The sequence below is a fragment of the Trinickia sp. genome (genome assembly GCF_051954495.1).
Classification (GTDB): Bacteria; Pseudomonadota; Gammaproteobacteria; order Burkholderiales; family Burkholderiaceae; genus Trinickia.
In genome coordinates this window covers 1-113797 of sequence record NZ_JBQCHR010000052.1, presented here as the reverse complement: position 1 = coordinate 113797, position 113797 = coordinate 1, and the positions used below count along the sequence as shown (strand labels likewise).

At 65.1% G+C, this 113797-nt stretch carries 84 protein-coding genes and 2 pseudogenes; 57 read left to right on the top strand and 29 right to left on the bottom strand.

From position 1 onward, the window contains the following. Positions 1 to 483, top strand: a 483-nt coding sequence (locus tag ACTHNR_RS08605; RefSeq protein WP_440547149.1) for an electron transfer flavoprotein subunit alpha/FixB family protein, incomplete at its 5' end; no start/stop codon positions are given. A 320-nt stretch (positions 484 to 803) separates the two neighbouring features. Here ACTHNR_RS08605 and ACTHNR_RS08600 read toward each other — a convergent pair. Beyond that, positions 804 to 2090 carry a D-amino acid dehydrogenase gene (locus ACTHNR_RS08600; RefSeq protein WP_440547148.1) on the bottom strand — a complete coding sequence of 429 codons (1287 nt, stop codon included), beginning with the start codon at positions 2088 to 2090 and terminating at the stop codon, positions 804 to 806. A gap of 99 nt (positions 2091 to 2189) precedes the next feature. Here ACTHNR_RS08600 and ACTHNR_RS08595 point away from each other — a divergent pair, with 99 nt between their 5' ends. The 8 genes and pseudogenes from ACTHNR_RS08595 (at position 2190) to ACTHNR_RS08560 (ending at position 15891) form a co-directional block, all read left to right on the top strand. Beyond that, positions 2190 to 2678, top strand: coding sequence for an Lrp/AsnC ligand binding domain-containing protein (locus ACTHNR_RS08595; protein ID WP_440547147.1), 489 nt, complete (start codon positions 2190 to 2192; stop codon positions 2676 to 2678). A 280-nt stretch (positions 2679 to 2958) separates the two neighbouring features. Beyond that, positions 2959 to 4623, top strand: coding sequence for a ShlB/FhaC/HecB family hemolysin secretion/activation protein (locus ACTHNR_RS08590; protein WP_440547146.1), 1665 nt, complete (start codon positions 2959 to 2961; stop codon positions 4621 to 4623). Between the two features lie 81 nt (positions 4624 to 4704). Further along, complete coding sequence (locus ACTHNR_RS08585) at positions 4705 to 5610, top strand: hypothetical protein (RefSeq protein ID WP_440547145.1); 906 nt, start codon at positions 4705 to 4707, stop codon at positions 5608 to 5610. Positions 5611 to 5662: 52 nt separating this feature from the next. Continuing rightward, positions 5663 to 5758: pseudogene (locus tag ACTHNR_RS08580) on the top strand (ESPR-type extended signal peptide-containing protein); the annotation flags it as partial. A gap of 78 nt (positions 5759 to 5836) precedes the next feature. Then, the gene (locus tag ACTHNR_RS08575) at positions 5837 to 14212 is read left to right on the top strand and encodes a two-partner secretion domain-containing protein (RefSeq protein WP_440547158.1); all 8376 of its coding nucleotides are present in this window, start codon (positions 5837 to 5839) and stop codon (positions 14210 to 14212) included. A 63-nt stretch (positions 14213 to 14275) separates the two neighbouring features. Next, complete coding sequence (locus ACTHNR_RS08570) at positions 14276 to 14551, top strand: hypothetical protein (RefSeq protein WP_440547144.1); 276 nt, start codon at positions 14276 to 14278, stop codon at positions 14549 to 14551. A gap of 250 nt (positions 14552 to 14801) precedes the next feature. Further along, positions 14802 to 15047 carry a hypothetical protein gene (locus ACTHNR_RS08565; protein ID WP_440547143.1) on the top strand — a complete coding sequence of 82 codons (246 nt, stop codon included), beginning with the start codon at positions 14802 to 14804 and terminating at the stop codon, positions 15045 to 15047. Positions 15048 to 15600: 553 nt separating this feature from the next. Further along, the gene (locus ACTHNR_RS08560; RefSeq protein WP_440547142.1) at positions 15601 to 15891 is read left to right on the top strand and encodes a hypothetical protein; all 291 of its coding nucleotides are present in this window, start codon (positions 15601 to 15603) and stop codon (positions 15889 to 15891) included. A gap of 156 nt (positions 15892 to 16047) precedes the next feature. Here ACTHNR_RS08560 and ACTHNR_RS08555 read toward each other — a convergent pair whose 3' ends face one another. Then, positions 16048 to 16416, bottom strand: a complete 369-nt coding sequence (locus ACTHNR_RS08555; protein ID WP_440547141.1) for a nuclear transport factor 2 family protein — start codon at positions 16414 to 16416, stop codon at positions 16048 to 16050. A 183-nt stretch (positions 16417 to 16599) separates the two neighbouring features. On the opposite strand from ACTHNR_RS08555, the gene ACTHNR_RS08550 reads away from it, so the two are divergent. Next, positions 16600 to 17481, top strand: coding sequence for a helix-turn-helix domain-containing protein (locus ACTHNR_RS08550; protein ID WP_440547140.1), 882 nt, complete (start codon positions 16600 to 16602; stop codon positions 17479 to 17481). Positions 17482 to 17556: 75 nt separating this feature from the next. Here ACTHNR_RS08550 and ACTHNR_RS08545 read toward each other — a convergent pair whose 3' ends face one another. The 3 genes from ACTHNR_RS08545 to ACTHNR_RS08535 are packed head-to-tail and all read right to left on the bottom strand — an operon-like array spanning position 17557 to position 22064. Continuing rightward, positions 17557 to 18720 (bottom strand): acyl-CoA dehydrogenase family protein, encoded by a 1164-nt coding sequence (locus ACTHNR_RS08545; protein WP_440547139.1) that lies wholly within the window; start codon positions 18718 to 18720, stop codon positions 17557 to 17559. 12 nt (positions 18721 to 18732) lie between these two features. After that, the gene (locus tag ACTHNR_RS08540; protein WP_440547138.1) at positions 18733 to 19941 is read right to left on the bottom strand and encodes an acyl-CoA dehydrogenase family protein; all 1209 of its coding nucleotides are present in this window, start codon (positions 19939 to 19941) and stop codon (positions 18733 to 18735) included. Continuing rightward, positions 19941 to 22064 (bottom strand): 3-hydroxyacyl-CoA dehydrogenase NAD-binding domain-containing protein, encoded by a 2124-nt coding sequence (locus ACTHNR_RS08535; RefSeq protein ID WP_440547137.1) that lies wholly within the window; start codon positions 22062 to 22064, stop codon positions 19941 to 19943. Before ACTHNR_RS08535 ends, ACTHNR_RS08540 begins: the two co-directional genes overlap by 1 nt. A 127-nt stretch (positions 22065 to 22191) precedes the next feature. Between ACTHNR_RS08535 and ACTHNR_RS08530 the strand changes: the two genes are divergently transcribed. Further along, complete coding sequence (locus tag ACTHNR_RS08530) at positions 22192 to 23094, top strand: LysR family transcriptional regulator (protein ID WP_440547157.1); 903 nt, start codon at positions 22192 to 22194, stop codon at positions 23092 to 23094. A 68-nt stretch (positions 23095 to 23162) separates the two neighbouring features. Here ACTHNR_RS08530 and ACTHNR_RS08525 read toward each other — a convergent pair whose 3' ends face one another. Both ACTHNR_RS08525 and ACTHNR_RS08520 read right to left on the bottom strand, forming a co-directional pair. Continuing rightward, positions 23163 to 23369 carry a CsbD family protein gene (locus tag ACTHNR_RS08525; protein WP_440547136.1) on the bottom strand — a complete coding sequence of 69 codons (207 nt, stop codon included), beginning with the start codon at positions 23367 to 23369 and terminating at the stop codon, positions 23163 to 23165. Between the two features lie 126 nt (positions 23370 to 23495). Further along, positions 23496 to 26612 carry a transglycosylase domain-containing protein gene (locus tag ACTHNR_RS08520; protein ID WP_440547135.1) on the bottom strand — a complete coding sequence of 1039 codons (3117 nt, stop codon included), beginning with the start codon at positions 26610 to 26612 and terminating at the stop codon, positions 23496 to 23498. Between the two features lie 679 nt (positions 26613 to 27291). On the opposite strand from ACTHNR_RS08520, the gene ACTHNR_RS08515 reads away from it, so the two are divergent. After that, entirely contained in the window at positions 27292 to 28005 is a 714-nt protein-coding gene (locus ACTHNR_RS08515) for an autoinducer binding domain-containing protein (RefSeq protein WP_440547134.1), read from the top strand. Between the two features lie 308 nt (positions 28006 to 28313). Here ACTHNR_RS08515 and ACTHNR_RS08510 read toward each other — a convergent pair whose 3' ends face one another. Continuing rightward, positions 28314 to 29018 carry an ABC transporter ATP-binding protein gene (locus ACTHNR_RS08510; RefSeq protein ID WP_440547133.1) on the bottom strand — a complete coding sequence of 235 codons (705 nt, stop codon included), beginning with the start codon at positions 29016 to 29018 and terminating at the stop codon, positions 28314 to 28316. A 128-nt stretch (positions 29019 to 29146) separates the two neighbouring features. Next, the gene (locus tag ACTHNR_RS08505; RefSeq protein ID WP_440547132.1) at positions 29147 to 29914 is read right to left on the bottom strand and encodes a LysR family transcriptional regulator; all 768 of its coding nucleotides are present in this window, start codon (positions 29912 to 29914) and stop codon (positions 29147 to 29149) included. Between the two features lie 133 nt (positions 29915 to 30047). On the opposite strand from ACTHNR_RS08505, the gene ACTHNR_RS08500 reads away from it, so the two are divergent. After that, positions 30048 to 31064: an alpha/beta hydrolase family protein gene (locus ACTHNR_RS08500; protein ID WP_440547131.1), complete on the top strand. Its 1017-nt coding sequence runs from the start codon at positions 30048 to 30050 to the stop codon at positions 31062 to 31064. 428 nt (positions 31065 to 31492) lie between these two features. On the opposite strand, the gene ACTHNR_RS08495 is transcribed toward ACTHNR_RS08500, so the two are convergent. Further along, positions 31493 to 31696, bottom strand: coding sequence for a hypothetical protein (locus ACTHNR_RS08495; protein WP_440547130.1), 204 nt, complete (start codon positions 31694 to 31696; stop codon positions 31493 to 31495). A 561-nt stretch (positions 31697 to 32257) separates the two neighbouring features. Between ACTHNR_RS08495 and hutH the strand changes: the two genes are divergently transcribed. The 8 genes from hutH (at position 32258) to ACTHNR_RS08455 (ending at position 40951) form a co-directional block, all read left to right on the top strand. After that, complete coding sequence (gene hutH / locus ACTHNR_RS08490) at positions 32258 to 33793, top strand: histidine ammonia-lyase (RefSeq protein WP_440547129.1); 1536 nt, start codon at positions 32258 to 32260, stop codon at positions 33791 to 33793. A 21-nt stretch (positions 33794 to 33814) separates the two neighbouring features. Continuing rightward, the gene (gene hutC, locus ACTHNR_RS08485) at positions 33815 to 34510 is read left to right on the top strand and encodes a histidine utilization repressor (protein WP_440547156.1); all 696 of its coding nucleotides are present in this window, start codon (positions 33815 to 33817) and stop codon (positions 34508 to 34510) included. Between the two features lie 104 nt (positions 34511 to 34614). Next, a complete protein-coding gene (hutU, locus tag ACTHNR_RS08480) occupies positions 34615 to 36303 on the top strand; it encodes a urocanate hydratase (protein WP_440547128.1) in 1689 nt (562 codons plus the stop codon). 5 nt (positions 36304 to 36308) lie between these two features. After that, the gene (locus ACTHNR_RS08475; protein ID WP_440547127.1) at positions 36309 to 36977 is read left to right on the top strand and encodes a HutD/Ves family protein; all 669 of its coding nucleotides are present in this window, start codon (positions 36309 to 36311) and stop codon (positions 36975 to 36977) included. Between the two features lie 49 nt (positions 36978 to 37026). Continuing rightward, on the top strand, positions 37027 to 38304 hold the full coding sequence (hutI, locus tag ACTHNR_RS08470) for an imidazolonepropionase (RefSeq protein ID WP_440547126.1): 1278 nt from the start codon (positions 37027 to 37029) through the stop codon (positions 38302 to 38304). Continuing rightward, positions 38270 to 39697 carry a formimidoylglutamate deiminase gene (locus tag ACTHNR_RS08465; protein ID WP_440547125.1) on the top strand — a complete coding sequence of 476 codons (1428 nt, stop codon included), beginning with the start codon at positions 38270 to 38272 and terminating at the stop codon, positions 39695 to 39697. Before hutI ends, ACTHNR_RS08465 begins: the two co-directional genes overlap by 35 nt. Positions 39698 to 39774: 77 nt before the next feature. Continuing rightward, entirely contained in the window at positions 39775 to 40578 is an 804-nt protein-coding gene (gene hutG / locus ACTHNR_RS08460) for an N-formylglutamate deformylase (protein WP_440547124.1), read from the top strand. Positions 40579 to 40645: 67 nt separating this feature from the next. Next, entirely contained in the window at positions 40646 to 40951 is a 306-nt protein-coding gene (locus ACTHNR_RS08455) for a HigA family addiction module antitoxin (RefSeq protein WP_440547123.1), read from the top strand. A 1-nt stretch (position 40952) separates the two neighbouring features. Here the strand turns inward: ACTHNR_RS08455 and ACTHNR_RS08450 are convergent, their stop codons facing one another. Further along, positions 40953 to 41804 carry a LysR substrate-binding domain-containing protein gene (locus tag ACTHNR_RS08450; protein WP_440547122.1) on the bottom strand — a complete coding sequence of 284 codons (852 nt, stop codon included), beginning with the start codon at positions 41802 to 41804 and terminating at the stop codon, positions 40953 to 40955. Between the two features lie 142 nt (positions 41805 to 41946). Here ACTHNR_RS08450 and ACTHNR_RS08445 point away from each other — a divergent pair, with 142 nt between their 5' ends. Next, positions 41947 to 43173 (top strand): aminotransferase class I/II-fold pyridoxal phosphate-dependent enzyme, encoded by a 1227-nt coding sequence (locus tag ACTHNR_RS08445; RefSeq protein WP_440547121.1) that lies wholly within the window; start codon positions 41947 to 41949, stop codon positions 43171 to 43173. A 287-nt stretch (positions 43174 to 43460) separates the two neighbouring features. After that, positions 43461 to 45434: pseudogene (locus ACTHNR_RS08440) on the top strand (DUF3857 domain-containing transglutaminase family protein); the annotation flags it as partial. Positions 45435 to 45524: 90 nt separating this feature from the next. On the opposite strand, the gene ACTHNR_RS08435 reads toward ACTHNR_RS08440, so the two are convergent. Further along, entirely contained in the window at positions 45525 to 46175 is a 651-nt protein-coding gene (locus tag ACTHNR_RS08435) for a glutathione S-transferase family protein (protein ID WP_440547120.1), read from the bottom strand. A gap of 170 nt (positions 46176 to 46345) precedes the next feature. Here ACTHNR_RS08435 and ACTHNR_RS08430 point away from each other — a divergent pair, with 170 nt between their 5' ends. Beyond that, entirely contained in the window at positions 46346 to 47266 is a 921-nt protein-coding gene (locus tag ACTHNR_RS08430; protein WP_440547119.1) for a LysR substrate-binding domain-containing protein, read from the top strand. A 15-nt stretch (positions 47267 to 47281) separates the two neighbouring features. Here the strand turns inward: ACTHNR_RS08430 and ACTHNR_RS08425 are convergent, their stop codons facing one another. Continuing rightward, positions 47282 to 48454, bottom strand: a complete 1173-nt coding sequence (locus ACTHNR_RS08425) for an NAD(P)/FAD-dependent oxidoreductase (RefSeq protein WP_440547118.1) — start codon at positions 48452 to 48454, stop codon at positions 47282 to 47284. Positions 48455 to 48558: 104 nt separating this feature from the next. Continuing rightward, a complete protein-coding gene (locus ACTHNR_RS08420) occupies positions 48559 to 49707 on the bottom strand; it encodes a branched-chain amino acid ABC transporter substrate-binding protein (protein WP_440547117.1) in 1149 nt (382 codons plus the stop codon). 499 nt (positions 49708 to 50206) lie between these two features. Between ACTHNR_RS08420 and ACTHNR_RS08415 the strand changes: the two genes are divergently transcribed. After that, positions 50207 to 52009 carry a methyl-accepting chemotaxis protein gene (locus ACTHNR_RS08415; protein ID WP_440547116.1) on the top strand — a complete coding sequence of 601 codons (1803 nt, stop codon included), beginning with the start codon at positions 50207 to 50209 and terminating at the stop codon, positions 52007 to 52009. Between the two features lie 25 nt (positions 52010 to 52034). On the opposite strand, the gene pdxY is transcribed toward ACTHNR_RS08415, so the two are convergent. Beyond that, positions 52035 to 52889: a pyridoxal kinase PdxY gene (pdxY, locus tag ACTHNR_RS08410; protein ID WP_440547115.1), complete on the bottom strand. Its 855-nt coding sequence runs from the start codon at positions 52887 to 52889 to the stop codon at positions 52035 to 52037. A 504-nt stretch (positions 52890 to 53393) separates the two neighbouring features. On the opposite strand from pdxY, the gene hpnI reads away from it, so the two are divergent. The 14 genes from hpnI to astE all read left to right on the top strand — a co-directional run bounded on the left by hpnI (position 53394) and on the right by astE (position 69592). After that, positions 53394 to 54578 carry a bacteriohopanetetrol glucosamine biosynthesis glycosyltransferase HpnI gene (hpnI, locus tag ACTHNR_RS08405; protein ID WP_440547114.1) on the top strand — a complete coding sequence of 395 codons (1185 nt, stop codon included), beginning with the start codon at positions 53394 to 53396 and terminating at the stop codon, positions 54576 to 54578. Between the two features lie 92 nt (positions 54579 to 54670). Continuing rightward, the gene (gene hpnJ / locus ACTHNR_RS08400; RefSeq protein WP_440547113.1) at positions 54671 to 56092 is read left to right on the top strand and encodes a hopanoid biosynthesis associated radical SAM protein HpnJ; all 1422 of its coding nucleotides are present in this window, start codon (positions 54671 to 54673) and stop codon (positions 56090 to 56092) included. Between the two features lie 4 nt (positions 56093 to 56096). Then, positions 56097 to 56999, top strand: a complete 903-nt coding sequence (gene hpnK / locus ACTHNR_RS08395) for a hopanoid biosynthesis-associated protein HpnK (protein WP_440547112.1) — start codon at positions 56097 to 56099, stop codon at positions 56997 to 56999. Next, the gene (locus tag ACTHNR_RS08390) at positions 56996 to 58045 is read left to right on the top strand and encodes a lysylphosphatidylglycerol synthase domain-containing protein (protein WP_440547111.1); all 1050 of its coding nucleotides are present in this window, start codon (positions 56996 to 56998) and stop codon (positions 58043 to 58045) included. Before hpnK ends, ACTHNR_RS08390 begins: the two co-directional genes overlap by 4 nt. A 684-nt stretch (positions 58046 to 58729) precedes the next feature. Beyond that, a complete protein-coding gene (locus ACTHNR_RS08385) occupies positions 58730 to 59419 on the top strand; it encodes an ABC transporter permease (protein ID WP_440547155.1) in 690 nt (229 codons plus the stop codon). 15 nt (positions 59420 to 59434) lie between these two features. After that, complete coding sequence (locus ACTHNR_RS08380; RefSeq protein ID WP_440547110.1) at positions 59435 to 60148, top strand: ABC transporter permease; 714 nt, start codon at positions 59435 to 59437, stop codon at positions 60146 to 60148. Between the two features lie 18 nt (positions 60149 to 60166). Next, positions 60167 to 60961 carry an ABC transporter ATP-binding protein gene (locus ACTHNR_RS08375; RefSeq protein ID WP_440547109.1) on the top strand — a complete coding sequence of 265 codons (795 nt, stop codon included), beginning with the start codon at positions 60167 to 60169 and terminating at the stop codon, positions 60959 to 60961. A gap of 160 nt (positions 60962 to 61121) precedes the next feature. After that, complete coding sequence (locus ACTHNR_RS08370; RefSeq protein WP_440547154.1) at positions 61122 to 62102, top strand: GlxA family transcriptional regulator; 981 nt, start codon at positions 61122 to 61124, stop codon at positions 62100 to 62102. A 133-nt stretch (positions 62103 to 62235) separates the two neighbouring features. Then, positions 62236 to 63471, top strand: coding sequence for an aspartate aminotransferase family protein (locus tag ACTHNR_RS08365; RefSeq protein WP_440547108.1), 1236 nt, complete (start codon positions 62236 to 62238; stop codon positions 63469 to 63471). Positions 63472 to 63510: 39 nt separating this feature from the next. Then, positions 63511 to 64629: an arginine/ornithine succinyltransferase subunit alpha gene (aruF, locus tag ACTHNR_RS08360; RefSeq protein WP_440547153.1), complete on the top strand. Its 1119-nt coding sequence runs from the start codon at positions 63511 to 63513 to the stop codon at positions 64627 to 64629. Then, the gene (astA, locus tag ACTHNR_RS08355) at positions 64626 to 65654 is read left to right on the top strand and encodes an arginine N-succinyltransferase (protein WP_440547107.1); all 1029 of its coding nucleotides are present in this window, start codon (positions 64626 to 64628) and stop codon (positions 65652 to 65654) included. Before aruF ends, astA begins: the two co-directional genes overlap by 4 nt. A 13-nt stretch (positions 65655 to 65667) precedes the next feature. Next, positions 65668 to 67131: a succinylglutamate-semialdehyde dehydrogenase gene (astD, locus tag ACTHNR_RS08350; RefSeq protein ID WP_440547106.1), complete on the top strand. Its 1464-nt coding sequence runs from the start codon at positions 65668 to 65670 to the stop codon at positions 67129 to 67131. A gap of 20 nt (positions 67132 to 67151) precedes the next feature. Further along, positions 67152 to 68492 carry an N-succinylarginine dihydrolase gene (astB, locus tag ACTHNR_RS08345; RefSeq protein ID WP_440547105.1) on the top strand — a complete coding sequence of 447 codons (1341 nt, stop codon included), beginning with the start codon at positions 67152 to 67154 and terminating at the stop codon, positions 68490 to 68492. Positions 68493 to 68518: 26 nt separating this feature from the next. Continuing rightward, entirely contained in the window at positions 68519 to 69592 is a 1074-nt protein-coding gene (gene astE / locus ACTHNR_RS08340) for a succinylglutamate desuccinylase (RefSeq protein ID WP_440547152.1), read from the top strand. A 48-nt stretch (positions 69593 to 69640) separates the two neighbouring features. On the opposite strand, the gene ACTHNR_RS08335 is transcribed toward astE, so the two are convergent. Beyond that, positions 69641 to 70459 (bottom strand): hypothetical protein, encoded by an 819-nt coding sequence (locus tag ACTHNR_RS08335; RefSeq protein WP_440547104.1) that lies wholly within the window; start codon positions 70457 to 70459, stop codon positions 69641 to 69643. A gap of 271 nt (positions 70460 to 70730) precedes the next feature. Here ACTHNR_RS08335 and ACTHNR_RS08330 point away from each other — a divergent pair, with 271 nt between their 5' ends. Further along, positions 70731 to 70982 carry a hypothetical protein gene (locus ACTHNR_RS08330; RefSeq protein WP_440547103.1) on the top strand — a complete coding sequence of 84 codons (252 nt, stop codon included), beginning with the start codon at positions 70731 to 70733 and terminating at the stop codon, positions 70980 to 70982. A gap of 92 nt (positions 70983 to 71074) precedes the next feature. Here the strand turns inward: ACTHNR_RS08330 and ACTHNR_RS08325 are convergent, their stop codons facing one another. Continuing rightward, positions 71075 to 71914 (bottom strand): LysR family transcriptional regulator, encoded by an 840-nt coding sequence (locus ACTHNR_RS08325; protein WP_440547102.1) that lies wholly within the window; start codon positions 71912 to 71914, stop codon positions 71075 to 71077. Positions 71915 to 72040: 126 nt separating this feature from the next. On the opposite strand from ACTHNR_RS08325, the gene ACTHNR_RS08320 reads away from it, so the two are divergent. The 3 genes from ACTHNR_RS08320 (at position 72041) to ACTHNR_RS08310 (ending at position 75425) form a co-directional block, all read left to right on the top strand. Continuing rightward, complete coding sequence (locus ACTHNR_RS08320; protein ID WP_440547101.1) at positions 72041 to 72673, top strand: FMN-dependent NADH-azoreductase; 633 nt, start codon at positions 72041 to 72043, stop codon at positions 72671 to 72673. A gap of 448 nt (positions 72674 to 73121) precedes the next feature. After that, positions 73122 to 73919, top strand: a complete 798-nt coding sequence (locus ACTHNR_RS08315) for an ABC transporter substrate-binding protein (protein WP_440547100.1) — start codon at positions 73122 to 73124, stop codon at positions 73917 to 73919. A gap of 174 nt (positions 73920 to 74093) precedes the next feature. Then, positions 74094 to 75425, top strand: a complete 1332-nt coding sequence (locus ACTHNR_RS08310) for an EAL and HDOD domain-containing protein (RefSeq protein ID WP_440547151.1) — start codon at positions 74094 to 74096, stop codon at positions 75423 to 75425. A gap of 19 nt (positions 75426 to 75444) precedes the next feature. Here the strand turns inward: ACTHNR_RS08310 and ACTHNR_RS08305 are convergent, their stop codons facing one another. After that, entirely contained in the window at positions 75445 to 76899 is a 1455-nt protein-coding gene (locus tag ACTHNR_RS08305; protein WP_440547099.1) for an HDOD domain-containing protein, read from the bottom strand. A 77-nt stretch (positions 76900 to 76976) separates the two neighbouring features. Beyond that, the gene (locus ACTHNR_RS08300; RefSeq protein ID WP_440547098.1) at positions 76977 to 78809 is read right to left on the bottom strand and encodes a putative bifunctional diguanylate cyclase/phosphodiesterase; all 1833 of its coding nucleotides are present in this window, start codon (positions 78807 to 78809) and stop codon (positions 76977 to 76979) included. 267 nt (positions 78810 to 79076) lie between these two features. Between ACTHNR_RS08300 and ACTHNR_RS08295 the strand changes: the two genes are divergently transcribed. Then, positions 79077 to 80387 carry an EAL and HDOD domain-containing protein gene (locus ACTHNR_RS08295; protein WP_440547097.1) on the top strand — a complete coding sequence of 437 codons (1311 nt, stop codon included), beginning with the start codon at positions 79077 to 79079 and terminating at the stop codon, positions 80385 to 80387. A 53-nt stretch (positions 80388 to 80440) separates the two neighbouring features. On the opposite strand, the gene ACTHNR_RS08290 is transcribed toward ACTHNR_RS08295, so the two are convergent. The 6 genes from ACTHNR_RS08290 to ACTHNR_RS08265 form a co-directional block, all read right to left on the bottom strand. Further along, entirely contained in the window at positions 80441 to 80962 is a 522-nt protein-coding gene (locus ACTHNR_RS08290; protein WP_440547096.1) for a hypothetical protein, read from the bottom strand. A gap of 4 nt (positions 80963 to 80966) precedes the next feature. Next, positions 80967 to 81335 (bottom strand): hypothetical protein, encoded by a 369-nt coding sequence (locus tag ACTHNR_RS08285; protein WP_440547095.1) that lies wholly within the window; start codon positions 81333 to 81335, stop codon positions 80967 to 80969. Positions 81336 to 81449: 114 nt separating this feature from the next. Beyond that, entirely contained in the window at positions 81450 to 84743 is a 3294-nt protein-coding gene (locus tag ACTHNR_RS08280) for an efflux RND transporter permease subunit (protein WP_440547094.1), read from the bottom strand. Positions 84744 to 84747: 4 nt separating this feature from the next. Continuing rightward, positions 84748 to 87891, bottom strand: coding sequence for an MdtB/MuxB family multidrug efflux RND transporter permease subunit (locus ACTHNR_RS08275; RefSeq protein ID WP_440547093.1), 3144 nt, complete (start codon positions 87889 to 87891; stop codon positions 84748 to 84750). Positions 87892 to 87909: 18 nt separating this feature from the next. Further along, on the bottom strand, positions 87910 to 89283 hold the full coding sequence (locus ACTHNR_RS08270; RefSeq protein ID WP_440547092.1) for an MdtA/MuxA family multidrug efflux RND transporter periplasmic adaptor subunit: 1374 nt from the start codon (positions 89281 to 89283) through the stop codon (positions 87910 to 87912). Between the two features lie 223 nt (positions 89284 to 89506). Then, complete coding sequence (locus ACTHNR_RS08265) at positions 89507 to 90343, bottom strand: IclR family transcriptional regulator (protein WP_440547091.1); 837 nt, start codon at positions 90341 to 90343, stop codon at positions 89507 to 89509. A gap of 475 nt (positions 90344 to 90818) precedes the next feature. Between ACTHNR_RS08265 and ACTHNR_RS08260 the strand changes: the two genes are divergently transcribed. The 5 genes from ACTHNR_RS08260 to ACTHNR_RS08240 all read left to right on the top strand — a co-directional run bounded on the left by ACTHNR_RS08260 (position 90819) and on the right by ACTHNR_RS08240 (position 96355). Further along, positions 90819 to 91754 carry an ABC transporter ATP-binding protein gene (locus ACTHNR_RS08260; protein WP_440547090.1) on the top strand — a complete coding sequence of 312 codons (936 nt, stop codon included), beginning with the start codon at positions 90819 to 90821 and terminating at the stop codon, positions 91752 to 91754. Then, positions 91751 to 92512 (top strand): ABC transporter permease, encoded by a 762-nt coding sequence (locus ACTHNR_RS08255; protein WP_440547089.1) that lies wholly within the window; start codon positions 91751 to 91753, stop codon positions 92510 to 92512. The genes ACTHNR_RS08260 and ACTHNR_RS08255 overlap by 4 nt, the downstream gene beginning before the upstream one ends. Positions 92513 to 92602: 90 nt before the next feature. After that, positions 92603 to 94204, top strand: coding sequence for a sensor histidine kinase (locus ACTHNR_RS08250; protein WP_440547088.1), 1602 nt, complete (start codon positions 92603 to 92605; stop codon positions 94202 to 94204). A gap of 19 nt (positions 94205 to 94223) precedes the next feature. Then, positions 94224 to 94715 carry a response regulator gene (locus tag ACTHNR_RS08245; RefSeq protein WP_440547087.1) on the top strand — a complete coding sequence of 164 codons (492 nt, stop codon included), beginning with the start codon at positions 94224 to 94226 and terminating at the stop codon, positions 94713 to 94715. After that, a complete protein-coding gene (locus tag ACTHNR_RS08240) occupies positions 94712 to 96355 on the top strand; it encodes a response regulator (protein ID WP_440547086.1) in 1644 nt (547 codons plus the stop codon). The genes ACTHNR_RS08245 and ACTHNR_RS08240 overlap by 4 nt, the downstream gene beginning before the upstream one ends. 2 nt (positions 96356 to 96357) lie before the next feature. Here ACTHNR_RS08240 and ACTHNR_RS08235 read toward each other — a convergent pair whose 3' ends face one another. Next, complete coding sequence (locus ACTHNR_RS08235) at positions 96358 to 96939, bottom strand: DJ-1/PfpI family protein (protein WP_440547085.1); 582 nt, start codon at positions 96937 to 96939, stop codon at positions 96358 to 96360. A gap of 240 nt (positions 96940 to 97179) precedes the next feature. Between ACTHNR_RS08235 and ACTHNR_RS08230 the strand changes: the two genes are divergently transcribed. From ACTHNR_RS08230 to ACTHNR_RS08215, 4 genes are all read left to right on the top strand, one after another. After that, complete coding sequence (locus tag ACTHNR_RS08230; protein WP_440547084.1) at positions 97180 to 97632, top strand: Rrf2 family transcriptional regulator; 453 nt, start codon at positions 97180 to 97182, stop codon at positions 97630 to 97632. A gap of 156 nt (positions 97633 to 97788) precedes the next feature. Next, positions 97789 to 98436 (top strand): NAD(P)-dependent oxidoreductase, encoded by a 648-nt coding sequence (locus ACTHNR_RS08225; protein ID WP_440547083.1) that lies wholly within the window; start codon positions 97789 to 97791, stop codon positions 98434 to 98436. A 224-nt stretch (positions 98437 to 98660) separates the two neighbouring features. Then, on the top strand, positions 98661 to 99119 hold the full coding sequence (locus tag ACTHNR_RS08220) for an Lrp/AsnC family transcriptional regulator (RefSeq protein ID WP_440547082.1): 459 nt from the start codon (positions 98661 to 98663) through the stop codon (positions 99117 to 99119). A gap of 87 nt (positions 99120 to 99206) precedes the next feature. Continuing rightward, the gene (locus tag ACTHNR_RS08215; protein ID WP_440547081.1) at positions 99207 to 99443 is read left to right on the top strand and encodes a hypothetical protein; all 237 of its coding nucleotides are present in this window, start codon (positions 99207 to 99209) and stop codon (positions 99441 to 99443) included. Between the two features lie 9 nt (positions 99444 to 99452). Here the strand turns inward: ACTHNR_RS08215 and ACTHNR_RS08210 are convergent, their stop codons facing one another. Next, entirely contained in the window at positions 99453 to 101717 is a 2265-nt protein-coding gene (locus ACTHNR_RS08210) for an FUSC family protein (protein WP_440547080.1), read from the bottom strand. A gap of 227 nt (positions 101718 to 101944) precedes the next feature. Between ACTHNR_RS08210 and recC the strand changes: the two genes are divergently transcribed. From recC to arfB, 4 genes are read left to right on the top strand one after another with little or no spacing between them, the layout of a single operon-like run. Further along, positions 101945 to 105454: an exodeoxyribonuclease V subunit gamma gene (recC, locus tag ACTHNR_RS08205; protein WP_440547079.1), complete on the top strand. Its 3510-nt coding sequence runs from the start codon at positions 101945 to 101947 to the stop codon at positions 105452 to 105454. Continuing rightward, entirely contained in the window at positions 105451 to 109242 is a 3792-nt protein-coding gene (gene recB, locus ACTHNR_RS08200; RefSeq protein ID WP_440547078.1) for an exodeoxyribonuclease V subunit beta, read from the top strand. The genes recC and recB overlap by 4 nt, the downstream gene beginning before the upstream one ends. Beyond that, positions 109239 to 111446, top strand: coding sequence for an AAA family ATPase (locus tag ACTHNR_RS08195; RefSeq protein WP_440547077.1), 2208 nt, complete (start codon positions 109239 to 109241; stop codon positions 111444 to 111446). Before recB ends, ACTHNR_RS08195 begins: the two co-directional genes overlap by 4 nt. Then, complete coding sequence (gene arfB, locus ACTHNR_RS08190; protein ID WP_440547076.1) at positions 111443 to 111847, top strand: alternative ribosome rescue aminoacyl-tRNA hydrolase ArfB; 405 nt, start codon at positions 111443 to 111445, stop codon at positions 111845 to 111847. The genes ACTHNR_RS08195 and arfB overlap by 4 nt, the downstream gene beginning before the upstream one ends. A gap of 71 nt (positions 111848 to 111918) precedes the next feature. Here the strand turns inward: arfB and ACTHNR_RS08185 are convergent, their stop codons facing one another. Further along, a complete protein-coding gene (locus tag ACTHNR_RS08185; protein WP_440547150.1) occupies positions 111919 to 113193 on the bottom strand; it encodes a sensor domain-containing phosphodiesterase in 1275 nt (424 codons plus the stop codon). 366 nt (positions 113194 to 113559) lie between these two features. Beyond that, a partial coding sequence (locus ACTHNR_RS08180; RefSeq protein WP_440547075.1) for an EamA family transporter occupies positions 113560 to 113797 on the bottom strand: 238 nt, incomplete at its 5' end.

The following is a 113797-nucleotide window of genomic DNA, read 5'->3' as shown; positions in this document are numbered from 1 at the left end:
TTCGATGCGGTAGCAAGCGAAGGCGGCAGCGCATCGGTCGACAAGATCGATGCGGCAGCTGACGCGGGCGTCTCGCAGTTCGTGAACCGTGAAGTGACGAAGCTGGACCGTCCGGAACTGACGAGCGCGAACATCATCGTGTCGGGCGGACGGGGCCTGGGCAGCGGCGAGAACTATACGAAGGTGCTCGAGCCGCTGGCGGACAAGCTCGGCGCGGCGCTGGGCGCCTCGCGCGCGGCGGTGGACGCCGGCTACGTGCCGAACGATTATCAAGTCGGCCAAACGGGCAAGATCGTCGCGCCGCAGCTGTACGTGGCGGTGGGCATCTCGGGCGCGATTCAGCACTTGGCCGGGATGAAGGATTCGAAGGTGATCGTGGCGATCAACAAGGATCCGGAAGCACCGATCTTCAGCGTGGCCGATTACGGTCTCGTCGGCGATCTATTCGCGCTCGTGCCGGAGTTGGTGAGCGCGTTGGGTTAAGAAGCGAGCCGCGCTCGAAAGTGGGCGCTTGCGGCAATGAAAAAAGGGGCGTGCGCGAAAGCGGCGCCTCTTTTTTTCTTACGGCCGGAAGCATTCAGCTCGGTGTTGCAGCCGATGTATGTCGAGTTTAGGGAGTTTTTCTTCGGCACATAAACGCCCCGACTTGGCGATCCATCTCACTCGACGGTCGCGAGTGTCGAGCGAGCGTCAACGATTGCCGGCGCACGCCTAGCGCCGAATCCGCTGGACGAAAAAACAAACGGCGCCCGGTTAGGGCGCCGTCGGTGCTGCAGCCGGCTACTGAGGATATGCGCGAGCCGTTACGCGTAAGCGGGGCGATGCGCCGTGCCACGCTCGCCGAGATAGCGATGGACGGACAGGTCATCGGCTTGAATGGCCGGGCGGCGGCCCGAGATCAAATCGGCCAGCAGTTGGCCGGAGCCGCACGACATCGTCCAGCCGAGCGTGCCGTGCCCGGTGTTCAAGAACAGATTCGACAGGGGCGTACGGCCGACGATCGGCGTGCCGTCCGGCGTCATCGGGCGCAAGCCGGTCCAGAACGACGCTTGCGACGTATCGCCGCCGCCCGGGAACAGATCGTTGACGCACATCTCGAGCGTCTCGCGGCGGGCCTGACGGAGCTTCTTGTCATAGCCGACGATCTCCGCCATGCCGCCCACGCGGATGCGATCGTCGAAGCGCGTGATGGCGATCTTGTAGGTTTCGTCCAGCACCGTCGAAACCGGCGCCTTGGCCGCATCGACGATGGGCGCGGTGATCGAGTAGCCCTTGAGCGGGTAGACGGGAATCTTCACGAGGCCCGACAGCAACGTCGTGGAGTACGAACCGAGCGCGACGACATAGGCATCCGCGCGCAGCGTTTCGCCGCCGCAGCGCACGCCGGTGATGCGTTCGCCCGTGGTTTCCAGTGCATCGATCGACGTATTGAAACGGAACTTCACGCCGAGCGATTCGGCGAGCGCGGCCAGCCGCGTCGTGAACAGCTGGCAGTCGCCCGTTTCGTCGCCGGGCAGCCGCAGACCGCCCGTCAACTTATGCGAGACGGCGGCGAGCGCCGGCTCGGCGCGTGCGAGCTCGGTAGGGCTCAAGAGCTCGTACGCCACGTTGGCGTCCTTCAGCACGGCAATGTCTTTTTGTGCGCCGTCGAGCTGTTGCTGCGTGCGGAACAACTGCAGCGTACCGCCCGTGCGGCCTTCGTATTGGATGCCGGTATCGGCGCGCAACGCCTGAAGACAGTCGCGACTGTATTCGGCGAGGCGCACCATCCGGCCTTTATTGACGGCATAGCGCTCGGCTGTGCAGTTCTGCAGCATCTGCCACATCCAGCGCAATTGAAACTGCGTGCCGTCCAGACGGATTGCGAGAGGCGCGTGCTTCTGGAACATCCACTTCACTGCTTTCAACGGAACCCCCGGAGCCGCCCAGGGCGCGGCATAGCCGGGCGAGATCTGGCCGGCATTGGCAAAGCTCGTTTCGAGCGCCGGGCTGGCTTCGCGGTCGACCACGGTAACTTCATGACCGGCGCGGGCCAGGTAATACGCGGTTGTCACGCCGACGACGCCACTGCCCAGAACGACGACTCGCATAGCTGCTCCAAATACCGATAAGTCCAGTTGATGGCGCTATACTATTGCTACAAAAGCAGTTTTTGTTCCTGTAGTTTTCTGATTTTTGGTTGAAATACCATGAGAACGCAACGCCAGCCCGTCCGCAAGCTCGACAAGCTCGACCATAAGATCCTGAAGCTGCTGCAGCAGGACGGCCGCATCGCCATGAAGGACCTGGCCGAGCAGGTCGGGCTGACGGTTACGCCTTGCATCGAGCGCGTGAAGCGCATGGAGCGCGACGGCGTCATCATGGGGTACCACGCGCGCATCGACCCGGCGCAGGTCGGGGCGGCGCTGCTCGTCTTCGTCGAGATCACGCTCGGCAACAAGGGCGGCAACATGTTCGACCAGTTCCGGCGCGAGGTGCAGAAGATTCCCGAGGTGCTCGAATGCCACCTCGTCTCCGGCGATTTCGACTACCTCATCAAGGCGCGCATCGGCGAGATGGCCGACTACCGCAAGCTGCTCGGCGACATCCTGCTTCAGTTGCCGGGCGCCGCGCAGTCCAAGAGCTATGTCGTCATGGAAGAGATCAAGGAGACACTGGCGATCGCGGTGGGCGATTGAGATGTTGGGGCGTTGGGGCGTTAGATCGGGCGCCCGCTGCATTCAAATGCTTAGACTCGCTCGCAGCACGGGATTCGGGATAGCGCCGGACTAGCAACACCCGTCGCGCGATTTCTCTCCGTCCGAGTTTTCGGTTCTGGCGATCACAAGCCCTTCCACGAAATATAAAGTCCGCGTTTTCGCCTGAACGTGGACCGATTTGTTTTCGATCTCCAAACCTCGCAGTGCTCTTGCACGCCCGCCGCGGCGCTCGCTTGCTTTTGCAACGTGGAGCTGCTGCTTGGCGAGCGCTTCCGGGCAAGCACAGGGCATTGCCCCCTCGGATTCCGCGCCGGGTGCGCAAATTCAGCGGCTGCAGCAACAGCAAGCGGAGGCGGCGAAGGATCTGAACCGTCGGCCGACGGTGCTATCTTCGACCGGAGAGCCGCGACCGGCGATCAATGTCGCGCGCTTGCCTCACGACAATCCCTGTTTCGCGATCAACGAGCTCGTACTGGAAGGCAACGAGTTCGATTGGCTGGCCCGCGCGCTGCAGCCGGTGGTTGGCCAGTGCGTCGGCAAGACGGCGCTCAAGCAGATCCAAGATGTCGCGAACAATGCGTTGATCGAACGTGGTTACGTTACGTCGCGCGTGCTGATCCCCGAGCAATCGATTCAATCAGGAACGCTGACTCTGCGGGTGATGCCGGGCCGTGTCGGTGGCACGCGAGCCGACGAGCCGACCATAGGCTGGTTGCGCGCGGCCTTGCCGACCTCGTCCGGGGCATGGCTCAACCAGCGTGACATCGACCAGGGGCTCGAGAATCTGCGTCGCCTGCCCTCTCAGGCCGACGCGACGTTCGACATCGTACCCGGAGCGCAACCAGGGGATTCGGAGCTGCTGCTGCATGTGGGACCGCGCAAGCGGTGGCATGCGATGCTCGGGGTGGATAACAGCGGGCTGAATTCGACGGGTAAGACCGCGTTGTCAGGCGCGTTCACCTACGACTCGCCCTTTCATCTCTACGACCAACTGCAGATCGCCGGCACGACGAACGCGAATTTCGGCGCGCCGGGCGAAGGCAATCAGTCCGTCCTCGCAAGCTACAGCGTGCCGATCGGCTATGCGATGTTTGCGATGAGCATGAGTCGCTCAAGGTACAAGCAGTCGGTGCCCGGTTTCGAAGGTCCTCTTTTATACGGCGGTGTGCAGTCGCAGTTCCAGGCGAACCTTTCCGCGGTGGTTTTTCGCAATGCTCATGCGCGTACCGAGGCTCACGGCGGGTTGTATCGCCAGAGCAACCGTAACACCTACGACGGAGTCGAGCTCTCTGCCCAGACGCGCGACATCATCGGGTACGAACTAGGCCTATCCCATCGTCATTACCTAGGCGACATCGTTTTGAGCGGCGGGATCTCGTGGCGCGCCTCCTTGCCCGGCTTGTCGAAGACACGAGGCTTGGTGCTGGACGAGCCGAACTTCAATGGAAAAACAGCACTGACCGTAGTCGATATCAGCGCCCAAATTCCTTTCGAAATTCGCAATCAGCCGTTCTCTTATCGATTCGAGTGGAAGCAACAGAATGCCCTCACGTCGCTGATGCCGGCCGACTATTTCATGATCGGTACGCGTTATTCGGTCCGAGGGTTCAACCAACAGACAACCCTGGCCGCAGAGAGCGGCTGGGCGGTCTCGAATGAATGGAGCTGGTATCTGCCGACGCCGATCGGCACGCAGTCCGTGTACGGCGCGGTGGATGCCGGCCGGGTCAGCGGTCCTGCGGTCGAATTTCTTACCGGCCGGACTCTGATTGGCGCGGTACTGGGCATCAGAGGGCAGATTGCCCCGAGGAGTCTGTCGGCTGCGACGATGAACTACGACGTTTCCGTGGGCTGGCCGTTGTCGAGGCCCGCGCACATGGGTAGTTCGCCGACGTTCCTGTTCCAGATCAGCTCAATGTTTTAGTTCCCGCGCGCGGATTTATCAAGCGGTGCGCTTTCGCGCGCCATTCTCAATCGAAGCAGCAAAAATACGGGTAATAGGCATATGGAAAACGGGATCGGAGGGCGCAGGTTCTCCAGCACAGCGGCAATGAAGGCAGCGGTGTGTTCGGCATGGGTTCTCGCGGGATGTGGTGGCGGAGGAGGCAGTGGTGGTGCCGGACCGGTCCCCGCGCCAACGAGCTCAGTTGCGCATGAACATGCGTCTTCCATCAAGGTCGAGGGACAGTCGAAGAACCTGTCGAGCGACATCAAGACGGTTGCGATCGTGACTCCCCCTGCGACATGGAATGCCGACGGGACGCTTCCCCAGGGCAAGCTTCGGCTCGTTGGTCGCGAACAGCCCGCTTCCGCGCTGAAGTCGCACGCGCCCGGCGCTTTTACGACATTGCCATGGGGATCGGAGACCCTCAGTTTGTCGAGCGGCACCGTGACCGACATCGCCGGCAACGGCCACTTCGCAATTGGGCGTTGGACTGCCGGCGGCGATTCGGCGGGGCAGTCCTATAACGCGAATCAAGGCCGAGTATGGGCAGTGGGTGCGCCTGTCGACGTAAGGCTCGTCGAAGGAACAAAACTGAGCTGCACACTCGCAGCTGCAACCCGGCCAACGACGAGCGATGGGAACACGGCTCCCGGTGTGTTGAAAGGCGCCGAGGCTGTCGCAACGGCGACCACCGATTCGCGGGGTCGCGTGGAGCGCTCGATCTTCGTGACGCTTAGGTACTCGGTTGGGAACGACCTCGATCAGACCTTCGCGGCAATTGTCCCCGCAGGCGCCATGTACTTGTCGCGCGCGACCCGGACGTCACTGAGTACGACGTTCTTGGGGCCCGCCGCCGACAAACCCTATTTGGCCGTTTCATATGGCGTGCACGCGCCTACCGCTGGCCTGATCAACGGGTTGGCGGTGCTCAGTTGCGCACGAGGGGAATCCGAGCAGGCTGAATAGCCGATGTTTGCGCGTGCGGTTTCAAGTTCTGTTTGCCTGCGAAAAGCGAGCCATGAATTCAGGGATATATCGATTGGTGTTCAGCGACGAGCGTCGTATGCTCGTGCCGGTCGAGGAACATGCGTCGTCGCACGGCGGCGGCCGGAGGTGGCGTCGTAAGGGCACGGACGGCCTTGCCTCGAATGATTCCCGCCCGTCGAGGTGGCCTGCCGCACGCGCAATCGTCTTGGCTACGCTCTGCGTCTGGGGTATGCAACCCTTCATCGTCGAAGCGCAGGCGACGCTGCCGATGACGCCAGACCGAACCAGCGGGAACCGCCCGGTGATAGGCGTGTCTGCGTCTGGCCTGCCGTTGGTCAACATCGTCGCGCCGAATCAGGCAGGCGTTTCCGTCAATTCGTTCTCGCAGTACAACGTCGGCTCGAAGGGTGCGGTGATCGTCAACACGCCACGGAGTACGCAGACGCAAATTGCCGGCTGGGTGCCGGGCAACCCGTTGATGGGACATGCCCCCGGGCGTTTGATCATTAACCAAGTCACGTCTGGCAACCCCACGCGGTTGCTTGGCGTGACGGAAATCGCGGGCAGCCGCGCCAACTTGGTGATTGCGAATCCCGCGGGGATCACATGCTCGGGCTGCGGATTCATCAACACCCCTCGCGTATCGTTGGCTACGGCGCATCCTGCCTTCAATGCCGACGGATCGCTCGCGGGGTTCGATGTTCGCCGCGGCCGGCTCGGCGTTTCGGGCGCGGGGCTTGATGCGCGCGGTAGTGCGATCGACCTCGTCGCACGCGCGATGCAGATCAATGGGGAAATATGGGCCGATACGATCACCGCGACGGCCGGCGCGAATCGCGTTGCCTATGCTGAAAACGTAGCGATGGCGCAAGGCGGCGAAGGAGACGCACCGGGCATTGCCATCGATGTCCAATTGCTTGGCGGCATGTACGCCAACAGCGTGCGCTTGATTGGCACCGAAGCGGGCGTAGGCGTGCACGCCTTAGGCGTGGTGAGTTCGTTGACCGGAACTATCGAACTCTCGGCAAACGGCAACGTTACGATCGGATCGACCGGACGCATGCAGGCGGCCGGGGGCGTGGCTGTCGCCGCGCCGAACTTGCGGAACGATGGGGCGATCGTGGCTCGCGAAGCCGTTCGCCTTGGCGCCGCAGCGTCGCTTCACAACAGCGGCGTCATCGCGACGCTGTCCAATGCCGATATCAGGGCCGCCGCCGTGACGAATAGCGGCGACATCGTGGCGGGTGTAGTCGTCGACGGCAGGCCCTCTGGGCCGGGCAGTGTGACGCTCAACGGCGTCGACGTATCGAGCAGCGGGAGGCTCGCCGCCGGTGACAATGTCAATGTGACCGGGGGTACAGTTTCACTCGATCGCGGAGCCGTCTACGCGGCAAGCGCGCTGAATCTGTCGGGCGAACTGTCGCTCACGACGCGAGGCGTGATTGCGACCGCCTTCAATGCAACGCTGAAATCCGGCGGTGCGTTCATCAATGACGCCGGTGCGCTCGACGCATTGGCGGAAGCCAAGATCGACGCACTGTCAGTGTCCAATCGAGCGGGCAGCGTGACTAGCGACACGTTAACGGTGGCCGCGGGTGAGCTCGACAACGTGGGCGGTGATCTTGTCGGTCTTGCGCGAACGCACGTTTCTTCAAACGATCTCAAGAACGATTCGGGGCGCATCGGTAGCCTAGCCGACGTACTTCATGTGTCGGCATCCGGTCAGCTGACGAATGTACAAGGGAGTCTGCTCGGTGCAAGCGGACTGAGCTTGGAAGCAGCGTCGATCGCATCGAATCGGGACGGTAGGATCGATGCGTTAGCCGGGAACACGCGCATCACGACGACGCACGAGCTGAACAATGCCGCCGGTACGCTCGGAGCGGGCGGCACATTGACGATTTCCGCCGAGAGTTTGAACAATGGTTCCGGAAGTGCGCTCGGCAACGCGATCGATGTGACTGTCGACGGCCAATTGAATAACGTGAAGGGCCGGATTGCGTCTGCGGATAGAACGAAAATCAAAAGCGAAACGCTAATCAACCAGGACGGCGTAGCAGGATCGGTCAATGGGACGCTGTCGGTGGAGACGACAAAAACCACTGATAACGCGAGGGGCAAACTCGTGGCCGGCGGCGACGTGCTGTTAGCGAACGCTGGCTTGATCAACACGTCTGGAACGGTATCGGGGGAAAACGTTACCCTGCAAAGTGGAACTGGATTTGTCGATAACACCACCGGCGTGATCATTGCGGCGCGGCGGCTCGATAGCGACTCGAGCGCGCTTGACAATAGCTCTGGGCTGATTCGATCGGGCGGCGCTGCGAGGCTTGAAACGCACGGCGGGGTGTTCGACAACGGTGCCGCGGAGGGCGCTGAGCGCGGCGGTCGCGTTGTGGCTCAAGGCGTGACCCTTTCCGCGGGCGAGGTCAAGAACTCGGCCGGGCTGATCGCGTCGTCGGATACCACTCGCGTATCGGCACAATCGGTCGAGAACGATCAGGGGGCAATCCTCTCGCACGGTGCACTCGATCTCGAAGCGGTCGGGGGTGTGTCGAATGTCGCCGGTCGGATTGCCGGCGACGCGGACGTAACCGTCAAAGGCAAGCAGATCGACAATACGCGGGGCGCCGTGTATGCGGGGAAGGCATTGAACGTAACAGGCGATACGATCCTGAACGACGAGACGAAAGACGCCACACTCGCCCCAGCGCACGGGGGCATTGCATTGCCCGCCGGGATGGAAGGTGAAACCGTATCGCTGATGGCGAAGACCGGCATCGACAACGCTACAGGATCCATTCGCTCCGATCGGAAAACGGAATTGGCCGCCCCTGAAATCAACAACACCGATGGCGCGATCACTTCATCTGGGCGTGTGCTTGTCGATTCCAACGCTACGTTAAAGAACACGCGTGGCGAGATCAATGGCGAGCGGGCGCTCGAGCTGTCGACCGGCGCGTTGAACAACGACGGCCGTATCGAATCGAAAGGCGACGTCGCAATCAAAGCACGTGGCGATTTGACGAACGTGGGGTCGATCGTCGCCGGAAACGATCTTAAAGCCCAGGCTCAAGGCGACGTGAGAAATAGTGGAACGATAACGGCGCGAGGCGTGGCTAGCGTCTCGGGGCAGCGCATCGAGAATGAAAGCGCGGGCGAAATCACGGGTGATCGAGGGACGCACGTGCGCGCCGCGCTGTCTTTGATAAACGCAGGTGTGATCGACGGCGGCGCGACGCGCATCGACGCTGACAACAAGGTGGCGAACCACGGGCGGATCTATGGCGACTCCATTGCGATCGACGCACCGGTCGTCAGCAATGGCGCCGACGCGCAAGGCGTGGGGGCGGCCATTGCATCGCGTGGGGATATCGATATCGGTGCGAAAGAGATCGACAATCAGGGTAACAGCCTGATTTATGCGTCGAACGATATTCGGACGGGCGGCGATTTGGATGCGGACGGCAAGGCATCCACCGCGCTTTCCGAGCGGTTCACCAACATCGGCTCGGTAGTTGACGCGGCAGGGCGGATGACGATCGCGGCTAAGCGATTCGAGAACCTCAACGCCAACTTTCAGACGCGAAAGGTTACGACCGATGCGGGTAGACGCATTTGGTACACGACTTCGGGTGCGACGGAGCGAATCGACTCGGCCGACGTGTATCTCTATCACCGCAATTCGCACGACATTCGCCCCGGAGCGGAATATAGATGGTCGCTGGACGGCGATGACCAGAAGGTCTTGCTGCTGCCGTCGACGCAATACCCGGCCGCCGAATATGCGAAGTACACCCTAAACGGCATTGCGGGAACGATCGATCGCGTTAGCTATCCTGCAAAACAGTGGCGCTTCGACGGCGAGTATGAGCTTAACGGCGACGTGAACCGTGTGGGGACATTTCGCTCCGTACCGGATGAGATGTGGGCGAAATTTGGTGTCGCACCTCCGCCTTTGCCGCCGGATCCGACCTTTATCAAACCCGGCAACTACGAGGTGCAAAACTGGACGCAGCGTCGCGAATTGGGACCCGACTGGTACTCGCTCAATGTGCCGGTCGCGCGTTCGGCGTCAGTTGGCGCAATAGAGCCTCGGCAAGAATCGTGCGTGACGGCCACGGCGGAAAGTTGCGGGCCTTTCAAGCAATGGTATGAGGCGTTTACGGGGTCCTACGCGGCGCTTGCCCAAGCGATCAACGCGTACAACCGGGACGTTGCGGGTCGCAGTGTCGAACGCTGGACGATATACGACGTCCATGTTAAGTCCACGAAGGACCACGTCATTGCGACTCAGCCAGGCAGGATTTCGGCCGGACGCGACTTGACTATTGACGCGGAATCGGGCGTCAACGACAAGAGTCAGATCTTGGCCGGTGGACGCGCATATGCGCACAACGCCATCAAGGACAACAGCCAGCCGAAGGGTATCGAGACGTTCGCGGGAGTAGGCGAGGCGATATCGACGTGGGTGGAATCGGGCGGCGCATTTCGTGGCGATACACGCAAGCACGCATCGCAGCCCTACGCGGCGCCGATTCCTCAGCGGGAGATCGACCTGCCCATCGCGGCCGTGCCGCTTGCGAATCGTGACCCGGTCAAGCGAGTCGCGCTCGATGCGTCGGCTGCGCGTGGCGTCTCGGGCATGCGCCCGGCGCAAGGGCTTACGACGTCGATCGACGGACGCGTTTCAGTGCCGCCGCCGGACGCATCGCTCGAAGCAGTGAGCGCACGTGGCCCAGATGCCGATGCGCGGCTTCGTGCGCCGGAGATCCGTATGGTCGAGGCGAACTTCCAATTGCCGAGCAACGCACTGTATCGAGTGACCTCCGACCCGGGCAGTCGATTTCTGATCGAAACGGACCCACGCTTCACGAATAGGAAGAGCTGGCTGTCCAGCGATCGGATGGTTGCGGCGCTTGGCGTCGCTCCGGCGTTGGTGCAGAAGCGATTGGGCGACGGCTTCTTGGAGCAGCAACTCGTTCAAAAGCAGATCATCGAGGCGACCGGGCAGCGCTTCATCGGCGGCTACACCGATAACCAGACGCAATATCAGGCGCTGATGGCCAACGGCATGAAGGTCGCAAACCGGTTCGAGATGAACGTAGGGACGGGCCTGACCGATGAGCAAATGTCCGTGCTGACCGAGGACATCGTTTGGCTCGTGAACCAAGAGGTCGTATTGGCGGATGGCACGCGTCACACGGTATTGACGCCGCAGGTCTATCTGCGCGCCGACCGAGCCGACGTGACCGGTACCGGATCGATCGTCGCGGGCGAATCCGTCGCCCTCGACAACGAAGGGGTGTTTGCCAACTCAGGCACCATCGCCAGCCGGCGCGCGACGATCGTTACGGCAGATTCAATCGTCAACGTGGGAACGGTGGCAGGGCAGACCGTACGAGCCGATGCAAAGGAGGATCTGTCGAATCTAGGCGGAGTGATTCAAGGGAAGGCTGTGAAATTGTCGGCCGGCCGCGACGTGAACTTGTCGAGCACGACGAGCTCCGTTACAACGGCGAACGGGGCTGCAACGGCTTTCGATCGAATCTCGGCCATCCGTGCCGAGACGCTCGTCGTGCAGGCCGAACGTGACTTGAATACGGACGCCGCCCAGATTGAGTCGACCGGCGATATTCTGCTGTCGGCTGGGCGGGACGCGAACTTGGCTGCGGTTCGCGAAAGCAGCGAGGACCACGTGCAGTGGGACGAAACGAACAAGGCATCGCGCGGCGCTTCTGTCGACACGGGAACGTCCATTGCATCGGGCGGCGATCTTACGATACTGGCGGGGCGCGACCTCAAAGCGGTCGCGGCTAACGTGAGTGCCCATAGCGATTTGCTCGCCATCGCTGGGCGCGACGTCGACTTGAGCGCCGGAGAGCAGAGCGCAAGCGCGTACGACGAGCACCGTGTGAAAGAGAGCGGCCTGCTGTCGTCGAAATCGACGCATTCGATTGACGCGAGCGGCTATACCGAAGCGCTTGGAACCGTGTTTTCAGGTAATACAGTGGACGTCGCTGCTGGCAAGAATCTGACGGCGTATGCCGCTACGATCGCGGGGGCGGGAGACGTGAGCCTTAAAGCGGGCAACGACCTAAGGATCACGACGGCTGGGACAGCTACGCGCGAATATCACTTCAAAGACGTGAAGAGGTCTGGGCTCGGTAGCGCAGGCGCAGGGATCTCATACGGAACAAATCAAACGACCGATACGAGTCGCGACACGACTCATGGCGCGCTGGGCAGTTTGATCGGAAGCGTTGGGGGCAGCGTTTCGCTGCGAGCCGGCAACAAGCTCCATATCACGGGATCGGACATCATCGCAGCGAGCGATATCGAAGGCGTCGCAAAAGACGTCACGATCGATGCCTCGCAGTCGGATCGTCATCATGAGGAGACTCATGAGATGAAGAGTTCGGGCTTCACGTTGGCTGTCAAGTCGCCGGTGATCGATGCGATTCAAAACCTCAACGGACAGGCGCGCAGGGCCGCGGGGAGTCAGGACGGACGCGCCGCGGCGCTGCATGCAATCGCCGCCGCGGGTGGGGTGGCGGATTTGGCCGGCGCGGCGGGCAGTGCAACGCAGGCGCTGGCCAGCGGACAGAAACCCGAAGCGAAAGTCGAATTGAGTTTCGGCTCGTCACGCAGCAAGACGACGTTTACCGAGGAGAGCACGCAGCATAACGGCAGCACGGTGAAGGCGGGCGGCAAGGTTGCATTTGTGGCCACGGGCGATAAGGCAGCGGGAAAAGGCAACGTGAGAATCGAAGGATCGGAGGTGCTGGCGAAAGACGTGTTGTTGCAGGCGAGCAACCGGGTCGATCTACTGCACAGCACGGATACCGATAGCACGCGCAGCACGAATGAATCTTCCAGCGCGAGCGTGGGGGTATCGTTCGGGACGAACGGTTGGGGCGTATCTGCCGCGATGTCGCGCGCGCATGGTGACGCAAATTCGGATGCGGTGACGAGAAACAACACGCATATCGCGGCGAGCGGCACGGTGACGATCGTCAGTGGGGGCGACACGAACATCGTGGGGGCAAATGTCGACGCGGGCAAAGTGATAGGCGAGATCGGCGGCAACTTGAATGTGGCTTCGGTGCAGGACACGGTTCATAGCGCTTCCCATCAAACCAGTACGGGCGGCGGGTTTAGTGTGAGCCAAGGTGGGGGAAGTGCGAGCATCAGCCACCAGAGCGGCCGCGCAAGCGGAAATTACGCAGGCGTGGGCGAGCAATCGGGCATCCGGGCGGGCGCCGGCGGTTTCGACATCACGGTTAAGGGCAATACGGATTTGAAGGGCGCGTATATCGCGAGTGCTGCTCCAGCGGACGAGAACCGGTTAACGACGGGAACGTTGTCGTTCTCGGACATTCGCAACGGATCGAGCTATGAGGCCACCAGCTTCGGGTTGAGCGCGGGCGGTAGCGTTGGCGATGGCGGCAACAATTACGCGACGCGAGGGGCCACGACCGGCAAAAACCGCGGCGGCGGTTTACCGCTGTCGATAAGTGAAGACGGAAGCAGCGAGGCGGTCACGCAGAGTGCGATCAGCCCAGGTAACGTCACGATCGTGGATCAGGCGAATCAGCGACAAGACATCGCGATGTTGAACCGCGACGTGACGGACTTGAACGGCACCGTTGAGAAGCTGCCGGATTTGCAGAATGTGCTGCGCAACCAAGCCGATCGGATTGATGCGGCGCAGGCCGCTGCGGAGACGATTGCCAGGGAGGTGGGGCGGTACGCCGCGAAGAAGCAAGCTCTTGCGTTGCAGGCGGCGGACAAGGAAGCGAACCCCGAACTGCAAGAGCGATATCGACGGGACGCGGAAAATTGGGCGGAAGGCGGCAAGTATCGCGCGGCGCTGCATGTGGCTGGCGGCGCCCTCACGGGCGGATTGGCCGGAGGGGGAGCAGCTGCCGTCGGGGGAGCGGCAGGCGCGGGCTTGTCATCGGTGCTTGCGCCGACGCTGGACAAGCTTGCGCAGTCGATCGAGGCCGCTGGGCCGACCGGCAATCGAAACGTGGACGAACTGCTAGGGAATCTAGCTTCAAACATCCTGGCCGGTGCTGCCGGCTCGTTAGCGGGCGGGGGAACTGGGGCGTTGACTTCGGCGGCTACGGATCGGTTTAATCGGCAGTTGCGCCAGAAGGAAGAGAACGCCATCGCAGAAAAGCCCGGTGGTGATCAGACCGAAAAATACCGGCTTACGCGTGCGGCGTGCTATGCGGTGAAATGCTGGGCAGAATACAAACCTGGGAGTGAGGAGTACAGCGCGAACTACGTGAGTCAGCTCGAGGCATCGCAGCTTGGGCCGGAATTGGCTTGGGTGGATCGCCAAAAAGAGGCGGGACTGTTCAACTACACGCCGGGGCAAAAGATCGGCGATGCAGTGAAGCGAGATCCCGTTGGACTGGCCAAGGATGTGACGAAGATCGTGGTGGGAGGAGCTACCGCAAAAACAGGGGCGACGATTTGCGCGACTACCGGTATTGGGTGCGTAGCCGGCGCTGGGATGCTCAGCTTTGGCTTGAGTGATATGGCTGAAGCCGGAGGGGGGCTGTACAACTGATACCACGGCGTCAACTCGCCCGGCAAGAATCCGCTGCGGTGGAGCCTTACCGAACTCAGTCCGGTGTGGGGCGATACGGCATACGATGTGCTGAATTTCGGAACTGCTGCGTTGGCACTGCGGGCGCGCGTTCCGCTGAAGATCGGGATTGGTGACGGATTAAACCGCCCAGCTTCGATGTTCGGGGTATCGGTGCCGCGCATCGATAACCCGATGTTGAACCCGCTGACCAAGAAACCTATTCCGGCTGACGTCACGCAAGGCTGGTTGTGGCTCGGCGTTGGCTCTAAAGGGGCGGCGGTGATCAACGACATGCGTCAAACGGGAGATGGAGAATGAACTGGAGACGGCTTTACGCTACGTTGGAAATCTGGGTTACGGTCGGATTGTTTGTATTCGTTGGCGCGGGGTTCTGGTCCTTCATTGTGGCCGGCTTGTGCCGAATCGCGTTTAGGCTGGGAGACAACGAGGCAATGCTGCTGATTGGCCTTCCCATGTTGCTGGTAGTCGGAATCTTGTTGGCCCGATTTCTGCCCAGCCGGTTGCGACGAGCGGGCATGCTGAGCGACGAACCGGCGGAGTTCGGCCCATGGTTCATGTAGCTTCCAATTTCATGAAACCTACCGATCGGTTCAACAGGCAGTTGCACCAGAGCGAATACGACGCTGCGAAGCGGCATGCGAAAACTGTTGTGAGGGAATTGGGCATCAGTGAACAAGAGGCCGAAGGGCGGATCGTCGCGGAGATGCTGCGAAATTCGGATAAGCAGCCGGCGAAGACGTCGGGCGGCAAACACGATTACGAGATCCGTAGCATCGTTGGTGCCAAAACCTGAACTGCCACGGCTACAAAAACGATCCGCAGTATGCGAATCACGATTACAACAGCGAATACATCAAGCCAAATCAGACGGCCTATGATCTGGCGCAGAGCCAACTCGGGAGTGGCCTGACGGATGCTGAGTTGCGGCAGGAAAACTTGCAGTATGAACGCTTCGGAAAGCTCGCTACAACGAGTGTTGCCTGCCTGGTTGCAGGGCCAGTTGCTTGTAAAGCGGCGGCTTCTGGGTTGGCGACAACGCTTGGGTTGAGCTATTTGTCTGGGAGTCCCTTGACCACGGCCGAAACAATCGGTGGACTTTATGGCAGAGCTCTGGGGGGAATCTACGGCCAAACCTTGAGCGCATGGGCAGGTGGTACCAGTTCGTTAATGAAATCAAGCGTTCTCTTCGTGACAAAGACGGGGACGATTGCTGCTGGAAAGCAAATAGGCGTTCCGTTGGGAAATACGACCGGATTGGCTCGATCGGTTGATCCTATGTTTGATCCATCCACCAATCCTTGGTGGGGGATAAGAAATACTTGGGATCAGCTCGGGGAGCCGAAAAAATGAGCATGGAAATTGGTACAGTAGCAATCGCTCTTGCAGTTCCTCTGATTACGTTTCTGCTCTTTGGTAAAAATGTGGGGAATTCATTTGGGGCGAAGTTCTTATATTGGCTGAAATCAACGATGACGATGGCGCTACTGCTGTTTGCATGGTTTGCTTATAACGAGTCGATCTATTGCGCAGCACGGATACCGATAGGAGGAGAAGCACTAACGAATCGTCCAGCGCGAGTGTGGGCTAATCAGCAGCACGAACGGCGGAGTTTATCTGCGTGCGTGGCAACGCGCTGAACATCAACGGCTCGGACATCATTGCCTGGAAGGACGTGACGGGTATTGGTAAGAAAGCGACGATCGTAAGCCCCCCCCAGTCGACCGAAAGCCCCCTGCAAAAGCGAAGCCCCGACACAGCGGATAGCCGTCAAACCGCCCATCCGCCGTGTCCCCTCACGCCGCCTCAGGCGCCGAATCCAAAAAACCCGTCACGCTCTTGAACCGCCCGGCCGCGTCGACGACGCCGAAATCCGAGCCCTTCACGATGGGCTCGCCGCCCGGTGCGACGAGGTTCCACGAGAATCGCACGTGGTTGCCGAAACCGTCGACGGCGGCGTTGAGCCTAAATTCATGCTGGGGGAAGCGCTCATGCACGGCGCCCATCATCGCATCGATGCCGTCGTGTCCTTTGCCGGTCATCAGCGGGTCGACGTACGACGCGTCCTCGGCCCACGTCTGCGCGATCAAAGCGCGGCGGCGCGACGTATCGGTTTCGTTCCAGGCGGCGAAATAGCGGTCGACGAGATCGAGATGTGCAGTCATGGTGTGCTCCAAAGCTTCGTGGATGATGTGACGGCCAAGGCCGTATCGCTGGGGCGCGTTCGCCGGCTCGCTCTTTCGTTCGAACCGCTCGGCGCTTGAACCGAAGCTTCGGATATCGATCGATCGTCGTCGATTACGCGAGAGGTAATGGAATCGGCGCGCCGTTTCGCTATGATCGTCGTCATGAACTCGACCTTGACCTCATCGCGCGTCTCGCGCCCCGCCTCGCAACGCTCCATCCGCCCAGTGGGCGATTTGCTTCGCGAGTGGCGTCAGCGCCGCCGCATGAGCCAACTCGTGCTCGCCACCGAAGCGCAGATTTCGACGCGCCATTTGAGCTTCGTCGAATCGGGGCGCGCACAGCCGAGCCGCGAGATGCTCATGCATTTAGCCGAGCAACTCGATGTGCCGCTGCGCGCGCGAAACGCGCTCTTCGTGGCTGCCGGCTACGCGCCGCTGTACGCGGAGCACGCGTTGAGCGATCCGCAACTCGATGCGGCGCGTGAAGCGGTCCAACTCGTTCTACGCGGGCACGAGCCGTATCCCGCGCTCGCCATCGACCGGCATTGGACGATGGTGGCCGCCAACCGTGCGCTCGCGCCGCTCGTCGCACGTGCAGCGGCCCGTCTGCTCGAGCCGCCCGTCAACGTGTTACGCCTCTCGCTGCACCCCGAGGGTCTCGCCCCGCATATCGTCGATTGGGCCGGCTGGCGGGCGCACGTGCTGCAACGCGTGGAGCGGCAGGCGCAAGCGAGCGGCGATACGACGCTCGCGGCGCTCGTCGAGGAACTCGCCGCTTACCCGGCGCCGCCCGGCGCGGATCTCGAACCGAGCCGCGAGCCGGCGCCGCTTGCCGATGTCGTCGTGCCGTTTCGTCTGCGCACCGACATCGGCGTGCTTTCGTTTTTCAGCACGACGACCGTTTTCGGTTCGCCCGTCGACGTTACGCTCTCCGAACTCGCCATCGAAGCATTCTTTCCGGCCGATGCGGCCACGGGGGATGCGCTGCGTGCTTACCACGCGTCGCAACAAGGCGAACGCCTGGATAAGCGCAGCGCCGGTTAGGGCTTCAACGCGAAAGGTCGAGCACGCGTAGGCCGGACAACGGCAGCGATGCGGCGGCGTCGGAAGGCGATGGGCTCATGCCGTCGCATCCTGTCGAGATGCCTGAGCGGCGTCGATCCCGAGGGCAATGTACCGCTGAAGATGGTGATCTTCGTCGCCGAGTTCATGGTCGATCATCACGAGCCGCTTGGCGTAGTGCGCGAGCGGCAGCTCCCAGGTCATGCCGATGCCGCCGTGAAGTTGCACGGCTTCGCGCGAGAGGCGCGTGCCGACTTGCCCAATGGTGTATTTGGCGGCAGACAGAGCACGCTCGCGTACGAGCCGCCGCGTATCGAGCGCGGCAGCGGCGTTGATGACAGCCGAGCGCGCTTGTTCAAGATCGATCGCAAGATCGGCCATGCGGTGCTGCAATGCTTGGAAGCTGCCAATCGGCACACCGAACTGGCGGCGCGTGCGCAAGTAGTCGAGCGTGGCGGCGAATGCGGTTTCCATCGCGCCCAGCGCTTCGGCGCACAAGGCAAGCAGGCCAAAGCCGGCCGCCGTCTCGAGCAGTGCGAATCCGCCGTCGAGCGGGCCGAGTAGTGCGTCGGCAGGCAACGCGACCTCGCGCAGCAGGAGTTCGGCGCCCCGACCGCCGTCGATCAGCGGATAGCCGCGCAGGGCTAATCCGGGGGTTTCCCTCGGCACCCAAAACAGCGAGATGCCCTGTTCGTCGTCGACGGCGCCGCTCGTGCGCGCGGAAACGACGAAGCCGTCGGCCGCCTCGCCGCAAAGAACGACCGCTTTTTCGCCGTTCAAGCGCCAGCCATCGTTCGCGCGGGCCGCGCTCGTGCTCACGCGCGCGAGTTCGTAGCGCGAATTGGGCTCGCCAAAGGCAAACGTGGCCACCGTTTCACCATCGATCAGCCCGCCGAGCCAAGCGCGCTGCGTCTCGTTGCCGCCCAACGCGATTGCGCGACCCGCAACGAGCGCGCCTAGGAACGGTTCGACGACGAGCCCGCGGCCCAGGTGTTCGAACACGACGGCGATGTCGTCACCCGCGCCGCCGAACCCGCCGTGTTCCGGCAAGAACAACGCCCCGATCGCCCCAAGCTCGCCGAAGCGGCGCCACATCGCCCGATCGAAGCCATCGGAAGAGGATGCATGGCGTTGGCGCGTGTCGAAGGGGTACTGCTCGGAGACGAAACGCGCGAGCGCGTCGGCAAGCATGCGTTGCTCGTCGGTCAATTCGAAGTTCATCGTCGGGTCCGCTCAGAGTTCGAGGATCGCTTTTGCGATGATGTTCTTCTGGATCTCGTTCGATCCGCCGAAGATGGAAAGCTTGTAGTTGTTGAAGTCGCTCTTGGCTGCATCGGGGGCGTCGAACGGGCCCAGCGGCTCGCCCTCGTAGCCGTCGTCGAACGCTTCGTCGACGAACGGCTGAGCGTAAGGGCCGAGCGCGCGCCGCATCAGCGCGGCGATGTCCTGACGGATCTGCGTGCCTCGCACTTTCAGCATCGAGCTTTGGGCGCCCGGCGCGCCGCCGCCCGCCGTCGCCGCGATCGTGCGCAGGTTCGTCGTCTTCATGTTGTCCAAATCGATCGCGATGCGCGCAAGGCGAGCCGCGAAGAGCGGGTCTTCGGCAAGCGGGCGCCCCCGGTGCATGATCTTCGCCGCGGCGCGTTCCAGCCGTTCGAGCGCTGCTACGGAGAACCCGACGCCTGCGATATTGGTTCGTTCGTAAGTGAGCAGGTACTTCGCATAAGTCCAACCGCGGGTTTCTTCTCCGACGAGGTTGGCCACGGGCACACGAACGTCGGTGAAGAAGACTTCGTTCACTTCGTGTTCGCCGTCGAGTGTGACGATGGGGCGCACTTCGATGCCCGGCGTGCGCATGTCGATCAGGAGAAAGCCGATGCCTTCCTGCTTGCGCACATCGGTGGCCGTCCGTACCAGACAGAAGATCATGTTCGCGTAGTGCCCGAGCGTCGTCCATGTCTTCTGACCGTTGACGATATAGTGCTCGCCGTCGGCATCCACGCCACGAACGGCGCGCGTGGACAGCGAAGCGAGATCGGAGCCCGCGCCCGGCTCCGAATAGCCTTGGCACCACCAATCGCTGCCGTCCAGAATACGCGGCAGCCAATGCCGCTTTTGCGCCTCGCTGCCGTACTTGATCAGCACGGGGCCCAGCATGTTCACGCCGAACGGCACGATGCGCGGCGCACCCGCCAACGCGCATTCGTTGTCGAAGATGAACCGCTCGACGGCGCTCCAACCGGAGCCGCCATACTCGCGCGGCCAGTGGCTCGCGAGCCATCCGCGCGCATGGAGAATCGCATGCCACTCGGCCATATCCTCACGGGTCAGCCTCAACCCATGTTTGACTTTGTGCGCCGTGTGCGCCGGCAAGCGCTCGTCGAGAAAGCGTCTGACCTCGCTGCGAAACGCTTCTTCTTGCTCGGTGAAAGTGAGATCCATTAAGCCGCCGTGCCGTTCAAGCTCGAAAAGCCGGCCCCCCGTTCGACGAGTTCGACGATGAGCGGCGAAGGCCGCCAAAAGAACGCGTCCTCTTGCGACAGCCGCGTCAGTTCCGCCAGCACGGTCGGCAACCCGAGCATATCGGCGTACTTCATCGGGCCGCCTCGGTAGCGCGGAAAACCATAGCCGTAGATCAGCGCGACGTCGACGTCGAGCGGGCGCAAGGCGATGCCTTCGCGCACGACGTTCGCCGCTTCGTTGATGACGGCGCACATCAGGCGGCGCACGATTTCCTCGTCGGTGAAGCTACGCGGCGAAACGCCCACGCGCACACGCTCGGCTTCGATGATCGCTTCGACTTCGGGATCGGGCGTGCCGCTGCGCGAGCCTTGTTCGTACCGGTAAAAACCACGCCCGGTCTTTTGGCCGAACCAGCCGCGTTCGCAAAGCCGATCGGCGATTTCGACGTAGCGCATGCGCGGGTCGCGCGTGGGTGCGCGACGCTTGCGCGCGGCCCAGCCAATGTCGCCGCCGGCGAGGTCGACCACTTGATAAGGGCCCATGGGATAACCGAACTCGCGCATCGCGCGATCGATTTGATAAGGCGATGCGCCGTCCTCCATCAAGTAGTCCGCTGCGGTGCGGTAGACAGCGAGTAGGCGATTGCCGATGAAACCGTCGCATACACCGGCGCGCACCGGCACCTTGCGCAATTGCTTGGCAAGCTCGAACGAGGTGGCGACGACCTCCGCGCTGACCCGCGACGGGACGACGATTTCCAGCAGCTTCATGACATTGGCCGGCGAAAAGAAATGCAGGCCGATGACGTCGCTCGGGCGGGAGGTAGCGTCCGCGATTTCGTCGATGTCGAGGTACGAGGTGTTCGTGGCGAGAATCGCGCCGCGCTTGCAGACGCGATCGAGTTCGGTGAAGACGGCCTGCTTCACGGACATGTCCTCGAACACGGCTTCGATGACGAGGTCCACGCCGGCAAGTGCATCGTACGATGTGCTGCCCGTGAAGCGTGCGAGGGCCGCATCCTTCGCCTCGGCTTTGATGCGGCCTTTCGCGACGAGGCCGTCGTAGACCCGTTCGATGTGCCCGCGCCCGCGTGCGAGCGCTTCGTCGTCGCGTTCGATCATCGTGACCGGCAGTCCCGCGTCGAGCACGGCGACGGCGATGCCTGCCCCCATCGTACCGCCGCCGACGACGCCGATCGTCGCGATCGGACGCGGCGTCGCCGCTTTCGTTTCAGGTGCTTTCGCCACTTCGCGTTCGGCGAAGAATGCGTGAATGAGCCCGGCGCGCTGCGGGCTTTCGAGGCACTCGACGAACAGCTTTCGCTCGAGGGCGAGGCCCTCGTCGAACGGCAGCGTCAGTGCGGCTTCGACGGCATCGACGATCTTCAGCGGCGAAAAGAGGCCCCGCATGCGCGCGGCTGTTTCCTTGCGCGCGGTTTCGATGGCGGCACGGGCGGTTTGTGTATCGGCGAGCGCCGTCGCAGCCCGCGTCGGCCGCACGCCCGCCTTGGCGGCGAGCAATTCGCGCGCATAGGCGAGGCCTTCGCCGAGGATGTCGTCCGTCCTGCCGAGACGGTCGACGAGGCCGAGCGAGAGCGCCTCCTCCGCGCGTGCGTGGCGGCCCGAGAGCATCAGGTCGAGCGCTTGCGCGGCGCCGATCAGCCGCGGCGCGCGCTGCGTGCCGCCGGCGCCGGGCAGCAACCCGAGCTGCACTTCGGGCAAGCCGAGCTTGGCGCCACGTACCGCGAGCCGGTAATGCGCGGCCAGAGCCACTTCGAGGCCGCCGCCGAGCGCGGCGCCGTGGATCGCGGCCACCACCGGCTTCGAGCACGCCTCGATGCGGTTGCACACCGACGGCAGCAGCGGTGGCAGCGGCGGCTTGCCGAACTCGCGGATGTCGGCGCCGGCGATGAAATTGCGCCCCGCGCCGACGATGAGAACGGCCGCGACGGCGGGATCGACCTCCGCAGCCTCGATCGCTTCCACCAGAGCGCGCCGCACGTCGACGCTCAGGGCGTTGACGCTCGGGTGGTCGATCGTGACGACGAGGATGTTGCCGTGCAGGTTCCGAGAAACGACGGGGGAGGCGGATGAGGGAGTCATGGGCGTGAGGCGGGAGAGGTGGACGATCTCCGGATTGTCAGGGGGCTAGCGGCAATTGACAATCCGCGCAGGCATTGACAGACTGTCAAAGGAAATTTGACGATCAATGCTGCAAGCCCTCCGCGTTATGGACCTTAATTCCCTCTCTTTGCTGGTGGAGATCTTGGAGGCCGGCAATCTGAGCGAGGCGGCGCGCCGGCTCAAGATGACGCGGGCGAACGTCAGCTACCACCTCAATCAGTTCGAGCGCACGCTCGGGCTGCAGCTCGTGCGCCGTACCACGCGGCGTGTCGAGCCGACCGAGGCGGGATTGCGGCTGGTCGAGCACGGCCGCGCCATCCGTCGCGCGCTCGAAGCGGCGCAGGAGACGGTCGAAACGCTCGGCCGAACGCTACAAGGGCGCGTGCGTCTTTCCGTACCGAGCGGCTATGGCCAACTCGTCATGGCCGACTGGCTGCTGGAGTTCAAGCGCCTGCACCCGGGCATCGTGCTCGACGTCATGTTTGAAAACCGTGTCGAGGATCTACTGCGCGACGAGGTCGACATCGCGGTGCGAGTCATGTCCGAACCGCCCCAAAATCTCGTTGCGCGCGACATGGGCGCGGTGCGCTACGTCGCCTGCGCCTCCCAGGCGTATGCAAGCGAGCATGGATTGCCGACTGAACTGGATGCGCTGCGCACGACGCCGCTGATTACCGCGGCTGTCGTCGGGCGACAACTGCGAGTGGCGGCGTACCTGGGCGACGATCGCCACGAGGTGCTGCTGGAGCCGACGCTGATTTCGGAAAATTTTCTATTTCTGCGCCAGGCGGTGCTCGCGGGTCTCGGGGTGGGGATCGTCCCCGATTACGTGGTGCAGGAAGATATGGCGAACGGGGCGGTCGTGACGACGCTCGATGCGTGGAGGCTGAGTATCTTCGGCACTCGGATGTACCTGCTTTACATGCCCGATCGCCATCAGACGCGCGCGGCGGCCACGTTCGTCGACTTCATCCTCGAACAAGCCAGAAAAACGGGGCGGGCCCGCTGAATTAGCCGGGCCCGCCCCGCGCTCCGCCGCGCAACTTTCGCGCGGCGAAAGATGCCGCCAACTGGCGACTAGTGGTGCTTTTTCACGTCACGGTCGCGGTTGAGCTCGTCCTTCACGTCTTCCTTGGCGTCGCCGTAACCCTTGCGGATTTCCCCGGCGGCTTCTTGGAGGTCGCCCTTGGCTTGCTGAGCCGGGTCGTTGGTCACCTTCCCGACCGCCTGGTTCACCTTGCCCTTCGCTTTTTCCGTTACGCCCTTCACTTGGTCCTTGTTCATGTGAGCTCCTTTTACGGTATGCCGCACGTGCGACACGGATTCATCCGCAACGCGCGTGCCCGCCCCGCGCGCTAAGCACGGGAGGCGGCGACGCAAGGTGACGACGGTCTTCCGTCGCCCGGAGGGTCAGAACGCAGGGGGGCGCTCAGCGGCATCGGCTTGCGCCGTGGCGGCGGTCGCGGGCGCCTCGTTCGTTTCGAGGACTGGCGCTAGCGCGGGGCCGAGCGATTTCAGCAACTGCACGGCCATGGCGCTCGTGTAGTCGTAGCGCGCGGCATACGGCTCGTGCGTGTATGCCGTCAGCGTGCCGTAGAAACGGTCGCCGATGACGAAGACGAACGTGGCGGTCCGATTGACCTTGCGCGATTCGATGAGACGCGCGCCGCGCGCATAGACGTTCAAGCGCTGATCGCCCGTGCCCGTCTTCCCGTAGACCGGAAGCGAGCGCCCGTCGCCTAGCGGCAGCCCGCTCGACAATCGTGCGCCGGTGCCGCCTTGAACGACGTCGTGCAGCAAGGCGCGCGCGACCGAGGCGATCTCCGGCGAGACGACGTCATGACCGGGGTTCGATGCGTGGGCGAAATGCGTTTCGAACGGCGTGCCGGCGGCAAACTCGAGTGTGTCGACGCTTTGTGCTCGCCGCATCTTGCCGTCGTTCGCCAGGATGCCGATCAGTTGGGCGAGGGCCGCGGGCCGATCGCCCGACGCGCCGATCGCGGCGGCATACGATGGCGTGACCGTCTCGAAAGGATAGCCGAGCGCGCGCCACGATTTGCCGATGGCCTCGTAGGCCTGCAGCTCGACCATGCGACGTATGCGCCGGTCTTGGGTGGCATGGTGGCGTGTCTTGAAGAGCCAAGCGTACGACGTGAGGCGCGCGTCCCGGCTCGCCTTGCGCAGTTCGTCTTCGGTCGCGTTCGGGTGCGTGCGCAAATAGGCGAGCATCCAAAGCGCGATCGGGTGCACGCCCGCGATATAGCCTCGGTCGTTCAAGTTGAACTTATCCACGCTGTACTTCGCGTATAGCTTGGCGAGATCCTCGTCGGACAGCGATGCGGCCGGCGTATGCGCGAGCGCGGCCCGCATGTGCTGCGCGAACCACGCGAACGACGCGTCGGGTGCGACGCTGCGCAGCGCCGTGGCGAGCTTGGGCGGGCTCTTGCGCATATCGGCGACGAGCGTGTCGAGCGCGTCGTCGGCCGACTTGCCGTGGTACTTCACGTAGAACCGGTGCAAGTAGACGAGGCTTTCTCCATCGGCGAACTGCACGAGGTAACGGCGGCGCGTGGCGGGGTCGTCGTACCAGTGCGCGGAGGGCCCGGCGCTGCTCACCATCTCGTAGTGGACGATGTCGCGCATGAGTCGGACGAACACGAGGTTCACCGAATGCTGGAATGCTTCGCGAACGGTCAGAATCCGCCCGTTGTCGGATTTGTCGAAGTTCGAGAACGCTTGCGCGCCGCCGCCGGTGTAGAACGTCTCGCCGGGGCTCGCCGAGTACTTACGCTCGACGGCTGCGTCGAGCATCGCGGACAGCGACTTGTCGTTCGTGTGCGAAAGGTAGTCGACGGCCCATCGCGACAGCCCATCGAGCGGATCGATGCTGACGTGTTTCAACTCGGCATTGCTGAGCGGCGCGTAGCGCGCATGCAGCGCCGACACGATTTGAAGATAGGTGATCACCGTGCGCAGCTTGGCGGTCGAACCCAGGTTGAGCCGCGCACCGCCGTTGATGTCGAACGGCTGGTTCACGCTATCGGTCTGCACACGCACGACATCGCCGCCGTTCGTGCGTTCGAATAGGGCGAAACTGAAGGAGATCTTGGACGGGTCGTCGCCCGTGCGCAGCATCTCGAACCCATACAAGCCCGCCGCTTTGGCGCCGTCGACGGTCGCCGCCTGCGCAAGCCGTTCGCTCACGACGCGCTGCACCGCGGCGTTCAGCGTGGAATGCACGGTGAGGTCGAGCCGGTCGAGATCGTAGAACCCGTTCACGCCGAGCGCTTGCTGCAATTGCGAGCGCACGAGCGTCACGGCCTTGCGTGCGACGAACGAGGTAGCCGGCTTCGGCGGCACGGCTTGGTGCAACTCGAGCGAGGCCCCAAGCGCGGCGTCGCGCAGCGGCGCCGAAATGACGCCGTTGGCGGCCAGCACGCGGATGTAGCTGTCGGTCAACCGTTCGAGGGCCGGGTGGTTGCGCACGAGGTAATACGACGGCGCGCGCTGGGCGATCAGGAGCGAAAGCGCCTGCTTGAACGCCAACGCTTGCTCCGCCAGTACCCCCGGTGCGAGCGGGCCGTTGCCGGTCTCGGCGCCCGCCTGTGCAAGCAGGCGATTGACTTCCCCGAAGTCGCGGCCGTACCAAGCCGTCAAGCCGTCGCCCAACCCCTCGATTTCGCCGATGCCGGGCCGTGCGGCCAACGGCACGGTGTTCAGGTAATGCACGACGATGGCTTTGCGGGCGTCGGTCGTGTTTTCTCCGCCTAGATACGCGCGCACCGAAGCCGACGCAATCTGGCGCAGCTTTTCGGGCGGCGTCGCGGTGCGTCCGCCCTTCGAGTGCCGGAACTTCTCGGTCTGCGTGGCTAGCGTGCTTCCCCCGGGGGTGGACTGATGGCGGTTGACGAGCCGAAGCGCCTGATCCCACAGCGCGCGCCCGAACCGGCCCCAATCGATGGCCGGGTTGCGGTCCGGCTGGCTCGCATCGAGCAGATAGCGATCCTCGATGAACGTCAGCGACCCCACGATCAAGGGCGGAATGGAATCGAAATCGGCATAGGCGAGGGCGGGGTAGCGGGCGCTAAATAGCGGCACGCCTTGCTCGTCGAACAGGCGCAGCCCGGCCTGATCCTTTTCCGCGTAGGGGATGAACAGGCCTTGGTCGGCGACGGATTTCATCATCGACGAATCGCGGGCCTGACTCGTCACGACAAAACCGCGTGCTCGCAATCGCGCTTCGAAATCGGGCATGCGCGCATAGCCGAAACGCACGTCGTAGGGTCCGCCCGGCGAGGGGAATCGAATGCTGTCACTCGCCCCGGGTTCGACTGAAAACGATATCTGTCGACCGATATTCGCGAAGTAACGCGCCTGTAGACGGGAGGTCTGCATTTCGAGCGAGACCCCATAGGCGAGGACGCCGACCAGCGCGGCAATGCCGACGAGCGTGAGCCATTTCCATCGCGCGCCCGGCGACATCGTGGCGATGTAGCGCAAGGGCAGGCGGGCGAGCGGGCGATTCATGATCAGGCTCCCTGGGCAGCGTCGCCCCCGAGCGCGCTTTCGCCTTTCGCCGCCGCCGCGACGCGTCGCGACGGCTCTCGGCCGCCGCGCGCCATCGCGTCGTGGCGCGATGGCGCGCTGACGACGCTCGTACTAGTGTAATCGTGCGCCGAACGCCTGTGCAGGGGCCATCGTGTGTTCTGGCGCACGAATCGGGCTTCGGTTTCGCGCGTTCCCTTGCCGCCGGCGTTCCCACCGTTTCGTGTGAGCAATGCGCAAGCCCGGATGCTTCGAGCGCCGGCGCAGCGTCAGGCGCCGAGTACGAACGGCGTGACTCACGATGCATATATGCAAAATCGGTACGTCTAATCTGCGTAAATATGACGTCGATCTTGACTGAATTGCATTATCGCGCGGTATTAATTTCTCGCCTTGGACGGCTATGCGGCTAACGAGGTTTGCCTCGAATTCGCAATGACCAAAAATGTGCGATGATTGCGTTCGTTTAAATCAGTCTATCGATGTTTCGGTAGGGAAATATAGAAGAGCCTTTGGCGTGCATCTCACCGAGAGCCGCGGCTCGGCCTGCGCCGAGTCGCGGGAGCTGCACTCAGGATGTCGATACTTCGGCCGCCGCGGGCGTCCGTTCCGGTATCGCGCGGGTCGCTCGCAGGGCTTGCGCGACGACAAGGAGGCATAAATGAAAAGCTGGGCCGAGGACTTGTTGCACGAGTTGAATCGCACGGGCTCCGATACGGAGATCTTCAGCAAAATCGAAGCCGCGGCACGCGGTTTGGGCTTCGAATTTTGCGCCTATGGCTTGCGGGCGCCGTGGCCGCTGTCCAAGCCGAAAACGCGTTTGCTGAGCAATTATCCCGAGGCGTGGAAGAAGCGCTACCAAGACGCGCGCTACTTCGACATCGACCCGACCGTACAGCATGCGCGCCGGTCGCAATCGCCGATCGTCTGGAGCGACGCGTTGTTTTCCGGCGTGCCGGAGCTGTGGCGCGAGGCGCAGTCGCACGGGCTGCGCTATGGCTGGGCGCAGTCGGCGTTCGACAGTTGCGGCGTGGGCGGCATGCTGACGCTCGCGCGCTCGAGCCGGCCGCTCACGCCGGACGAATTGGCCGAGAACGAGGTCAAGATGCGTTGGCTCGTCAGCACCGCGCATTTGTCGCTCAAGCGCGTGCTGATGCCGACGCTGATGGCCGACCCGGAGCGCGGGCTGACCGACCGCGAGGTCGAGGTGCTCAAGTGGGCAGCAGACGGCAAAACGTCGGGGGAGATCTCGAAGATCCTCGTCATCTCGGTCGACACCGTCAATTTTCACGTGAAGAACGCGGTGACCAAGCTCAAAACCACGAACAAGACGGCCGCCGTCGTGCGCGCAGCGATGCTCGGGTTGCTTCAATGACCGCTCGAGAGACGCGCCGAAGCTATCGGCGCGTCGATGGTCTGATTTTCCCGGCGTGAGGCCAATTATTCGGGTTCGGCGGCAGCCGGCATCTCCCTGTTTATGTCCAATTCGGATTATAAACGCTGCATATCTTTGCGATTTTGCGAAAATCGACTCGCTGATAATTATCGAATGCTTGGATGTGTCCGCGTCATGCGAATCGTTCGGTGCTTTATTCATTGACCGTGCGGCTGGCTCGCGCATGAGCACGCGGATCCCTATCAGCATCCGAGGAAAAGCACGAAAACGCCGGCGTGATACGCGCTTCAAAGCGAGGACGAGCGTCCTGGCGCCGCCGAAGCGCCCAGGGCCGCGGAGCGGCTCAGACGCCCGCCGTCGAGCAGGTAGGCCTGCTCGGTTGGCGATGCATCCGTCGATGCGGTTCGTTGCGCAATCACCACAGCGGTTCCCTCGGCGGCGAGTTCCGCACCGAAACCCGCCACCCGCTTCGTCTCGGCGGGCGCCAATGCGTCGAAGGGATCGTCGAGCAGGAGCAGCCGCGGCCGGGACATCAGGGCGCGCGCGATCGCAAGCAATTGCCGCTCGCCGTTCGTGAGCCGGCAGGCGCTCTGACGTTCGTACGTTTTCAGAAAGGGCAGGCGTTGCGCGAGGCGCGCGGCATCCGCTTCGATGCGCGGTCGGTCGGTTTCTCGCCACACGCCGGCGAGCAGATTGTCGCGCACGGACAACGAACTGAACAGCAGGCGGTTATGCGGGACGTAGGCGATGCCGCGCGCCAGCAGTTCGCTCGGCCGCTTGCGCCGGATGTCCTCGCCGTCGAGACGGATCGCGCCGCGCTTGGGGCGCAACAGGCCCGCGATCGTCATCAAGAGCGTTGTCTTGCCTGCGCCCCCCGCGCCCAGCACGTAGGCGAGCGTGCCCGAGGATAGGGCAAGCGAGACATCGTCGAGTACTTCGCTCTTGCCGTAGCCGGCGGCGAGCGATTCGATTTGCAGCAGCGGCATGCGCATCGGGTGTCACCTCCGGAAGGGAGTCGCGCCCGCCTGCGTGGTCGGGCGCCGTACTCAACCGCCGTCGATTTCACCCGCGGCACACGGGAGCGGCAACTACCATTAATGGTGGTGTTGACGTCTCACTTCTATCCTGCTTGCGAGAGTGCGACGCGCTCGGCGGCGTCGCGTGGTTGGGCTGCCTCCATGCTTGCCGTTCTTGCGGGCACGGGCCTAACCGCGCGTGCTTGCTCGGCGAGCCACTGCGCGACGTCGCGCACCTCTTGCCGCGCGGCCGCGTCGGCTTGAATCAGCCAGTAGGCGTGGCCGCTCGCGCATTCGATCGACGCATGCTGTGCGGGGGCATCGGGGTGGGGTTGGTCGATCGCGAGCGACGAATGCGCGACCGGCGGGATCGCCTCGTCGAACAAACGCGTCGCGCCGGACGGTGCACCGGCTATGCTGGCGCAGCGAATCGCCAGATCGATCCCCTCGGCGCGCAAATCGAGTACTTTGTCGTTGGCCGCGACGCGTACGTCGAGCGTGGGGTAGCGGCGCTGCAGCTCCGGGAGCCGCGGCAGCAGCCACAACGCAGCCAGACCGATGCTCGCCGTGATAGTGACGGGCCGGCGCTCGGCGGGCCGCATGATGGCGTCGAACGCGTCCTGCAATTGGCGCACGACGCTGTCGGCGGTGCGGAACAAGCGCTCGCCCGCGGGCGTGAACGAGATCGACCGATAGCCGCGGTGGAAGAGCGACACGCCGAGTGCATCCTCGAGCGAGTGAATCTGCCGGCTGACCGCCGATTGGGTCAGACACAGGTCCTCCGCCGCGAGCGTTACGCTCATGCGGCGGCCGACCGCGACGAAGCCGCGGATCAAATCGAGCGGCGCAAGTCGAACGAGAGGCGTTGTCATGCGTTTACCTCATGCGAAAGTGATGGGAGAGGAGGTTGAGTCGAGGCACGGCTTCGGCTCAAATAGGCACTTCATGGCGATGGGCGCGGCCGCGTCCATCGGCGCACACTTCGACGACAGCCCTGGAGACACGATGAAGCGTCGGCACCCGAGTACGAACGCACAACCGCGCAGCGTCGCCTTCGAGGCGGCCGACGGCGTGCCGCTTCGCGGATTCGTCTGGCGCGCCGACGACGCGCTCGCCGCCTGGCCGCGACCTGTCGTCATCGTCAACGCCGCGACGTCGGTGCGCTGTCGCTACTACTTCCGATTCGCCGACTATCTGTGCAAGTCGGGGCGCGACGTGCTGCTGTACGACTATCGCGGAATCGGCGAATCGAGGCCGAGTCGGCTCGCCGGGTTTAAGGCCAGTTGGCTCGATTGGGGCGGACGCGACTTCGAAGCGGCGTTGCGCTACACAGCGCGCGAGTTCGCCGGCCAACCGATCGACGTCGTGGCCCACAGTATTGGCGGATGCCTGATCGGCCTCGCGCCGTCGAACACATCGATTCGGCGCGTCGTCACGGTGGGAGCGCAGTACGCCTATTGGCGCGACTATGCCCCGCATAGCCGGGTGGCCATGCTGCTCAAGTGGCACGTCGCGATGCCTGCGCTCGCCGGCCTGTTCGGCTACGTTCCGGCGCGCCGGCTCGGCTGGATGGAAGACACGCCGCTCGGTGTCGCCCGTTCGTGGGCACGCAGCCGCGCGCGTTTCGAGGACACCTATCGCGCTGCGCCCTTCGCCCTTGACGAGGCGCGTGCCGCGGAGCTCGCGCGCCGATTTTCGTTCCTGCGCGCGCCGCTGCTGGCCATCAGCACCACCGACGATCCATTCGGCACCGTGCGTGCCATCGAGCGCTTGCTCGCGTATTTCGAAGGAAGCGACGAGCGCGTGCACCTTCGCATCGATCCGAGCGAGATCGAGACAGAGGCGATCGGGCATTTCGCGTTTTTCCATAGCCGGTTCGAGTCGCGTTTATGGCCGATCGCGCTGCGCTGGCTCGACACGGCGTCGATCGATGGCGCGGCGCCCGGACAGATCGTTTCGGCTTCGCCCCCGCGCGAGCTCCACGTGCGCTCGCGCGTCGTCGAACATTCGTCGGCGGCTTGAGAGGCTGCCCGCGAGGCGCGAGCCGCCCGATGCACGGCATCGCCCGCGCCCTCGCGCGCGGAGCCCGGCGCAGCCGAGTGGGGCGGCCGTCGCTGCGGTGATTTTCATTGGCATGTCCTCGTGTGTGCGCGCCCACGTCGAACGCGTTGGGTCGTGCCGGATTTAAGCCATTCTTATGCGAATCTGTAACTGACACCTTTGGTAGGCGCGCGCGGCCAGGCCCGTCATGGCGTCCGGCGGTGCACCGAGAGCCTCGACGTCAAGGGGGCCAACTGCCGATCGGGCGTGGGTTCTCGAAGGCGCTTCGGCCGCCGAACGAGAGGAGGGGAGGGAGGAGGGACAGGCGCCCCGGGACTTCAGCACAGTCGCGCACGGGGCGTGCGGCGCGCGAGCCTATCGGTCGTGCGCGCCCTTTGGGAAAGCGCGTGTCAGACGTCTTTCCCGTCGTCGGGGCCATCGGCCTCCGATTCGTTTCTGACCGCATCGGCAAAGCGCGCGAGCGCGGCGAGCGATCCGCTCACGCTGACGTACTGCTCGCGGCCGATTTTCGCGTCGAGCAGTACGGCCATGCCAGATTCGCGTGCGAGTTCGATGATGTCCATCTGCGGTCGTTGTCCTTGCGTCTTGTTCATGGTCGTCGAAAGAGTCGCTCGGTACGGGGGCGCTAAGGGCGTGCCGCCCGAGTCGTCGCAGCCGCCTGCATCGCCAGGCGCCGAACCTGGGCGCCCCCCCGCTTTCCTTGAAGCACAACCCGTACCCGCGATGGTTCGCGCGGGCTAGTGGCCGTGAGCCTGGGCCGCGCGGATGCCCAGACCGGCAGTGCCCGTTCGCGGTGCACTGCATGGGAGGAGGCGGTGCAAAGGGGCCGCCGTGGTTGCAAAAAGCGGCGTTGGTCGAGGCGGGCCGATATTTGTATAGACAAGAACCGCGTTGGCGAAAGCGGCGCAAACGGCGTGCGCGCGGCGCCGCGCGGGCCCAGCGGTGGACCGGCGTTTCCGTATTGCAGCGTCGCGCGAGGTGGAAACGCCGGGAACGTTACGTGCCTCGTGCACTAGTGGAAATCCCTAAGGCCTCATTTGCAAAAACGAGTTGTCTATACAAGTTTGGCGCACTAGACTCGCATTCATTCGGAGTCGAACTACCCGACTTCGCGCCGAACGACACAAGATGAAGCCAGACACAGGATGCTTTCCATGATGATTCTCACGCCCGGCCATTTGACGCTTCCCCAACTGCGCCGCATCGCCCGCGAGCGCGTCACGCTTTCGCTCGATCCCGCGAGCCGCGCGGTCATCGACGCCGGGGCGAAGGCCGTGGCCGACATCGCCGCCAAGGGCGAGCCGGCCTACGGCATCAACACCGGCTTCGGCCGCCTTGCCAGCACTCATATCCCCAACGATCAGCTCGAGCTCCTGCAGCGCAACCTCGTGCTTTCGCACGCCGTGGGCGTCGGCGAACCGATGTCCGCGCCCGTCGTGCGGCTCTTGATCGCGCTCAAGCTGTCGAGCCTCGGCCGCGGCCATTCAGGGATCCGCGGCGAGGTGATGGATGCGCTCGTCACGCTGTTCAATGCCGATGTTCTGCCGATCATCCCCGTCAAGGGCTCGGTCGGCGCATCGGGCGATTTGTCGCCGCTCGCGCATATGTCGGCGGTACTGCTTGGCATCGGCGAAGTCACAGTGCGCGGCGAGCGCATGAGCGCCGCGCAGGGTCTGAGAGTCGCGGGTCTCGCGCCGCTCGCGCTGCAAGCGAAGGAAGGCCTTGCGCTCCTGAACGGCACGCAAGCCTCGACGGCGCTCGCGCTGTACAACCTCTTCGCGATCGAAGATCTCTTTCGCACGGGGCTCGTGGCGGGCGCGCTCTCGGTCGATGCAGCCGCCGGGTCGGTCAAGCCGTTCGATGCGCGTATTCATGCGCTGCGCGGCCACCGCGGTCAGATCGATGCGGCGGCGGCCTACCGCGAACTGCTCGAAGGCTCGAGCATCAATCTCTCGCATCGCGATTGCGGCAAGGTGCAAGATCCGTACAGCCTGCGCTGCCAGCCGCAGGTGATGGGCGCGTGCCTCGACCAAATGCGTCACGCAGCCGACATTCTGCTGATCGAAGCGAACGCGGTATCGGACAATCCACTTGTCTTCCCCGATACGGGCGAAGTGCTTTCGGGCGGCAATTTCCACGCGGAGCCCGTCGCGTTCGCAGCCGACAACCTCGCGCTGGCCGCGGCCGAGATCGGCGCGCTGGCGGAACGCCGCATCGCGCTGCTCATCGACGCGACGCTCTCGGGCTTGCCTCCGTTTCTCGTCAAGGACGGCGGCGTGAACTCGGGCTTCATGATCGCCCACGTGACGGCGGCGGCGCTCGCCTCGGAAAACAAGACGCTTGCGCACCCGGCGTCGGTCGATTCGCTGCCTACCTCCGCCAATCAGGAGGACCATGTTTCGATGGCGACGTTCGCCGCGCGCAAGCTCGCAGACATTGCCGAAAACACGGCGAACATCCTTGCGATCGAGCTGCTGGCAGCGGCTCAAGGCGTCGACCTGCGCGCGCCGCACCGCACGAGCGCCGCACTGCAGCGCGTCATGGACTTGCTGCGCGGCCACGTCCCGCATTACGACCTCGATCGCTATTTCGCGCCCGACATCGCCGCCGTGGCGCGGCTCGTGCAGGACGGCGCGATCGCGCAGGCGAGCCCGCTGTCGTTCGCGTCCGAAGCGAGCTTTGCGGCCTAACCGATGAACAGCGTCAAGCCCATGAATGCGCCTGCGTATCAGGGCATCAAAGACTTCATCCTCGAGCGCATTCATTCGGGCGAGTGGGCGGAGGGCGATCTCGTGCCGTCGGAAAACGAACTCGCGCGCGAGTTCAAGGTGGCGCGCATGACGGTCAATCGCGCGCTGCGCGAGTTGACGGCCGAGCAGGTGCTCACGCGGGTGCAAGGGGCGGGCACCTTCGTCGCCCGGCCCAAATACGAATCGACGCTGGTCGCGATTCGCAGCATTTCCGATGAGATTGCCGCGCGCGGGCATCGTCATCAGGCGCGGGTGCTCGAACTCGGCGCGAGCGTCGCAAGCGAAGCGCTCGCCGATGAGATGCAGGTCAAGCCGGGCAGCCCTGTGTTTCATTCGCGGGTGCTGCATCTCGAGAACGACGAGCCGGTGCAGCTCGAAGCGCGCTGGGTCAATCCGGCGGTAGCGCCCGAGTACGCGCTGCAGGACTTTTCACGCATTACGCCGAACCAATATTTGATGCGCGTCGCGCCGCTGCAGCGCGTCGAGTACCGCATCGAAGCGGCGCAGCCCGAGCCGGAAACGAGCCGCCAGCTGAAGATGGACGAAGGCGAGCCCTGCCTCGTTCTCCATCGGCGAACGTGGTCACGGGAGCAGGTCGCCTCCGTCGTCGACCTTTGGCACCCCGGCAGCCGCTACCGCTTCACGGGCCATTTTTGAGCGAGGGGAAGGCTTTCGCCGAACCCGATCGATCGCAACCCCCAACCCCTAGTCGGCCGCAAGGACGCGACCGAACGCAACGCATGCTGAAAGAGAGGACTCCCATGAACGATCCGAAACCCTTCGACCCGCGTCTGGACCCCACCCGCACGATCCGCGCGCCGCGCGGAGCCGAGAAGACGTGCAAGAGCTGGCTGACCGAGGCCGCGTACCGGATGATCCAGAACAACCTCGATCCGGAGGTGGCGGAGCATCCGCATGCGCTCGTCGTCTACGGAGGCATCGGACGGGCTGCGCGCAATTGGGACTGCTTCGATCGAATCCTCGCCACGCTGAAGGATCTCGAAGACGACGAAACGCTGCTGATTCAATCGGGCAAGCCGGTCGGCGTCTTCCGCACGCACGCCGACGCGCCGCGCGTTCTGCTCGCCAATTCGAATCTGGTTCCGCATTGGGCCACGTGGGAGCACTTTCACGAACTCGACCGCAAGGGCCTCATGATGTACGGCCAGATGACCGCAGGCAGCTGGATCTATATCGGCAGCCAAGGGATCGTTCAAGGCACGTACGAGACGTTCTACTCGGTCGCCAATCAGCACTTCAACGGCGATGCCGGCGGGCGCTGGATCTTGACGGGCGGACTGGGCGGCATGGGCGGCGCACAGCCGCTCGCGGCGACGATGGCGGGCTTTTCGATGATCGCCGTCGAATGCGACGAATCGCGGATCGATTTCCGCCTGAAGACGCGCTACGTCGACAAGAAAGCCAAAACGCTCGACGAAGCGCTCGCCATGATCGAGGCGGCGAAGGCGAGCGGCAAGCCGGTTTCGGTCGGGCTTGTCGGCAACGCGGTGGACGTGTTCGAGGCGTGTGTCGCGCGCGGCATCACGCCCGATTGCGTGACCGACCAGACGAGCGCGCACGATCCGATCAACGGCTACTTGCCGCATGGCTGGACGGTGGAGCAATGGCGCGAGCGCCAGAAAACCGATCCGCAGAGCATCGTCGTGCCGGCCAAACAATCGATGGCGCGGCAGGTGCAGGCGATGCTCGCGCTGCAAGCGCGCGGCGCGGCGACGCTCGACTACGGCAACAACATTCGGCAGATGGCGCTCGAGATGGGCGTCGAGAACGCCTTCGACTTCCCCGGCTTCGTGCCCGCCTATATCCGGCCGTTGTTCTGCGAAGGTAAAGGGCCGTTCCGCTGGGTTGCGCTATCGGGCGATCCCGAGGATATCTACAAGACAGACGCCAAGGTCAAGGAACTGATTCCCGACGATCCCCATCTGCACAACTGGCTCGACATGGCGCGCGAGCGCATCGCGTTCCAAGGGCTGCCGGCGCGTATTTGCTGGGTAGGCGTGAAGGACCGCTATCGCTTGGGTCTCGCGTTCAACGAGATGGTCAAGCGCGGCGAGCTGAAGGCGCCCGTCGTGATTGGCCGGGACCACCTCGATACCGGCTCGGTGGCGAGCCCCAATCGCGAAACCGAATCGATGATGGACGGCTCGGATGCGGTTAGCGATTGGCCGCTGCTCAACGCGCTGCTGAACACGGCGGGCGGCGCGACGTGGGTGTCGATTCACCACGGCGGCGGCGTCGGCATGGGCTTTAGCCAGCACGCGGGCGTCGTGATCGTCTGCGACGGCACCGATGCCGCGGGGCGGCGGATCGAACGCGTGCTCTTCAACGATCCGGCCACGGGCGTCATGCGGCACGCCGACGCCGGCTACGATCTCGCCCGGCGAACGGCGCGCGAGGTCGGCCTGAACCTGCCGATGCTCGGACGCTGACGCCAATGAGCGGACCCTCCCAAGGCACAGGTCGGCCGCGGGCCGCCGGCAGCCGCGCGCCCCATCCGTCGCTACGCATCGTGCGCGGCGACGCTTTGATCGCCGCCCCATGGAAGAACGGCGGCGGCGTCACGCGCGAGATCGCGGCCTATCCGGTGGGGGCCGGCCTCGACACGTTCGTCTGGCGCCTGAGCGTGGCCGATGTCGAGCGGCCGGGTCCGTTCTCTCGCTTTCCAGGGGTCGAGCGCACGCTCGTGTTGCTGGACGGCGAAGGGATGAGCTTGATCGAGCGAGGCGATGGAGCGGTTGGCGGCGGGCGGACGCACGCGCTGACGAGGCCGTTCGACATCGCGCGGTTCGACGGTGAAGCAGCGTTCGATGCCGAACTCGTGCGCGGCGCGACGCGCGATTTCAATCTGATGGTGCGGCGCGGCCAGGCAAGCGCGACGCTGCGAGTTTGGCGCGGGGCGAGCGCGCGGCCGCACACGCTGGATGCAGATACGGCGCTTGTATTCTGCGCGCGCGGCGAGCTCGAAGTGGGTTTCCCCGGCGCGCCGCATCAGCGCGCGATGCTGACGGCGATGGACACGCTCGTGCTCGATACGCCGCGCGGTTCAACCTGCGAAACAGCGGGCGAGGGCGTCGCCCTCGCGGTGCTCATCCGCTACGCTTGATGCGCATCGCGCGAATCGCGCCGCATTCGCCAACGTTGACGAGGCATTCATGAGCGATCTGGTTTGGCATCATTTGCATCTATGCGCGAGAGGCGATCCTAACGAGACGATCGCCGATGCCGCGCTGGTCGTACGCGACGGCGAGATCGCGTGGCTCGGCGCCGCGCGCGATTTGCCGCGCGAGTTTGCGGGGTGGCCGCGCGAGGACTTGGGCGGCGCATGGGTGACGCCGAGTCTCGTCGATTGCCACACGCATCTCGTCTATGGTGGCAACCGCGCCGACGAATTCGCCTTGCGTTTGGCGGGCGCGAGCTATGAGGAAATCGCGCGACGCGGCGGCGGTATCGTCTCGACAGTGCGGGCGACCCGCGAAGCCGACGAGGATGCGCTTTTTGCGTCGGCTGCCGCCCGGCTCGAGCCGCTGCTCTCCGAAGGCGTCGGTGCGATCGAAATCAAGTCAGGTTATGGGTTGGAACTCGCGAGCGAGCGCAAGATGCTGCGCGTCGCGCGCGAGTTGGGGCGCCGCTACCCGGTGTCCGTCTACACGACGTTTCTCGGCGCGCACGCCTTGCCGCCCGAGTACGCGGGCCGCGCCGATGCCTACATCGACGAAGTGTGCAAGCGGATGTTGCCGGCGTTGGCAGACGAAGGGCTAGTCGACGCCGTCGACGTGTTTTGCGAGCGCATCGGATTTACGTTAGAGCAGAGCGCGCGCGTGTTCGAGGCCGCGACGCGGTTGAACCTGCCGGTGAAGATGCATGCGGAGCAATTGAGCTTGAGCGGGGGGGCGGCGCTGTCCGCCCGGTACCGCGCGTTGTCGGCCGACCATCTGGAATTTCTCGACGAGGCCGGCGTGCAAGCGATGAAGGAAGCCGGTACGGTCGCCGTGCTGTTGCCCGGCGCCTATTACTTCATCCGCGAAACCCAATTGCCGCCGATCGACTTGCTGCGCCGTCACGGGGTGCCGATCGCCCTCGCGACCGACAGCAACCCCGGCACTTCGCCGTCCACGTCGCTGCTCGCCATGCTGAATATGGGCTGCACGCTGTTTCGCCTGACGGTGCCCGAGGTGCTGCAAGGCGTCACGCGTCATGCGGCGCGCGCGCTGGGACGAGCCGATCGTCACGGCGAACTTGCGCCGAACCGCCCCGCGGATTTCGTTGCGTGGTCGGTTGGGACGCTCTCGGAGTTGGCCTACTGGATGGGGCGTCCGCTCGCGGCGCGCGTGATTCGCGCGGGCGAGACGGTGTACACGGCGCCGGCATCGCAATGGGTCTCCAGCGCTGCGGTCGATGCCCGCGGCTCGAATCGCACGAAAGGAGTTTGACGTGACGAATGATCGCCACGCGCTGTTCGCGGCGCACGCCTATTTGCCGCAAGGCTGGCGGCGCGACGTACTGCTTGAATGGAACGAGGGGGGCGTGCTGACGGCCGTCTCTCCCGATACGGCCGCACCGGCGGGCGTCGCTCGGGCGCGCGGGCCGATCGCGCCCGGGATGCCGAACTTGCACTCGCACGCGTTTCAGCGCGCGATGGCCGGGCTAGCCGAATACCGCGCGCAAGCGGCCGACAATTTCTGGAGCTGGCGCGACCTGATGTACCGTTTCGCGGCGCGCATGACACCCGAAGCGCTCCAATCGATCGCGCGCTGGCTTTACGTCGAAATGCTCAAGGCCGGCTATACGTCGGTCTGCGAATTTCATTATCTGCATCACGCGCCGAATGGCCGCGGCTACGCTAACGTCGCCGAGTTGGGCCAGCGCGTCGTCGAGGCGGCGTCGCAAGCGGGCATCGGCATGACCATGCTGCCCGTGCTCTACCAATACAGCGGATTCAACCAGCGCGACCCTCGGCCCGATCAGCGACGCTTTCTCAATACACCCGAGGCGCTGCTCGATCTGCTCTCGACGCTGCGCCGCGCCAAGCCCGCGCACGGTGCGTTGACGTACGGCGTCGCGCCGCACTCCTTGCGCGCAGTCTCGGAGGCGTCGCTGCGGGCGTTGCTCGACGGGCTCGACGCCGATCTGCCTCGCGCGCCGGTGCATATCCACATCGCCGAACAAACGGGCGAAGTCGACGAATGCGTCGCCGCGACAGGCGCGCGGCCCGTTGCATGGCTGCTCGATCGCTTCGACGTCGATGCGCGCTGGTGCCTTGTGCACGCGACGCACGTCGATGCGAAGGAAACCGCCGCGCTCGCCGCGAGCGGTGCGGTGGCCGGCTTGTGTCCGACGACTGAAGCGAACCTGGGCGACGGCGTCTTCCCTGCTCACGATTACCTCGGTGCGAATGGGCAGATGGGTATCGGCTCGGACAGCCATATCGCCGTCGATTGGCGCTCCGAACTGCGTTTGCTCGAATACGGCCAAAGGCTCGTGCGGCGGCAGCGCAACGTGCTTGCGTCGGATGCGCGCGCGCAGGTGGCGGAGCGGCTCTTCGATGCGGCGCTCGCGGGTGGGGCGCGCGCAAGCGGACGCGCTGTCGGCGCACTCGCGGTGGGCCATCGCGCCGATTGGCTCGTATTCGACCAGACGCACCCGAGCCTCGATGCTCGCTCGCCCGATACCTGGCTGGCCGGCGTCGTGTTCTGCGAGCATGGCGGCTCGCCGATCGTCGAAGTGCACACGGGCGGCCGGTGCGTGGTGCGAGACGGTCGTCACGAGGACGAAGACCAAGCCTATGCGGGCTATCGCGAGGCCGTCGCGAGGTTGCTCGCGTAAGCGGGGTTGCGCATGACGCTCTCGGCCGCGCGCGGTAATCTGCTACCTGTTTCCATTCGATTTCGGATCGACACGCCATGAACGTTTCGCTCGACCCCGCCGTTTGCTCCGTCCGCCCTGGCACGTTGCCGCTCCTGATTTCGATGCCCCACGTGGGCACGTATATTCCGCCCGACATCCTCGCGACGATGACCGAGGTGGCGCGCCACGTGGACGATTGCGACTGGCACCTGGAACGCCTCTATGCGTTCGCCGCGCGCCGGGGGGCGTGGGTGCTCGCGCCTTCGCACGCTCGCTACGTGGTCGACCTCAATCGCCCGCCCGACAACGCCAATCTCTATCCGGGCCAGGACACGACGGGCCTGCTGCCGGTCGATACGTTCGATAAGGCGCCGCTGTACCACCCGGGGGGCGAGCCCACGCAGGCGGAGGCGGCACGGCGCGTCGCGCGTTATTGGCAGCCCTATCACGACGCGCTCGAGCGCACGCTGGCGCAATTGAAAGCGCGGCACGGCGCCGTGCTGCTATGGGAAGCGCATTCGATTCGCTCCCATGTGCCGCGCTTCTTCGAAGGCCGGCTGCCCGATTTCAATTTCGGTACCGCGAACGGTGCGAGCGCCGCGCCCGGCATGGCGCAGGCCCTGGCCGATTGCGTGACGCGCAAAGGCGGTTACACGGCGATCGCAAACGGAAGGTTCAAGGGCGGCTACATCACGCGTCAATACGGCCGGCCGGAGCAGGGCATCCACGCGGTGCAGCTCGAGCTGTCGCAGATCACCTATATGCAGGAGACACGGCCGTACGCCTACGACGAGACGCTGGCCGGCCGTGTCGAGGGCGTGTTGGACGCATTGCTGGACGAGGCGCTGGCGCGCATCTGATGCGTGCAGGCGACAACCGGCGCTTGTCTGTTGACGGCCTGACACTTCGTCGATATGGTGTCGCACCATGGCCGATACCGACAACATTCATCCGGGCGCGATCGTGCGCCAGCTGTGCCTCGAGCGCTTCAACCTGAGCGTGACGGAAGGCGCGGCGGTGCTCGGCGTCAGCCGTCAGGCGCTGACGAACCTGCTCAGCGGCAAGGCCGGGATTTCGCCTGAAATGGCCCTGAGGCTGGACAAGGCCTTCGGCGGCGGGGCGGAAACTTGGCTGCAGCGGCAGCTCGTGCACGACCTCGCCAGGGCACGCAAGCGTTTAGACGAGCTCGACGTCGTGTCCATGGCGCAGCAGCGCCAGCGCGCGTTGTTCTAACTCAAATCCGCAATTCCCCCAGGATCTGCTCGGCCAGAAAGTCGCATTCGGGGCGCCTCGACCGCGCGCTTCTCGCCAGAACGATTTCGAGCGGCGGGAGCGGCGGCAACCCGTGAGGCCGCCCTAGCTCGACGAATCGGTCGGGCAGCGCGCAGCGTGCGATCGGGGCGACCGCGAGCCCCGCTTCCACCATGCTGAACAGCCCGAGCAAGCTCGGGCTTTCGTAGGACGTCCGATACGGAATGCGGGCGCGCTTGAGCGCGCGAATCGCGTTTTCTCGAGCGACGCTGCCCGCCGCGAATACCGCGATCGGCAGCGGACGTTCCCTCCACACCGCCGGCCCGCGCGGCGCCCCCGCCCATACCGCCGGCTCGAGCCGCACGCGATCGCCGCGCAAGCCCTTGACGCGCGTCATGCAGGCCAGATCGACCCGATTGTCGTTCACGAGCGGGGCGAGTGCGTGACTCGGCAAACCGATCACCTGAATTTCGACTTTCGGATACGTCGCCGAAAATTTTCGCAATACCGGGGGCAGCAGCGAAGAGGCGTAGTCGTCGGGCACGCCGATGACGACACGCCCCTTGACCTCCGGGTGCACGAGCGAGGCCCACGCTTCGTCGCGCAGCGCAAGCATGCGGCGGGCGTAGTCGGCCAGCACGAGGCCATCGTGCGTCGGCACCACGCTGCGCGCGCGCCGCTCGAAGATCGGCTTGCCGAGCGACTGTTCAAGCGCCTTGATCTGCATGCTTACGGCCGATTGCGAACGATGCACGTGGGCCGCGCCGCGAACGAAGCTGCCTGCATCGACGACGGCCACGACCATCGACAGCACGTCTAGATCGAGTGTTTTCATGGGGCGATCGCATATCAGAAAAGCTGAAGACAAAGTTCAATATAACGCGTTTGCCTGAAGGTAGGCGTCGCGGCATACTCGTTTGCATTCGGCCGATTCGCTCTTTTTTACCCAATCGATGGATTTAACGAGACGACGAACGATGACCATCACCTACGAAGCGCTACAAGCGTTGGGCCTGTCGATCGATATGACGCGCGGCAAACCCGCTACCGAGCAGCTCGACCTATCGCGTGCGTTGATAGATGACGTGGCTCAGGTTGGATATTTGTCACGGGACGGGATCGATTGCCGCAACTACGGTCACGTGCTCGGGTTGCCCGAAGCGCGCGAACTCGGCGCTCAACTGCTGGGCGTTGCCGCCGATCAGGTTGTCGCGGCGGGCAATTCGAGCCTCGAACTCATGCACGACGTCCTTGCGTTTGCGATGTTGCACGGGCTACCGGAGGGCGAGCCTTGGCGCCGAGCGGACGAAGTCGCGTTGCTGTGTCCGGCGCCGGGCTACGATCGGCATTTCGCGATTTGCGAGGCGCTCGGCATCAGAATGATCGCGGTCCCGATGCTCGACGACGGCCCCGACATGGCGCGCGTCGAAGCGCTCGTGGCAAGCGATTCGTCGATCAAGGGCATGTGGTGCATGCCGCTATACAGCAACCCGACCGGGACGATCTATTCGCGCGAGACCGTCGGGCGGCTCGCGCGCATGCCGGCGGCCGCGCCCGATTTTCGCTTGCTGTGGGACGACGCCTACCGCTTCCATCATTTGACGGAGGAGCGCTACGCGAGCCCCGACATCGTCGATGCTTGCAGGCAAGCCGGGCATCCCGATCGCCCGCTCGTTTTCGCGTCCACGTCGAAGGTCACGGTGGCGGGCGGCGGCGTGGCCTTTTTGGCATCGTCGCGACGCAATATCGACTGGTGGCAGCGTCACGTGTCGGTTCGCACGATCGGGCCCGACAAACTCAATCAATTGCGGCATGTACGCTATCTGCGCGATCGCTCGACGCTCGAGCGGCTCATGGATCGGCATCGAGCGATCCTGCAACCAAAGTTCGAAGCACTCGATGCGACGCTGAGCAAACTGCTCGGCGATCTTCCGGACGTGTCGTGGACGCGGCCGTTCGGCGGCTATTTCGTCAGCTTGTTCACGCCCGACGGCTATGCGAAGCGCACCGTGGAGTTCGCGGCGCAAGCCGGCGTCGTTCTAACGCCGGCCGGCGCGGCGTTCCCATACCGCGTCGATCCGCGCGACCGTCACCTGCGCATTGCGCCGAGCTGCCCGGCTCTGGCGGACATCGAGCGGGCGGCGCAGGTCATCGCGCTTTCGCTGCGCGAGGCGCTGGCCGAGGGCGGTGCGCGCGCGGCCTGAGTGCCTGACGCGTATGAACCGACGGTAAATCGACCGGCGCCGCCCATGGCAACGCCGGTCTCAGGCGCCCGTTCGCGCGGCGATGAATTCGCCTTCCAGCCGCCACGTCGTTCCAAGGGGCGCGCGCCACGTGGCCCGCGCGCCGATTCTAGCGAGCGGGCATAATTCAGACATCCGACGAACCTACGCGGCGGGGCGGAGCGAATCTTGTCGAAAATTGCTGCCGATTGCCAGCTGGCGCTGGCGTGGCGCGAGCCGTCGCGGGCCTATTTCAAGCGCTGGCGGCAATGAACACGGTCTGGAATGACGGTCGTGCCGATCGCGATGCGACGTTCCGGAAGCGTATCGGATCGTCCATTCGCTTCAATGTCAACGTCGGCGTGTGTATCTGCCTTGCCGCGGCCACTGTCGCGCCCCCGGCATATGCCGATTCTTCGCTTTCCGCCGACACGGCAGCGTCCGCGCCTTCGGACGGGGCGGATTCCGATCCCGCGACGATCGAATCGGATGTGCACCGCTTTACGGTTGCACGCGACGGTTCCGTAATCGAAGACGATGACACGACGCTGCGCATCAACACGGCCGCCGGCGTCGACGGGTTCGCGCAACGTTATGTTTGGTTCAACAAAGACACCGATCGCATCGATGCGTTGTCGGCTGAATCGATCGACCCGGACGGAGGCATCCATCCCGTCGGGCGCGATGCGATCCGCGATGTCGAAGCGCCTCGCGCGGCCGGTGCGCCGACGTTCGACGGCGGTGTGCTGCGCTTCGTCATTTTCCCCAGCATCGAGCCGGGCTGGCGCGAGCATCTTTCCTTTCGCAAATCGCGCAAGGCCCTGCAAGCCGGCGCCTTCGAATATTTCGCCGCGCCCGCGCGCGAACGTGTCTTGGCGCAGCGGCTCGTCTTCGACTTGCCTGCCGAGATGCCCTTGTACGCGGATGCGCGTGGTTATGTGGCCCGTGCCCCTGTCACCGAGAACGGGCGAACGCGCTACGAGTTCGATTACCGGCATGGGCCGTTCGCACCGATCGAGCATGGCGCCGTGGGTGAGGCGAACGATGGCGATCGATTGATGGTGACCACGACGCCGAGCTTCGCGGCCTTCGCTCAGCGCTATCGCAAAGACGCCGTCGACCCGACGGCTGGCGATCCCGACGTGGCCGCGCTCGCCCGCGCATTGACGCGCGACGCGCCCGACGCGTGGACGAAGGCCGAGCGTCTTTACGATTGGACGCGCGCCAACATTCGCTATGTCGCGCTGTTCCTCGGCGACACCGCCACCAAGCCGCACCGCGTCGCAGACATCCTTCGCAACCGCTACGGCGACTGCAAGGATCATGTCGCCTTGTTCGTCGCGTTGCTCGCGGCCGTCGGCATTCGCAGCGAGCCGGCGTTGATCGGCCTCGGGTCGGTCTATACGCTCCCGTCCGTGCCGGGCTACGGCGTGGGCGCGATCAATCACGTCATCGTCTGGATTCCAGAATTGGGACGCTTCGCCGATACGACGGCCGGCGGCGGGACCGCATTTGGATTTTTGCCGCCGAGCGTCATGGATCGTCCGGTGCTGCTCGTCGATGCAGGCGAGCTCGTCCGTACGCCGGCCGTCCAACCGCGTGGGCGTGACGCGCGCCTCGAACTGGATATCGACGAGCGCGGCAACGCACGCTACGCCTATCGGGTCGAGGACGACGGCTTCACGGCCGAACTCGAGCGCAATGTGTTTCGGCGTGCGACGCGTGCACGCGTGGCGCAGATCGCCGACGACCGTTTGCGGCAGACGGGGCTGCGCGGCACGGCCGCGATCGAGACCGAAGATGTGCGGGCGACGAGCGGTCCCTTCGCGGTTTCGATGACGGGCTCGCTTGAACATGTCTTATGGCCCGACGGCGTGACCGCGGTGCAAACGCTATCGAGCTTCGGCGGCGGCATCGCTTCGCAAGTGCGCGATTGGCTCTCGCCTTCGGTGAGGACGCAGTCGTTCGTCTGTCTCGGCGGCACGTTCGTCGAGCAGGGGACGATTCGATTTCCGCGCGATGTGAAAGTCGTCTATGTGCCGGCGGACGTAACGATCGACGATGCGCCTATTCGTTATGCGGCGCATTACGTTTTCGATCCGGACTCGCGCACGATTCAGGTGTCGCGCAGCATGCAGGCCGCGTTCGGAAAACAAGTCTGCAGCCCGAAGGAATTCGACGCGATGCGCGCAACGCTGGTTCGAATCGAACGAGATGCATCTGCTCAGGTGATCGTGCGCGCGCTCGCCGGCATCGCGGGTGATGCACAGCGGGCATCCGCTTACGGACCCGCGCGTCGGCAGGATGCGCACGATCACCTGAGACGCAGGCCATCATTCGATGGCGATGCCTTCTCGCTCGAACACGCGTTGCACGGCCGGGCGCTCCAGGATGCGCTGCGTCAGCAGCGTCCACGCCGCATAGTCCTCGCGCATCGGCAGGCCGATCCGGTTGCCCCATCGATAGAGCACGAGAAGGAATGGGTCGACGATCGAATAGCCGGTGGGCATGGCGTACGCGCATCCATCCGCGAGCGTTTGCTCGATCTTCGCGTAGGCCTGCCGCACGACCCGACGGCCATTGGCCCGAATCGTCTCGTGCGCCGAACTGTCGTCGGCGGCAAACCGCTCGGGCCGCCAGACGCCGCCGTAGCCGACGCCGTGAACCCAGCCCGCCAGCCAGGCGAGCCATTCGAGCACACGTGCTTCATCGATGGCGCCGGTAGTCGGCAGCAAGCCTGCACGCGGATGCTGGTTCGCTAGGTAGACGAGGATTGCCGGAAGTTCGGTGAGGATCTTGGCTTGCCCATCGATCGCCAGCGCGGGGACATAGCCCTTCGGGTTGACCGACAGGTATTCGGGCCGGCGGTTTTCACCGCGCGCGACCGACACTTCCTCCAGGGCGAAAGGCGCGCCGATCTCTTCGAGTACGACGTGAACGGCCATCGAGCAAGCGCCGGGCGAGTAATAGAGGCGATAGGTCATGGGTGGGCGGAGACAAGCGGGTGTGTGACGATTGCGATGCGGTGAAACGCATTCGCGCTGCGATCGACCGGCGGATATGGCCCGTCGATACCGTCGAAGTTTATCGATGGCGATCATGCCCGCACAAACGATGATTGGTGATGGCCAGACATTAGTGGTACTAATGAGCAATGCGCAAACATCCCACCCTTCCACCACTGCAGACGTTGCGAGCGTTCGAGGCCGCGGTGCGCTTGGCAAGCTTCACGCGCGCCGCCGACGAACTCGCCTTGACGCAGGGCGCGGTCAGTCAACACGTGCGTGCGTTGGAGGATCGCCTTGGCACGACGTTATTCGTTCGCGAGCGCAGCGGCGCTTGGCCGACGCCTGATGCGCACGCGCTCGCATTGCAGATCAGGCAAGGTTTGGGCGTGCTCGAGCGCGCATTCGACGTGCCGACGCCCGCCAAGGCGGCACGTCGAGGGCGAGCCCGTGAACCGGTCCATTTGACGGTTAGCGTGCTGCCGCCATTTGCGGAGCGATGGCTTGCCCCGCGGCTCGAACGCTTCGAGCGGGAGCATCCGCACATCGTCCTAAACTTGCGTAAGGAAGTGACGCTTGCGCGCTTGAATGGGCGTGACGGCGTCGATGCCGCGCTGCGCTATGGTCCTGGCGGCTGGCCCGGCGTGCAGGCCGAGCGCTTCATGGGCGAGGTGGTGTTTCCGGTGATGAGCCCGAAGTATCGCGGCGGAGCGCGCCCGCGCCGGTTTGCCGATCTAGCCGGCTGCACGCTGCTCACGCATCGGTCGCAGCCGTGGGAACCGTGGTTTCAGGCGGTCGGTGTCGACCTGGTCTTGCCGCGCGGCGGCCCCGCATTCGACGATGCAAGCCGGCTGCTGGAGGCTGCGGCGAACGGGCAGGGCATCGCGCTCGCACGCGCGTCGCTCGTGGAGCAGGACTTGGCGCAGGGGCGCCTGGTGCGTCTTTGGAAGCGCAGCATCACCGACATCTACGCGCATTTCGTCGTATGGCGAGCCGAAAGCCCGAAACGCGAAGCCATCGACGCGCTGCGCCGATGGCTGCATGAGGAAGCGGCCGGTGCGCTCGGGTGAGTGCGACCTAGTCCGTTACACGACGTTGCGTTCGACCACGGGTCGATTTTCGAGCACGCGCGAGAAGCCGAGCGGCGAGAGGTCGAGCGAAACGAAACGACCCTGCAAGATCAGTTCGGCCACGCCGCGCCCGGTGGCGGGCCCTTGTTGCAGGCCGTGTCCGCTGAAGCCGTTCGCGAACACGCAGTTCTCGATATCGGGGTGATAGCCGATGATCGCGTTGTGATCGAATACGTTGTACTCGTAGTAGCCCGACCATGCATGCTGTACGCGCAGGGCTTCGAATTGCGGCACGCGATGCGCGAGCGTCGGCCAGATGACATCGTCGAACAACGTGTGATCGACTTCGTCCAGCGGCAGATCGTTGGGGTCGCGATCCGGGCTCGGCGACGTTCCGCAGATGTAGGTGTTGCCTTCGGGCCGGAAGTACACGCCCGTGGGATCGATCAACAGCGGGCAGCGCTCGAGCTTGGCCGGCGAGCTCACGTTGAAGATGCTGCGCCTGCGGGCATAGACGGGCAACTCGATTTCCAGCATCTGCGCGATGCGCCGCGCCCACGGGCCCGCGGCGTTGACCATGACGTCGCAATCGAGCGTGTCGCCGGCGGCGGTCAATACTTGACGCACGCGACGGCCTTCTCGACGTAGCCCCGTCGCTTCCGTGGCGAGGTAGCGTGCGCCGAGCGACTGCGCCTTCTTGCGCAACGCCTGCACGAGCCCATAGCCGTCGAACCAGCCTTCGCCGGATACGCCGTAGGCGCCGGCGACGAGATCCTCGGTGTTCAGCCAGGGGAACGTGGCTTGCAGTTCATCGCGAGGCAAATAGCGAATGTCCGCGCCGAGCGACGTTTGCAGCGCGTGATTCTCGCGCAGGATCGTCTCGCCGGCGGGCGTCGCAAGAAAAAGGTAGCCGCCTTCGTGCAGGTCGATCGAGGGGGTGTCGTCGCCCACGGCCAGGCGCTCGCCGATCGAGCGCAGAAACTCGATGCCGTAGAGCGACATCTGCACGGAAAGAGGCGTCGAGAATTGCTGCCGAATCGAGGCCGCCGACAACGCCGACGAGGCCCGCGCATAGCTCGGGTCGCGTTCGAGCACCGTTACGTCGACGCTCGGATCCGCGCTGCGCAGAAAATACGCCACGGCGCTGCCGATGACACCGCCGCCCACGACTACGATCTTCGAAACCATTAGGACTCCAAAACAATATCACGCAAAGCAAAATGACGAAAAGGCGCGGCGCCCGAGCGGCGCCGCGCCGACGGCCCGCGCCTTGCGCGGGCCAGCCTACCTGATCAAAGGCCGCTTACGGTCTTGACCGTCACCCACTGGCCGTTCTTCACTTGATAGACGGTCGACGAGCCGTGCTTCAGCGAGCCGTTCGCGTTGAACTCGATATGACCCGTGATGCCATCGAAGCTGAGGCTTTGCAGCTTCGCACGATAGTCGTCGGGCTTGGTCGAATTGGCCGCTTGCATCGCCTTGATCGCGGCCCATGCTGCGTCATAGCCGAACGGCGCGTACGAGAGCACGTCCACGCCGAACTTCTGTTTGAACTTGTCGGCGAACCCCTTGCCGACAGGTGTGCTGTCGAGCGGACGGCCGTATTCCCATGCCATCGCGCCTTCGGACACATCCCCAGCCAGCTTGATGAAGTCGATGTCCTTCACGCCGCCGCCGCCGACGTACTGCGCCTTGATTCCGAGCTGCGTCATCTGTTTCATGATGCCTGCCGCCTGCGGATTCAGTGCGCCGACGAAAATGAGATCCGGGTTCTTGGACTTGATGTTCGTCAGTTGCGTCTTGAAGTCCGTCGCCTGGTTCGTCGTGTATTCACGATCGACGATATCGCCGCCCTTCGCCTTGACCGCCTTCACGAATTCATCGGCTTCCCCCTGCCCGAATGCCGTGCGGTCGTCGATAACGGCGATGCGCTTGGCCTTGGTCGTGGTCACCGCATAAGCGCCCGCGGTCCCCGCATTTTGCGCGTCGCTCGAGATCACCATGAAGATGTTCTTGTAGCCGCGGCCGCTGATGATCGGGTTGGTCGCGGCCGGGTCGATGTCGGGAATGCCCGCTTTTTCATAAAGCTCGGAGGCAGGGATCGTCGTGCCGGAATTGAAATGACCGACGACGACCGATACGCCTTCATCCACCAGCTTTTGCGCGACCTGCACGCCGACGCGCGGGTCGGCCTGATCGTCTTCTGAAACGAGTTGGAACGTGACCGGTTGACCGTTGATTTTCACGCCCTGCGCCTTGGCGTCGTCGAGCGCCATTTTGACGCCGTTCTCCAAATCCTTGCCGTAGCTGGCGTTAGGCCCCGTGAGCGGCGCGGCAAAGCCGATTTTGACGACCATATCCGCGTGCGAGGCGAGCGGGGCGAACCCAAGAAGTGTTCCAACTGCAACTGCGATCGGGGTGAAAGTCTTCGCAAAACGCATGTTGTTTCCTTTGTCGGCAAGCATGATTTCATTGCTGCGGCGTGCATGCCGGCTGGCGCGCGCTCCTTATTGCGCTTTGCGCTATCGAGGCGGCGGCCGGTGCACGGCTCTTGTTCGTATGGACAGCGTGTGGGGTGGACCTCCTGCAAGGGCGTGTGTTGATCGGACCGCTCGGGCTTGAAACGGCACAGGGGAGGCGCCGTGCGATCGTTCGAAGCACTATAGGAAGCCAATATGGCCCCGTCTTGACCTTTCGCGACGCTTCCTATGCGCATTTCGGCATAGCGAGCTAAAGCCGGGCAATCCGGATAAATCCGCCCAGCGCTAATGCGGATTCCATCCTATTAGTCGCATTATTGCGATGCAGCGCGTAATTCGTCGAAAATGACACTCCGCACAATCCCTGAGGGCCCGAGCGTCAAGTTTGCAACGCGGCAAGCCGTTTACGGATGTGAGGATCACGAGTCCTCGTAGCCAATCGTATGAAGGAACGGTCTCAATGTTTGCGTCAATCCGCGGCCGCGTGCTCGCCGCTTGTCTTGCCATCGTCTTCGGTTCACTGCTCGTGAACGCGCTCTCGAACTTCGTTGTAGTCAATTCCCACGAAAACGACACGATAAATAACAACCTCGCCGCACTTGTCCAAGGACACGACGTCGGCATTGCCGAATGGGTTTCTTCGAAAACGGCCGCCATCAGCGCATTGCAGGACATCACACTCGGCGCGGCCGATCCATCCCCAGAGTTCAAACAGGCCATGGCCGCCGGCGGTTTCACGAACGTTTATGCGGGCTATGCCGATAAAAGCGCGAAGTTCGGCGATGCGACGGGCATCCCGCCAACCTACGATCCGACGAGCCGTCCTTGGTACAAGCAGGCAGCCGCGGCCGGCAAACCCGTCGTCACGCCGCCGTACGTCGATGCGGGTTCAGGCAAGCTCGTAGTCGCCTTCGCGGTGCCGATCGTGCGCGACGGCGCGCTCAAGGCCGTCGTGTCGGGAGACGTGGCGATGGACAGTGTGATCGCCAACGTCAAGGCGATCCACCCCACCCCGTCGAGCTTCGGCATGCTGATCGACGGCGCGGGCGAGATCGTCGCGCACCCCGACGCCAAGCTCACGCTCAAGAACGTCTCGACGCTGGCGCCTAGCATGACGGCGGCCGGCATCGCCTCGCTCTCGAGCGCGGATCAACCGCTCGAAACGATAGCTGACGGCCATCCCGTCTTGCTGCGCGGCGCGAACGTGCCGGGCACCGATTGGACCGTGGTCGTCGCGCTCGACGAAGGCGAAGCGAAGGCGGGCATCCGTTCGTTCCTGACGACCTCGGCGATCGTGCTCGTGATCATCGTGGTGCTCGCCGCCGCGATCGTATCGGCCGTCACGTCGAAGGCGTTCCGCCGCTTGTCGCTCGTGCGCGACGCCATGGAGGCGATCGGCTCGGGCACGGGCGATCTGACCCGCCGCCTGCCGGCCGAGGGCCGCGACGAAGTCGCGCAAATCGCGCGCGCATTCAACGCGTTCGTCGATAAGCTGCGCGACGTCATGCGGCAGATTCGCGACACGAGCGGGTCGGTACGCACGGCGGCAGACGAAATCGCAGCGGGGAACCTCGACCTTTCCGGCCGCACGGAATCGGCGGCCGCGAGCCTGCAGGAAACGGCCGCATCGATGGAGGAGATCACCTCGACCGTCACGCAATCGGCGAGTTCGGCGCGCCAGGCCAACGATATGGCAGCGTCGGCCTCGCGCGTCGCCTCGCGCGGCGGGCAGGTCGTATCGGAAGTCGTGACGACCATGGGGACGATCGAGTCGGCGTCCGGTAAGGTCGGCGACATCATCGGCGTCATCGACGGCATTGCGTTCCAGACCAACATTCTCGCGCTCAACGCGGCGGTCGAAGCCGCGCGAGCCGGCGAGCAGGGCCGCGGCTTCGCGGTCGTGGCCGGCGAGGTGCGCAGCCTCGCGCAGCGCAGCGCGCAGGCGGCCAAGGAAATCAAAGCGCTGATCGAATCGACGATCGACAGCGTGGCCTCGGGCTCGAGCCAGGTGCGCCGCGCCGGGGACACGATGACGGAGATCGTGTCGAACGTGTCGAGCGTCACGACGATCATGTCGGAGATCACGCATGCGGCCGACGAACAAACGCGCGGGATTCAGGAAGTGAACCGGGCCGTGTCGCAATTGGACGAGATGGTCCAGCAGAACGCCGCGCTCGTCGAGCAGTCGGCGGCCGCGGCCGCGGCGCTGCAGACGCAAGCGGTCAATCTCGCTACCGCCGTCGGGCAGTTCAAACTGGATTGATCGGGCGGGGCGCGCGGGAACCGGCCTACAGCCGGTTGTCGATCGACCAGGCGCCGAGCCACTCGCGCGGCTTGGCGATGTCGTCTTGCGCGGCGATGAGTTCCAGTTCGTAGCGGCCTGCGCCGTAGGTGGCCTTCAGCACCGCATGCACGGCCGAGACGGCGTGTTCGAGCGCGGTGCGCAGCGAGTCCCCGCTCAAGCGGCGCGCCGCGAACGTTGCGCTCGTCAGCTCGCCCACCCCGACGGGCTGCCGTGCGAACGGATAGCGCGGGTGCTGCGTCATCCACGCTTCGCGCTCGGTCACCATGAGCAGATTGACGCGGTCGGCCGGGCTGTTGCGGTCGATCAACTGCTTGACGAGCACGACCTGAGGACCGCGACGAATGATTTCGCGGCATGCCGAGACGGCGTCCTCGACGTTTTCGATCGTTCGGCCGGCGAGCTTTTGCAGCGCGTCGTGCGTCGGAAACAGCGCGTCGGCGGTCGATGGCATCGTTTCCAGCAGATATTCGTCCACGCTTGCCCCGGCGCCCGCCCCGATGACCGGGGTGCAAAAATGCCACGCTTCGGGGTTCGTGGCTTTGACGGTGCGCACGATGTCGATGACCGCTTGCGCATGCGCCTTCGAGCCCAGATAGCCCGACATGACGGCGTCGCAGCGCCGGAGCATGCCGATCGCGCCGATCCCCTCGACGAGTTCCGTCATCTGTGGGGCGTCGATCGCGCTGCCGGCCCAATGGCCGTATTGCATGTGATTGGAGAACTGCATCGTGTCGAGCGGCCAGACGTTGATGCCCAGCCGCTGCATCGGAAAGACGGCGGCACTGTTGCCCGCATGACCGAACACGACGTGCGGTTGAATGCTCAGGACGTTTTTCATGATGAGTTCGCTCGCGTGAAGCGCGCGCCTTTCTCGAGGCGGCAGGGGGACGGCACTGCCGCGCGCCGTCGATTTCGGCGGCCCGATGCCTGCAAGATACATGACTTGTTGCGTCGCGTCATCGGCGGCATGCGCCTGCGGCGTGCGTTCTCGGCGCAAGCCGCGTCGGTTGCGCTGTCCGAGCGGTCCGTGCGGCGTGTCCGCCAACAGCCGCGGGCCCGGCGGACCGTTGCTTGCGGCCGACGAATCGGGGGCGTCGATGGCCCGGCTTTCGGCGTTTTCCCGCATGGACTGCTACAATTGCCTGTTTCCAGAGTGAAATCCAAGCGAGCCGACGGCATCGATCCGTGCCGGCGCGGCCTCGCCCCGGGGGGCGCCGTTATCGCGCGCCGAAAGACAAACGAAGGAGTAGCCGAACGTGCGAACAAGCGTTTCACCTTGCGGGTTGCCCGCGCGCCGTCGGCGCGCCGCAGCGGCGCGGGCGGCCTCCAAGGGCGGCGTCCGATGACTTTTTCGCCCGCCGAACTCTGGGATGGGCTGCTCGTCGCGCTGTGCTGCGCGGCCACGGCTTACGTCATCGTCGCGGCGCTCAAGCTGCCTTCGGCCCGTACGCTCATGAAGCGCCCCATCGGCGCCCGCGAGGCCGGAACGATCGAGCCTGTCAGCGTGCTCAAGCCGCTGTGCGGCGACGAGCCGAGGCTCTACGAAAACCTCGCGACTTTCTGCAAGCAAACGCATCCGTGCTATCAGTTGCTGTTCGGCGTATCGTCCTCGGCCGATCCGGCGATCGCCGTGGTGCGGCGGCTGCAAGCCGCGTTCCCGGAACGCGACATTGCGCTCGTGGTCGATTCGCGCGTGCACGGGCACAACCTGAAGGTCAGCAATCTCATCAATCTGGCGGCGCGCGCGAAGCACCCGCTCGTCGTGCTGGCCGACAGCGATATCGCCGTCGCTCCCGATTACCTGGAAGCCGTCACGGCGCCGCTCGCCGACCGGCGGGTGGGCATCGTCACGTGCCTTTATCACGCGAAAAGCGTCGGCGGCTTCTGGACGCGCGTGGGGGCCCAGTTCATCAACGAATGGTTCGCGCCTTCGGTGCGCATCGCGCACGCGGGCGGCTCGCGCAGCTTCGGGTTCGGCGCGACGCTGGCGTTGCGTGCGTCGGTGCTGGCCGATATCGGCGGGTTCGACGCACTCAAGGATTGCTTGGCCGACGACTACTGGCTTGCCGAGCATACGCGCCAGCGCGGCATGACGACGGTGCTCTCCGAACTCGTCGTCGATACCGACGTCATCGAGCCGACGTTCGGCGCGCTCTGGCTGCGCGAGACGCGTTGGCTGCGCACGATTCGCTCGATCAACCCGCTCGGCTTCGCGTTCCTGTTCATCACGTTCACGTCGCCCTGGCTCCTCGCCGGCTTGCTGCTGGCGACCCACGGCGGCGCGGCGACGGTGCGCGAAACGGTGCTCGTCGCGTCGACTGCGCTCGGGATCGTCGCGCGCGTCGGCCTGCATGCCCGCGCTTCGCGCGAGCCGGGGGAGTTTTGGCGCGATTTGCCCCTGGTGCCATTGCGCGACGCGCTGCTGGCCGCGCAATGGCTTGCCGCGGCATTCGGTTCGCACGTCGTCTGGCGCGGCGCGCGCATGCCCGTGGTCGCGCAGATCGCCGAAGGATCGGACGGATCTTGAGCGAGCGGAATTCGTCTTTCGTCGGCGGCCGCCGGTTCGGCCGTCGTCTCAACAACAATTGCATGACCCAATAGGTTGCTGGAGCATCATCCATGAAAACGCTGTTCTTGCAGGCCCCGTCGTATGACGGTTTCGATGGCGGAGCCGGTTCGCGCTACCAGGCCAAGCGCGAAATCCGCTCGTTCTGGTATCCGACGTGGCTCGCGCAGCCCGCGGCGCTCGTGCCCGGCAGCCGCGTGCTCGACGCGCCGGCCGACGGCCTGTCGGTGGAAGACACGCTCAAGATCTGCGAAGGCTACGATCTCATCATCATCCACACGAGCACGCCGTCGTTCCCCACCGATGCGCTTTTCGCGCAGGACGTCAAGAAACGCAAGCCTTCGGTCCTCGTCGGCATGGTGGGCGCCAAGGTGATGGTCGATCCGCACAACTCCCTCACGGCCACCGAGGCGATCGATTTCGTCTGCCGCGAGGAATTCGACTTCACCTGCAAGGAACTGGCCGAAGGCAAGCCGTTCGCGCAGATCAAGGGCCTGTCCTGGCGCGCCAAGGACGGTTCGATCGAGCATAACGAAGCGCGTCCGATCCTCGAGAACATGGACGAGCTGCCGTTCGTCGCGCCGATCTACAAGCGCGATCTGAAGATCGACAATTACTTCATCGGCTATCTGAATTACCCGTACGTGTCGATTTACACGGGCCGGGGCTGCAAGTCGCGCTGCACGTTCTGCCTGTGGCCGCAGACGGTCAGCGGCCACCGCTACCGCACGCGTTCGGTCGAGAACGTGCTCGAGGAAGCGAAGTGGATCCGCGACAACATGCCGGAAGTCAAGGAACTCATGTTCGACGACGACACGTTCACCGACGACTTGCCGCGCGCCGAAGCCATTGCGATCGGCCTGGGCAAGCTCGGTATGACGTGGTCGTGCAACGCGAAGGCGAACGTGCCGTACAAGACGCTCAAGGTCATGAAGGAAAACGGCCTGCGTTTGCTGCTCGTGGGTTTCGAATCGGGCGACGACCAGATCCTCGTGAACATCAAGAAGGGCGTGCGCACGGACTTCGCGCGCCGCTTCAGCGCCGATTGCAAGAAGCTCGGCATCAAGATTCACGGCACGTTCATCCTTGGCCTGCCGGGCGAGACGCAAGAGACCATCAAGAAGACGATCGAGTACGCGAAGGAAATCAATCCGCACACGATCCAGGTTTCGCTCGCCGCGCCCTATCCGGGCACGACGCTCTACAAACAGGCCGTCGATAACGGCTGGATGGAAGAGAACAAGACCATCAACCTCGTGAGCAAGGAAGGCGTGCAGCTGGCGGCGATCGGCTATCCGCATCTGTCGCGCGACGAGATCTACCACCACCTCGAACAGTTCTACAAGGCGTTCTACTTCCGGCCCTCGAAGATCTGGGAGATCGTGCGCGAAATGTTGACGAGCTGGGACATGATGAAGCGCCGTCTGCGTGAAGGCGTCGAGTTCTTCCGCTTCCTGCGCGCGCACGAGGCCTAAGCACGTGTTGGGCTCGGGCCGTCGCGCCCTGATCGTCACCGCGGACGATTTCGGCTTGCATCCGCGTGTGAATGCGGCGGTCGAGCGTGCGCACCAGGACGGTGTGCTCAAGGCGGCGAGCCTGATGGTGGGCGCACCGGCGGTGCAAGATGCAGTGGAACGCGCCCGGCGTCTGCCGAGCTTGCGCGTGGGCCTGCATCTCGTCCTCGCGGACGGGCCCGCCACGCTGCCGGCCGCGCGCATTCGCGCATTGGTCGGGCCGGACGGTCGGTTCGGCGATGCCATGGTTCGCGACGGTTTCCGCTTCTTCTTCCTTCCGGCTGTGCGCGAGGCGCTCGCGCGCGAGATCCGCGCCCAATTCGAGGCGTTCGCGGCGACGGGCTTGCCGCTCGATCACGTCAACGCGCACAAGCACTTTCATGTGCATCCGACGGTTTTGTCGCTCGTGCTGTCGATCGGGCGCGAATTCGGTCTGCGCGCCGTTCGGTTGCCGTTCGAGGCCAACGCGCCATGGTGGTTGCGGCCCTGGATCGCACTGATGCGCGGCCGCCTCGCGCGCGCCGGCGTGGCCTACAACGACTACGTGGTCGGCATCGAGCGCACGGGCGGCATGGACGAAGCGGTGCTGCTCGACGCGCTCGCGCGCATGCCGGCCGATGGCGTCGGGGAAATCTATTGCCACCCGGCCGAAGCCGGGGAAGCGCCGATTACGGCGTCGATGCGCGCATACCGCCACGGCGACGAACTCGACGCGCTGCTTTCACCGCGCGTGGCCGCGGCCATTGCGGCGGCCGGACTGAACTGCGGCGGCTTTGCCGACGTGTTCGGCGGCGACGAGGGCGGTTCGCGCGGCACGCGCGATGCGAAGGGTCGGGGTGACGCCGCGCACGGAGGCGCACCGCTATGACGAAGTGGCTCAAGTGGGCCGGCTGGCCGGTCGGTATCGGTATTTTCATCGCACTCGTGGTGCGCGAAGGCGCGGCCGATGTGGCGCACGTCATCGAGCAAGCCGGGCTCGCGCTGCTCTGGCTCGTGCCGTTCCATGCGGTGCCCCTGCTGCTCGACGCGTATGGTTGGCGTGTGCTGCTGCGCGGCCGCGCGCCGCTCGCGTTCCTGTGGTGGGTGGCGACCGTGCGCGAGGCGGTCAGCCGGTTGCTGCCCGTATTCGCGGTGGGCGGGGAGATCGTCGGCATTCGCCTCGCACGCTGGCGCGTACCCGATGCGAGCCGCGTCAGCGCCTCGGTGATCGTCGAGGTGCTCGTTACCATCGCTGTGCAGTACGCATTCTCGGCGCTCGGCGTCGTGCTGATCCTCGCCGCGACGGGCGGCGGCCATGCCAAAACCATTGCGCTGGCTCTCGTCCTGTCGTTGCCGTTGCCCGTGGTCACGGCGTTGCTGCTGCGCCGCGGCGGCGTTTTCCATGCCATCGAGCGATTCGCCGCTCGCGCGCTCGGCAGCGAACACCGGTTCTTGCAGGGCATCGACGGCGCGAAGCTCGATGCCGAAATCGATGCGTTGATGACGCGCACGGGCGTGCTTGTGCGCGCATTCGTTTGGCAGTTCGCCGGTTACCTCATCGGCGCATTCGAGACCTACTGGGCGCTGGCGCTGTTGGGGCATCCGGTTTCGGCCGGCGGGGCGATCGCCATCGAAGCGCTGACCCAAGCCGTGCGGCACGCGGCGTTCATGGTGCCGGCCGGACTAGGCGTCCAAGAAGCCGCGGTCGTCTTGCTCGCGCAGATGTTCGGTGTCGACCGTGAGGTGGCGTTTTCGCTCGCGCTCGTCAAACGTATGCGGGAAGTGATCTTCGGATGCATCGCGCTCGGCTCCTGGCAACTCGCCGAGATCGTTCGCGCGCGCGGCTACGCGCCCACACGGGCGATGCAAGTTGCGACCGCCGAGCAGGCGGCTCCCCGGCACGACAAGGCGCGCGGCTCGCATCGGGCCCATTGAAGCGTGGAAGCCGCCGTCCGTGCGACGGCGCACGCTCTCCGCGCGGATTATCCTCAGACGTTCCCTATGAGCGTAAACACGTTTTGCTTTCGGTCCATGTCTCGTCCTACATTAGAGCTACCGGACACGTCATATCGAATTAGATAGAAACGGATCGAAGGCCAGACGACGCAGCGCCGCGCCGGCTACGGGGGGCGGTCGAACGCTAGGTGCGATGCACCGGCGGGCGGCCGCAAGCCAATGACGCAGCGCAAGGGACGACGTCGCTCGGCCAGTGCCCGGCTATTTACGCCGACGTTATTTGCGTTGCGCGCCATGATGATTGCCGGCCGTTCACTACGCGTGACGGCCGGTTCTGTTTTCTGGCGCCGCATTTTTGCCGATGCGCGCTGGACCGCACCCAATCGAATATCGAAAAAGCGACCGAAAACTTGCGCAAACGCCGCGCCGCGCGAATCGCATGCGGGGAGGCGATCGAGCCCAGCGGCGCGACGGAGCGTGCGCGCCGCGTTGCCCGGTTCGATGGTGCGCTGCAATAAATTCATCCCCCGGCGTTTGAATAAAACAATTTCGCTTGCGACTATCCGCGCCAAGCCGAACGACGATCAACGCCGCGCGCGCCGCCTTTTGCCCGCCGCAGCTCGCCGCGACGGCAGCCCATGACAATCACGGATGGAGACGACCTTGTTCCTGTACGGCTTCGGCCCGATCCTTCTTGCCGGCACGATCAAAACGATCGAGCTGTCGGTGCTTTCGCTGGCCGTCTCCGTGCTGCTCGGGCTCATCGGCGCGGTCGCGAAGCTTTCGCGCAACCGCGTCGTCGCCGGCGCAGCCACGGCCTACACCACGTTGATTCGGTCCGTGCCGGACCTCGTGCTGATGCTGCTGCTGTTTTACAGCATCCAGATCGCCGTCAATCAGGTCACCGACGCCCTCGGCATGGATCAAATCGACATCGATCCTTTCGTCGCGGGCGTGCTCACGCTGGGCTTCATCTACGGCGCCTATTTCACCGAGACCTTTCGCGGCGCGTTTCTCTCCGTGCCGCGCGGCCAGCTCGAAGCGGGCAGCGCTTACGGCATGAGCGCTCCACGCGTATTCGCGCGCATCCTCTTCCCGCAGATGATGCGTTTCGCGCTGCCCGGCATCGGCAACAACTGGCAGGTGCTCGTGAAAGCGACGGCGCTCGTCTCGATCATCGGCCTTGCCGATGTCGTCAAGGCGGCGCAAGACGCCGGCAAGAGCACCTTCAACATGTTCTTCTTCATCCTCGTCGCGGCGCTGATCTATCTGGCGATCACGACGGTCTCCAACGTCGTGCTGCTGTGGCTCGACAAGCGGTATTCGATCGGCGTCAGACACGCGGAACTTTGACGAGGAGCAAGTACGATGATCGAAATTCTTTCCCAATACGGGCGCGCCTTTCTCTATTTCGACGGCCAAGGTGTCTCGGGCTTGGCGGTGACGCTGTGGCTGCTCGTCGCCGCGCTCGCCATCGGCTTTTGCATGGCGCTGCCGCTCGCGGTCGCTCGCGTATCGAAGAACCGGTGGCTCTCGACGCCCGTGCGCTGCTACACGTATGTGTTTCGCGGGACGCCGCTCTACGTGCAACTGCTGCTCATCTACAGCGGCGTCTATAGTCTGGGCTTCGTGCGCGCGCACGCGGTGCTCGACGAGTTTTTCCGCAGCGGCTTGCATTGCGCGATCCTCGCGTTCGGGCTCAACACGGGCGCCTATACCACCGAGATTTTCGCGGGGGCGATCCGGGCCATTTCGCACGGCGAGGTCGAGGCGGCGCGGGCGTACGGCATGAGCCGATGGACGATGTATCGCCGCATCATCCTGCCGTCCGCGCTGCGCCGGGCCCTGCCGTTGTACAGTAACGAGGTCATTCTGATGCTGCATGCGACGACCGTCGCGTTCACGGCGACGGTGCCCGACGTGCTGAAGGTCGCGCGCGACGCCAATTCGGCCACCTACATGTCGTTCCAGGCCTTCGGCATCGCCGCGCTCATCTATCTTGCGGTATCGTTCGCACTCGTCGCGGCTTTCAGGCGAGCCGAGCGGCACTGGCTTGCTTATCTGGCCGTCGGCCGGCATTGATCCACACGGGAGAGCATCGTGCTCCAAGCGACTTCTCAATCCGCCGCCGTCAAGCTCGCGGCGCTCGATATCCATAAGCGCTACGGCGACAACGAGGTTCTGAAGGGCGTCACCCTGACGGCGAAGGCCGGCGACGTCATCAGCATCATCGGGGCGAGCGGCTCCGGCAAAAGCACGTTCCTGCGCTGCATCAACTTTCTCGAGCGGCCCAACGCCGGCAGCATCGTCGTCGACGGCGAAACCGTACGCACGAAAGCCGACAGCACCGGCAATCTCGAAGTGGCCGACCATAAGCAGCTGCAGCGCATCCGCACGAAGCTGTCGATGGTGTTCCAGCATTTCAATTTGTGGGCGCACATGAACGTGCTCGAGAACGTCATCGAGGCGCCCGTTCACGTACTGGGGTTGTCCAAGCGAGACGCCGAGGAACGCGCGCGCATGTACCTCGAAAAGGTCGGGCTCGCGCCGCGCCTTGAAAAACAGTACCCGTCGCACTTGTCGGGCGGGCAGCAGCAGCGGGTGGCCATCGCGCGCGCGTTGGCCATGAATCCCGACGTGATGCTGTTCGACGAGCCCACTTCGGCGCTCGATCCCGAACTCGTCGGCGAAGTGCTCAAGGTCATGCAGAAGCTGGCCGAGGAAGGCCGCACGATGATCGTCGTCACGCACGAGATGGGGTTCGCGCGCAACGTCTCGAACCACGTCATGTTCCTGCACCAAGGACGCACCGAGGAAGAGGGCGATCCGGCCGTCGTGCTTGCGCAGCCCAAGAGCGAGCGCTTGAAGCAGTTCCTCTCGGGCAGCTTGAAATAACCGACATGAGCGGTGCACGTAACGCACGGGTAAGCGCCGAACTGCGCGCGCGCCACATGCGCGCTCGGCGCCGGCGGAGGTGAGCTTGGTACGCGCGCAATCGGGCCAGGGGCCGGCCAAGACGACGCAGGTGGCGATCGTCGCGCTGCCGCCGGTGTCGATGTCGGGCGTCGGCCCGATCGTCGATGCGCTGCGCCTTGCCAACGACATCGACGGCCGCGCGCTCTACCGCTGGGAGATCCTCTCGTGGGACGGGCGCGCCGTGCCCCTCGCGGGCGGCGCCATGCTGCCGGCCGACGGAGCGTTCGGCGACGGCGTGTCGTGCGACTGGCTCATCGTGCTGGCCGAGCGGTTTCAGCAGTTCGCCGACTACAAGCTGTTCCTCGCCAGTCTGGCGCGCGTGGGCCAGCGTACGCCGCTCGTCACGGGCGTGCATCACGGCGTCTGGTGGCTTGCGATGGCCGGGCAGCTTTCGGGCTACCGCGTCAGCGTCAACTGGGAAACGTATCAGCAATTTGCCGAACAGTTCGAGCGCTCGATCGTGACGCAGCAGATCTTCGAGATCGACCGCGATCGCGCGACGTGCGCGGGCGGGCTCGCCAGCGTCGACTTCATGCTGGCGATGATCGCGCGCGAGCACGGACCGGAACTGGCCGAGCGCATTGCCGACGCGCTAGGCGTGGGCGTGCTCCGGGCGGCCGAGGAGCGCCAGCGCATTCCGTACGTGACGGCGCCGGGCGAGCGGCATCCGCGGCTGAACGATGCGCTGTTGCTGATGGAGGCGAACATCGAGGATCCGCTGACGACCGACGAGATCGCGAACCTCGTCGGCGTCTCGCGCCGGCAGCTCGAACGCCTGTTTCGGCAGTATCTCGGCGCCATGCCGTCCAAGTACTACCTGAGCCTGCGGCTCACCAAGGCGCGCATGCAATTGCAGCGCACGAGCAAATCGATCGTGCAGGTGAGCCTTGCGTGCGGGTTTTCGTCGGCTGCGCACTTTTCGAACGCGTATCGCGAGCGCTTCGGCGTGACGCCGCGCGAGGAGCGGCGCAATTGGATCGCCAAGCAGCACGGAGCAGGCGTGGCTTATGCGGGCGAGCCGCGTGCGGGCGCGCTCATCGAGCCGCCCGACGAGATTTGACGAACGCTCAAGGGGCGGGCGACACGCGATACGCGATAGATCGCGTCGCCATCAAGCAAGACGCGGACACGATCGTTTTCTACACTAACGTTTGTCAGCCTCATCATTCCCATTACCTCGACGAGGATACGCCATGAACGATTTCGCTGTGAACCGCCAGACTTTCGACGAAGTCATGGTGCCGGTTTTTTCGCCCGCCTCCTTCGTGCCGGCGCGCGGCGAAGGTTCGCGCGTCTGGGACACGCAAGGCCGCGACTACGTCGATTTCACGGGCGGCATCGCCGTGACTGCGCTGGGCCACACGCACCCCGAACTCGTGCGCGTGCTGCGCGAACAAGGCGAAACGCTCTGGCACGTCAGCAATGCTTACACGAATGAACCGGTGCTGCGCCTGGCTAAGCGGCTCGAATCGCTGACGTTCGCCGATCGCGCGTTTTTCGCCAATTCGGGCGCCGAGGCGAACGAAGCCGCGCTCAAGCTCGCGCGCCGCGTCGCGATCGAGCGGCACGGCCCCGAAAAGATCGAAATCGTGTCGTTCAAGCAATCGTTCCATGGGCGTACGTTCTTCACGGTCAGCGTGGGCGGCCAGCCGAAATACGCGGAGGGATTCGGCCCCGTACCGGCAGGCATCAAGCACCTGCCGTACAACGACATCGAAGCCGCGCGCGCCGCGATCGGCCCGAAGACGTGCGCCGTGATCGTCGAACCGATCCAGGGCGAGGGCGGCGTGATTCCCGCCGATCCGGCCTTCCTGCGCACACTGCGCGAGGCGTGCGACGCGCACGGCGCATTGCTGATCTTCGACGAAGTGCAGACCGGTGTGGGCCGTACGGGCTTTTTCTACGCCTATATGGACACGGGCGTGACGCCGGACATCCTGACGAGCGCGAAGGCCCTCGGCAACGGCTTTCCGATCGGCGCCATGCTGACGACCGATGCCATCGCCGCGCATTTCAAGGTGGGCGTGCACGGAACCACGTACGGCGGCAACCCGCTCGGCGCGGCCGTGGCGGACAAGGTCGTCGAACTCATCGGCGCGCCGTCGCTGCTCGAAGGCGTCAAGGCGCGCGGCGAGCTCATCCGCGGCAAGCTCGACGAACTGAACCGGCGCTTCAATCTATTCAAGCAAGTGCGCGGCAAGGGGCTCCTGATCGGCGCGGAGCTGACGGCGGCGTACGAAGGCCGCGCAAAGGATTTCGTCAACGCCGCGGCGGCGCATGGCGTCATGCTGCTGATCGCGGGGCCGAATGTGCTGCGCTTTGCCCCGTCGCTGATCATTCCCGAATCGGACGTGAACGACGGCTTCGCTCGCCTTTCGAAGGCGATCGAGGAAGTCGTGAGCGCCACGGCCGACGCGCAGGCGCGCTAAGCGGTAGACGGTCCACGGTACATTGCCAAGGAAACGATGATGCTCTTCGTACGCCCCGGAAGGCTTTCCGATCTCGATGCGCTCGCGCACATGGCGCGAACCGCGCGTCCCGTGCTGCATTCGCTGCCGCACGACCGGCGCGAACTGGAAGCGCGCGTCGCGCTTTCGGAAGACTCGTTTCGCGCCGACGTCGATTTTCCGGGCGAGGAGTTCTATCTCTTCGTGCTCGAGGATGGCGCGACCGGCAAGCTGCTCGGGACCGCGAGCATCGTCGCCGCGGCCGGCTACGCCGAGCCCTTCTACGTCTTTCGCAACGATGCGCTGATCCACGCGTCGCGCGAGTTGCACGTCAACCGCAAGATCCACGCGCTGACGATGTCGCACGAACTGACGGGCAAGAGCCGGCTCGCGGGGTTCTATATCGACCCCGCGCTCAGGGGCGACGCGGCCGCTCACCTGCTGTCGCGCGCGCGGATGATGTACATCGCGGCGAACCGGCGGCGTTTCACGCCCGAGGTGTTCTCGCTGCTGCTCGGGGTAACCGACGAGGCCGGCGCATCGCCGTTCTGGGACGCGGTGGGACGCAAGTTCTTCGCCCGCGATTTCACGCAGATCGAAATCGCCTCGGGCGGGCGCAGCCGCACGTTCATCGCCGAGGTCATGCCGACTTATCCGATCTACGTGCCGCTGCTGCCTGAAGCGGCGCAGCGCGTGATCGGCGAACCGAACGAAAAAGCGCTGCTCTCGTACGACATTCATCTCGAGGAAGGCTTCGAGCCCGATCGTTTCGTCGATATCTTCGACGCGGGCCCGGTGCTGACGGCCCAAGTCGATCGCAGCGCCTGCGTGACGTTCAACGAAACGCGCACCGTGCGCGAGGCCAGCGAAGGCGCGGCCGCCGCGGTGCACGATTCGCGCGCGTACTTGGTGGCGAGCAACCGCGAAGGCGAATTCCGCTGCGTGCTGGCCGAACTGCCGCGCGAGCGAGGCGAAGACGCGCCGCTCGGCGCTCATGCGCGCGCCGCGCTCGACGCCGTGCACGGCGATGTCGTGCGCTGCGTACCGCTGCATCGCGGCGCGGCGCAGGCACAGGACGAGCGGGCCGACACGGCTTACCCCGCCGCTTATTCGACTCAACAATCGGGAGATCGGCGATGATCGTCGTTCGCGCCGTCAAGACAGACGACCTCGATGCGCTCGTTTCGCTCGCTCAGGAAACGGGCCCGGGGCTGACGACCTTCAAGCCCGACCGCGACGCGCTGGCCGCGCGCATCGGCCGGGCGGGCAAAACGATGGAAGGACGCGCGGCCGCACACGAGGCCGGCTACTTCTTCGTCATGGAAGACACGGCCACGCGCGATGTCGCGGGTGTGTGCGGCATCGAGGTGCAGGTCGGCCTTGAGCAGCCGTTCTACAACTACCGTGTGAGCACGGTCGTGCATGCGAGCCAAGAGCTCGGGGTCTGGACGAAGATGTCGCTGCTGAACATCTCGCACGATCTTACGGGCTATGCGGAAGTGTGCTCGCTGTTTTTGTCGCCGCGCTACCGAGCGCACGGCGTCGGCGGTTTGCTCTCGCGTTCGCGCTTCATGTTCATCGCGCAGTTCCGCGAACGCTTCCCCGAGCGGCTGTGCGCCGAGTTGCGAGGCCACTTCGACGCCGACGGCACGTCGCCGTTCTGGCGCGCGGTGGGTTCGCACTTCTACCAGATCGATTTCAACGCGGCCGATTATCTGAGCGCGCATGGGCGCAAGTCGTTCCTTGCCGAGCTGATGCCGCGCTATCCCGTCTACGCCGATTTGCTGCCGCAGGAGGCGCAGGCGGTCATCGGCCTCACGCATCGCGATACCGCGCCGGCGCGCAAGATGCTCGAAGCCGAGGGGCTTCGGTATCAGAACCATGTCGACATTTTCGACGCGGGCCCTGTGCTCGAATGCCACGTCAACGATCTGCGCACGGTGCGCGAGAGTGTGCTCGCGCCGGTCGCGATCGGCGCGGTCGAAGGTAGCGAAGGCGCACGCTCGCTCGTTTCGAACACGTCGCTGGCCGGGTTTCGGGTGGGCGTCGCGCCGGGCGTGGTCGAGGGCGGTGCCATGCGGCTTTCGGCCGACGACGCCGCGGCGCTCGAAGTTGGCGAAGGCGACCTCGTGCGCGTGCTGGCGCTGAGCAAAAAGAATCAGTAAGGATCGATAGAACATGAGCGAACTTTTCATCGATGGGCAGTGGTGCGAGGGCGGCGGCCCGGCTTTCGTTTCGCGCAATCCGGGCACGGGCGGCGTGGTGTGGGAGGGCAAGGGCGCGTCGGCCGCCGACGTCGATCGCGCGGTGGCGAGCGCGCGCCGCGCATTCGGCGCTTGGTCCGCCATGCCGTTCGACGCGCGCGTCGAAATCGTGCGGCGCTTCGCGGCATTGCTGACCGACGGCAAGGAAGCGTTGGCGCACGCGATCGGCCGCGAGACGGGCAAGCCCTTGTGGGAGGCGCGCACCGAGGTGGCCGCGATGGCCGCGAAGGTCGAAATTTCGATCACCGCGTATCACGAGCGCACCGGCGAAAAGCGCACGGCGATGGCCGACGGCACGGCGGTTCTGCGGCATCGTCCCCACGGCGTCGTCGCGGTGTTCGGCCCCTACAATTTTCCGGGCCATTTGCCGAACGGCCACATCGTGCCGGCGCTGATCGCGGGCAACGCCGTCGTGTTCAAGCCCTCGGAGCTCGCTCCCGGCGTGGCGCGCGCGACTGTGGAACTCTGGCGCCAGGCCGGGTTGCCGGCGGGCGTGCTCAATCTCGTGCAGGGCGAGAAGGATACGGGCGTCGCGCTCGCCAATCATCGACAGATCGACGGGCTGTTCTTCACGGGCAGCTCGGGCACCGGAACACTGCTGCACAAGCAGTTTGGCGGGCGGCCCGAAATCGTCCTCGCGCTCGAGATGGGCGGCAACAATCCGCTCGTGGTGGCGCACGTCGAGGATATGGACGCGGCCGTGCATCACACGATTCAATCGGCGTATCTATCGGCAGGGCAGCGCTGTACCTGCGCGCGCCGCATTTTCGTGCCGCGCGACGCGTTCGGCGATCGTTTCCTCGAACGTCTCACGCAGGTGAGCGCGCGTATCGCCTATGGGCTTTACGATGCCGACCCGCAACCGTTCATGGGCGCGGTCGTGTCGGCGAAGGCCGCGGCGACGCTGGTGGCGGCGCAAGCACGCCTCGTCGCGGCCGGCGCGCGGCCTATCTTGGCGATGACACAGCGCGACGAGCACCTGGGCTTGGTGAGCCCCGCGATCCTCGACGTCAGCGAAGTCGCCGATCTACCCGACGAAGAACACTTCGGCCCGCTCGCGCAGATCGTCCGCTATGCCGATTTCGACGAAGCGATCGCGCGCTCGAACGATACGGCCTATGGTTTATCGGCGGGCCTGCTGGCCGACGACGAGGCGCTGTGGACGCGGTTTCATCGCACGATTCGCGCCGGCATCGTCAATTGGAACCGCCCGACGAACGGCGCTTCCTCGGCGGCTCCGTTCGGCGGCACGGGCCGATCGGGCAATCATCGGCCGAGCGCCTACTACGCGGCCGATTACTGCGCCTATCCGATGGCCTCGGTCGAAAGCGCGCAACTCACGATGCCCGCGAGCGTTTCGCCGGGTCTTCAATTCTAAGGATCGAGCAAGGATCGACGATGCAAGCACGGGAAGCCAATTTCGACGGACTCGTAGGCCCGACGCACAACTATGCTGGGCTTTCGTTCGGGAACGTCGCGTCGCAGACGAACGAGAAATCGATCGCCAATCCGCTCGCCGCCGCCAAGCAAGGTCTGCGCAAGATGAAACAGCTTGCCGATCTGGGCTTTTTGCAAGGCGTGCTGCCGCCGCAGGAGCGGCCGTCGCTGCGGCTGTTGCGCGAGCTCGGTTTTTCGGGCTCCGAGTCGAAGGTCATCGAGCGCGCGGCGAAGGATGCCCCCGAACTGCTCGCCGCGGCCAGCTCGGCATCGGCCATGTGGACCGCCAATGCGGCGACGGTGAGCCCGTCGGCCGATACGGACGATGGGCGCGTGCACTTCACGCCGGCCAATCTCACGAGCAAGCTGCACCGCGCGATCGAACACGAAGCGACGCGGCGCACGCTGCAGGCGATTTTCGCCGATCCGACGCGTTACGCCGTGCACGAAGCGCTACCCGGCACACCGGCGCTCGGCGACGAAGGCGCCGCCAACCACACGCGGTTTTGCTCGCAGTACGGCGAGCGCGGCGTCGAGTTCTTCGTGTATGGGCGCAGCGAATACCGGCGCGGGCCGGAACCCGTACGCTATCCCGCGCGTCAGACGTTCGAAGCGAGCCGCGCCATCGCGCAGCGCCACGGGCTCGCCGAGTCCGGCACGGTTTACGCGCAACAGAGCCCCGATGTCATCGATGCGGGCGTGTTCCACAATGACGTCATCGCGGTCGGCAATCGGCAAACGCTCTTTTGCCATCAGCGTGCATTCGTCGAGCAAAGCGCCGTGTACGATCAGTTGCGCGCGCAACTATCGACGATGGGCGCGCAGCTGAACGTCATCGAGGTGCCGGATGCGCGCGTGAGCGTATCCGATGCGGTCACGTCCTATCTGTTCAACAGCCAATTGCTGACGCGTCCCGACGGCCGCGACGTGCTCGTGGTGCCGCAGGAATGCCGCGAGAACCCGCGCGTCTGGGCGTATCTCGACGATCTCGTCAGCGGATCGGGGCCGATCGACGATCTGCTGGTCTTCGATTTGCGCGAAAGCATGAAGAACGGCGGCGGGCCCGCTTGCCTGCGGTTGCGCGTCGTGTTGAACGAAGCCGAGCGTGAGGCGGTGAATCCAGGTGTTTGGATCGACGATGCGCTGTTCGCTCGGCTCGATGCCTGGATCGCGAAGCATTATCGCGATCGGCTTTCGCCGGCCGATCTCGCCGATCCGAGTTTGCTCGTCGAGTCGCGCACGGCGCTGGACGAACTGACGCAGATCCTCGGGCTTGGTTCGCTCTACGATTTCCAGCGTTGAGTCGAGCGATGAGTTCAGACGCTGCGATGCCCGTCCCTCCGATGCTCGCCGATTTTCTGGCCTATACGCTGGGCGGTGCGCGCCCCGCAGCGGCGGATGCGAGCGGCGAGTGCGCGAGCGGCGTTCGGTTCGAATGGCTCGACGAAGGGGTGCTCGAACTGGCGCCGGCAGCGTCGCCCGGCGGCGGCTCGATGCCGAGCGTATTCGTGTCCGCCGGCGTGCATGGCGATGAAACGGCGCCGATCGAATTGCTTTCGAAGATGGTTGCCGATATCGCGACGGGCAGCGCGCCGCTTGCGTGCCGGCTCGCAATCGTGCTCGGCAACGTAGCCGCGATGCGCGCGGGCCGTCGCTACATCGACGACGACTTGAACCGGCTTTTCTGCGGCCGCCATGCGCGTATGCCAGAGAGCCGCGAGGCGCCGAGGGCGAGGGCGCTCGAAGCGGCGGCGCGACGCTTTTTCGCCGAAGCCGACGATGCGGCGAACATGCGATGGCACATCGACATGCACACGGCGATTCGCGCGTCGGTATTCGAGCGCTTCGCATTATTGCCGTATACGGGGGCCGCGCCGTCGCGCGCGATGTTCGAATGGCTCGCGCTCGCACGCATCGAGGCGGTGCTGCTGCACACGGCGAAGGGTACGACTTATACGCACTACGCAGCCGAAACGTTCGGCGCGAACGCTTGCACGCTTGAACTCGGGAAGGTGCGGCCATTCGGTGAGAACGACTTGTCGCGTTTCGCCGGAGCGGACGAGGGTGTGCGAGCCCTTATTGCCGGTGGGCTTCATCGAGCGGACGACGCCGAGCGCGGCGCCCAATCGCAGGCTATGCCGCCCATGCCGCGCGTGTTCACCGTCATCGGCCAAATCACGAAGCACAGCGAAGCGTTCGAGCTTTTGATGGCGGACGATATTGCGAACTTCACGCCCTTTTCGAAGGGGACCGTGCTCGCGCGCGACGGCGACTATGCTTACGCGGTCACCCACGACGAGGAACGGATCGTGTTTCCGAACCGCACGGTCAAGCCCGGCTTGCGCGCGGGGTTGAGCGTCGTCGAAACGACGCGCGAAACGCTGGCTGCGCTCGCGCCCTGAGCCGCGAGCCGGAGCCGCGCGCAGGGGCGCCCCGGCCCGTCCTGCCTCTTATTGCTCCGGAATGACGGCTTGCCAGCCTTCCGGACATTGAGTCACATACGGATAGTATTGACCCGCCGATTCGCAGTAGTACCAGTATTCGTCGGCCGAATCCTGTTCGTAGATGACGTCGCCCGGTGCGAACGGGTCAGGGTACGGATAGACAGGCTGCGGGTAGAAGTACCACAAGCCGCCCACGACCCACCACCAGCCGAAGCGGCCGCCGTGATGGGAATGATGCCATCGGCCGCCGCGCCACACACGTGCATCGCGATCGACGAAACGATGAATGTCGCCGCGATAGGGGGCGGGGACGGCGCCATAGGCTCGCGGCGCTTGAGCGATCGGGGCGCGGGGTTCAGGGTGGGGCCGGTTGTCGAACTGCGGCGCTCCGGGCGAACCGCGCGGCTGTCGCCCGGCTGGCGCCGGCACTTGACCCATGGGGTGATGCCCATACTCGGGCCTGGCGGATGGCCCGGCGGGCGGTCTCGGAGCAGGGACGGGCGCGGGAACCTGGGCTTGTCCCATGGGCCGCTGCCCGAATGCGGGCGCCTGTGGACCGTGACCAGGCATCGCGCCGCCGGCGGGACCAGGACCCGGCCCTGGGCCCGGCCCCGGCGCTCTGGGCGCCTGCGCTTGCCCGACACGCCCTCCACCTTGCACCATGGGTGCACCTGGCCCTGCCGCTCCGGGGCCCTGCACCGGCGCGGCGCTTGGGCCGCGCGCCGATTCGTGACCGCGCGGCTCGCGCTCCTGCGCATGCGCGGCGATCGACGACACGCCCGCGAGTCCCGCCACGGCGAGCACGACGACGGTTCTTGCGATCATGACCTTCTCCCTGCGCGCAACGTTCCTACCCTCAAGCATAGGCGCTCGGCGATGAAATGCGATTGACCGCCCTCAACGATGCCCCGCCGCTTTGGGCGACTTCGCACTCGACCACGCGCGCTGTAGTCCTCGTCCGACATGTTGCGGCGACGCTTGACGCGATTCTCGGCCGCCGCTGATTTTTATCTTCGACGCCGGTGCCGATACTGTGTTCAAGGGTTCGGCGAACGCAATCGGCGCCGGGCCCACCCGACGTTTCAGGAGGTGAGCGATGGGTGCGGAAAAGATCAGCCTGCGCGCGTTGGTGGACAAATGGCTCGCGCCCACGGTGTCAAAGCCCGCGCGCGTGCTTCGCACGGGCCGTATGAGCAGCAACCGCGCGCGCTACGTTTGCATCGAAGCGCAAGCAACGAGCGGGCCGCGCGCGCTCTTTCTGTTCCGCCACGGCGACGGCTCGTGGTGCGTCTTCCCGCCCACGGATGCACGTCCGGCCATGTGCTGCGTGCGGGCGAGCGACCGGTAGGCGGTGCATGCTCCGCCGGCCGGTCGAGCCGGCTCCGCATTCGCCAGTACCCCGTCTTCCCGCTTCTCGCCTGTCGCTCGGGCAATCTCGTATTACCCCCAATCCCGCCTTGCCGCCTCGCAGAGCTCGTCGACGAGCGGGGCGGGACTCGCCGCGCCAAAGAGGGCGAACTCGACATCCGGCAGCGCAGGCAATCCCGCAGTATCTTGAACGACGGCTAGCGTGTGGTCGACGCGGCTCTTCGGCATCGGCGTGACGCCAAGCCCTGCCTGGACGGCCGCGTGAACGCCGCCGCTGCTCGGACCGACCACCGCGATGCGGTAATCGAGGCCGGCGTGCGCCAGCGCGGCCAACGCCGCCTCTCGGTAAGGGCAGGGCTCCGGAAAGACGGCGAGCGGCAACGGCAACGCGGGGTCGATCGTGAGCCATGACGCGGCGGTCCACACGAGCGGCTCGCGCCACAAAGCGCGCCCCGGCCGATCGTCATGACACCGCCCCCCCATCACGAAGTCGAGTTCGCCGCGATCCATCGCGTGCAGCAGCGTGCCCGGAATGCCGATGGTCAAATCGAGCGCGAGGCTCGGGTGTCTGAGCCCGAACGCATGCAACCGCTTCATCACGCGCGGCTGCGCGAAATCCTCCGACAAGCCGATTCGAACGATCCCGCTCGCCGCCGAACGGTGCAAGCGCTCATGGGCGTCGCGATTGAGCGCGAGGATGGCGCGCGCATAGCCGAGCAGCACCTCCCCGTTGGGCGTGAGCGAAAGCGCGCGCGTCGTGCGCGTGACGAGCGGGCTGCCCGCCTGTTCCTCCAACCGGCGCAGATGCGCGCTGACGGCCGACTGCGTCAGGTGCAGGCGCGTAGCCGCGCGCGTGAAGCTGCCTTCTTGCGCCACGGTCACGAACGAGCGGAGCAGGATCGAATCGAACATGGCATTCAGTGAGGTTTGAATTGAATAACATAAGAATACTTCGTTTTCAATTCAAATTCGAATATGTTCAGATACGACTCATCCCACGCCGCCGCGCACTGTCCACTGACGAAGGAGGAAGGAAACATGGCCGATCTGTTGCACATCGAGGCGTCGCCGCGCAAAAAGCGCTCGGCTTCCCTCGAAGCCGCTCGTGCGTTCGTCGACGCTTATCGCCTCTCGCACCCCCGCGCGTCGATCGACACACTCGATCTTTGGCAGGCCCATCTGCCCGAGTTCGACGGCGACGCAATGGAAGCCAAGTACGCGGGGCTCAACGGCACCTCGTTGACGCCGTCGCAGCAGGTGGCGTGGGACCACATTCGTGCGCTGGCCAAGCCGTTGCATGACGCGCAGACGCTGCTCTTTTCCGTGCCGCTGTGGAATTTTTCGATTCCGTACAAGCTCAAGCACTTCATCGATGTGGTGTCGCAAAAGGACGTGTTGTTTTCGTTCGATCCGCAGGTCGGTTTCGGCGGGCTGTTGGCGGGCAAACGCGCCGTTGTCGTTTATGCCCGAGGGCTCGATTACGGCAAAGACGGGATGACGCCCGCGCGGACGTTCGATCATCAAAAGCCGTACTTCGAGGCTTGGCTGCGCTTCGTCGGGATCGAGGACATCGAATCGATCATCGTCGAAAAGACGCTGTTCGGGCCCGATGTCGATGCGGCGGCGCGGGATGAGGCGTGTTCGGCTGCGGCGGCGCTGGCTCGGCGATGAATATCGTCGGGCCTACGAACGTGGATCGGCACGTGGGGCGTGCCTTGCGCGCATTTCGCCGACACGCGCGATGCTCAGGATCCATGTCCCGAGTCAACTTTATGTGTTGCGACAGATAAGTTAGTAGTCCTAAGCGAATCATCTCCCTTTTCCGTCGACATACGCACACGCATACATCGAAGCAAGCCGGACAACCCGCTTCAGCCGTGCCTTGCAGCCGCGCGACATCGAATTACATCTTCCGCACCGCCCATTCGACACGAGCCGTTTGCCGGATGGTGCGCGCGGCGCCTCCGCCATCCGCCCCCGCACCGTACAATGCCGGCCCGGGCGGAGCTTGTGCGGTGCATCAAGCGGCCATCAGCCGATTGAACCGCATTTTTGGCGCACTCACGATGCGCGCCGGGCCTCGCCCTTCGGTATCAACCCTGTCAAGGATGCAATCTCAATGAAACTGAACTTGCGAAAGAAGGTGTCGCTCGCACTCATCGCCGCCGCATGCGTGTCGGCGGCCGGCAGCGTATCGGCGGCGGATCTGAAGGAACTGCGCTTCGGCCTCGAGGCGTCGTACGCGCCGTTCGAATCGAAGACGGCCACCGGGCAGTTGCAAGGCTTCGACGTCGATGTCGGCAACGCGGTGTGCGCGAAGCTGGCCGTGAAATGCGTCTGGGTCGAAAACGACTTCGACGGCCTGATTCCCGCCCTTCAAGCGCGCAAGTTCGATGCGATCAACTCCGATATGACGATCACCGATCAGCGCAAACACGCGATCGACTTCACCGATCCCATCTACACGATTCCCAACCAGCTCATCGCAAAGAAGGGCAGCGGCTTGCAGCCGAGCGTCGCCTCGCTGAAAGGCAAGCACGTGGGCGTGCTGCAAGGCACGATCCAAGAAACGTACGCCAAGGCGAAGTGGGCGACGGCCGGCGTCGACGTGGTGTCGTACCAGACGCAGGACCAGGTCTACGCCGATCTCGCCTCGGGACGCCTCGACGCGGCGTTTCAGGATTCGGAAGCCGCCTCCAAGGGCTTCCTGAAGCGCCCGCAAGGCGCCGGCTTCGACTTCGCCGGTCCCACCGTCGCGGATCAAAAGCTGCTCGGATCGGGCGTCGGCTACGGTGTGCGCAAGGGCGACAAGGCGCTCGTCGAAAAGCTCAACGGCGCGCTCGCGGCGCTCAAGGCCGACGGCACGATCGATAAGATCGCCGCCAAGTATTTCGACGTGAAGGTCGTCCTGAAGTAAGCCGTCCGGCGGTTCGGCGAACCCAGCGCGGCGCGGTGAAATCCGGGCCGCGCGTGGATTTTCCGACAACGTTTGCGGTTATAATCGCCCCAGCTTATTGCGCGCAATAGAGAGACGTCAGACCAGCGTCGCGCGACCAATTGCAAGAAAAATAGGAGAGGGGCGATGTCGACGATGACCGACTCGGCGCATGGCCTGGCTTGTGCCGACGGCCTATCGGATCCGGCGCAAACCCGCCAAGTGCAATATCCGGCGCGAGCGCCGATCGTCGACAGCGACGGCCTGCTGCGCGGCTTCGAGCTGAATCTACGCGAGGCGCCCCCCGCCGAAATAGACGAGCCCGACGCTAGGCGTGAAGCGGATGCCGCGGCCGAACAGCTGCTCGCCGCGCTCGGCGCAAGCGATGTCCGCACGGCGCTCGCCGGCCATCACGGCTATTTGAACGTCGGTCGACCGCTGCTGTTTTCCGACGCTATTGCTCGGCTTGCTCCCGATCGGTTCTTTCTGGAAATCTGCCCGAATCAAACGGTCGATCCTGAACTCATCGCGCGTCTCGTCACCTTGCACGCGAAGCGCTATCGCTTCGTCATCGACGACATGCGGCAGCCTGACGAAGCCTTCGCCAAGCTGTTGCCCTACGCCTATGCGATCAAGATCGATCCGGCCCGCATGGCGCCCGAGTTGCTCGAGCGGCTCACCAAAGCGCTGAAATCGGCCGGGAAGCTGCTCATCGCGCTCAACATCGAGACGCACGAGGCGTTCGAGCAAGCGAAAGCGCTGCATTTCGATCTGTTCCAAGGGTACTTCTTCGCGCGTGGCAGCAAGCAGAGCGCGCGCCGCATCAATGCGCCGCGCCAGGCCTTGCTCAATCTGCTGCGGCTGCTCTCGTCGGATCCGAGCGTCGCCCAGTTGGAGGCCGAACTCAAGCTCAATCCTGTGCTCGTCATGCACTTGATGCGCCTCGCCAATTCGGGCGAAGCGAGCATCGGCCGCAAGGTCGCGACGCTGCGCGATGCGATCAATGCGACCGGGACGAATCGTATCGCGCGCTGGACGCAACTGCTGTTGTACGCGGACGGCCGCAAGGTCCGGCTCGAGGAAGACCCGCTCGTACAATTGGCGGCCACGCGGGCGCGCTTCATGGAACTGGCGTCGGCGCGGCTTGCTCATGCCAACCGCAAGGTCATCGACGCTGCTTTTTTGACGGGCGTGTTCTCGCTCGTCGACGCCGTGTTCGGCGATACGCTCGAAAATACGCTTGAAGCGCTGACGCTCGCCACGCACATTCGCGCGGCGATTTTGCGTCGGGAAGGACAACTCGGCACGCTGCTCAGCTCGATCGAGGCGCTTGAACACGGCGATTGGGATGCGCTCGATCGAGCGAGCGCGGCGCTCGCGCCGCTTACGTCGGCGGAGCTGGCCCAGCTTGCGATCACTGCGGCCGCCTGGGCCAGCACGGCCGATCAGAGCAAGGACAACGCGGGGCTCGAGCGTTTCGAGGAATAAGCGGGGAGGGAGGCGCCGCCTACAGCGTCTCGACTTCTCGAGCCGGCGCGTGCGCGAAGAAGCGCCCGAGTTCCCGCGCCAGCTCATTGAGCGCGCTCATCTGTGTTTGAGAAATCTTGCGCGGCTCTTCCGATAGCGACCAATCGCCGTACAGCAGCGCAACGGTCGACTGATGCGCGACGACGGGCAACAGCACGAACGAGCGCGCATCGTCGAACGCATGCCTGTACCAAAGCGGCAGCCGGGCGATCATTTTCGGGTCGCGCGCATTTTCGATGAAGATGCCGACCGAGTTGGCGATCGCGAGGTGAAACACATCGGGCTCGAACGCTTCCTTGAAGAAAAGCGAGGGCAGGGCGCGCTCGACTTCACGGCCGAACCCGAGTCGCGCTTTGAAGACGCCCGACGCTTGCCGCACGAATACCACCGTGCGCGTGAAATTCAATCCGGCCAGCACCGTTTCGGAAGCCAGCGCCAGCACGGGCGCGAGCGCATTCTCGGAAGGCAGCGCGCGCAGATCTTCCAGTCCGGCCTCGATCCGGGCTTCGGCATCGACGCCCGCGCGTGCCATCGCATCGGCATTTGCGCGCAACTCGTTGATTTCGCGCATGAAACCTTCGCCCGCTTCCTCGCGCGCGAGCGCGACGCTCATCGCCGCGAGTTCGGTGGCGTCCGCCGCGAGCGCGCGGCTATAGCGATGCGCGAGCTCGGCAATGCGCACCTCGCGGCCATGCTCCGACATGCCGGCCGCGCTTAGGGCGTCGGCGACTTCCGTCGAGTAATTGGTGACCGCGCGCAGCCACTGAACCTGATGCGATTCCTTGGCCTCGGGTTCGTACGTGCCCATGCCTTCGCGGATGGTATCCGGCAGGCGCCACCGCGTGGCGGCTTCCTGCCCGAGTTCCTCGTAGCTCACGCCGAGCACGGCGGTGCAGGCGTCGGTTTCGTCGAGGTTCTCGGCGGCGACCTTCCGGCGAATCTGCTCCCATTCCGTCTCGAGGTAGAAGACGACGAGCAGTTTGCCGACCTGCCGCATGAGCGTGCAGACAACGGCTTCCTCGCCTTCGCGCAAGTCGCCGCCCTCGGTGAGCTTGCGAGCCATGCAGCCCGAGAGCATCGTCCGGTTCAGTTCGAGTTTGGCGTCGATGCGGTGCGGGGCGCTGTGCTGAAAATGGTCGACGAGCTTGAGCCCGACGACGAGATGGCCCACGGCGTCCATGCCGAGCACCATGAGCGCGCGCGTGACCGTCGTGATGTTGCCGCCGAAGGCCATGTACATGGCCGAATTGGCAAGGCGCAGCACCTTCTGCGTGAGGGCGAAATCCGACAGGACGACCTGCACGAGCCCCGTGAAGTCGAGATCGTCGTTCTTCATGGCGGCCATCGTCGTGCGCAGCGACTGCGACAGCATCGGAAAATCCCCGCGTTCGCTCATGCGCGCCCACAGCTTGTCGAGCACCGCCGCCTTTACCATGTGAATCTCGTTCGAACCATACCCATGTCTAATATTGAGTGCCGCGACATCGCGCGCGCCTTCTCTTGGCTGCTACTTCATGCCGCCTCGTGCAAGTGCAGCACGCGATCTTCGAAGCGCTTTGCGAGCTCGTCCGAAGGCAGCGCCTTGCAGACCAGCCAGCCCTGAATGTGATCGCACCCCATTGCCGTCAGCAGCTGGCGCTGCGCTTCCGTTTCGACGCCTTCGGCCACGAGTTCGAGTTCGAGCGTCTGCGCGAGCCCGACCACCGCCGACACGATCGCTTGATCGTTGCGAGAGGTTAGCAGGTTCTCGACGAAACTGCGGTCGATCTTCAATTTTGCGAGGGGAAACCGTTGCAGATATGCCAGCGACGAGTAGCCGGTGCCGAAATCGTCGACGGCGAAGCGGATGCCGATGGCGGTCAATTGCTCCAGCAGGAGCGTGGCGTGGGCCGGGTCTTGCATCAGCAGCGATTCGGTGATCTCGAATACGAGCCGCTCGGCCTTCACGCCCGTGAGGGCGAGGGCGTCGCGCACGTTCTGGATGAAGCGCGGGTCGCGGAACTGCTGCGGCGAGACATTGACGGCGACGTATTGCAGGGCGAGGCCCTGGCTCTCCCACCGCACGAGTTGCATGCAGGCGATCTTGAGCACCCAGTTGCCTAGGTAATTGATGAGGCCGATCGATTCGGCGAGCGGGATGAAGGTGGACGGCGGCACGAAGCCATGTACGGGATGGTGCCAGCGAATCAGCGCTTCGACGCCGACTACGCCGCCCGTCAGGCTGCTCGTGATCGGTTGGAAGTGCAGCGAGAACTCGCCGTTGCGCACGCCGTCGTACAGATCGGCTTCCAGCTTCAGGCGTTCGGCGTCCGCGGGGTCGGCGTGCGCCGTATGGAAGGCGAGCGCGTTGCTGCCCGAAGCCTTCGCCTGCGCGAGCGCTTGATCCGCGCGGCGCAGCAATTGTTCCCGGTAGCTCGCGTCGCCGCCGTCGTGCGCGGGGTCCGGATACAGCGCGATACCCACGCTCGCCGACAAGTGCACGGGCTGGCCGTCGACGGCGTACGGTTGCTGCACCGCGGTCATGAAGCGCCGGCCGAGTGCTTCGGCGGCGACCGCGGCTTGCTCGCGGGTGCCGGCGCGCAGGAGCACCGCGAATTCGTCGCTCGTCACGCGCGCGAGCGTCTCGTCCGGTGTGACGAGTGCTTCCAGGCGCCGAGCGGTGTCGCCGAGCAGCGCGTCGCCCGCATCGTATCCGAGCGCCCGGTTTACGCGCTGGTAGTCGTCGAGATCGAGGAGCAAAAGCGCGACGCCCGTACCGTTGCTGTCAGCGTCGTCCTGGGCGAGCTTGACGGCGGCGCGCAGCGCAAGGCCGTTCGAGAGGCCCGTCATGCGGTCGCTGTGCAACTCGTAGATGAGGCGCTCTTCGTTGGCGCGCCAGGTGGAGACGTCGAACGCGCTGATCGCGAAACCGGGCTTGCCCTGATGCGTGCTCGCAACGACGCGGAGTTCCACGGCGATCGGGTAGGTGAGCGACTTCATCAGATGCAGCGTGGCCCGTTCCACGCAGCCGCTCGCGCGCGCGCGTGCAATCAGTGCGTCGAGCGGGGCCGTTTCGCCGCTCGGTACGAGCTCGTGAAGGCTGACGGTCTGCAGGTACTCGCGGCGGTAGCCGATGAAGCGCAGGCTAGCTTCGGACACATACAGAAAGCGCAGATCGCTGTCGACGTGCGCAAGGAAATCCACGGCGCCAAGGGTTTGTTCGAGCTGCAAGCTCAACGCGTTGCCTTCGTCGCCGGCGTCGTGAGCGACGGTTGCCGCGCGAGGCCTTCCCGCGCGGCCGCGCAACAGATCGAGGGCCGCGCGCCAGGCGCTGCGGCGCGATGCGCCGATTGTTTTTGCTTGCATTCGTTCTCGCTGCCGACTGAGTTCGAGTGGGCGGCCGGCCGGCTTGACGCCGATGCCCCGGACCGTTCGGCGAGCGCGCAAGCATGCCGCGGGGTGTGCTTCTCGCCTGGCCTCCCATCAGGACGCATTATCGGCGCGGCGAACGAATACTTTAGGGTTTGCGCTACGGATTTACGCGAAAATCGACTCGGGATTGGCCCGACATGCGCTGGCCGCGCTTTTTGTGGACAATGGCCGACAGACGTTCTAAAGAAAGCTGGACTATCCATGGCCGAATTCACGATCGCACGGGGGCAGGCTCACACCGCTTGCGCGGCGCGCGCCGAGTGCGAAATCGATTGCCTCTACTTGGGACGCCAGCCGATCCTGACGCGAGCGGGCACCCTCGCGGCCTATGAACTTTTGTTCCGCGGCGGCAACATCAACCGCGCGCTGATCGACGACGATGCGCAGGCGACCGCGCGTGTGGTCGTCAATGCGATGTGCAGCATTGGCGTATCCGCTACGCTGGGATCGCACCAGGGCTATATCAACGTCTGCCGAGAGATGTTGTTCGACGACGCAGTGCTGCTGTTGCCGCCCGAACGATTCGTGCTCGAGATACTCGAGACCGTCCATGTCGACGCATCGGTGATCGAGCGCATCGACCTGCTTCGCCGCGTGGGCTTTTGCGTGGCGCTCGACGACATCGTCGACCTTTCCGACGAGTTGATCTCGCAGTTGCCCCATATCGACATCGTCAAAGTCGATTTTCTGCATGCGGACCGCGCGCGCTTGCCGGCGCTGGCTGAAGCGGTCCGGGCCGCGGGCAAGACGCTCGTCGCCGAAAAAATCGAGACGCGCGACGACTATGCCCTGGCTCGGCAGCTCGGCTTCGACCTGTTTCAAGGCTATTTTTTCGCCCGGCCGCAGGTGCTTTCGGCGCGGCGCGGCGATCCGTCGCGTCAATCGCTGCTGCGCATGCTGGCGCTCATTGCCTCGGATGCGCCTTTGACCGAGCTCGAGTTCGAACTCAAACGCAGTCCCGACGTTGTCACGCAGCTTCTGCGGCTCGTGAATTCCAGCGCGTACGGGTTCGGGCGACGGATTGCCTCCGTGCGCGAGGCGATCCTTGCGGCCGGGACGCGGCAGATCGCGCGCTGGGCGCAGTTGCTGCTCTACGCTTCGAGCGGCGACGCTTCCTGGCGCACGGACCCGCTCGCCCAGCTCGCCGGCGCCCGCTCGCGCTTCATGGAGCTGGCGGCAAGCCGCGTACGGCCCGACGACGAGCGTTTCGGCGACGCCGCGTTCATGACGGGCGTGTTTTCCCTCGTCCATGTATTGCTCGGCGAAGCCGCGCCCGCCGATGCACTGGTTCCGATCGGTCTGGTTGCTGAAATAAGCGATGCGATTGCTCATCGCGTGGGCTTGCTGGGTGCGCTGCTGACGATCGCGGAAGCGGCTGAAGCGGGCAAGCAGGGGCAGGGCGCCTGTACTGCCTGCGGTGCGCATCCGGAGCTGGCGGCGCTGACGCCGGCGGTCGTGGCCGAGATCAACCTGCTGGCCGCGGCCTGGACGCTCACGCACGAACATGCGTGACCCGAGCGCGCCGAAACGCCGCTCGTGACGGACTGGACCGCGGCGCATCCGCGTCAATAACCGGGCGGCGGGGGAGGCGGCGGCGTGTAGTAGGAGCGCCGCGGTTGATTATCGATCGCGCCGGCCGGCATCGGCACGCGCTCGCCTGACGCATACATGCACTGCAAGTAGGCGAAATCGTAGCGCCGCTGAATGTCGTAGGCCGAGCCTTGCGCGGCGCCCATACCGATCGCGCCGCCCGTCAGCAGCCCCGCGCCGGCGCCCACGGCCGCCCCACGTCCGCCGCCGAACGCGGCGCCCGCCGCCGCGCCGACGGCGGTGCCCAGTGCCGCGCTGCCAACCCCGGCCGCGGTCGCACCCTGGCTCGCGCTGACGCCGCCGACCTGCCCGAGGGCGTATTGCCGGCAGTTGTAGTCGTCGGCGCGGAATTGATCGAACGACTTGCCGGTGCCGGGCAGCGCCATGACGCTCGGCCCGGTCGGCATGACGGTGCACGCGCCAAGGCCGAGAAGCGCCGCGAGCGGCAGCCATGTCGCACGTCGTTTCGCATGGTGGCGCACGGAAGGAACGTTCATGGTGTCACCGCCTCGGTGCGGGCGGAGTGGCCGGCACTTCACGCCAGCCGCTCGCGCATTGTTTGACGTAGGGGTAGTAGGTCTTCGTCTTGTCGCAGTACCACCACGTGCCCTGCGGGGGTTGCGCGGCCGACTGGTCGCCGGCCTCTTGCGACTGTTCGATGTAGGTGGTGTCCGGCTGGTCGGGGACGACCATGACCGGCGGCGGATAGGGGGCGTAATAATAGGGCGCGGGCACGACGGGGGCGGGATAGTAATACGGATAAGCGGGCCCGCCCATATACACGCCGACGCGCCAGTGCGCTTGGGCCGCGCCGCTGGCGGCCAGGCATGCCGCGCAGGCCAGTGCGAGGGAAACGTTCAGCCGCCGCACGATGCACTCCTTTCCACGAATAGGCGCGCCGCCCCCACGGCGGCGCTTATCCCAAGGCTAGGCGATCGGTGCGCGGAACGCCATAACGGACGCGGTCACAAATGTTTCAGCGGCTTACCCGGCGCCGCGCGGGTTGGCGCGAGGGGCGGCTCTGCGTTTTTCTCGCCAAACCCGCAGCCGGTCCATATAGAGGTAGACGACCGGCGTGGTATAGAGGGTCAGCACCTGGCTCACGAGCAGGCCGCCGACGATCGAGATGCCGAGCGGCGAGCGCAGTTCGGCCCCGTCGCCGTGCCCGAATGCGAGCGGCAGCGCGCCCAGCAGCGCGGCGCACGTCGTCATCATGATCGGACGAAAGCGCAGCAGACACGCCCGGTGGATCGCGTCGAACGAGGACATGCCCTGACGCGACGCCTCGATCGCGAAGTCGACCATCATGATCGCGTTCTTTTTGACGATGCCGATCAAGAGAATGACGCCGATGAGCGCGATGATGCTGAATTCCGAGCGAAACAAGAGCAGCGCGAGCAAGGCGCCGACGCCGGCCGAGGGCAGCGTCGACAGAATCGTGACCGGGTGGATGTAGCTTTCGTAAAGGATGCCGAGCACGATGTAGACGGCGGCCAGCGCGGCGAGAATGAGCAGCGGCATATCCGAGGTTGACTTCTGGAACGCCTGCGCCGTCCCTGAAAAACTACCGTGTATCGTCGCCGGCATGCCGATCTCGGCCGCCGTTTCGTTGATGGCGCGCGTGGCGTCGGACAGCGATTTTCCGACCGGGAGGTTGAACGAGATCGTCGACGCGACGAACGGGCCTTGATGACTGACCGAGACCGGCGTGCGGCCGGGGCCGAACGTCGCGATGGCCGAGAGGGGCACCATCGTTTCGACCGAAGTCGACACGGCCGAGCCCGCCGATGCGCTCGTTTTACCGCTCGCGGCGATCGAGTTCGTCGCCAAGTTGCGCACGGCGTCGGCCGCGATGGCCGCCGCGCTCGCGTTGGCGCCGCTCGCGCTGGTCTTCGTCGACGGAGACACGAACGTGCCCGCCACGGCGTTCGTCGATTGCGATCCGCTCGCGCTGCCGCCGGATGTGCTCACGTAGATCTGATTGAGCATCTCCGGGCTCTGCCAATAGCGCGGCGCGACTTCCATCACGACGTGGTACTGATTGAGCGCGTTGTAGATCGTCGAGACTTGCCGCTGGCCGAATGCGTCGTAGAGCGTGTTGTCGATCTGCGCGGGTTTGATGTTCAGGCGGGCCGCGCTTTGCCGGTTGATCGTCACGAACGACTCGAGGCCCGCTTGCTGCTGATCGGAGTTGACGTCGGTCAGCTCGGGGCGGCGTTTGAGCGCTTCTGTAAGTATCGGCGCCCACTTGTACACGTCGGCGCTGGAATCGCCGAGCAACGTGTATTGATACTGCGCGTTCGATTGCCGCCCGCCTACGCGAATGTCCTGCACCGCCTGCAGGAAAGTTTGCGCCCCAGCGACATGGCCGAGCGGCCCGCGCAATTGCGCGATGACTTGATCGGCCGACAGCTTGCGCTCGCTCTTGGGCTTGAGCGTGACGAACATGAAGCCCGAGTTCGTCTGCCGTCCGCCCGTGAACCCTATCACGTTCGTCACGTTCGGGTTGCGCTTGACGATCGCCATCATCTCCGAGAACTTGACCTTCATCGCTTGGAACGACGTAGCTTGATCGGCCTGGATGCCGCCGACGAGCCGCCCCGTGTCCTGCTGCGGGAAAAAGCCTTTGGGCACCGCCACGTAAAGATAAACGTTCAATGCGATCGTCGCGAACAAGATCGCGATGACGATACGCGGGTGCGAGAGCGCCCACCCGAGCGAGCGCGCATAGCCGCCATGCAGCCGGTCGAAGGCCCGCTCGAGCTTGCGCGCGAGGCGGCCTTCCTTGCGCGCCTCCTTGGGTTCGAGCAGCAGGCGCGAGCACATCATCGGCGTGACCGTCAGCGAGACGGCGAGCGAGACGGCGATCGCGAGCGAAAGCGTGACCGCGAATTCGCGAAAGAGCCGCCCGACGATGCCGCCCATCAGCAGAATCGGCAGAAACACCGCCACGAGCGAAATGCTGATCGACGTGACGGTGAAGCCGACTTCCCGCGCGCCGAGATAAGCCGCTCGCATACGCGGCACGCCTTCCTCGATATGGCGCGAGATGTTCTCGAGCACGACGATCGCGTCGTCGACGACAAAGCCCGTCGCCACGATCAGCGCCATCAGCGACAAATTGTCGATCGAGTAGTTGAGCAGGTACATCGCCGCGAACGTGCCGACGATCGAGATCGGCACGGCCACGCTCGGAATCAACGTCGCGCGCCAATTGCGCAGAAACAGAAACACGACCGTGACGACGAGCAGAACGGCGACGATCAGCGTGCGCTCGGTATCCCTGAGCGAGGCGCGGATCGTCGTGGAGCGGTCGGCGACCGGCGTGATGTCGATGGCCGCAGGCACCGAAGCCCTCAATTGCGGCAGCATCGCGATGACACGGTCGATCGTCGCGACGATGTTCGCGCCGGGCTGCCGGTACAGAATGACGAGCACCGAGCGCTTGCCGTTCATGAGCCCGAGGTTGCGCAGATCCTCGACCGAATCCTCGACCTGGGCGACGTCGGAAAGCTTGACGGCCGCGCCTTTGCGGTAGGCGATGATCAGATCCTTGTACTGCGATGCGTCCTTCGCCTGGTCGTTCGTATAGATCTGCATGCGCCGCGGGCCGAATTCGATCGCGCCTTTCGGTGCGTTCGCATTGGCCGCGGCAAGCGCCGCGCGTACGTCTTCCAGACCGATGCCGTAATGGAACAGCGCCTGCGGCTCGAGTTCGACGCGCACGGCCGGATTGGCGGAGCCGCTTACGTCCACCTCGCCGACCCCTTGCACTTGCGAAAGCGCTTGCTGCAGCACGGTCGAGGCCGCGTCGTACAGCTGGCCGGGGCGCATCGTGTCGGAGGTCAGCGAAAGGACGAGAATCGGCGCATCGGCCGGGTTGACCTTGTGATAAGTCGGATTACTGCGCAGGCTCGAGGGCAGGTCGGCGCGCGCGGCGTTGATGGCGGCTTGCACGTCGCGCGCCGCCCCGTCGATGTCGCGGTTCAAGCCGAATTGCAGCACGATGCGCGTTTGGCCGACCCCGCTCATCGACGTCATTTCGGTCACGTCGGCGATTTGCCCGAGATGCCGCTCGAGCGGGCTCGCCACGCTCGTGGCCACCGTCTCGGGGCTCGCGCCGGGCAGTTGAGCCTGGACGGAGATCGTCGGAAAGTCGACTTGCGGCAGCGGCGCGACGGGCAAGCGCACGAAGGCGAAGATGCCGGCGAGCGCCACGCCGATCGCGAGCAGCGTCGTCGCGACGGGGCGCGAGATGAAGGGGCGCGAAAGGTTCATCGCGCTAGACCCCCGCGTCGCCCGCGCTCGATGCGCGGCCGTCGTGGCCGTCGTGACCGAACCGGGCTCGCACGCGCCGCGCGAGCGAGTCGAAGCCGAGGTAAATGACCGGCGTCGTAAAGAGCGTCAGCAGTTGGCTCACGGCGAGCCCCCCCGCGATCGCGATGCCGAGGGGATGACGCAGTTCGGAGCCCACGCCGGTGCCGAGCATCAACGGCAGCGCGCCGAGCAGCGCCGCCATCGTCGTCATCAGGATCGGCCGAAAACGCAGCAGACACGCTTGATAGATCGCCTCCCGCGGGCTCTTGCCTTGCTCGCGCTCCGCCTCGAGCGCGAAGTCGATCATCATGATGGCGTTCTTCTTGACGATGCCGATCAAGAGCACGATGCCGATGATGCCGATGATGTCGAGGTCGTGCCCCGAGATCATCAGCGCGAGCAACGCGCCCACACCGGCCGAAGGCAGCGTCGAAAGGATCGTGATCGGGTGGATGAAGCTCTCGTAGAGCACGCCGAGCACGATGTACATCGTCACGATGGCCGCGAGGATCAAGAACAGCTCGTTTTGCAGCGACGCCTGGAAGGCGAGGGCCGCGCCTTGGAATCGCGTCTGGAACGACGCGGGCAGTGCGATGTCCCGCTCGGCCTCGTCGATCGCCTTCACCGCCGCGCCGAGCGAGGCCCCCGGTGCTAGGTTGAACGACACGGTCGTCGCCGGGAACTGGCCCAAGTGCGTGACGAGCAGCGGTGCGGGCCGCTCGATGAATGTCGCGATCGAGGAAAGCGGCACTTGCTGCCCCGAGCCTTGCGACGACGGCAAGTAGATCGCTTTGAGCGCATCGGTGTAATGCTGCAGTTTCGGGTCTCCTTCGAGGATCACGCGATACTGGTTCGACTGCGTGAAGATCGTCGATACGATGCGCTGGCCGAACGCATCGTACAGCGCGTTGTCGATCGTGGCGGGCGTGATGCCGAAACGCGCTGCCGTCGCGCGATCGATCTGCACGTAAACCGACTGGCCGTTTTGCTGCAGATCGGTGGCGATATCGGCCAGCTCCGGCGCGGCCTTGAGTCGATCCACGAGCTTGGGCACCCAGGCCGCGAACTCGTCGGGGTTCGGATCGGTCAGCATGAACTGGTATTGCGTGGGGCTGACCGTCGAGTCGATCGTCAGATCCTGCACGCTCTGCAGATAGAGCGAGATGCCCGCGACATTCGCCGTTTCGCGTTCGATATCGCGAATGATCTCGGTCGCGCTTTTCGAACGCGCGCTATGCGGCTTGAGGTTGATCAGCATGCGCCCGCTGTTGAGCGTGATGTTCGCGCCGTCCACGCCGATGAACGAGGTCAGGCTCTCCACGTTCGGATCCTTGAGGATCGCATTGGCGAGCGTCTCTTGGCGCTCGGCCATCGCGCCGTACGAAATGGACTGCGGCGCCTGCGTGATCGCCTGTATGACGCCCGTATCCTGCACGGGGAAAAAGCCCTTCGGAATGAGGACATAAAGCAAGGCGGTCAGCGCGAGCGTCAGTAACGCGACCACGAGCGTCGCGCGCTCGCGGGCAAGCACCCAGCGCAGCGCGACCGCATAGCGATCGATCACCGCATCGATGGCGGCGTGCGCCTTGGCCTCGAAACGATGGCTTTCGGGCGGGGGCGTATGGCGCAGGAGTTTCGCGCACATCATCGGCACGAGCGTCAGCGAGACCACGGCGGAGATGACGATGGTCACAGCCAGCGTGATCGCGAATTCATGAAAGAGCCGGCCCACCACGTCGCCCATGAACAGCAGCGGAATGAGCACGGCGATCAGCGAGACCGTCAGCGAGATGATCGTGAAACCGATCTGCCTGGAGCCCTTGAGCGCCGCCTCGAGGGCGGTGTCGCCCTCTTCCACGTAGCGCGCGATGTTCTCGATCATGACGATGGCGTCGTCGACGACGAAGCCTGTCGCGATCGTCAGCGCCATCAGCGACAGATTGTCGAGCGAGAATCCGCACAAGTACATCACGGCAAGCGTGCCGATCAGCGAAAGCGGTACCGACAAGCTCGGGATGATCGTGGCGTAAATGTTGGCGAGGAACAAGTACATGACGAGCACGACGAGCACGACCGACATGGCGAGTTCGAACTGCACGTCGCGCACCGATGCGCGGATCGTCGTGGTGCGATCGGTGATGACCGAGACGTCGACCGAAGCCGGCATCGACGCCTGCAGCTGCGGCAGCAGCGCCTTAACGTTATCGACGACCTGAATCACGTTCGCACCGGGCTGGCGCTGGATGTTGAGCAAAATCGCGGGCTCGACCGCGGCGCCCGTGCCGACCCATGCGCCGAGCTTGGTATTTTCCGCGCCGTCGACGATTTTCGCGACGTCGGTGAGCATGACAGGGCGCCCGTTCTTGTACGCGACGATGGCGCTTTGGTAAGCGCTTGCATCGGTGAGCTGATCGTTGGCGTTGATCGTGAAATTGCGCGTCGGCCCGTCGAAGTTGCCCTTCGGCGTATTCACGTTCAAGTTCGACACCGTCGTGCGCAAGTCATCGAGGTTCAAGCCGTACGACGCGAGCGCGAGCGGATTGGCCTGAATGCGCACCGCAGGACGCTGGCCCCCGCTGATGCTGACGAGGCCGACGCCGGCCACCTGCGAAATCTTTTGCGCGAGCCGCGTATCGGCGAGGTCCTCGATCTCGGTGAGCGGTGTGGTTTTCGACGTGATGGCCAGCGTCAGGATCGGCGCATCGGCCGGATTGACCTTGGCGTAGATCGGCGGTGCGGGCAGATCGGCGGGCAGCAGGTTGCCGGCGGCGTTGATCGCGGCCTGAACCTCCTGCTCGGCGATGTCCAGGGGCAAATCAAGGCTGAACTGCAGCGTGATGACCGAGGCGCCCGCCGAGCTTTGCGACGCCATCTGATTGAGCGAGGGCATCTGCCCGAATTGACGCTCGAGCGGCGCGGTCACCGCCGAGGTCATGACCTCGGGGCTGGCGCCCGGGTAGAACGTTTGGACTTGGATCGTCGGATAGTCGACTTCGGGTAGGGCCGAGATCGGCAAGAAACGAAGCGCGACGAGGCCGACGAGCATGATGGCCGCCATCAGCAAGGCCGTGCCGACGGGGCGAAGAATAAAGGCGCGGGACGGATTCATGCGAACGCTGGCTTGCCGTTACTGGGCTTGCGCGCCGCTAGCCGCGCTTCTACGGCGGTGAGCGCCGTGTGCGCCCGATGCCCCCGTCGCATGCGCAGCCGAGCCGGCGTGCGCGGCGGCCGCCTCGGGGCTCGAGGCGGCCGTGATTTTGGAGCCTTCGCGCAGGCGGTCGGAGCCGTCCGTCACGACACGTTCGCCGGCCGCTAGCCCCGATGCGATGCTCGTACGCTCGCCGTCGACAGGCCCGACCTTGACTTGGCGGACAGTCACGGTGCTGTCGGGTTTGACGACATAGACGAATGGGCCGTTCGCCCCGGTGAGCACGGCGGAACTCGGCACGATGACGGCATCGCGCAGCGTATCGATCAAGAGGCGCGCGTTGACGAACTGATTCGGGAACAGCATCTGGCCGGTATTGGGGAACATCGCGCGCAGCTTGACCGTGCCGGTGGCCGTGTCGATCTGGTTGTCGATCGTGTCCAGATAGCCCGTCTCGAGCACGACGGTGTTGTTGCGATCGTAAGCCGTCGTCGACAGCTTGGCGCCCGCGTGCATGCGCGTGAGGATGGCGGGCAAGTTGTCTTCGGAGGTGGTGAAGACGACGCTGATCGGCTGCAACTGCGTGATGACGACGATGCCGTTCGTGTCCGAGGGCGTCACGTAGTTGCCCGGATCGACTTGGCGCAGGCCGACCCGCCCGGAGACGGGGGCAGTAATGCGGGCGTAGACGAGATCGAGCTTGTAGGTGTCGACGTTCGCGCGATCGGACTGCACCTGGCCTTCGTACTGCTTGACGAGCGAGGCTTGCGTGTCCACCTGCTGGCGCGCGATCGAATCCTGCGCGAGCAGCGCTTGATAGCGTTTCAGATCGAGCTGGGCCGTCTGCAGGAGCGCGGTGTCCTTGGCGAGGGCGCCTTGCGCGTTTTCTAGCGAGATTTGATAGGGCCGCGGGTCGATCTGCGCGAGCAGATCGCCGGCCTTCACGACCTGGCCTTCGCGGAAGGCAACGCTTTGCAGCGTCCCCGAGAGCTGGGTCTTGACGGTGACCGTGGCAAGCGGCGTGACCGTGCCGAGCGCGGTCAATACGATCGGCATCTCGCCCGTGGTCGCGGTCGCCACGTGCACAGGCTGAGGCATGTCCCCCATCGCGCCGCGGCGGCCGCCCGCGTGGTGGGCGGTGGCGGCCGGGCCCGAGCCGCTCGGGCTCGTACGGCTCCATGGGCGCCACCAGAGCAAGGCGGCAAGCGCGACGACGATCCCGACGACGATGGCGGCGCGGCGTCCGGTGCGGGCGGGGGTGGGCTGCTGAGCGGGAGAGCCCGTTCGATCGTCCGATGGGGGAGCGGGCGTGCCGCTTTCGTGCGAGGGCGGGCGGTGTTCTTGTTCGGCCATTGATATTTAAGCGGCAATGCCAAGGCGGCGTGGGGTGGGGCGGCGCGCGGCGAGGCGCCGTGGCGGGAGCGTGCACGGCGAGCAGTGCACGGTGTGCCCGGCGCAGCCGCGGCTGTCCGCCGGGGCGCGTCGATGCATGATGCTACGTCGTGCGATCGCGGCCAGTCCAGTATTCGATCTTTCTGTTTCTTACGGACGTTACAGAATTCGGGCTGGCGAGCGCTTAGCCGTCCATGCGCTGGCGCGGCGCGCCGCCGATCTCGCGAACGATGCGCTCGATGCATGCGGTGAGCGCCGGCGCGGCATGCTCGACGAGCCATTCGCGCGGGCACAGATGCGCGGCGCCGCCGCAATTGATCGCGTAGCGCTCGCCCGACGGCCCGACGAAACCCGCCGCGATCGCGTTGAGACCCGAATACCATTCGCCGGCCGCGATCGTATAGCCGAGCGTGCGCGACTCTTCGAGCGAGGCCGCGAGTCTGGCGTGGACGTGCGGCCAGTCGTCTCCCGAGGCCACTTCCAGCGCGGCCATCAACGCGGCGCGCTCGGGCTCGGCCAGCACGGCCAAGTAGGCGCGGCCTACGGCCGTACGGGTGAGATCCATGCGCGAGCCGACCTCGAGGCGCGAGACGAGGATGGCCGAGCGCGGCCGGATGGCATCGATCACGACCATATCGAGCCGATCGCGCGCACCGAGGTGAACGGACAGGGACGTTCGCTCGGCCAGCTCGATCAAAAACGGCCGAGCGCGGGCGCGAATGTCGAAGTTGCGCAGGAAACCGTTGCTGAGCTCCAACACGGACGCCGTGAGCACGAAGCGCTCGCTGTCAGGCAATTGAAAGAGAAAGCCGGCGGCGACGAGCGTGGCGGTGATGCGCGAGACAGTGGGCCGAGGGATGCCCGTGAGTTCGGCTAGTTCGCGGTTGCTGATCGGCGCATCGGCGGACGCGACGCGGCGCAGCAACGTCAAGCCGCGCGAGAGCGCGATGATCTCATCGCCGGAACCTTCCTTCGTCTTGCTTGCCCGAGGACGGGCGAGGGGGCGTGATGATGTCGGCACGATGACGTTTTTTTGGAATTCGATTTCAAGTATGACGGTTAAGGCAGTCTACGCTAAGCGGGCCGGATCCGCAGTTCGGTAATAATTACTCATTCCGCAAGATGAAATCGTTTCCGGTTTTGGGGAGCCTGTCAGGTTTTCGGAAAAAATTATCTTGACTTCGTCAGTGGAAAGGGAAAGAATGGAATCTGATTTCGGAACGGCGCATCGGGAGCGATGCGAGGCTCGGTCTGGCGGATTACCCCGACAGAGATCTCAGTTTCGAAATACCGTCTCTCAGGTTCTAGCACGGCCCTCGGAATGGCTAGAACTTCTTTAAGGCGCCACGGCAACGTGGCGCCTTTTTTTTTCGCTGCGCGCCTTTGTTCCCTTGCTTCACTCCCTTTCCGATGCGCTTCGCGTGAGTCCGCAGCACGGCGCGCGGGCTTCTGCTATCGTCCACCCCCAACGCTTCACGGTCGATGCACCCTCATTCATGCAAACGATCCTTTCCATCTCGAATCTTTCTAAAACTTACGCCTCCGGCTTCCGCGCCCTCAAGCACGTGAATCTCGATATTCGGCGCGGCGAGATCTTCGCGCTGCTGGGCCCGAACGGCGCGGGCAAGACCACGCTGATCGGCACGGTATGCGGCATCGTCAAACCGACGGAAGGCGAGGTGCGCGTCGATGGGCACGACATCGTCAAGGATTACCGCCGCGCGCGGTCGATGATCGGCCTCGTGCCGCAGGAACTGACGACGAACGCCTTCGAAACGGTCTGGGCGACGGTCTCGTTCACGCGCGGCCTGTTCGGCAAATCGCCCGACCCCGCTCACCTGGAAAAGGTGCTGCGCGCCCTTTCGCTATGGGACAAGCGCAACAACGCCATCATGACGCTCTCGGGCGGCATGAAGCGGCGCGTGCTCATCGCCAAAGCGCTGTCGCACGAACCGGCAGTCCTGTTTCTCGACGAGCCGACGGCGGGCGTCGACGTCGAGTTGCGGCGCGACATGTGGCAGCTCATGCGCACGCTCAAGGAAACGGGAGTGACGATCATTCTCACGACGCACTACATCGACGAAGCGGAGGAGATGGCCGATCGGATCGGCATCATCAATCGCGGTGAAATCGTTCTCGTCGAGGAAAAAACCCAATTACTGCGCAAACTCGGCAAAAAGCAGCTGACATTGCATCTGGAAACGCCGCTCGCGCGGATGCCGGAAAACTTGGCCGGCTACCGGCTGGAGCTGTCGGCCGACGGCGGGTCGCTGACCTACACCTACGACGACACGCAGTCCGAGCGCGCCGGCATCGTCACGCTGCTCAAGGATCTCGAAGACGCCGAGGTTCGGTTCAAGGATCTGCAGACCAAGCAAAGCTCGCTCGAGGACATCTTCGTCGACCTAGTCAAGGATAAGGAGCGCTCATGAACTTCCACGCGATGCGCGCAATCTACCGCTTCGAAATGGCGCGCACCTGGCGCACGCTGATGCAAAGCGTCATCTCCCCAGTCATTTCGACGTCGCTTTATTTTGTCGTGTTCGGCGCGGCGATCGGCTCGCGCATCCGCGAGATCGACGGAATCAGCTACGGCGCATTCATCGTGCCGGGGCTCGTCATGCTCTCGCTGCTCACGCAAAGCATCAGCAACGCGTCGTTCGGGATTTATTTTCCCAAGTTCACAGGCACCATTTATGAACTGCTGACGGCGCCCGTGTCGTATTTCGAACTCGTATTGAGCTTTGTCGGCGCGGCCGCGACCAAGTCGATCATGCTCGGGCTGATCATCATGGCGACGGCCGCCTGTTTCGTGCCGCTGCGCATCGAGCATCCGCTCTGGATGGTGCTGTTTCTCGTGCTGACCTCGGTCACGTTCAGCCTGTTCGGATTCGTGATCGGAATTTGGGCGGACGGCTTCGAAAAACTGCAGGTCATTCCACTGCTTATCGTGACGCCGCTCACCTTCCTGGGCGGGAGCTTCTATTCGATCGGCATCCTGCCGCCTTTTTGGCGCACGATCGCGCTGGCCAACCCGGTCGTTTATCTCATCAGCGGCTTCCGATGGAGCTTTTATGGGATCGCCGACGTGCATGTCGGCGTGAGCCTTGCCATGACCGCCGTTTTTCTGGCGATTTTCACGGGCATCGTCGCCTGGATATTCAAAACGGGATACCGGCTCAAGAATTAACGACGCTTTGTCATTCTCATAAAACGTCGACATAATGCGTCAATCGCCGGCGCTCGACCGGCCGGGCCATTCGAACCGTTTCGACCGCGCATGAGACTGACGACCAAAGGGCTGCTGCTGATCGCGATTCCGACCTTGGTCGAAGTCGCGCTGCTTTCAGGGCTCATGAAAGCGCAAAACGACGCCGAGCAGGCCGAGCAATGGTCGCTGCACAGCAAGGACGTCTTGCGGCAAACGAGCGCGATTCTCGAACCCGTGCTGATAGAGTCGGTGCGCATGCGCGGCGCCGTGCTCAAGAGCGAGCGCGTGTCGGCCACCCCCATCACGCTTTGGATCGATCTCGATCGCCGCATCGATCGCCTCGTCGATCTCGTGGCGGACAACCCCGTGCAGGTCGAGCGAGCGGCGCAGATTCGCCAAACCGTGCAGGCCTATCGCCAATGGTCCGACCGCGTGCAGGACCTGATGCGCACGGGGCGGCGCGAGGACGTGCTCGATCGTTTCCGCAATCAAGCCAACGTCGACGTGCTCGATCGCTTCCGTGCGCAGCTTGCCGCGTTCCAAAGCGAAGAGTTGCGCATGGACGCGGTGCGTTCGGTGCAGGCGGCCGACGCGCTCGCGCAACAGCAGCAGCTGACGGCGGCCGTCGTCGTCGGCGCGCTCGTCATGACGGCGCTCGCCGTATTCCTGTTCACGCGGGGGCTGCGCGGCAGGCTGGCGCGACTGTCCGATAACGCCGAGCGCCTGGCCGAAAGCGCACCGCTCGGCCCGCCGTCCGCGGGCAACGACGAAATCGCCGAACTCGACGAGATCCTGCACGACACGAGCCGCCGCCTGCTCGAATCGGAGCGGTTGGCCGCCCGTTTTCAGAGCGATCTCGCGCGTCGCGCGGACGAACTCGCGCGGACCAACGAAACGCTGCATCAGCAGACGCAGGAAAACGAGATGTTCATCTACAGCGTGTCGCACGATTTGCGCGCGCCGCTTGTCAACTTGCAAGGCTTTTCGAAGGAACTCACGCACTCGTGCGACGATCTGCGCGCCGCGGTGCGCACGTCCTCGCTCGCGCCGGCCGAGAGAGAGCGCATCGAACGCCTCATCGACGAGGATATCGGCGAGGCGCTGCGCTACTTGCAAAGCGCGGTGCTGCGCGCCGCGCACATCATCGATTCGCTGCTGCGCCTCTCGCGCGTGGGGCGGGTCGAATATCGGCGCCAGGAAGTGGATGTGGCCTCGGTGGTGCGCCACGTACTCGATGCGATGCAGGCGTCCATTCGTGCCTGCCACGCACAAATCGTCGTCGAGGAACTCCCGCCGGTCTGGGGCGATCCCACCGCGCTGGAACAGATTTTCGCCAATCTGATCGGCAATGCAATCAACTATCTCGATCCCGACCGGCCCGGGCGCATCGAGATCGCGGCACTGCCCGCGCCGCCCGGCGTGCGCTCGCTGCGCATCTTCTACGTGAAGGACAATGGCCTAGGGATCCCGGCCGGCGCGATGCCTCGACTGTTCAACGCCTTCCAGCGGCTGCACGGTAACATCGCCGCCGGCGAGGGCATCGGGCTCGCGCTCGTGCGCCGCATGGTCGAGCGTCACGGCGGCCGTGTTTGGGCGGAATCGACGGAAGGCGAAGGCACGACGTTCTATCTATCGCTACCGGAGGCGGCCAAGCAGGTCGTCGCCGCATAAGGAAACGAGGAAGTACCGTATGAACAACCCAGTAGGCCCCACGGGGCAGCCCGGCACGAGCCATCCGGCGCCGGGGCAATCGGTCAGCATCGTTTTGATCGAAGACGACGACGGTCACGCCACGCTGATCGAGCGCAACTTGCGGCGCGCGGGCCTGACCAACGGCTTCACGCGTTTCTCCGACGGCCAGGAAGCGCTCGACTATTTTTTCAGCGATTCATCGGCGGCCGCGCGCGAAGAGTTGCCGCCGTCGGTGATCCTGCTCGACTTGAAGATGCCGCGCATCGACGGGCTGGAGGTGCTGCGGCGGCTCAAGGCCGACCGGCGCACGGCGTCGCTGCCGGTCATCGTGCTGACGACGACCGACGATCCGCGCGAGATCGAGCGCTGCTACGAACTCGGCTGCAACGTCTACGTCACCAAACCGGTCGAGTACGACGCGTTCATCGAGGCGGTGCGTCGCCTCGGCTTCTTCTTACAGGTGGTGAAGCTGCCCGCGGGCGCTAGATGAGCGCGCATGCGCTGTTCGTCGACGACGACGAGGGGCTGCTGCGGCTTGCGTCGCGCTCGCTCGCCCGAGCCGGCTACCGCGTCAGCACGGCATCGAGCACCGCGCTGGCGCGCCAGACGATCGATGCCGCGCTGCCCGATGTCATCGTCGTCGACTACGCGCTCGGCTCGGTCGAGACAGGACTCGATTTTTTGCGCGCGCTGCGCTCCCAAGGGCTCGTGTTGCCGGCCATCCTGTGCACGGGGTTCGCGGACGAAGCGCGCGTGATCGAAGCGCTGCGCTCCGGGGTGGCCGACGTCGTTCCGAAGAGCGAGGGGTACCTCGATTATCTGCCCGAGGCGATCGAGCGCGTGTTGCGCGAACGGCGCATCGAGCGGGAATTGGCGTTGGCGCAGCGCTCGCAGGAGCGCGAGGCGCATTTCCGTGCGTTGGCCGAGGAACGCGAAGCGCTGTTGGCCGCCGAACGCGCGGCGCGCGCCGAGGCCGAACGCGCCTCGCGCATGAAGGACGAATTCGTCGCGACGTTATCGCACGAACTGCGCACGCCGCTCAATGCGATCGTCGGCTGGACGCAGTTCTTGCTGCGCGACGGGAGCGTGTCGGAATCGTTGCGCAAGGGGCTCGACGTCATCGATCGCAACGCGCGCGCCCAGGCGCGCATGGTCGATGACTTGCTCGATTTTTCCCGCATCCTCGCAGGCAAGCTGCGGCTCGACACCGAGCGCGTGGACCTGGCGGACATCGTCGAGTACGTCATTCGCTCGGTCGAGCCGGCCGCGCAGGCAAAGGATATTCGGATCGTTTCGTCGCTCGATGCGGCGGGCGCCGTGCTGGGCGACGCGTCGCGCCTGCAGCAGATCGTCTGGAACCTGCTGTCCAACGCCGTCAAGTTCACGGGCAAGGGCGGCCTAGTCGAAGTCGCGCTCCGGCGCGCAGGGGGCGAAGTCGAGCTGGCGGTCGTCGACAACGGGCAGGGCATCACGCCCGAGTTCTTGCCCCACGTATTCGAGCGCTTTTGCCAGGAAGACGCGGGCATTGCGCGTCAACACGGCGGGTTGGGGCTCGGCTTGTCGATCGCGCGGCAGCTCGTCGAACTGCACGGCGGGCACATCGCCGCCCGCAGCGGCGGGGTAGGGTGCGGCGCGACGTTCGTCGTGACGCTGCCGGCGACGGGCGCGGAACTCGCGCGCGAGCGAGACGGCGAAACCCTCGCGCTCGATGCGCCGCCCGAGCTTGCGGGCTTGCGCGTGCTCGTGCTCGAGGACGAACCCGATGCAAGAGAACTCGTCGAGCGCGTGTTGCAGGAGCGCGGTGCAACGACCCTGGTATTCGGCTCCGCGCTCGAGGCGTTGAACGCTTGCGCGATCGAGGCGCCTGACGTGATCGTCAGCGATATCGGCCTGCCGGGCGTGGACGGCTACGAATTCATTCGACGCTTGCGGATGTCGGAGGCGCAACGTGGGAGGACCACGCCCGCGGCCGCGCTGACGGCGTTCGCGCGCAGCGAAGACCGGCGCCGGGCGCTGCTCGCCGGTTTTCAGACGCATTTGGCCAAGCCCATCGATCCGCTGGAGCTCGTCGTCGTCGTGGCCGCGCTGGCGGGGCGCACGACGGCGTTCGCCGGGGCGGCGCCCAGCTGACATTAAAGCTCGATGCGGGTGCCGAGCAGGACGAGGAACTGGCGCAGCCACTCGGGGTGCGCGGGCCAGGCGGGCGCGGTGACGAACGGCGCGTCGGTCACCGCCGCGTCGACCGGAATATCGGCGTACTCGCCGCCGGCAAGCCGCACCTCGGGCGAACATGCCGGATACGACGAAATACGCTTGCCGCGAATCACGTCGGCGGCCGCGAGCAGCTGCGCGGCATGGCAGATGGCCGCAATCGGTTTGTTGCTCCGCGCGAAATGGCGCACGAGTTCGATGACCTTCGGGTCGAGGCGTAAATACTCGGGCGCCCGCCCGCCGGCAATGGCGAGCGCATCGTAGCTCGCCGCATCCACTTCGTCGAAAGTCGCGTTCAACGCGAATTGGTGGCCCGGCTTTTCGGTGTAGGTCTGATCGCCCTCGAAGTCGTGGATCGCGGTTTTGATCTTCTGCCCGGCCCGCTTGCCCGGACACACGGCGTCCACCGTATGCCCGACCGCCTGCAGCGCCTGAAACGGCACCATCGTTTCGTAATCCTCGGCGAAATCGCCCGTCAGAAACAGAATCTTTTTCGCGGCCATGATCTTCTCCTTCTCGTGTGAGGGGACCAACGTGGATGTGCGGCAATAGACTCGTGGCGAAGGGGCAGTGTACTCCTTGGCGATGACAGGCGATGCAATCGAAAGCGGTCGATGGGGCATGACGAAAGCGCCGACAGGCAGGAAAGCAACCGTGTATCGGCGCTTGCGTACTCGTATAAATGTAATTATGATGGTTACAGTTTTGGTCACCCTTCGCCGCGGGATCCGCGCGCTCTATCGATGAACACCAGCAGTCGCTTCGCCTACGCGGTCCATATCTTGGCGCTGCTATCGCTGCAGCAAGGCGAGCCGTTGTCGTCGGAGATCATCGCGGGCAGCGTCAACACGAATCCGGCATTGATTCGCCGGCTGCTGTCGATGCTGGCGCAGGCGGGACTGACCACTTCGCAGCTCGGTGCGGGCGGCGGCGCGCTGCTTGCCCGCGCGCCCGGCGCCATCAAGCTCGTGGACGTCTATCGCGCCGTCGACGAGGCTCAGTTGTTCGGGCTTCACCGCGACGCGCCGAACCCCGATTGCCTCGTCGGCCGGCACATTCAGCAGGTGCTCGTCGGTATCGTCGACGATGCGCAGCGGGCCATGGAGGCCTCGCTCGGCGCACGAACGCTAGCCGACGTGACGGCGGGCGTGATCGAAGCCGAAAATGCGGCCGAGGCGCGGCGCAAGGGAAAGTAGGGGGAAGGTGTAGCGGTCTTGTTGCGAGCATCCCATGGTGCCGCAACGGAGCGCAGTGGAAAGCGAGGGGCATAGCCTCTCTTTTTTCGGCGCTTAAATGTAAGTGAAGTAGTTACATATCCAATCGTTCGCATCATCGACAACAGGAGCAATGCCATGCAGCAGCAACGTTTGAAGATCGCGCTTTTCGGCGCAACGGGCATGATCGGGTCGCGTATCGCCGCGCAAGCGCTGGCGCGCGGGCACGAGGTAACGGCCCTCGCCCGTCATCCTCGCTCCATCGACGGATTGCCGGGGTTGACCGTCGTCGCCGGCGACGTGTTCGACACGGCCGCGAGCGCGGGCCGAATCGAGGGCTTCGATGTCATTGCAAGCGCGTATGCGCCGCCGCGCGACGAACCGTTGAAAGTCATCGAGGCCACGCGCGCGCTCGTCGCGTTGTCACGCACGGCTGGCGTGAAGCGGCTCGTGGCGGTGGGCGGCGCCGGCTCGCTCGAAGTGGCGCCGGGCAAGCAATTGGTCGATACGGAAGGGTTTCCGGACGCCTACAAGGCCGTCGCGCTCGCACATCGCGAAGCGCTGTCGTTCTATCGGACGGTGACGGACGTGGACTGGACGTTCTTCGCCCCGGCTGCCCTCATCGCGCCAGGCACGAAAACCGGCGCCTTCCGCACGGGTTCGGACACCCTCATCGTCGATGCCAACGGCGACAGCAAAATATCCGCTGAAGATTACGCGATGGCGTTCGTCGACGAGATCGAGGCAGGGCGCTTCGTGCGGCGCATCGCGACCGTCGCGTACTGACACGGACGGCTGCAAGCGCACGGACGGCGCGGGCGCCGGCATGGCGCTCGGGCCTGCTCGCACACGCAGCGCCGCGCGTGCCTCGCGCGGCGAGCGATGAGCGAGGAAGACGCTCATCCGGTTAGGCGCACCGCCGATTTTTATCGTTTTATCTGTCGGAGCGGTTTCCCTATAATTTCCCGATCTCGCCTAAATTTAGAATAAATTTCTCTCAGGAGATCGACATGGGAATGGATGCTATCGATCGAAAGCTCGTGGAGCTGCTTCAGGCCGATGCGACGCTGCCGATCGCCGAACTCGCGAGCCGCGTCAACCTCTCGCAGACGCCCTGCTGGAAGCGGCTGCAACGGCTCAAGGAAGAAGGGGTCATCCGCGCGCAGGTGGCGCTGTGCGATGCGCGCAAGCTCGGGGTGGGCACGACGGTGTTCGTCGCCGTGCGCACGAACCAGCATACGGAGGAATGGGCGGTGAATTTCGTGCAGGCCATACGCGACATTCCGGAGGTGGTCGAAGCGTACCGGATGAGCGGCGAAACCGACTATCTGCTGCGGATCGTCGCCTCCGACATCGATGACTACGATCGCGTCTACAAGCAGTTGATTCGCGCGGTGCCGCTGTACGACGTCAGTTCAAGCTTCGCGATGGAGCAGATCAAGTATTCGACGGCGCTGCCGGTGCGGTGACGCGAGGCGTGGGGGCGTCGCGCCCGATGCGCGTAGAATGCCGGCTTTCGTCTTCTTGCTTCGCGCGCGGCGGCCGATCGATCGACCGTGTGCAAGCCTTACGCCATGACCGACCCGCGCCAACCCAAAAAACCGAATCCCACGACCCGCGTCGCCGTGCTCATCGTCGTCGTCGTGCTGATCGTGATCGGCACCTTCGTCTTCAACGCGATGAAGGGCAAGCGCGAGTACGACGAGCAGAACGCAGCGGCGTCGTCGCAATCGGCTGCGGACACAGTCCCTAGCGGCGTGGCCGCCGCGAGCGCCCCCGGCGCCTCGCAATAAGCGCGAGCGTCAAGCCTCGGGCAGTCGAATCACGCCTGCGTCCTTGCGGATCAGGAACGATGCGGCGAGCATCTGCTTGCACTGCAGCGCGAGCAGCTTGATTTCTCCGACGAACTCCGCCGATTGCGCGCCCGCGCGTTCGATGTCGACCACCATTGCATCGAGTTCCCGCGTAAGCTGCTTGGTCGTCTCGGCTTGATCGGCCGGCGGCGGCTCGCCCTTTTGCGCGCACGTGATGTTCTCGCGCACGCTCGATAACGCCCGCTGCAGCGCTTGCGAGCCGTCGGGCTCGTGCTGCGCCATGCTGCGCAAGAGCGGCGCGGCCGCCGTGATGTGTGCGGCAAGGCCGTGGCTCTGCACGAGCAAATCGTTCAGTTCCGGCACGAACCGTTGCTGGGCTTTCGGTTCGAGCATCATGCGCCGGAACGCCTGAGCAAGATTGGCGAAGGCGATATGGACGTTTTTGCGCGCGAGGCGGTAGCGCAGGTCGCGATCGTCGGCGCCGGCCGCATCGGACGCGGCGGCCCCCGGTGCGGCGCTCGCCATCGCCGCGGCAGGCGCATTGCCCCACCACCAGGCGCTTTCCAAGTACTGGCGCGTCGCAGCCAGCATCTCCGACACGAGCTTGCCCATCAACCGGTATTCCCAGTAGGGAAAGAGATGGCTCGCGCCGATCGCGAGCGCGCAGCCCACGATCGTGTCGATCGCGCGCTCGCCGATGATGCGCAGGCTGCCCGGCGCAAGCAAGTGAAACAGCAGCAGCACGTACGACGACGTGAAAACGACGCTCGCCGTGTAGTTGAATAGCAGCAGGCTGTAGCTCATCACCATCGACGCGAACATGAAGAGGAGCAGCACCACCGGCATCTTGACGAACCAAATCAGCCCGAGGCTCGCCGCGCAGCCGATCGTCGTGCCGATGATCCGCTGCGTGTTGCGCTGTTTCGTGAGCGAGTAGCCGGGCTTCATGATGATGAGCGTCGTCATCACGATCCAGTAAGCATTCGTGAGCGGCAGCAGCCGCCCGAGCCAGAACCCGGCGGCAACGGCGAGCGTCACGCGCAGCGCGTGGCGAAAGCTCGGCGAGGCCATCGTCAGATTCGAGAAGATCTGCGGCAGCGGCACGCGCCGTCCCGACAAGAAGCGCATGAGCGTATGGTCGATGCGCATTTCCGTGCGCGCGGTCGGCGTCGGGTTCGCCACGCTCTTCTTCATCTTGTCGATGAGGCGCACGGCGCTCCAGATCCGCCTGAACGACGCCGAAGCGGCCGAATACGCTTCCGGGTTGCGCTCCGCTAGCCCTTGCTTGCGCATTTGTTCGAGTTCGTACTCGATCGCGCGCATTTCCGCTTTCACGTTGACGCGCGCTTCTGGACGCCGGTTCTGCAGCACGGCCAATCCGATTTCCTCGAGGTCGTTCGCCGCCTTGCGAATCAGGTCGCGGAAAAACATCATGAGGTCGGCGTTGCCGAACGTGCTGCGCATGAGCGGATAGTCGGTGTGCGCACCGACGAACAGTTCGTGAAGATCGACTGTGTTGATGAACAGGTTGAACAGCGTGACGCGGCCGGCTTCGAGCTTGCCGCGCCGCAGCTTCGGCAGGTTGCGCAGCACGATGGCACGCGCGGCGTCTTGCATCTCGACCGCCGTCGTTTGCTTTTCGACGAGGTTGCGATAGCAGTCGTCGAGATTGGCGTCGACGTCGTAGAAATCGGCGCGGGCGAGCAGGTAGTCGACGCACGCGAAGACGTTTTCGGCCAACGCCTGCTTTTCGATACGGTGCGCCTGCCATTGCGAGACGAGCGTCGCCCAGTACGTGTACCACAAGCCGCCGGCGAGGATCCACGCGGCATTCGTGAGCGCTTGCAGCGGGGTGAAGTGCTCCTCGAGCGTCATCACCATCATGAACAACGTCGCGAAGCTGATCTGCGGCCAGCGATTGCCGTAGACGACCGTCAACGACAGTGCGAAAGTCAACGCGACGACGGTGGCCCATAGCGCGAACACGTTGAACGTCGCGAGGCCGGTCGCCAGCGCCGACACGAAGCCGAGCACGCTGCAAACGAGCATTTCGTTGTGCTTGTACTTGAGCGGCCCCGGCATGTCGACGACGCAGGCGCCGAGCGCGCCCGTGGCGATCGTGAAGCCGAGATCGGCCTTATGGAAGACGACGAGGCACAGGATAGCCGGCAGCGACACGCCGACAGCCATGCGCAGTCCACCGAAAAAATATTGGCTATAGAGAAATTTTTCGATTTCTTTCGAGTAGCGCATCGATCTCGAAGCGGGCAGCGGGGAGGGAAAAGGGCTGGCTGCGAGTCTAACGTATTTCATCTGCGCGGGGCATAGCCGAAGGCGTGAGAATCCTGCGTGAGGCGGCGCGCGGCGCACCCCGTCGAAGCGTCTTGCATGCGGAGCGGGCGGGGCGTTTGCTATGCTGACGCTTTTGCGTCCCGCGCACCGCTTGCGCGCGTGGCCCGCGCCCCATCCGACAAGGGTTCATGCTTCAGCTTTTCTATTCGAATCGCTACGAAACGCTCGTTCAAGCGCTGTCCGACGATCTTGCCGCGATGCCGTCCGATCCGTGGACGAGCGAGGAGATCGTCGTGCCGAGCGCAGCCGTGCGTCGCCGTCTCGAACTCGAGCTGGCGGCGCGGTGCGGGATCTGCGCGAACGTCAACTTCAGCTATCTCGCACAGTGGCTTTGGACGCGGATCGGCGGCGTCATCGATGTACCGGCTCACTCGCCGTTCGCGGTCGATCGGCTCGCGTGGCGCTGCTATCGGCTGTTTTCGCCCCACGAGGCGACGCCGCGCGGGGCCCACGCGCTCGAGGGCGATGAGGCCGGTTTCGACCGGTGGCTCGACTCGCCCCGTCTTCGCACCTACCTCGATGCCGCCGATGCACCGATGCGCTATGAACTCGCACGGCGTGTCGCCACGGTGTTCGATCACTATCTGACCTATCGTCCCGAGTGGCTGGCGCGCTGGCAACAGGGGCAGTCCATCTTCGACGCGGGGCCGGGGGGCATGGGGGCCGTGCGCCTGTCGAGCGCCTCGCCCGCCGTGCGCGAGGACGAGCGCTGGCAGGCCGCGCTCTGGCGCGCGGTGCTCGGCGAACTGGCGCAGGCGGCCGATCGAACGGGCGGTGCGCCGGGTTCCGTCGATGCAACGCCGCCGGCACACCGCTTCCTTCAACTCGTGCGCACGCTCGATCTCGATGCCATCATGCGCGCGCAGTGGCCGGCCGCGGTCAGCGTGTTCGCGCCGCCGACCATCGCGCCGCTCTATATCGCGCTGCTGCGCGAGCTGTCGCGCTGGATGGACGTCCGGCTGTATGTGATGAACCCGTGCCGCCAGTTCTGGTTCGACATCGTCACCGAAGGCAAGGCGCTCGCCCTCGAGGCGGCCGACGCGCTCGACTTCCACGAGGTCGGTCATCCGCTGCTTGCTCAGTGGGGGCGGCAGACTCAAGCGCAGCTGCATTTGCTGCACGAGTTGACCGAAGGCGCGGCCGCCGGCGAGGCGACCCGCTATGCCGAAAACGAAGCGGACAATTGGCTCGCTCGCGTCCAGAACGCCATGCTCGACTTGACGCCGGAGGCGAGCGCGGGCGAAGCCGCCGCACCCGGCGAGCGCGACGTCGGGCTCGGCATCGAGGTCCATGTGTGCCACAGCTTGTCGCGTCAGCTCGAAGTGCTGCACGATCGCCTGCTCGGCTGGTTCGACGACGCGCGCGCCGATGGGGGCGATACGCTGCCCGGTTTGCGTCCGTCCGACGTGCTCGTCGTCTGTCCGGATCTCGCGGCAGCCGCCCCGTTGATCGATGCCGTGTTCGGCACGACGCAAAGCGACGAGCGCAGCCGCATTCCCTACCGCATCACGGGCTTGCCGCCGTCGCAGGCCAATCCGATCGCGCGCGTGCTGCTCGATTGGCTCGCGCTTGCGGAGCGCGGCGTGGCGGCGCCCGAAGTGGTCGAGTGGCTGCGGGTCGACGCCATCGCGGCGCGCTACGGCATCGATGCCGTGGCGCTCGATACGGTGCAAGGCTGGCTGGCCGCGGCGGGCGCGCGCCGCGGGCTCGCGGCCGATGCGCCCGCGGGCGAGAGCGAGGGCGCCCATCCGGCGCATGCGATCACGGGCGCGCGCCATACGTTCGCCGATGCGCTGACGCGGCTTTTCCTCGGCTATGCGATGCCCGACGACGCCGAGCCCGTGGATGCCTGGCTGCCCGTCGCCGGGGCGCGCGGCGCCGACGGCGAATTGCTTGGGCGGCTCGCGTGTTTCATCGACGATCTCTACGTGTTCGTGCGGCGTTCCCGCGAGACACTGAGCTGCGACGATTGGAGCACGCTGTTCGCCGATGCGCTCGCGCGGTTGTTCGACGCTTCGCCGCCGTTCGCGGATGCGCTCGCGAATGTGCGCGACGCTGTCGAACAGGCGCTCGAAGCGATGCGCGACGGTGCGCGCGAGGCGCGCGCGCCGGCCGCGGTGATGCGCGCGGCGCTGACCGTCGCGCTCGACGATGCGGCGCATGGCGGCGTACCTTGGGGCGGCGTCACCTTCTCGTCGTTGACGAGCCTGCGTGGTCTGCCGTACCGGGCGATTTGTTTGATCGGAATGGACGACGGCGTCCTCCCCAGTCTCGCGCGCGCGGACGAATTCGACTTGATGGCTGCGCTGCCTCAGTTGGGTGACCGTCAGCGTCGCGCCGACGAGCGCAATCTGTTTCTCGACTTGTTGCTTGCGGCGCGCGATCGGCTGTACATCAGCTATACGGGCCGCAGCATTCGCGACAACGCTCCGTTGCCGCCCGCCGCGCTCGTCGACGAGCTGCTCGATCACCTCGCCCGGGCGAAGGCGGGGCCGGACGCGACGCCGTCGGAGATCGAGACCGCGCGCAAGGCGTTCATCGTCGAGCATCCGCTGCAGCCGTTTTCGGCCGACTATTTCGACGATACGCCCGTGCTCTTCACCTACGACGCCGAGCGTGCGCGCTTGGCGCAGCGGCTGGCGGACGATTCCGCGGGCGCGGACGCTACGCCGCCGTTTTTCTCGCAGCCGTTGCCGCCCGAGACGGCAGGGCCCATCGCCTTCGCCGATTTTCAGCGGTTTTGGCAGCATCCCGCACGGGCGTTGCTTCGCGAACGGCTTGGCGTCGTGCTGGAAAAAACACAGGGCGAACTGCTCGAGGTCGAGCCGTTCGAGCTCGATTACGCGGGGCGCGACGCGCTTGCCGATCGCTTGCTGCCGCGCCTGATCGACAGCGACGACGACACAGAGCGCGCGCGCGCATGGCGTATCGCGCGGGCGAGCCCGGAATTGCCGGCCGGCGCGACAGGCGACGTGCTCAAACGTCGCGAGCTCGGCGCGCTCGCTCGCCTCGCGGGCGACGTGCGGACGGCGCTGGCGACAGGCTCGGCGCGTTTGCCTTTTACGCTGCGGGTGCTCCCGCGCTGGCCCGACACCGACGGCCTACCGCTGTTCGGCGCGCACGATGCGACGTTGCGAGCGCAACTGCTCGAAACGTCACACGCGAGCGTGACCTTGCAGGGCACGCTCAACCGCGTGACGGACACCGGCCAGGTCCTTTATCGATACGCGAGCCCCAGCGCGCGCGAGTATTTGAACGCTTGGCTCGCGCATCTCGCGCTGTGCGCCGCGCGGCCCGACGGCGCGCGCCGTACGGTGTGGTACGGCGCCACCGAGCGCTTCGCCTTCTCGCCCGTCGACGCGCCGCTCGAGCAGCTCGCGCCGCTCGTCGCGCTATTCATCGCCGGGCGCCGGCTGCCGCTGCGTTTCTTTCCGAAAAGCGCATGGGCGAAGGTGAACGGTTCGGATGCCGATGCGCTCGGCGTTTGGATCAGCGATCGCGTCCGTGGCGAGTCGGACGACACAGCGTTGGAAATCGCTTGGCGCGGCCAGGACCTATCGCTCGACGACCGGTTCGGCGTGCTGTCGCGGATCGTATTCGAGCCGATGCTGGCTCATCTGACGGGGGGCGACGCATGAACGAGCGTGACCGCCTGTCCCATCCGGCGCCGCCCGAGGCGCTCGATGTCTTCACGTGCCCGCTGTCCGGCGTGAACCAGATCGAAGCCTCGGCCGGCACGGGCAAGACGTGGAACATCTGCGCGCTCTACGTGCGCCTGCTGCTCGAACGCGATTTGAACGCGGACCAGATTCTCGTCGTCACGTTTACGAAGGCGGCCACGGCGGAGCTGCACGAGCGCATCCGCACACGTCTGGCCGAACTCGTGCGCGCCATCGAGATCGACGACGACGGCGGCGATCCGTTCGTCGCCCAACTGCTCGAGACGACGCTCGGCCCCGGCGGGCTCGATCGCGAGGTGGCCGGCAAGCGCGTTCGGCGCGCGCTGTCGACCTTCGATCAAGCGGCCATCCACACGATCCACGCGTTTTGTCAGCGCGCGCTGCAAGAGGCGCCGTTCGCGGCCGCCATGCCGTTCGCGTTCGAGATGGAGGCCGACGACGCATCGCTGCGCTTCGAGCTTGCCGCGCAGTTTTGGCGCGAGCGCGTCGAGCCGGTCGCGGCCGCGTATCCGGCGTTCGCCGCCTGGCTCGTCGCGCGCGGGGCGAGCCCCGTGGAACTCGATAGTCAACTCGCGAGACGTTTGAAAAAGCCGCTGGCGCAGCTGCGCTGGGGCGGCTCGGGCGAGATGCCGCCCACGCTCGAGCCCGATATCGACGACGATGCGACGGCGCGGTTCGACGCCGCGTGCGCGCTTTGGCGCGAGCAACGCGAAGCGATCGAGCGCGTGTTGACCGACGCTCAGGCCTCGCTGAAGCAGACCACGCACAAAGCAGAAGCGATACGCGCGGCGCTTGACGCCTGGGGCCGGTATTTTGCCGAGGGCGACTGCCACGCGCCGCCGCCGCGCGAGGCGCTGAAGCTGACGGCGACGGCGCTCGCGAAGGCGACCAAGGTCAAGCTCACGCCGCCCGAGCACCCGTTCTTCGCGCTGGCCGATACGCTCGCCTCGGCGTCCGAGACCGCCGAGGCGATCCATCGAACGCGATGGCTCGGCCTGCTCGCGCTGTGGCTAGACGAAGCCCCCGCCGCGCTGGCGACGATGAAGCGCACGCGCCGGCTCGCATCGTTCGACGATCTGCTCGCCAATCTGCACGGCGCGCTGGCGCAACATCCGTGGCTCGCGCAAACGCTGCGGGCGCGGTATCCGGCCGCGCTCATCGACGAGTTCCAAGACACCGATCCGCTGCAGTTCGCGATTTTCGAGCGCATCTTCGCGAGCCCCGGCGCCGATGGGCAAGCGGGACCGCTCTTCCTGGTCGGCGATCCGAAGCAGGCGATCTACAGCTTCCGCGCAGCCGACTTGCACACGTACCTGGCGGCTCGGCACGCGGCGACGGCGCGTTACACGCTCGCCGTCAATCAGCGCTCGACGGCGCCGCTCGTAGAGGCGTGCAATCGCATCTTCGGCGCCAATCCGCGGGCGTTCGTGCTCGAAGGGCTGGACTACTTGCCCGTGCGCGCGGCCGAGCGTGCGCGTGCTCCGTTGATCGACGATGCCGATCCCGCGCGGGATCGAGGCGCCGACGGCGCGTTGCGCGTATGGATGCTGCCCTCGGGCGAAGCGACGTTGATCAAGCGCGAGGCGCAGCGGCAAGCGGCCGAAGCCTGCGCGGCCGAGATCGTGCGTTTGCTGCGCGGCGCGCGCGAGGGCAGCGTGGCCCTCGGCGAAGCAGCGCTTGCCCCCGCGGATATCGCCGTGCTCGTGCGCACGCACAAACAGGGCAGTTTGATGAAGCGCGTGCTCGCCGCCTGGGGCGTGGGCAGCGTCGAGCTTGCGCAATCGTCCGTGTTCGCGACGCTCGATGCCGAGCAGCTCGAGCGCGTGTTGGCCGCGGTCGATGCGCCTGGCGATCTGCGGCGCTTGCGCGCGGCCCTCGCGGCGGATTGGTTCGGGCTCGATGCGCAGGCGCTCGCGAGGCTCGCGCAGCTGGCCGATGCGCCGGCGGTGGCCCATGCCGATGAGGCGACCGCTTGGGTCGAACGCTTCTCTCGGTACCGGGCCCTGTGGCTCGAACGCGGTTTTGCGACGATGTGGCGCTCGATGATGCGCGAACTGGGCGTGGGCGAGCGGCTTATCGCCGGCCGCGAGGGCGAACGTCGGCTGACTGACGTCAATCATTTGGCCGAACTGGCTGCGGCGCGAGCGGCCGTGCAGCCGGGCATCGCGCCGACGTTGCGTTGGCTTGCCGCCGAAAGGGCGCGCGGGGGCGGCGAGGAAGCGCAGCTGCGGTTGGAATCGGATCGCGATCTCGTACAGATCGTGACCGTGCATAAATCGAAAGGGCTCGAATACGCGATCGTATTCTGTCCGTTCCTTGGCGACGGCGCGCGTATGTCCGGGTCGAGCACCGGTTTGCCCGACGCCCGCGAGTATCACGACGATGAACAAGCGGGCGCGCGCGCGGTGCTCCATTACGGTTGCGAGGGCGAGCAAGCCGAGCGCGCCGAGCGAGAGGCGCAGCGCGAGGAAGCGGCCGAGCGCGCGCGTCTCGTCTATGTCGCGCTCACGCGTGCCGTACACCGCTGCTACCTGGTCGCGGGCGCGTATCTCTCGTCGCGCTCCACGAAAGAATCGCGCCGCAGCGTGCTGAACTGGCTCGTCGCGGCCGATGGCCGTCCGTTCGAAGCCTGGACCGAAGAGCCGCCCGAAGCCGAAGCGATCGGCACGGCATGGGGGACGCTGGCCGACGGTCCGATCACGCTTGCGCCGCTGCCGACGCCGCAACGGCGCGCTCCGCTCGAACGCGAGGCGGCGTCGAGCCGCCGGTTCAGTGCGCGGGTGTTGCGCCGAACGTTGACGGAAAGTTGGCGCATCGCCAGCTTCAGCTCGCTGGCGGCCGCGGCCGTGCGGCAACCGAACGAGGCGGTCGACGAGGAGCCGAGGCCCGACCACGATGCGCTCGCCGCCACGCAGCAAGACGCGCAGGCGGCCGAGTCCGCGTGGTCGTCATACGCGCCGGTGCCGCGCGCCGCCTTCGCGCACACGCCGGCCGAACTGCTGTCGGCCGACGACATTCTGGCGTTCCCGCGCGGCGCCGCCGCGGGGGAATGTTTGCACAGGATGTTCGAGCTGGCGGACTTTTCCGATTCGGCGACCTGGCCGGCCGCCATCGAGCGCGCGCTAGTCGAGCGGCCCGTCGCGGCCGATGCGGAAACGGCCGCGCGCTTGCCGGCCATGATGGCGCACCTGATCGCGGATGTCACGACCACGCCGCTAGCGCCGGGCTTGACGCTGGCGGCGCTCGACCCGTCTCGAAGGCTGACCGAATGGCCGTTCCTGTTCGCCGCTTCGGCGCTCCAATTGCGTGCTTTGCGCGATGTGCTGACGCGACACGGGTATCCGGACGTCGCGTTGGAGGGCGGCCTGCTGAGCGGATTCGTCAAAGGGTTTATCGACATGGTGGTCGAGCACGAAGGCCGTTTCTGGATCATCGATTGGAAGTCGAATCATCTCGGTTCCACACCGGCCGATTACGGCGCGCTTTCGCTCGAGGCCGCGATGGCGCACCACGCGTATCACCTGCAGGCTCTGCTCTACACGGTCGCGCTGCATCGTTATCTGAAGGCGCGTCAACCGCGCTACGACTACGAGACGCATATCGCGGGCTATGCCTATGTGTTCGTGCGCGGCGTGCGCCCGGCCTGGCGTGACGGGGCGGCGCCCTGCGGCGTGCATGTGCGTCGGCCGGCGCGAGAACTCGTCGACGCGCTCGATGCGGCGATGAACGGAGGGCCGGCGTCATGATCGTTGCGGATCGTCATGCGCGAGCGCCCCACATGCGCGCTGGGGGCGACTTCGGCGCGGCGTTGGCCGAGGGCTTCGCGCGGCGCGTCGGCGCGCTCGCGCAGCGTTTGGGGGCGAGTCCCGCCGCCGTGCGATGGGCGCGCCGCGCCGCGTTCGCGGCGAGTCGCGCGACGAGCGCCGGGCACGTCTGCGTGTCGCTGCAGCGCCTCGCGCAGCGCTACGGCGAGCCGTTCGACGCCGTGGCTGCCGCGCTCGGTTCGAGCGGCGTCGTGTCGGCGGGCGGACATCGGTTTGCCGCGCAAACGCCGCTCGTCGTCGATGGGGCCGGGCGACTCTATCTGGCACGCTACTACGACGACGAGCGCCGGCTCGCGGCCGCTGTGGTCGCGCACGCGACGCTCGCTCGCGATGTCGATGCGGCCGGGCTCGCGGCGCGGCTCGAGCGGTTTTTCGGGCCCCCCGATGCGGGCGAAGTCGATTGGCAACGGGCTGCCGCCGCACTGTCGCTGTCCAGCCGGCTGACGGTCGTGAGCGGCGGGCCCGGCACGGGCAAGACGACGACCGTCGTCGGCATGCTCGCGTGCTTGATCGACGCGAATCCCGCGCTGACGATCGCGCTGGCCGCGCCGACGGGCAAGGCCGCGCAGCGCATGCAAGAGGCGCTGCTCGCGCGCGCGACGAGCCTGCCGGCGGCCATCGCCGAGCGCTTGCCTCGCGCGTCGCAGACGCTGCACCGGCTGCTGGGCCTGGGCCATGGCATGCGCGCGCGGTATGGGCGCGACAATCCGCTGCCGTACGACGTGCTGGTCGTCGACGAGGCCTCGATGATCGACGTGACGCTGGCCGCGCAGCTGTTCGATGCACTTTCGCCCGACACGCGGCTCGTGCTGCTCGGCGACAAAGACCAGCTCGCAGCGGTCGAGGCGGGCGCTGTCTTCGCCGAGCTCAGCGCGCGGCCGGCTTTCAGCGCGGACGGCGTGGCCCGCATCGCGGGCGCGACGGGCGTGGGCGATGCGCGCGTGCGGGCGGCATTGCCGCGCGCGCAAGAACGCGGCAACGAGGATCTTCTCGGCTGGGATTCGGCCACGAGCGAGGAAGAAGCGGCGCTCAGTTTATTCGATTCGTTCGAGTCGCTGGACGACCCTCTAGCTTGGACGGGACTTGACGAACCCGATCCTGTGTCTGATGGCGAAGGCGCAGCAGGCGAAGAGACGAGCCGATTGGAGCCGCTAGGTCCGGTGAACCCGACGCATCCGGCGCTCGAGCCCGTCGCCGAAGGCGATGCCGAGCGATCATCGACCGGCGAGAACGCACCGGATCACGCGCCGCTCATCGATTGCGTCGTTTGGCTAGAGCGCAACTACCGCTTCGGGCTCGATTCGGCGATCGGCCGCTTATCGCTTGCGATCCGGCGCGGCGACGTACCAGCCGCGCTCGATGCGCTCGGTGCGCGCGACGGCGGCGCAGCCAGCGCCCCGGCCGAGCGGGATCTATTCGAAGCGATGGATACCGGCGAGTCCGATTTCGATATCCCGGCACAGCTCGACGAAGACGGCGGCCCGGCGCTCTCCGCGCACACGCTCGAGCGTTTGACGCGTGGCTTCGCGCCCTACGTGCATGCGCTGACCGCCGCGCTTGGGCAGCCGCAGCCCGACTGCACGCCGCTCTTCGATGCGCTCAATGCCTTTCGTATCCTCTGTGCGACGCGGCTCGGGGCGCGCGGCGTCGACGCGATCAATGCGCACATGGCCGAGCACGTGCGGCGCGCCGCGCGCGTCCCGCTCATGGTGGGAACGAACTGGTTCGCCGGCCGCGCCGTCATGGTGACGCGCAACGACTACGCGCTGGGCTTGTTCAACGGCGACATCGGCATCGCATTGCCCACGCCGCAGGGCGCGTTGCGCGTCTATTTCCGTACGGCGGATGGCGGCATGCGGGCCGTGACCCCCGCGGCGCTGCCGCCGCACGATCCGGCCTTCGCATTGACGGTTCACAAGTCGCAGGGCTCAGAGTTCGACCATGCGGCGCTCCTGCTGCCCGCGGCGTCGGGCCGTGTGTTGACGCGCGAGCTCGTCTACACAGCGGTCACGCGGGCCCGAAAAACCGTGCGCGTCGTCGGCTCGCGCGAGGTCCTTGCCGATGCGATCGCCACCCCGACGCGGCGCGACTCGGGGCTGCTCGCCCGTATGCAGGAGTTACGATGACATTGCGCTATCAGGTGTTGCCCACGGAAGTCGAGTTGACCGCCGTTCGTGCTCAGGGCGCGGGAGGGCAAAACGTCAACAAGGTATCGAGCGCGATCCATCTGCGCTTCGACATCCGCGCATCGTCGTTGCCCGATGTCTTGAAGATGCGCTTGCTCGCACTCGACGATCGTCGAATCACGCGCGAGGGCATCGTCGTCATCAAGGCGCAAGAGTATCGGACGCAGGAGATGAATCGGACGGCGGCGCTCGCGCGGCTGGACGAATTGATCGCGAGTGTCAGCGTCACGCGCCGTCCGCGGATTCCTACGCGGCCCACGCGGGCGTCGACAGCGCGCCGCTTGGACAGCAAGACGCGCCGCTCGAGCGTGAAAGCGGGACGAGGACGCGTACTGGATTGAAGAAGCGGGCAAAGCTGCGCGCCACGCTCTAGACAGTCACGTGAGGGCGAATGGCGACGCAGCCGCCCCGCTTAGCCGCCGTCGCGCGGCGCATGCCGTACGTCGGCGACGAAGTCGACGCAAAACACCTCGGTCTTGCCGTTGGTCTCGATGGTAACGGCGGCCGTGTAGCAATCCTTGCCTTCGGTCAGCGAGTAGTGCGGCCCCATGACGGCCACCCGCCCCGGTGAAGCGAGCGCGCGCTTGAAGTACGCTCGGCGCGACCAATTGCTGGACGTGTCGGGAAACAGCGGGGCAAGGCGCGGCGCATGGCTTTCCTCGCCGGCGGCGATCGACGCGCGATGCTGGTCGCCGTGTCGATCGACGACGAACACGCGGCGCGCCCAGGGCGTGCGGAACGTCTGCTGCGCGGCGAATGCGAGATCGTTCGTCGCCTTGTAGGCGCGCGCGCCGCCGAGCACCGTTTCCTCGACGCTCGCGAATTCCACGGGCGTTCCGGGCAATGCGAGCGCGCGCGCATGAAAGCGCTGCCACATCGATTCGATACGCTCGGGCGCCACGCTGCTGGCGGCGGCGACCGACGCATGCGGCTTGCCGAGCCAAAAACCTTGGATGAAATCGGCGTCGGCCTCCATCAGCGTCATGAGTTCGTCCTCGGTCTCGACGCCTTCTCCTAAAACCATCGTGCCGGCGCGATGCAGCATCGTCACGAGCTGCGTGGCGAATTGATGGTCCGCGACCGGCGCGGCAATGCGCGCGACGAGGGAGCGATCGAGCTTGACGATATCGGGGCGCATGCGCCAGATGCGGTCGAAATTCGAAAACCCGGTGCCGAAATCGTCGATGGCGATGAGCAGGTCGCGTTCGCGCAGCGATTCGACGATGCGCTCAAAATGCTGTTCGTCGGCGCTCGGCTGCTCGATCATCTCGATCACCACGCGGTGATGCGGGATGCCGAAGTAGTCGCACAGTTCGTCGGTGAACGCGCGGTAATTGGGGCCGACTCGCAGGAGTTGAGGCAGGGCGTTGACGAAAAGCCAGCCCGTTTCGACGTTTTGCTCGGCGAAGTTCGCAAAATGGACGCAGCGCGTGAGCCGCTCGAGCGCGAGCGCGGGGCCCGTGGCCTTCGCGCGCGCGAATAGCTGATCGGGCGGGATCGATTGGCCAAGTGCATTGGTCGCGCGCAGCAGCGCCTCGTAGCCCACGACGCGCTTGTGCGTGATCGAAACGACGGGCTGAAACGCACTGCGCAACGTGACGCCTTGATAGACGATGCGCCAGCCGGCGGCATCGCGCGTGAGATGCGGCAGAATGCCCGCGAGGGTCAGGTCGCGCTTGGACAACATGGCGAGCGAAGCGCGTCCACGCACCGCGGCCGAGCGCGGCGGCCGCCGCGCGAGGCGTGGGAAAAGATCGTGCTGGGTGCGCACGGCGAGCCGTTCGGCTGGAAGCGAACGAAAAGACTTGGCATGTCGCACGATGTCCATATGACGAAAGGGCAGTGTATCAACAAAAGCGTGATCGGAAGAAACGCGCCCAGCGTAAGGCCGCGCGGCCGGGAGGCAGCGTGCGGTCGCAGACGGTTGATGGGGGTGCGCGCCGCAATCGAGTGTCGGACGTGGGGCGCCGAACGTTCGGGCGGGAAGCGCGGAAGAGGGGTATTCGGTGGGGCGCGCGAGGGGAAGAGGAGGCGCGCCCCGATGGCATGCCCTTCAGGCTTGCCGCTGCCGCAGGCCCGGAATGCGCTTGATGAAGCCGGTCGCGAGGGCGGTGCCGACGAGCACGATCGCGCAGCCCTCGATCATGCCTGCGCTGATCGGCTCGTCGAGGAACAGCGTGCCCCATAGGATGCCGAAGACCGGGATGATGAACGTGACGGTGATCGCGCGCGACGGCCCGGCTGCGACGATCAAGTGGAAGAAGATCAAATAGGCGATGCCCGTGCAGGCG

Bases quoted from the DNA above. Each gene is read 5' to 3' on its own strand.
- ACTHNR_RS08185 (WP_440547150.1), bottom strand. From the start codon at position 113,193: ATGTTGTCCAAGCGCGACCTGACCCTCGCGGGCATTCTGCCGCATCTC.
- hpnI (WP_440547114.1), top strand. From the start codon at position 53,394: ATGACTTTTTCGCCCGCCGAACTCTGGGATGGGCTGCTCGTCGCGCTG.
- ACTHNR_RS08475 (WP_440547127.1), top strand. From the start codon at position 36,309: ATGAGCGGACCCTCCCAAGGCACAGGTCGGCCGCGGGCCGCCGGCAGC.
- ACTHNR_RS08420 (WP_440547117.1), bottom strand. From the start codon at position 49,707: ATGCGTTTTGCGAAGACTTTCACCCCGATCGCAGTTGCAGTTGGAACA.
- ACTHNR_RS08295 (WP_440547097.1), top strand. From the start codon at position 79,077: ATGGCCGAATTCACGATCGCACGGGGGCAGGCTCACACCGCTTGCGCG.
- ACTHNR_RS08210 (WP_440547080.1), bottom strand. From the start codon at position 101,717: ATGCGCTACTCGAAAGAAATCGAAAAATTTCTCTATAGCCAATATTTT.
- ACTHNR_RS08500 (WP_440547131.1), top strand. From the start codon at position 30,048: ATGAAGCGTCGGCACCCGAGTACGAACGCACAACCGCGCAGCGTCGCC.
- ACTHNR_RS08465 (WP_440547125.1), top strand. From the start codon at position 38,270: ATGCCCGCGGCTCGAATCGCACGAAAGGAGTTTGACGTGACGAATGAT.
- ACTHNR_RS08335 (WP_440547104.1), bottom strand. From the start codon at position 70,459: ATGATCGCAAGAACCGTCGTCGTGCTCGCCGTGGCGGGACTCGCGGGC.
- ACTHNR_RS08560 (WP_440547142.1), top strand. From the start codon at position 15,601: ATGAGCATGGAAATTGGTACAGTAGCAATCGCTCTTGCAGTTCCTCTG.
- aruF (WP_440547153.1), top strand. From the start codon at position 63,511: ATGCTCTTCGTACGCCCCGGAAGGCTTTCCGATCTCGATGCGCTCGCG.
- astE (WP_440547152.1), top strand. From the start codon at position 68,519: ATGCCCGTCCCTCCGATGCTCGCCGATTTTCTGGCCTATACGCTGGGC.
- hutH (WP_440547129.1), top strand. From the start codon at position 32,258: ATGATGATTCTCACGCCCGGCCATTTGACGCTTCCCCAACTGCGCCGC.
- ACTHNR_RS08505 (WP_440547132.1), bottom strand. From the start codon at position 29,914: ATGACAACGCCTCTCGTTCGACTTGCGCCGCTCGATTTGATCCGCGGC.
- ACTHNR_RS08390 (WP_440547111.1), top strand. From the start codon at position 56,996: ATGACGAAGTGGCTCAAGTGGGCCGGCTGGCCGGTCGGTATCGGTATT.
- pdxY (WP_440547115.1), bottom strand. From the start codon at position 52,889: ATGAAAAACGTCCTGAGCATTCAACCGCACGTCGTGTTCGGTCATGCG.
- ACTHNR_RS08370 (WP_440547154.1), top strand. From the start codon at position 61,122: ATGTCGGGCGTCGGCCCGATCGTCGATGCGCTGCGCCTTGCCAACGAC.
- ACTHNR_RS08365 (WP_440547108.1), top strand. From the start codon at position 62,236: ATGAACGATTTCGCTGTGAACCGCCAGACTTTCGACGAAGTCATGGTG.
- ACTHNR_RS08555 (WP_440547141.1), bottom strand. From the start codon at position 16,416: ATGACTGCACATCTCGATCTCGTCGACCGCTATTTCGCCGCCTGGAAC.
- ACTHNR_RS08565 (WP_440547143.1), top strand. From the start codon at position 14,802: ATGGTTCATGTAGCTTCCAATTTCATGAAACCTACCGATCGGTTCAAC.
- ACTHNR_RS08520 (WP_440547135.1), bottom strand. From the start codon at position 26,612: ATGAATCGCCCGCTCGCCCGCCTGCCCTTGCGCTACATCGCCACGATG.
- ACTHNR_RS08380 (WP_440547110.1), top strand. From the start codon at position 59,435: ATGATCGAAATTCTTTCCCAATACGGGCGCGCCTTTCTCTATTTCGAC.
- ACTHNR_RS08230 (WP_440547084.1), top strand. From the start codon at position 97,180: ATGAACACCAGCAGTCGCTTCGCCTACGCGGTCCATATCTTGGCGCTG.
- ACTHNR_RS08495 (WP_440547130.1), bottom strand. From the start codon at position 31,696: ATGAACAAGACGCAAGGACAACGACCGCAGATGGACATCATCGAACTC.
- ACTHNR_RS08250 (WP_440547088.1), top strand. From the start codon at position 92,603: ATGAGACTGACGACCAAAGGGCTGCTGCTGATCGCGATTCCGACCTTG.
- ACTHNR_RS08195 (WP_440547077.1), top strand. From the start codon at position 109,239: ATGATCGTTGCGGATCGTCATGCGCGAGCGCCCCACATGCGCGCTGGG.
- ACTHNR_RS08305 (WP_440547099.1), bottom strand. From the start codon at position 76,899: ATGGTAAAGGCGGCGGTGCTCGACAAGCTGTGGGCGCGCATGAGCGAA.
- ACTHNR_RS08510 (WP_440547133.1), bottom strand. From the start codon at position 29,018: ATGCGCATGCCGCTGCTGCAAATCGAATCGCTCGCCGCCGGCTACGGC.
- ACTHNR_RS08240 (WP_440547086.1), top strand. From the start codon at position 94,712: ATGAGCGCGCATGCGCTGTTCGTCGACGACGACGAGGGGCTGCTGCGG.
- ACTHNR_RS08450 (WP_440547122.1), bottom strand. From the start codon at position 41,804: ATGAAAACACTCGATCTAGACGTGCTGTCGATGGTCGTGGCCGTCGTC.
- ACTHNR_RS08530 (WP_440547157.1), top strand. From the start codon at position 22,192: ATGGACCTTAATTCCCTCTCTTTGCTGGTGGAGATCTTGGAGGCCGGC.
- hutU (WP_440547128.1), top strand. From the start codon at position 34,615: ATGAACGATCCGAAACCCTTCGACCCGCGTCTGGACCCCACCCGCACG.
- astB (WP_440547105.1), top strand. From the start codon at position 67,152: ATGCAAGCACGGGAAGCCAATTTCGACGGACTCGTAGGCCCGACGCAC.
- ACTHNR_RS08310 (WP_440547151.1), top strand. From the start codon at position 74,094: ATGACCGACTCGGCGCATGGCCTGGCTTGTGCCGACGGCCTATCGGAT.
- hutG (WP_440547124.1), top strand. From the start codon at position 39,775: ATGAACGTTTCGCTCGACCCCGCCGTTTGCTCCGTCCGCCCTGGCACG.
- ACTHNR_RS08300 (WP_440547098.1), bottom strand. From the start codon at position 78,809: ATGCAAGCAAAAACAATCGGCGCATCGCGCCGCAGCGCCTGGCGCGCG.
- ACTHNR_RS08280 (WP_440547094.1), bottom strand. From the start codon at position 84,743: ATGAACCTTTCGCGCCCCTTCATCTCGCGCCCCGTCGCGACGACGCTG.
- ACTHNR_RS08225 (WP_440547083.1), top strand. From the start codon at position 97,789: ATGCAGCAGCAACGTTTGAAGATCGCGCTTTTCGGCGCAACGGGCATG.
- ACTHNR_RS08435 (WP_440547120.1), bottom strand. From the start codon at position 46,175: ATGACCTATCGCCTCTATTACTCGCCCGGCGCTTGCTCGATGGCCGTT.
- astA (WP_440547107.1), top strand. From the start codon at position 64,626: ATGATCGTCGTTCGCGCCGTCAAGACAGACGACCTCGATGCGCTCGTT.
- ACTHNR_RS08255 (WP_440547089.1), top strand. From the start codon at position 91,751: ATGAACTTCCACGCGATGCGCGCAATCTACCGCTTCGAAATGGCGCGC.
- ACTHNR_RS08325 (WP_440547102.1), bottom strand. From the start codon at position 71,914: ATGTTCGATTCGATCCTGCTCCGCTCGTTCGTGACCGTGGCGCAAGAA.
- ACTHNR_RS08260 (WP_440547090.1), top strand. From the start codon at position 90,819: ATGCAAACGATCCTTTCCATCTCGAATCTTTCTAAAACTTACGCCTCC.
- arfB (WP_440547076.1), top strand. From the start codon at position 111,443: ATGACATTGCGCTATCAGGTGTTGCCCACGGAAGTCGAGTTGACCGCC.
- ACTHNR_RS08595 (WP_440547147.1), top strand. From the start codon at position 2,190: ATGAGAACGCAACGCCAGCCCGTCCGCAAGCTCGACAAGCTCGACCAT.
- ACTHNR_RS08455 (WP_440547123.1), top strand. From the start codon at position 40,646: ATGGCCGATACCGACAACATTCATCCGGGCGCGATCGTGCGCCAGCTG.
- ACTHNR_RS08585 (WP_440547145.1), top strand. From the start codon at position 4,705: ATGGAAAACGGGATCGGAGGGCGCAGGTTCTCCAGCACAGCGGCAATG.
- ACTHNR_RS08515 (WP_440547134.1), top strand. From the start codon at position 27,292: ATGAAAAGCTGGGCCGAGGACTTGTTGCACGAGTTGAATCGCACGGGC.
- ACTHNR_RS08315 (WP_440547100.1), top strand. From the start codon at position 73,122: ATGAAACTGAACTTGCGAAAGAAGGTGTCGCTCGCACTCATCGCCGCC.
- ACTHNR_RS08425 (WP_440547118.1), bottom strand. From the start codon at position 48,454: ATGGTTTCGAAGATCGTAGTCGTGGGCGGCGGTGTCATCGGCAGCGCC.
- ACTHNR_RS08320 (WP_440547101.1), top strand. From the start codon at position 72,041: ATGGCCGATCTGTTGCACATCGAGGCGTCGCCGCGCAAAAAGCGCTCG.
- ACTHNR_RS08445 (WP_440547121.1), top strand. From the start codon at position 41,947: ATGACCATCACCTACGAAGCGCTACAAGCGTTGGGCCTGTCGATCGAT.
- ACTHNR_RS08275 (WP_440547093.1), bottom strand. From the start codon at position 87,891: ATGAATCCGTCCCGCGCCTTTATTCTTCGCCCCGTCGGCACGGCCTTG.
- ACTHNR_RS08430 (WP_440547119.1), top strand. From the start codon at position 46,346: ATGCGCAAACATCCCACCCTTCCACCACTGCAGACGTTGCGAGCGTTC.
- ACTHNR_RS08235 (WP_440547085.1), bottom strand. From the start codon at position 96,939: ATGGCCGCGAAAAAGATTCTGTTTCTGACGGGCGATTTCGCCGAGGAT.
- ACTHNR_RS08540 (WP_440547138.1), bottom strand. From the start codon at position 19,941: ATGGATCTCACTTTCACCGAGCAAGAAGAAGCGTTTCGCAGCGAGGTC.
- ACTHNR_RS08290 (WP_440547096.1), bottom strand. From the start codon at position 80,962: ATGAACGTTCCTTCCGTGCGCCACCATGCGAAACGACGTGCGACATGG.
- hpnJ (WP_440547113.1), top strand. From the start codon at position 54,671: ATGAAAACGCTGTTCTTGCAGGCCCCGTCGTATGACGGTTTCGATGGC.
- ACTHNR_RS08415 (WP_440547116.1), top strand. From the start codon at position 50,207: ATGTTTGCGTCAATCCGCGGCCGCGTGCTCGCCGCTTGTCTTGCCATC.
- astD (WP_440547106.1), top strand. From the start codon at position 65,668: ATGAGCGAACTTTTCATCGATGGGCAGTGGTGCGAGGGCGGCGGCCCG.
- hutI (WP_440547126.1), top strand. From the start codon at position 37,027: ATGAGCGATCTGGTTTGGCATCATTTGCATCTATGCGCGAGAGGCGAT.
- ACTHNR_RS08535 (WP_440547137.1), bottom strand. From the start codon at position 22,064: ATGACTCCCTCATCCGCCTCCCCCGTCGTTTCTCGGAACCTGCACGGC.
- ACTHNR_RS08245 (WP_440547087.1), top strand. From the start codon at position 94,224: ATGAACAACCCAGTAGGCCCCACGGGGCAGCCCGGCACGAGCCATCCG.
- ACTHNR_RS08525 (WP_440547136.1), bottom strand. From the start codon at position 23,369: ATGAACAAGGACCAAGTGAAGGGCGTAACGGAAAAAGCGAAGGGCAAG.
- ACTHNR_RS08600 (WP_440547148.1), bottom strand. From the start codon at position 2,090: ATGCGAGTCGTCGTTCTGGGCAGTGGCGTCGTCGGCGTGACAACCGCG.
- ACTHNR_RS08330 (WP_440547103.1), top strand. From the start codon at position 70,731: ATGGGTGCGGAAAAGATCAGCCTGCGCGCGTTGGTGGACAAATGGCTC.
- ACTHNR_RS08550 (WP_440547140.1), top strand. From the start codon at position 16,600: ATGAACTCGACCTTGACCTCATCGCGCGTCTCGCGCCCCGCCTCGCAA.
- hutC (WP_440547156.1), top strand. From the start codon at position 33,815: ATGAATGCGCCTGCGTATCAGGGCATCAAAGACTTCATCCTCGAGCGC.
- ACTHNR_RS08220 (WP_440547082.1), top strand. From the start codon at position 98,661: ATGGGAATGGATGCTATCGATCGAAAGCTCGTGGAGCTGCTTCAGGCC.
- recB (WP_440547078.1), top strand. From the start codon at position 105,451: ATGAACGAGCGTGACCGCCTGTCCCATCCGGCGCCGCCCGAGGCGCTC.
- recC (WP_440547079.1), top strand. From the start codon at position 101,945: ATGCTTCAGCTTTTCTATTCGAATCGCTACGAAACGCTCGTTCAAGCG.
- ACTHNR_RS08545 (WP_440547139.1), bottom strand. From the start codon at position 18,720: ATGAACTTCGAATTGACCGACGAGCAACGCATGCTTGCCGACGCGCTC.
- ACTHNR_RS08270 (WP_440547092.1), bottom strand. From the start codon at position 89,283: ATGGCCGAACAAGAACACCGCCCGCCCTCGCACGAAAGCGGCACGCCC.